The organism is Geodermatophilus tzadiensis (assembly GCF_003002915.1).
GTDB classification, from domain to species: Bacteria; Actinomycetota; Actinomycetes; order Mycobacteriales; family Geodermatophilaceae; genus Geodermatophilus; species Geodermatophilus tzadiensis.
The window spans coordinates 1-115,343 of the sequence record NZ_PVTG01000003.1 but is presented as its reverse complement, the minus strand read 5'-3'; the positions used below and the strand labels follow the sequence as shown (position 1 = coordinate 115,343).

106 protein-coding genes and 2 riboswitches (1 of these 108 running past the window's edge) are annotated in these 115,343 nt (G+C 76.2%); of the genes, 48 read left to right on the top strand and 58 right to left on the bottom strand.

The annotated features are described in order from the left end of the window. Positions 1-2,340: the 3' portion of an isoleucine--tRNA ligase gene (ileS, locus tag LY71_RS05760; RefSeq protein ID WP_106276012.1), read on the top strand. Its footprint begins 804 nt before the window's first position; 2,340 of the gene's 3,144 nt are visible here — the last part of the coding sequence; its start codon lies off the left edge, out of view; the stop codon is at positions 2,338-2,340. A gap of 22 nt (positions 2,341-2,362) precedes the next feature. Here the strand turns inward: ileS and LY71_RS05755 are convergent, their stop codons facing one another. Continuing rightward, positions 2,363-2,908 carry a hypothetical protein gene (locus LY71_RS05755; RefSeq protein WP_106276011.1) on the bottom strand — a complete coding sequence of 182 codons (546 nt, stop codon included), beginning with the start codon at positions 2,906-2,908 and terminating at the stop codon, positions 2,363-2,365. Between the two features lie 45 nt (positions 2,909-2,953). Then, complete coding sequence (locus tag LY71_RS05750; protein WP_106276010.1) at positions 2,954-4,069, bottom strand: ABC transporter ATP-binding protein; 1,116 nt, start codon at positions 4,067-4,069, stop codon at positions 2,954-2,956. 318 nt (positions 4,070-4,387) lie between these two features. Between LY71_RS05750 and LY71_RS05745 the strand changes: the two genes are divergently transcribed. From LY71_RS05745 to LY71_RS05735, 3 genes are all read left to right on the top strand, one after another. After that, on the top strand, positions 4,388-5,764 hold the full coding sequence (locus LY71_RS05745) for an ABC transporter substrate-binding protein (RefSeq protein WP_211297162.1): 1,377 nt from the start codon (positions 4,388-4,390) through the stop codon (positions 5,762-5,764). A gap of 121 nt (positions 5,765-5,885) precedes the next feature. After that, complete coding sequence (locus LY71_RS05740; RefSeq protein ID WP_211297161.1) at positions 5,886-6,875, top strand: carbohydrate ABC transporter permease; 990 nt, start codon at positions 5,886-5,888, stop codon at positions 6,873-6,875. Beyond that, positions 6,872-7,795 carry a carbohydrate ABC transporter permease gene (locus LY71_RS05735; protein WP_106276009.1) on the top strand — a complete coding sequence of 308 codons (924 nt, stop codon included), beginning with the start codon at positions 6,872-6,874 and terminating at the stop codon, positions 7,793-7,795. Before LY71_RS05740 ends, LY71_RS05735 begins: the two co-directional genes overlap by 4 nt. A 123-nt stretch (positions 7,796-7,918) precedes the next feature. Here the strand turns inward: LY71_RS05735 and LY71_RS05730 are convergent, their stop codons facing one another. From LY71_RS05730 to mraZ, 17 genes are all read right to left on the bottom strand, one after another. Beyond that, positions 7,919-8,641 (bottom strand): DivIVA domain-containing protein, encoded by a 723-nt coding sequence (locus LY71_RS05730; RefSeq protein ID WP_281261585.1) that lies wholly within the window; start codon positions 8,639-8,641, stop codon positions 7,919-7,921. 61 nt (positions 8,642-8,702) lie between these two features. After that, positions 8,703-8,999, bottom strand: a complete 297-nt coding sequence (locus tag LY71_RS05725; protein WP_106276007.1) for a YggT family protein — start codon at positions 8,997-8,999, stop codon at positions 8,703-8,705. A gap of 69 nt (positions 9,000-9,068) precedes the next feature. Next, a complete protein-coding gene (locus tag LY71_RS24415) occupies positions 9,069-9,944 on the bottom strand; it encodes a cell division protein SepF (RefSeq protein ID WP_106276006.1) in 876 nt (291 codons plus the stop codon). Continuing rightward, entirely contained in the window at positions 9,944-10,693 is a 750-nt protein-coding gene (locus LY71_RS05715; RefSeq protein WP_106276005.1) for a YggS family pyridoxal phosphate-dependent enzyme, read from the bottom strand. The genes LY71_RS24415 and LY71_RS05715 overlap by 1 nt, the downstream gene beginning before the upstream one ends. Before the next feature lie 67 nt (positions 10,694-10,760). Beyond that, the gene (gene pgeF / locus LY71_RS05710; protein WP_245887695.1) at positions 10,761-11,447 is read right to left on the bottom strand and encodes a peptidoglycan editing factor PgeF; all 687 of its coding nucleotides are present in this window, start codon (positions 11,445-11,447) and stop codon (positions 10,761-10,763) included. A gap of 106 nt (positions 11,448-11,553) precedes the next feature. Continuing rightward, positions 11,554-12,825, bottom strand: a complete 1,272-nt coding sequence (ftsZ, locus tag LY71_RS05705) for a cell division protein FtsZ (protein ID WP_106276003.1) — start codon at positions 12,823-12,825, stop codon at positions 11,554-11,556. A gap of 366 nt (positions 12,826-13,191) precedes the next feature. Next, complete coding sequence (locus LY71_RS05700) at positions 13,192-13,980, bottom strand: cell division protein FtsQ/DivIB (RefSeq protein WP_245887694.1); 789 nt, start codon at positions 13,978-13,980, stop codon at positions 13,192-13,194. Further along, a complete protein-coding gene (gene murC, locus LY71_RS05695; protein ID WP_106276002.1) occupies positions 13,977-15,419 on the bottom strand; it encodes a UDP-N-acetylmuramate--L-alanine ligase in 1,443 nt (480 codons plus the stop codon). The genes LY71_RS05700 and murC overlap by 4 nt, the downstream gene beginning before the upstream one ends. After that, positions 15,409-16,518, bottom strand: coding sequence for an undecaprenyldiphospho-muramoylpentapeptide beta-N-acetylglucosaminyltransferase (gene murG, locus LY71_RS05690; protein ID WP_106276001.1), 1,110 nt, complete (start codon positions 16,516-16,518; stop codon positions 15,409-15,411). Before murG ends, murC begins: the two co-directional genes overlap by 11 nt. Next, a complete protein-coding gene (gene ftsW, locus LY71_RS05685) occupies positions 16,515-17,888 on the bottom strand; it encodes a putative lipid II flippase FtsW (RefSeq protein ID WP_245887693.1) in 1,374 nt (457 codons plus the stop codon). Before ftsW ends, murG begins: the two co-directional genes overlap by 4 nt. Before the next feature lie 296 nt (positions 17,889-18,184). Next, positions 18,185-19,264: a phospho-N-acetylmuramoyl-pentapeptide-transferase gene (gene mraY, locus LY71_RS05680; protein WP_106275999.1), complete on the bottom strand. Its 1,080-nt coding sequence runs from the start codon at positions 19,262-19,264 to the stop codon at positions 18,185-18,187. After that, positions 19,261-20,658 carry a UDP-N-acetylmuramoyl-tripeptide--D-alanyl-D-alanine ligase gene (locus LY71_RS05675; protein ID WP_106275998.1) on the bottom strand — a complete coding sequence of 466 codons (1,398 nt, stop codon included), beginning with the start codon at positions 20,656-20,658 and terminating at the stop codon, positions 19,261-19,263. Before LY71_RS05675 ends, mraY begins: the two co-directional genes overlap by 4 nt. Then, positions 20,655-22,208 (bottom strand): UDP-N-acetylmuramoyl-L-alanyl-D-glutamate--2,6-diaminopimelate ligase, encoded by a 1,554-nt coding sequence (locus LY71_RS05670; protein ID WP_106275997.1) that lies wholly within the window; start codon positions 22,206-22,208, stop codon positions 20,655-20,657. The genes LY71_RS05675 and LY71_RS05670 overlap by 4 nt, the downstream gene beginning before the upstream one ends. 82 nt (positions 22,209-22,290) lie before the next feature. Further along, complete coding sequence (locus LY71_RS05665) at positions 22,291-24,243, bottom strand: peptidoglycan D,D-transpeptidase FtsI family protein (RefSeq protein WP_245887692.1); 1,953 nt, start codon at positions 24,241-24,243, stop codon at positions 22,291-22,293. A gap of 3 nt (positions 24,244-24,246) precedes the next feature. Further along, positions 24,247-24,915, bottom strand: a complete 669-nt coding sequence (ftsL, locus tag LY71_RS05660; RefSeq protein WP_106275996.1) for a cell division protein FtsL — start codon at positions 24,913-24,915, stop codon at positions 24,247-24,249. Then, the gene (gene rsmH / locus LY71_RS05655) at positions 24,912-25,919 is read right to left on the bottom strand and encodes a 16S rRNA (cytosine(1402)-N(4))-methyltransferase RsmH (RefSeq protein ID WP_106275995.1); all 1,008 of its coding nucleotides are present in this window, start codon (positions 25,917-25,919) and stop codon (positions 24,912-24,914) included. The genes ftsL and rsmH overlap by 4 nt, the downstream gene beginning before the upstream one ends. Before the next feature lie 470 nt (positions 25,920-26,389). Beyond that, on the bottom strand, positions 26,390-26,824 hold the full coding sequence (gene mraZ, locus LY71_RS05650) for a division/cell wall cluster transcriptional repressor MraZ (protein ID WP_106275994.1): 435 nt from the start codon (positions 26,822-26,824) through the stop codon (positions 26,390-26,392). A gap of 313 nt (positions 26,825-27,137) precedes the next feature. Here mraZ and LY71_RS05645 point away from each other — a divergent pair, with 313 nt between their 5' ends. The 3 genes from LY71_RS05645 to LY71_RS05635 are packed head-to-tail and all read left to right on the top strand — an operon-like array spanning position 27,138 to position 31,923. Further along, entirely contained in the window at positions 27,138-28,121 is a 984-nt protein-coding gene (locus tag LY71_RS05645) for an AAA family ATPase (RefSeq protein WP_245887691.1), read from the top strand. 5 nt (positions 28,122-28,126) lie between these two features. After that, on the top strand, positions 28,127-29,503 hold the full coding sequence (locus tag LY71_RS05640; protein ID WP_106275993.1) for a DUF58 domain-containing protein: 1,377 nt from the start codon (positions 28,127-28,129) through the stop codon (positions 29,501-29,503). Then, positions 29,500-31,923: a transglutaminase TgpA family protein gene (locus LY71_RS05635; protein ID WP_245887690.1), complete on the top strand. Its 2,424-nt coding sequence runs from the start codon at positions 29,500-29,502 to the stop codon at positions 31,921-31,923. The genes LY71_RS05640 and LY71_RS05635 overlap by 4 nt, the downstream gene beginning before the upstream one ends. Before the next feature lie 145 nt (positions 31,924-32,068). On the opposite strand, the gene LY71_RS05630 is transcribed toward LY71_RS05635, so the two are convergent. After that, a complete protein-coding gene (locus LY71_RS05630; RefSeq protein WP_106275992.1) occupies positions 32,069-32,467 on the bottom strand; it encodes a DUF3040 domain-containing protein in 399 nt (132 codons plus the stop codon). Between the two features lie 123 nt (positions 32,468-32,590). Then, a complete protein-coding gene (gene dinB, locus LY71_RS05625; RefSeq protein WP_245887689.1) occupies positions 32,591-33,778 on the bottom strand; it encodes a DNA polymerase IV in 1,188 nt (395 codons plus the stop codon). A gap of 245 nt (positions 33,779-34,023) precedes the next feature. Between dinB and LY71_RS05620 the strand changes: the two genes are divergently transcribed. From LY71_RS05620 to LY71_RS05610, 3 genes are all read left to right on the top strand, one after another. Further along, positions 34,024-34,359: a BatC protein gene (locus tag LY71_RS05620; protein WP_106275990.1), complete on the top strand. Its 336-nt coding sequence runs from the start codon at positions 34,024-34,026 to the stop codon at positions 34,357-34,359. Positions 34,360-34,673: 314 nt separating this feature from the next. Continuing rightward, on the top strand, positions 34,674-35,765 hold the full coding sequence (locus LY71_RS05615) for a cupin domain-containing protein (protein WP_342747998.1): 1,092 nt from the start codon (positions 34,674-34,676) through the stop codon (positions 35,763-35,765). Positions 35,766-35,784: 19 nt separating this feature from the next. Beyond that, positions 35,785-36,717, top strand: coding sequence for a ferredoxin family protein (locus LY71_RS05610; RefSeq protein WP_245887688.1), 933 nt, complete (start codon positions 35,785-35,787; stop codon positions 36,715-36,717). A gap of 3 nt (positions 36,718-36,720) precedes the next feature. On the opposite strand, the gene LY71_RS05605 is transcribed toward LY71_RS05610, so the two are convergent. From LY71_RS05605 to LY71_RS05575, 7 genes are all read right to left on the bottom strand, one after another. After that, positions 36,721-37,893: an alkaline phosphatase family protein gene (locus LY71_RS05605; RefSeq protein ID WP_106275988.1), complete on the bottom strand. Its 1,173-nt coding sequence runs from the start codon at positions 37,891-37,893 to the stop codon at positions 36,721-36,723. After that, complete coding sequence (locus tag LY71_RS05600; protein WP_106275987.1) at positions 37,890-38,642, bottom strand: class I SAM-dependent methyltransferase; 753 nt, start codon at positions 38,640-38,642, stop codon at positions 37,890-37,892. Before LY71_RS05600 ends, LY71_RS05605 begins: the two co-directional genes overlap by 4 nt. 28 nt (positions 38,643-38,670) lie before the next feature. Then, positions 38,671-39,150 carry a VOC family protein gene (locus LY71_RS05595; RefSeq protein ID WP_106275986.1) on the bottom strand — a complete coding sequence of 160 codons (480 nt, stop codon included), beginning with the start codon at positions 39,148-39,150 and terminating at the stop codon, positions 38,671-38,673. Positions 39,151-39,268: 118 nt separating this feature from the next. Next, complete coding sequence (locus LY71_RS05590) at positions 39,269-39,865, bottom strand: GDSL-type esterase/lipase family protein (RefSeq protein ID WP_211297160.1); 597 nt, start codon at positions 39,863-39,865, stop codon at positions 39,269-39,271. Positions 39,866-39,959: 94 nt separating this feature from the next. Next, positions 39,960-43,802, bottom strand: a complete 3,843-nt coding sequence (locus LY71_RS05585; RefSeq protein WP_106275985.1) for a DNA polymerase III subunit alpha — start codon at positions 43,800-43,802, stop codon at positions 39,960-39,962. Beyond that, the gene (locus tag LY71_RS05580; RefSeq protein ID WP_106275984.1) at positions 43,799-44,278 is read right to left on the bottom strand and encodes an SAV_6107 family HEPN domain-containing protein; all 480 of its coding nucleotides are present in this window, start codon (positions 44,276-44,278) and stop codon (positions 43,799-43,801) included. Before LY71_RS05580 ends, LY71_RS05585 begins: the two co-directional genes overlap by 4 nt. Further along, the gene (locus LY71_RS05575) at positions 44,278-44,598 is read right to left on the bottom strand and encodes a DUF6504 family protein (protein ID WP_106275983.1); all 321 of its coding nucleotides are present in this window, start codon (positions 44,596-44,598) and stop codon (positions 44,278-44,280) included. The genes LY71_RS05580 and LY71_RS05575 overlap by 1 nt, the downstream gene beginning before the upstream one ends. 228 nt (positions 44,599-44,826) lie before the next feature. Here LY71_RS05575 and LY71_RS05570 point away from each other — a divergent pair, with 228 nt between their 5' ends. The 6 genes from LY71_RS05570 to LY71_RS05545 are packed head-to-tail and all read left to right on the top strand — an operon-like array spanning position 44,827 to position 50,255. Beyond that, on the top strand, positions 44,827-45,396 hold the full coding sequence (locus LY71_RS05570; protein ID WP_106275982.1) for a YbaK/EbsC family protein: 570 nt from the start codon (positions 44,827-44,829) through the stop codon (positions 45,394-45,396). Positions 45,397-45,410: 14 nt separating this feature from the next. Continuing rightward, positions 45,411-45,983: a GNAT family N-acetyltransferase gene (locus LY71_RS05565; protein ID WP_106275981.1), complete on the top strand. Its 573-nt coding sequence runs from the start codon at positions 45,411-45,413 to the stop codon at positions 45,981-45,983. Positions 45,984-45,988: 5 nt separating this feature from the next. Next, positions 45,989-47,677, top strand: a complete 1,689-nt coding sequence (locus tag LY71_RS05560; protein WP_245887687.1) for a phytoene desaturase family protein — start codon at positions 45,989-45,991, stop codon at positions 47,675-47,677. Continuing rightward, on the top strand, positions 47,674-48,486 hold the full coding sequence (locus tag LY71_RS05555; RefSeq protein ID WP_106275980.1) for a carotenoid biosynthesis protein: 813 nt from the start codon (positions 47,674-47,676) through the stop codon (positions 48,484-48,486). The genes LY71_RS05560 and LY71_RS05555 overlap by 4 nt, the downstream gene beginning before the upstream one ends. Continuing rightward, complete coding sequence (locus tag LY71_RS05550) at positions 48,483-49,580, top strand: glycosyltransferase family 2 protein (protein ID WP_106275979.1); 1,098 nt, start codon at positions 48,483-48,485, stop codon at positions 49,578-49,580. The genes LY71_RS05555 and LY71_RS05550 overlap by 4 nt, the downstream gene beginning before the upstream one ends. Before the next feature lie 18 nt (positions 49,581-49,598). Next, positions 49,599-50,255, top strand: a complete 657-nt coding sequence (locus LY71_RS05545) for a flavin reductase family protein (protein ID WP_211297159.1) — start codon at positions 49,599-49,601, stop codon at positions 50,253-50,255. Between the two features lie 124 nt (positions 50,256-50,379). Here the strand turns inward: LY71_RS05545 and LY71_RS05540 are convergent, their stop codons facing one another. Further along, positions 50,380-51,354 (bottom strand): carbohydrate kinase family protein, encoded by a 975-nt coding sequence (locus LY71_RS05540; protein WP_106275978.1) that lies wholly within the window; start codon positions 51,352-51,354, stop codon positions 50,380-50,382. Between the two features lie 323 nt (positions 51,355-51,677). Here LY71_RS05540 and LY71_RS05535 point away from each other — a divergent pair, with 323 nt between their 5' ends. Beyond that, a complete protein-coding gene (locus tag LY71_RS05535; protein ID WP_106275977.1) occupies positions 51,678-52,091 on the top strand; it encodes a hypothetical protein in 414 nt (137 codons plus the stop codon). 34 nt (positions 52,092-52,125) lie between these two features. On the opposite strand, the gene LY71_RS05530 is transcribed toward LY71_RS05535, so the two are convergent. Next, positions 52,126-52,809 (bottom strand): CDP-alcohol phosphatidyltransferase family protein, encoded by a 684-nt coding sequence (locus LY71_RS05530; RefSeq protein ID WP_106275976.1) that lies wholly within the window; start codon positions 52,807-52,809, stop codon positions 52,126-52,128. Positions 52,810-52,857: 48 nt separating this feature from the next. On the opposite strand from LY71_RS05530, the gene LY71_RS05525 reads away from it, so the two are divergent. Continuing rightward, positions 52,858-53,667 carry a lipase family alpha/beta hydrolase gene (locus LY71_RS05525; protein WP_106275975.1) on the top strand — a complete coding sequence of 270 codons (810 nt, stop codon included), beginning with the start codon at positions 52,858-52,860 and terminating at the stop codon, positions 53,665-53,667. A gap of 98 nt (positions 53,668-53,765) precedes the next feature. On the opposite strand, the gene LY71_RS05520 is transcribed toward LY71_RS05525, so the two are convergent. From LY71_RS05520 to LY71_RS05510, 3 genes are read right to left on the bottom strand one after another with little or no spacing between them, the layout of a single operon-like run. Continuing rightward, on the bottom strand, positions 53,766-54,578 hold the full coding sequence (locus LY71_RS05520) for an ABC transporter permease (protein WP_106275974.1): 813 nt from the start codon (positions 54,576-54,578) through the stop codon (positions 53,766-53,768). Beyond that, on the bottom strand, positions 54,575-55,492 hold the full coding sequence (locus LY71_RS05515) for an ABC transporter ATP-binding protein (protein ID WP_211297158.1): 918 nt from the start codon (positions 55,490-55,492) through the stop codon (positions 54,575-54,577). The genes LY71_RS05520 and LY71_RS05515 overlap by 4 nt, the downstream gene beginning before the upstream one ends. Next, on the bottom strand, positions 55,489-56,592 hold the full coding sequence (locus LY71_RS05510; protein WP_106275973.1) for a transcriptional regulator: 1,104 nt from the start codon (positions 56,590-56,592) through the stop codon (positions 55,489-55,491). Before LY71_RS05510 ends, LY71_RS05515 begins: the two co-directional genes overlap by 4 nt. Positions 56,593-56,652: 60 nt before the next feature. Here LY71_RS05510 and LY71_RS05505 point away from each other — a divergent pair, with 60 nt between their 5' ends. Continuing rightward, the gene (locus tag LY71_RS05505; RefSeq protein WP_106275972.1) at positions 56,653-57,294 is read left to right on the top strand and encodes a hypothetical protein; all 642 of its coding nucleotides are present in this window, start codon (positions 56,653-56,655) and stop codon (positions 57,292-57,294) included. 10 nt (positions 57,295-57,304) lie between these two features. Here the strand turns inward: LY71_RS05505 and metF are convergent, their stop codons facing one another. Further along, positions 57,305-58,228 (bottom strand): methylenetetrahydrofolate reductase [NAD(P)H], encoded by a 924-nt coding sequence (gene metF, locus LY71_RS05500; protein ID WP_106275971.1) that lies wholly within the window; start codon positions 58,226-58,228, stop codon positions 57,305-57,307. Positions 58,229-58,415: 187 nt separating this feature from the next. On the opposite strand from metF, the gene LY71_RS05495 reads away from it, so the two are divergent. The 3 genes from LY71_RS05495 to LY71_RS05485 are packed head-to-tail and all read left to right on the top strand — an operon-like array spanning position 58,416 to position 61,934. Continuing rightward, complete coding sequence (locus LY71_RS05495) at positions 58,416-59,519, top strand: polyprenyl synthetase family protein (protein ID WP_245887686.1); 1,104 nt, start codon at positions 58,416-58,418, stop codon at positions 59,517-59,519. Between the two features lies 1 nt (position 59,520). Continuing rightward, the gene (gene crtI / locus LY71_RS05490) at positions 59,521-61,014 is read left to right on the top strand and encodes a phytoene desaturase family protein (RefSeq protein ID WP_106275969.1); all 1,494 of its coding nucleotides are present in this window, start codon (positions 59,521-59,523) and stop codon (positions 61,012-61,014) included. Beyond that, positions 61,011-61,934, top strand: a complete 924-nt coding sequence (locus tag LY71_RS05485; RefSeq protein WP_106275968.1) for a phytoene/squalene synthase family protein — start codon at positions 61,011-61,013, stop codon at positions 61,932-61,934. Before crtI ends, LY71_RS05485 begins: the two co-directional genes overlap by 4 nt. Here the strand turns inward: LY71_RS05485 and LY71_RS05480 are convergent. After that, a complete protein-coding gene (locus LY71_RS05480; RefSeq protein ID WP_245887685.1) occupies positions 61,931-62,269 on the bottom strand; it encodes an Rv2175c family DNA-binding protein in 339 nt (112 codons plus the stop codon). The genes LY71_RS05485 and LY71_RS05480 overlap by 4 nt on opposite strands. 53 nt (positions 62,270-62,322) lie before the next feature. Then, positions 62,323-62,406, top strand: a riboswitch (ZMP/ZTP riboswitch). Between the two features lie 26 nt (positions 62,407-62,432). Between LY71_RS05480 and LY71_RS05475 the strand changes: the two genes are divergently transcribed. The 4 genes from LY71_RS05475 to LY71_RS05460 all read left to right on the top strand — a co-directional run bounded on the left by LY71_RS05475 (position 62,433) and on the right by LY71_RS05460 (position 68,158). Beyond that, positions 62,433-63,890: a glycine hydroxymethyltransferase gene (locus LY71_RS05475; RefSeq protein WP_211297157.1), complete on the top strand. Its 1,458-nt coding sequence runs from the start codon at positions 62,433-62,435 to the stop codon at positions 63,888-63,890. Between the two features lie 102 nt (positions 63,891-63,992). Next, positions 63,993-65,987: a Stk1 family PASTA domain-containing Ser/Thr kinase gene (pknB, locus tag LY71_RS05470; protein ID WP_106275967.1), complete on the top strand. Its 1,995-nt coding sequence runs from the start codon at positions 63,993-63,995 to the stop codon at positions 65,985-65,987. After that, on the top strand, positions 65,984-66,868 hold the full coding sequence (locus tag LY71_RS05465) for a deoxyribonuclease IV (protein WP_106275966.1): 885 nt from the start codon (positions 65,984-65,986) through the stop codon (positions 66,866-66,868). The genes pknB and LY71_RS05465 overlap by 4 nt, the downstream gene beginning before the upstream one ends. Positions 66,869-67,003: 135 nt before the next feature. Further along, positions 67,004-68,158 (top strand): S8 family peptidase, encoded by a 1,155-nt coding sequence (locus LY71_RS05460; protein ID WP_245887684.1) that lies wholly within the window; start codon positions 67,004-67,006, stop codon positions 68,156-68,158. A gap of 86 nt (positions 68,159-68,244) precedes the next feature. Here the strand turns inward: LY71_RS05460 and LY71_RS05455 are convergent, their stop codons facing one another. Genes LY71_RS05455 through LY71_RS05445 form a run of 3 tightly spaced genes read right to left on the bottom strand, consistent with a single transcriptional unit; the run spans position 68,245 to position 71,679 of the window. Then, the gene (locus tag LY71_RS05455; RefSeq protein WP_106275964.1) at positions 68,245-69,279 is read right to left on the bottom strand and encodes a threonine aldolase family protein; all 1,035 of its coding nucleotides are present in this window, start codon (positions 69,277-69,279) and stop codon (positions 68,245-68,247) included. After that, complete coding sequence (locus LY71_RS05450) at positions 69,272-70,609, bottom strand: class II 3-deoxy-7-phosphoheptulonate synthase (protein WP_106275963.1); 1,338 nt, start codon at positions 70,607-70,609, stop codon at positions 69,272-69,274. The genes LY71_RS05455 and LY71_RS05450 overlap by 8 nt, the downstream gene beginning before the upstream one ends. 41 nt (positions 70,610-70,650) lie before the next feature. Beyond that, entirely contained in the window at positions 70,651-71,679 is a 1,029-nt protein-coding gene (locus tag LY71_RS05445) for an ATP-dependent 6-phosphofructokinase (protein WP_106275962.1), read from the bottom strand. 290 nt (positions 71,680-71,969) lie between these two features. Here LY71_RS05445 and LY71_RS05440 point away from each other — a divergent pair, with 290 nt between their 5' ends. Next, the gene (locus LY71_RS05440; RefSeq protein ID WP_245887683.1) at positions 71,970-74,054 is read left to right on the top strand and encodes a methyl-accepting chemotaxis protein; all 2,085 of its coding nucleotides are present in this window, start codon (positions 71,970-71,972) and stop codon (positions 74,052-74,054) included. 86 nt (positions 74,055-74,140) lie between these two features. On the opposite strand, the gene LY71_RS05435 is transcribed toward LY71_RS05440, so the two are convergent. Both LY71_RS05435 and LY71_RS05430 read right to left on the bottom strand, forming a co-directional pair. Continuing rightward, the gene (locus tag LY71_RS05435; RefSeq protein WP_106276196.1) at positions 74,141-74,629 is read right to left on the bottom strand and encodes a polyadenylate-specific 3'-exoribonuclease AS; all 489 of its coding nucleotides are present in this window, start codon (positions 74,627-74,629) and stop codon (positions 74,141-74,143) included. Positions 74,630-74,810: 181 nt separating this feature from the next. Next, positions 74,811-75,572, bottom strand: a complete 762-nt coding sequence (locus LY71_RS05430; RefSeq protein ID WP_245887682.1) for a lysophospholipid acyltransferase family protein — start codon at positions 75,570-75,572, stop codon at positions 74,811-74,813. A gap of 160 nt (positions 75,573-75,732) precedes the next feature. Between LY71_RS05430 and LY71_RS05425 the strand changes: the two genes are divergently transcribed. After that, the gene (locus tag LY71_RS05425; protein WP_106275960.1) at positions 75,733-76,416 is read left to right on the top strand and encodes a hypothetical protein; all 684 of its coding nucleotides are present in this window, start codon (positions 75,733-75,735) and stop codon (positions 76,414-76,416) included. A gap of 5 nt (positions 76,417-76,421) precedes the next feature. On the opposite strand, the gene LY71_RS05420 is transcribed toward LY71_RS05425, so the two are convergent. Genes LY71_RS05420 through LY71_RS05405 form a run of 4 tightly spaced genes read right to left on the bottom strand, consistent with a single transcriptional unit; the run spans position 76,422 to position 79,444 of the window. Further along, a complete protein-coding gene (locus LY71_RS05420) occupies positions 76,422-77,423 on the bottom strand; it encodes an ROK family protein (protein WP_106275959.1) in 1,002 nt (333 codons plus the stop codon). Further along, positions 77,424-77,780 carry a hypothetical protein gene (locus LY71_RS05415; RefSeq protein WP_106275958.1) on the bottom strand — a complete coding sequence of 119 codons (357 nt, stop codon included), beginning with the start codon at positions 77,778-77,780 and terminating at the stop codon, positions 77,424-77,426. It lies immediately after the preceding gene. Further along, entirely contained in the window at positions 77,777-79,006 is a 1,230-nt protein-coding gene (locus LY71_RS05410; RefSeq protein WP_146146063.1) for an ArsA family ATPase, read from the bottom strand. The genes LY71_RS05415 and LY71_RS05410 overlap by 4 nt, the downstream gene beginning before the upstream one ends. 6 nt (positions 79,007-79,012) lie before the next feature. Further along, complete coding sequence (locus tag LY71_RS05405) at positions 79,013-79,444, bottom strand: SRPBCC family protein (protein WP_106275957.1); 432 nt, start codon at positions 79,442-79,444, stop codon at positions 79,013-79,015. A gap of 154 nt (positions 79,445-79,598) precedes the next feature. On the opposite strand from LY71_RS05405, the gene LY71_RS05400 reads away from it, so the two are divergent. After that, positions 79,599-81,392, top strand: a complete 1,794-nt coding sequence (locus tag LY71_RS05400; RefSeq protein WP_106275956.1) for an AMP-dependent synthetase/ligase — start codon at positions 79,599-79,601, stop codon at positions 81,390-81,392. On the opposite strand, the gene LY71_RS05395 is transcribed toward LY71_RS05400, so the two are convergent. From LY71_RS05395 to LY71_RS24410, 5 genes are all read right to left on the bottom strand, one after another. Next, complete coding sequence (locus LY71_RS05395) at positions 81,380-82,543, bottom strand: glycosyltransferase family 4 protein (RefSeq protein ID WP_106275955.1); 1,164 nt, start codon at positions 82,541-82,543, stop codon at positions 81,380-81,382. The genes LY71_RS05400 and LY71_RS05395 overlap by 13 nt on opposite strands. Beyond that, entirely contained in the window at positions 82,540-83,820 is a 1,281-nt protein-coding gene (locus LY71_RS05390) for a M48 family metallopeptidase (RefSeq protein WP_106275954.1), read from the bottom strand. The genes LY71_RS05395 and LY71_RS05390 overlap by 4 nt, the downstream gene beginning before the upstream one ends. A gap of 129 nt (positions 83,821-83,949) precedes the next feature. Then, positions 83,950-85,008, bottom strand: a complete 1,059-nt coding sequence (locus LY71_RS05385) for a C40 family peptidase (protein WP_245887681.1) — start codon at positions 85,006-85,008, stop codon at positions 83,950-83,952. Between the two features lie 139 nt (positions 85,009-85,147). Next, a riboswitch (cyclic di-AMP (ydaO/yuaA leader) is annotated at positions 85,148-85,328 on the bottom strand. A gap of 159 nt (positions 85,329-85,487) precedes the next feature. Next, a complete protein-coding gene (locus tag LY71_RS05380; protein WP_106275953.1) occupies positions 85,488-85,790 on the bottom strand; it encodes a hypothetical protein in 303 nt (100 codons plus the stop codon). 109 nt (positions 85,791-85,899) lie between these two features. Further along, entirely contained in the window at positions 85,900-87,654 is a 1,755-nt protein-coding gene (locus tag LY71_RS24410; protein ID WP_106275952.1) for a D-alanyl-D-alanine carboxypeptidase family protein, read from the bottom strand. Between the two features lie 175 nt (positions 87,655-87,829). Between LY71_RS24410 and LY71_RS05370 the strand changes: the two genes are divergently transcribed. Together LY71_RS05370 and LY71_RS05365 are read left to right on the top strand one after the other, a co-directional pair. Then, entirely contained in the window at positions 87,830-89,668 is a 1,839-nt protein-coding gene (locus tag LY71_RS05370; RefSeq protein ID WP_245887680.1) for a DEDD exonuclease domain-containing protein, read from the top strand. A gap of 173 nt (positions 89,669-89,841) precedes the next feature. Next, the gene (locus LY71_RS05365) at positions 89,842-90,129 is read left to right on the top strand and encodes an Lrp/AsnC family transcriptional regulator (RefSeq protein WP_106275951.1); all 288 of its coding nucleotides are present in this window, start codon (positions 89,842-89,844) and stop codon (positions 90,127-90,129) included. On the opposite strand, the gene trpD is transcribed toward LY71_RS05365, so the two are convergent. Next, positions 90,126-91,184 carry an anthranilate phosphoribosyltransferase gene (gene trpD, locus LY71_RS05360; protein ID WP_106275950.1) on the bottom strand — a complete coding sequence of 353 codons (1,059 nt, stop codon included), beginning with the start codon at positions 91,182-91,184 and terminating at the stop codon, positions 90,126-90,128. The two genes, LY71_RS05365 and trpD, sit on opposite strands and share 4 nt — an antisense overlap. After that, entirely contained in the window at positions 91,181-91,606 is a 426-nt protein-coding gene (locus LY71_RS05355) for a hypothetical protein (protein WP_106275949.1), read from the bottom strand. The genes trpD and LY71_RS05355 overlap by 4 nt, the downstream gene beginning before the upstream one ends. Before the next feature lie 143 nt (positions 91,607-91,749). Here LY71_RS05355 and ctaE point away from each other — a divergent pair, with 143 nt between their 5' ends. From ctaE to qcrB, 4 genes are read left to right on the top strand one after another with little or no spacing between them, the layout of a single operon-like run. Continuing rightward, entirely contained in the window at positions 91,750-92,364 is a 615-nt protein-coding gene (gene ctaE / locus LY71_RS05350) for an aa3-type cytochrome oxidase subunit III (protein ID WP_170121235.1), read from the top strand. Between the two features lie 7 nt (positions 92,365-92,371). Continuing rightward, entirely contained in the window at positions 92,372-93,250 is an 879-nt protein-coding gene (gene qcrC / locus LY71_RS24405; protein ID WP_211297156.1) for a cytochrome bc1 complex diheme cytochrome c subunit, read from the top strand. After that, entirely contained in the window at positions 93,247-94,359 is a 1,113-nt protein-coding gene (gene qcrA / locus LY71_RS05340) for a cytochrome bc1 complex Rieske iron-sulfur subunit (protein ID WP_106275947.1), read from the top strand. The genes qcrC and qcrA overlap by 4 nt, the downstream gene beginning before the upstream one ends. Then, positions 94,359-96,077 (top strand): cytochrome bc1 complex cytochrome b subunit, encoded by a 1,719-nt coding sequence (gene qcrB / locus LY71_RS05335; RefSeq protein WP_106275946.1) that lies wholly within the window; start codon positions 94,359-94,361, stop codon positions 96,075-96,077. The genes qcrA and qcrB overlap by 1 nt, the downstream gene beginning before the upstream one ends. A 214-nt stretch (positions 96,078-96,291) precedes the next feature. Here the strand turns inward: qcrB and LY71_RS05330 are convergent, their stop codons facing one another. From LY71_RS05330 to ctaC, 3 genes are all read right to left on the bottom strand, one after another. After that, a complete protein-coding gene (locus LY71_RS05330; protein WP_106275945.1) occupies positions 96,292-96,801 on the bottom strand; it encodes an inositol monophosphatase family protein in 510 nt (169 codons plus the stop codon). A gap of 95 nt (positions 96,802-96,896) precedes the next feature. Continuing rightward, positions 96,897-97,301 (bottom strand): cytochrome c oxidase subunit 4, encoded by a 405-nt coding sequence (locus LY71_RS05325; RefSeq protein WP_106275944.1) that lies wholly within the window; start codon positions 97,299-97,301, stop codon positions 96,897-96,899. 51 nt (positions 97,302-97,352) lie between these two features. Continuing rightward, positions 97,353-98,225: an aa3-type cytochrome oxidase subunit II gene (ctaC, locus tag LY71_RS05320; RefSeq protein ID WP_106275943.1), complete on the bottom strand. Its 873-nt coding sequence runs from the start codon at positions 98,223-98,225 to the stop codon at positions 97,353-97,355. 303 nt (positions 98,226-98,528) lie between these two features. Between ctaC and LY71_RS05315 the strand changes: the two genes are divergently transcribed. From LY71_RS05315 to asnB, 3 genes are read left to right on the top strand one after another with little or no spacing between them, the layout of a single operon-like run. Further along, positions 98,529-98,894 (top strand): metalloprotease, encoded by a 366-nt coding sequence (locus LY71_RS05315; RefSeq protein ID WP_106275942.1) that lies wholly within the window; start codon positions 98,529-98,531, stop codon positions 98,892-98,894. After that, positions 98,884-99,258, top strand: coding sequence for a DUF3817 domain-containing protein (locus LY71_RS05310; RefSeq protein WP_106275941.1), 375 nt, complete (start codon positions 98,884-98,886; stop codon positions 99,256-99,258). The genes LY71_RS05315 and LY71_RS05310 overlap by 11 nt, the downstream gene beginning before the upstream one ends. Positions 99,259-99,313: 55 nt before the next feature. After that, on the top strand, positions 99,314-101,248 hold the full coding sequence (gene asnB, locus LY71_RS05305; protein WP_106275940.1) for an asparagine synthase (glutamine-hydrolyzing): 1,935 nt from the start codon (positions 99,314-99,316) through the stop codon (positions 101,246-101,248). 66 nt (positions 101,249-101,314) lie between these two features. Here the strand turns inward: asnB and LY71_RS05300 are convergent, their stop codons facing one another. Continuing rightward, on the bottom strand, positions 101,315-101,671 hold the full coding sequence (locus LY71_RS05300) for a HesB/IscA family protein (protein ID WP_091110228.1): 357 nt from the start codon (positions 101,669-101,671) through the stop codon (positions 101,315-101,317). A gap of 153 nt (positions 101,672-101,824) precedes the next feature. On the opposite strand from LY71_RS05300, the gene LY71_RS05295 reads away from it, so the two are divergent. Next, the gene (locus tag LY71_RS05295; protein WP_106275939.1) at positions 101,825-102,439 is read left to right on the top strand and encodes a DUF3043 domain-containing protein; all 615 of its coding nucleotides are present in this window, start codon (positions 101,825-101,827) and stop codon (positions 102,437-102,439) included. A 52-nt stretch (positions 102,440-102,491) separates the two neighbouring features. Then, positions 102,492-103,475, top strand: a complete 984-nt coding sequence (locus LY71_RS05290; RefSeq protein WP_106275938.1) for an aldo/keto reductase family protein — start codon at positions 102,492-102,494, stop codon at positions 103,473-103,475. A gap of 85 nt (positions 103,476-103,560) precedes the next feature. Here the strand turns inward: LY71_RS05290 and LY71_RS05285 are convergent, their stop codons facing one another. Beyond that, positions 103,561-103,773, bottom strand: a complete 213-nt coding sequence (locus tag LY71_RS05285) for a hypothetical protein (protein WP_106275937.1) — start codon at positions 103,771-103,773, stop codon at positions 103,561-103,563. Positions 103,774-103,896: 123 nt separating this feature from the next. Here LY71_RS05285 and LY71_RS05280 point away from each other — a divergent pair, with 123 nt between their 5' ends. Genes LY71_RS05280 through LY71_RS05265 form a run of 4 tightly spaced genes read left to right on the top strand, consistent with a single transcriptional unit; the run spans position 103,897 to position 106,271 of the window. Further along, entirely contained in the window at positions 103,897-104,337 is a 441-nt protein-coding gene (locus tag LY71_RS05280) for a phage holin family protein (protein WP_106275936.1), read from the top strand. Then, complete coding sequence (locus LY71_RS05275; RefSeq protein ID WP_106275935.1) at positions 104,334-104,798, top strand: DUF3618 domain-containing protein; 465 nt, start codon at positions 104,334-104,336, stop codon at positions 104,796-104,798. The genes LY71_RS05280 and LY71_RS05275 overlap by 4 nt, the downstream gene beginning before the upstream one ends. Further along, positions 104,795-105,085: a DUF4235 domain-containing protein gene (locus LY71_RS05270; RefSeq protein WP_106275934.1), complete on the top strand. Its 291-nt coding sequence runs from the start codon at positions 104,795-104,797 to the stop codon at positions 105,083-105,085. Before LY71_RS05275 ends, LY71_RS05270 begins: the two co-directional genes overlap by 4 nt. 16 nt (positions 105,086-105,101) lie before the next feature. Next, positions 105,102-106,271, top strand: coding sequence for a YihY/virulence factor BrkB family protein (locus LY71_RS05265; protein ID WP_106275933.1), 1,170 nt, complete (start codon positions 105,102-105,104; stop codon positions 106,269-106,271). Positions 106,272-106,278: 7 nt separating this feature from the next. On the opposite strand, the gene gcvT is transcribed toward LY71_RS05265, so the two are convergent. Beyond that, positions 106,279-107,388 carry a glycine cleavage system aminomethyltransferase GcvT gene (gene gcvT / locus LY71_RS05260; protein ID WP_106275932.1) on the bottom strand — a complete coding sequence of 370 codons (1,110 nt, stop codon included), beginning with the start codon at positions 107,386-107,388 and terminating at the stop codon, positions 106,279-106,281. A gap of 102 nt (positions 107,389-107,490) precedes the next feature. Here gcvT and LY71_RS05255 point away from each other — a divergent pair, with 102 nt between their 5' ends. The 4 genes from LY71_RS05255 (at position 107,491) to LY71_RS05240 (ending at position 113,460) form a co-directional block, all read left to right on the top strand. Next, positions 107,491-109,002 carry a leucyl aminopeptidase gene (locus LY71_RS05255; protein ID WP_106275931.1) on the top strand — a complete coding sequence of 504 codons (1,512 nt, stop codon included), beginning with the start codon at positions 107,491-107,493 and terminating at the stop codon, positions 109,000-109,002. 156 nt (positions 109,003-109,158) lie between these two features. After that, positions 109,159-110,541 (top strand): dihydrolipoyl dehydrogenase, encoded by a 1,383-nt coding sequence (lpdA, locus tag LY71_RS05250; protein ID WP_245887679.1) that lies wholly within the window; start codon positions 109,159-109,161, stop codon positions 110,539-110,541. Between the two features lie 48 nt (positions 110,542-110,589). Continuing rightward, entirely contained in the window at positions 110,590-112,476 is a 1,887-nt protein-coding gene (sucB, locus tag LY71_RS05245) for a 2-oxoglutarate dehydrogenase, E2 component, dihydrolipoamide succinyltransferase (RefSeq protein ID WP_106275929.1), read from the top strand. 72 nt (positions 112,477-112,548) lie between these two features. Continuing rightward, positions 112,549-113,460, top strand: coding sequence for a TIGR01777 family oxidoreductase (locus tag LY71_RS05240; RefSeq protein WP_106275928.1), 912 nt, complete (start codon positions 112,549-112,551; stop codon positions 113,458-113,460). A 6-nt stretch (positions 113,461-113,466) separates the two neighbouring features. Here LY71_RS05240 and LY71_RS05235 read toward each other — a convergent pair whose 3' ends face one another. After that, positions 113,467-115,143, bottom strand: a complete 1,677-nt coding sequence (locus LY71_RS05235; RefSeq protein ID WP_106275927.1) for a serine/threonine-protein kinase — start codon at positions 115,141-115,143, stop codon at positions 113,467-113,469. Between the last annotated feature and the right edge of the window lie 200 nt (positions 115,144-115,343).

Sequence of the window (115,343 nt, the reverse complement as noted above, 5' to 3'; positions counted from 1 at the left end):
GACGTCTTCGGCGACCTGGACGACGTCAAGGTGCTCGCCCGCACCCCCGGCCGCGACTGGGAGCGCACGCACTACCGGCGTCCGTTCGCGCTGGTCGACTTCCCCGAGGGGCAGGACGCCCACTTCGTCGTCCTCGCCGACTACGTCACCACCGACGACGGCACCGGCCTGGTGCACCAGTCGCCCGCCTTCGGTGCCGACGACCTCGCCGTCTGCCGCGCCTACGGCCTGCCCGTGGTCAACCCGATCGACGCCTCCGGCCACTTCCTGCCCGAGGTGCCGCTGGTCGGCGGGCACTTCTTCAAGGCCGCCGACGCCGCCCTGGTCGAGGACCTGCAGGCCCGCGGCGTGCTGTGGCGCGAGCAGCGCTACGAGCACAGCTACCCGCACTGCTGGCGCTGCCACACGCCGCTGATGTACTACGCGCAGCCCTCCTGGTACGTGCGCACCAGCGCGGTCAAGGACCAGCTGCTCGCGGAGAACGAGAAGACCCACTGGCACCCCGAGACCATCCAGTGGGGCCGCTACGGCGACTGGCTGAACAACAACGTCGACTGGGCGCTCTCCCGCGACCGGTACTGGGGCACCCCGCTGCCGATCTGGCGCAACGACGCCGACCCCGACCGGATGGTCGTCGTCGGCTCGCTGGCCGAGCTCTCCGAGCTGGCCGGCCGCGACCTGACCGGCCTGGACCCCCACCGGCCCTTCATCGACGAGGTGACCTTCACCCGCCCCGGCGAGGAGGGCACCTACCGGCGGGTGCCGCAGGTCATCGACGCCTGGTACGACTCCGGCTCGATGCCCTTCGCGCAGTGGGGCGCGCCGCACCGCAACCAGGCGGAGTTCGAGGCGTCCTACCCGGCGCAGTTCATCGCCGAGGCGATCGACCAGACCCGCGGCTGGTTCTACTCGCTGATGGCCGTCGGCACGCTGGTGTTCGGGAAGAGCTCCTACGAGGACGTGCTCTGCCTGGGCCACATCCTCGCCGAGGACGGCCGCAAGATGAGCAAGCACCTGGGCAACATCCTCGAGCCCATCCCGCTGATGGACCGGCACGGCGCCGACGCCGTCCGCTGGTTCATGCTGGCCGGCGGCTCGCCCTGGTCGGCGCGGCGGGTCGGGCACGAGACGCTGTCCGAGGTGGTCCGCAAGGTCCTGCTGACCTACTGGAACACCGCCAGCTTCCTCACCCTCTACGCCGACACCAACGGCTGGGACCCGGCCGCCTCCCCCGCTCCCCCGCGGGCCGAGCGGCCGCTGCTCGACCGGTGGGCGCTCGCCCAGCTGGCCGCGGTCACCGAGGGCGTCACCGACGCGCTGGAGGCCTTCGACACCCAGGGCGCCGGCCGACTGCTGGCCCAGTTCGTCGACGACCTGTCCAACTGGTACGTGCGCCGCTCGCGCCGGCGGTTCTGGGACGGCGACCCGGCGGCGCTGGGCACGCTGCACGAGGTGCTCGACGGGCTGACCCGCCTGCTGGCGCCGTTCACCCCGTTCCTCACCGACCACGTGTGGACGACGGTGGTCGCACCCGGCCTGCCCGAGGGCGCTCCCGACTCGGTGCACCTGGCCTCGTGGCCGGCCGTCGACGCCGAGGCCCGCGACCCGCAGCTGGTCGCGGAGGTGGACCTCGTCCGGCGGCTGGTCGAGCTGGGCCGCTCGGCGCGCACGTCGGCGAAGGTGCGCACCCGGCAGCCGCTCGGCCGGGCCGTCGTCGCCGCGGCCGGGTACGGCGCGCTCCCCCGCGACCTGGTCGCCGAGGTGGCCGACGAGCTCAACGTCGCCGAGCTGGCCGACCTGTCGGCGGTCGGCGGCGACCTGGTCGACGTCAGCGTCAAGGTCGACTTCCGCGCGGTGGGCCGACGGCTGGGCAAGCAGGTGCAGGCGGTGGCGAGGGCCGTCGCCGCCGCCGACGCCCCCGCGCTGGTCGCCGCCTACCGGGCCGGGACGGCGTCGGTCGAGCTCGACGGCGCGACCGTGCCGTTGGAGGACGGCGACCTGGTGGTCACCGAGACGCCGCGCGAGGGCTGGACGGTGGCCAGCGGGGGCGGGCTGACCGTCGCCCTCGACCTGACCCTCACCCCGGAGCTGGAGCGGGCGGGGCTCTTCCGCGAGGCCGTGCGGCTGGTGCAGGAGGCCCGCAAGAGCAGCGGCCTGGAGGTCAGCGACCGGATCGCGCTGTCGTGGACCGCGGAGGAGCCGATGCGCACGGCGCTGACCGAGCACGCCGAGGCCCTCGGCCGCGAGGTACTGGCGACCACGGTGCGCGAGGGCGGCGTGGAGGGCGGCGCGACCTTCGAGGGGCCGGGCGGCCTGCGCTTCACGATCACCCGCGCCTGACCAGCGGGGGGGGGGCGCGGGGTCAGCCCCGCCCGGCGGACTTGCGGGCGCGGGCGACCCTGGCCAGGTGCCGGTCGGGCGTGCACACGCCGCACGGGGTGAACCCCTCGGCGCGCGCCTCACCCACCGGAAGCGGGATGGTCTCCCGGCCGCCCAGCCACCGGCAGCCGGCGAGGTGGTAGCGCGGGTGCTCGTCCACGACGAGCACCTCGTCGGTCAGGTCGACGACGATCAGCAGGTCGGTGACCTCGACGTCCTCCTCCGCGGGGTCCCCGGACGCGTCGGCGGCGCCGGTGCTCGCCGGGGTCGTGACGGGGTGACCGGTGCCCCGGTCCGCGGTCGCGGCCTCCCCGGGTGGGGGCCCACCCGGTGCCGTCGGCGGCGCGGGCGGGACCGGGGCCGGAGCAGCCGCTGCGGCCGGAGCGCGCAGCCGGGCCACCGCGAGCAGCACCACGGCCAGCCCGCAGGCGGCCACGCAGGCCCAGTACCAACCGGCCACGCCGGTCTGCACGCCGGCGACGAACAGGCCGAGACCGGCGAGGACGAGCAGTCCCGCCGCGAGGATCACCGGCGGCACCCGGCCGCCGGTGACCGCTCGCGTCGGGGACGGCGGTCAGTCGCCGGCATGCCCGATGCGGCGCCCGGTCTGCGCGGAGAAGACGTGCGCCTCGCCCGGACGGATCGCGACGTGCACGACCTCGCCCTTCGCCGGGGGACGTCGGGCGTCGGCCCGCAGGACCAGCGGGCGGTCGGCGGTCTCCCCGGTCTCCGCCCCGGCGTGCAGCTGGCCGTAGGCGAAGGCGTCGGAGCCGAGCTCCTCCACGACCTGGACCTCGACGGGGAAGCCCTCCCCGGGCCCGACGAACTGGACGGCCTCCGGACGGAAGCCGAGCGTGGCGGTCCGGCCGCCCTCCTGGGAGAGGAAGCCCAGCACGTTGCGGGACAGCGGGACCGGGTGCCCGCCGAGGACGGCGCCGCCCTCGCTGAGCGACACCGGGACCAGGTTCATCGCCGGGGACCCGATGAAGCCCGCGACGAACTCGTTGGCCGGCAGGTCGTAGAGGGCGCGGGGCGTGTCCACCTGCTGCAGCAGACCGTCCTTGAGCACCGCCACCCGGTCGCCCATGGTCATGGCCTCGACCTGGTCGTGGGTGACGTAGACCGTCGTCGTCCCGAGCCGGCGCTGCAGGGCCGCGATCTCCGTGCGGGTCTGCACGCGCAGCTTGGCGTCGAGGTTGGACAGCGGCTCGTCCATGAGGAAGACCTGCGGGTTGCGGACGATCGCGCGGCCCATCGCCACGCGCTGCCGCTGGCCGCCGGAGAGCGCCTTGGGCTTGCGGTCGAGGTACTGCTCGAGGTCGAGCAGCCGCGCCGCCTCGCGCACCCGCGTCAGGCGGTCCTCCTTGGACATGCCGGCGATCTTGAGCGCGAACGCCATGTTGTCCGCCACCGTCATGTGCGGGTACAGCGCGTAGTTCTGGAACACCATCGCGATGTCGCGGTCCTTGGGCGGCAGCTTGGTGACGTCCCGGTCACCGATGCGGATGGACCCGTCGGTGACCTCCTCGAGCCCGGCGAGCATCCGCAGGGACGTCGACTTGCCACAACCCGAGGGGCCGACGAGGACGAGGAACTCGCCGTCGGCGATGGAGAGGTCGAGGGCGTCGACCGAGGGGCGGGTCGCCCCGGGGTACACGAGCGTGGCCCGGTCGTAGGTGATGGCGGCCATGGTCTTCCTGATCGTCCCTTCCGCGCCGTTGCAGAGCGCGCCCACTGTGACACGCACCGGTCGCCGCGACCAGCGTCCGGTCCCGACGGCACCCGTCCGCGCCACCGACCGTGACCGGCCCGTGACCTCCCCGGGCCCGGGACCACCCCGACGGGGGTGTTGCGTAACGGTTTCAGCAAGGTGTCGGGCGACTCCGCACGGCGCGGCTTATGGTCCCCCGGCGACCGTGACGCCCGGCACCTGCCCGGCGCGTCCACCGGACCACCGAACCACCGACCACACGCTGCGGGGACCACCGCAGGGAGCTTGAGGAGATCCATGACGATGCGCGCGAGGGGCCGGCGCAACGCCGCGCTGGCCGGCGGCCTGGGCGTGGCACTGGTGCTCGCCGGCTGCGGCGCCAGCGAGACCAGCGGGGGCGGCGGCGGCGACACCGCCGAGGCCTCGGACCTGACCATCGACTGCGCGCCCTACGAGGAGTTCGGCGACCTGGAGGGGGAGACGGTCAGCGTCTACACCTCGATCGTCGACCCCGAGGACCAGCCGCAGATCGACTCCTACGTGCCCTTCGAGGAGTGCACCGGCGTCGAGGTGCAGTACGAGGGCTCGCGCGAGTTCGAGGCGCAGCTCGTCGTCCGCGTGCAGAGCGGCAACGCCCCCGACATCGCCTTCATCCCGCAGCCGGGCCTGCTGGCCACCCTGGTCGGCCAGGGCGCCGTCGTCCCCGCGCCGCAGCAGGTCGAGGCGAACGTCGACGAGTACTGGGACGAGAGCTGGAAGACCTACGGCACCGTGAACGGCGAGTTCTACGCCGCTCCGCTGGGCGCCAACGCCAAGTCCTTCGTCTGGTACTCGCCGTCGGCCTTCGAGGACGCCGGCTACGAGGTCCCGCAGACCTGGGACGAGATGATCGCGCTGTCCGACCAGATCGCCGAGTCCGGCGCCAAGCCGTGGTGCGCCGGCATCGGCTCCGGTGACGCCACCGGCTGGCCGGCCACCGACTGGCTCGAGGACGTCGTCCTGCGCTCGGCGGGCCCCGAGGTCTACGACCAGTGGGTCAGCCACCAGATCCCGTTCAACGACCCCCAGATCGTCGAGGCGCTCGACACCGTCGGCGGCATCCTGAAGAACCCCGACTACGTCAACGGCGGCCTCGGCGAGGTGCAGTCCATCGCCACCACCGAGTTCGGTGACGCGGGCCTGCCCATCCTCGACGGCAGCTGCTTCATGCACCGGCAGGCGTCCTTCTACCAGGCCAACTGGCCGGAGGGCACCGAGGTGGGCGAGGACGGCGACGTCTTCGCCTTCCCGCTGCCGCCCATCGAGGGCGAGTCGGCCCCGGTCCTCGGCGGTGGCGAGTTCACCGCGGCCTTCAACGACGAGCCGGCCACCCAGGCGTTCCAGACCTACCTGTCCTCGGCGGACTGGGCCAACGTCAAGGCCCAGGTCTCCGGCCCGGGCTGGGTCAGCGCCAACACCGGGCTGGACGTGGAGAACCTCGTCTCGCCCATCGACCAGCTCGCCGCCGAGCAGTTCCAGGACCCGAACGCGGTCTTCCGCTTCGACGGCTCGGACCTGATGCCCGGTGAGATCGGCGCCGGTGCGCTCTGGACGGAGCTGACCAACTGGATCGCGAACGACAAGCCGACCCAGCAGGTCCTCACCGACGTCGAGAACGCCTGGCCGGCGGCCTGATCCCCGAGGTCCCGGCAGCCACCGGCTGACGGGACGCGCCCCACCCACCCTGGAGGCCGGGGGGACCACAGCACCGCTGCGGTCCCCCCGGCGTTCCGTTGCCGGAGAGAGGTCGTCAACGGTGCAGTGGTTCCTCGAGGCGAGCACGACGGGGCACAAGATCGCCCTGATGGTGGTCGCCATCCTCCTGTTCGCCGCCGTCATGGGGGCGATCCTGTTCGCGGTCGACCGGCCGCGGCGGGTGCCCAACTGGCTCGTCGCGGCCGGCTTCCTCGGCCCGACCCTCCTGCTGCTGCTGGTCGGGCTGGTGTACCCCGCCCTGGACACCATCCGCGGCTCGTTCTACAGCAAGAACGGCTCGGAGTTCGTCGGCCTGGACAACTACGCCACGGTCTTCTCCGAGCAGAGCTTCCAGCGGGTGCTGCTCAACACCCTCCTCTGGGTGGTGCTGGTGCCGCTGGTGACCACCGGCCTCGGCCTCGTCTACGCCTACCTCGTCGACCGCACGCGGTTCGAGGCGCTGGCCAAGGCGCTGGTGTTCCTGCCCATGGCGATCTCCATGGTCGGCGCCGGCGTCATCTGGAAGTTCGTCTACGAGTACCGCCCCGACCAGCCGGGCGTGAACCAGATCGGCCTGCTCAACCAGCTGCTCGTCCTCGTCGGGATCGAGCCGCAGCAGTTCCTGCTGAACTGGCCGTCGAACACCTTCTACCTGATCGTCGTGATGATCTGGATCCAGGCCGGGTTCGCCATGACCGTGCTGTCGGCGGCCATCAAGGCCATCCCCGACGACATCGTCGAGGCCGCCCGGCTCGACGGCGTCGGCGGCGTCGCGATGTTCCGCTACGTGACCGTGCCCAGCATCCGGCCCGCCCTGGTCGTCGTCCTGACGACGGTGGCGATCGTGACGCTCAAGGTCTTCGACATCGTGCGCACCATGACCGGTGGCCAGTTCGGCACCAGCGTCGTGGCCAACGAGTTCTACACGCAGGCGTTCCGGCAGTTCAACGTCGGTCTCGGCGCGGCCCTCGCCGTCCTGCTGTTCGTGCTGGTCATCCCGATCATCGCGTACAACGTCCGTCAGCTGCGTCTCGCCGAGGAGATCCGATGACCACGACCACCCCGGTCATGGCGCCCGTCCCCGTCGACGAGCGCCGGCTCACCCGCGCCGAGCGCCGCGCGGTCGCCGCCCGGACGAAGTTCAGCTCCCCCGCCGCGTCGGTCATCGCGCTGCTCATCGCGGTGCTGTGGACGGTGCCGACGCTGGGTCTGCTGATCACGTCCTTCCGGCCCGAGCTCGACATCCGCCGCTCGGGCTGGTGGTCGGTGTTCACCGACCCGACGTTCACCCTCGACAACTACAACGAGGTGCTCTACGGCGGCGGGACGAACTTCGCCTCGCTGTTCGTCAACTCGCTGGTCATCACGCTGCCGGCGGTCGTCATCCCGATCACCCTGGCGCTGCTGGCGGCCTACGCGTTCGCCTGGATCGACTTCCCCGGGCGCAACATCCTGTTCGTCGCCGTCTTCGCGCTGCAGGTGGTGCCGATCCAGGTCACGCTCATCCCCCTGCTGACCCTCTACGTCGACACCGGGCTGGCCGGGTCCTTCTGGACCATCTGGCTGTCGCACTCGATCTTCGCCCTGCCGCTGGCGGTCTTCCTGCTGCACAACTTCATGAAGGAGATCCCGGCGTCCCTGGTCGAGGCCGCGCGCATGGACGGCGCCGGCCACGTGAAGATCTTCTTCCAGGTGCTGCTGCCGCTGCTCACGCCGGCGATCGCGGCGTTCAGCGTCTTCCAGTTCCTGTGGGTGTGGAACGACCTGCTCGTGGCGCTGACCTTCGCCGGCGGCGCCCCGGACGTCGTCCCGCTGACCGTGCGGGTGGCCGAGCTGGCCGGCACCCGGGGCTCGGACTGGTACCTGCTGGCGGCGGGCGCGTTCGTGTCCATCGTGCTGCCGCTGGTGGTGTTCCTGAGCCTGCAGCGCTACTTCGTCCGCGGCCTGCTGGCGGGCAGCGTCAAGGGGTGAGGACCCCCTCCTCCCCCACCCCTCGCAAGCTCGGGGTGGGCCCCTAGGAGGGGGCCACCACGCAGAGGGCCCCCGGACGTCGAGTCCGGGGGCCCTTCTGCGGGTGCTGGTGAGCCGGCGGCCTCAGGCCGGGGCGTGCTGGGTCTGCCGGCCGGCCGAGGACGGCTCGGCCGAGCCGCGGGTGTCGAGGTCGCGCAGGTGCGACTCGAGGTAGGAGCGGAACCGCGTGCGGTACTCGCGCTCGAAGGTCCGCAGCTCCTCGATCTTGCGCTCGAGGTTGGCCCGCTTCTCCTCCAGGCCGCCCATGACCTCGGTGTGCCGGCGCTCGGCGTCCTGCTCGAGGGCGGCGGCCTTGGCCCGGGCCTCGCGCTCCATCGTGTCGGCGCGCGTGCGGGCGTCGCTGAGCATCGAGTCGGCGCGGGCGCGCGCCTCGGTGACCATCTGCTCGCTCGTGGCGCGGGCCTCGGCGACCATCCGCTCGCTGTTGCCCTTGGCCGTGGCGACCATCTGGTCGGCCTGCGACTTGGCCTCGTTGACGTAGCGGTCGGCGGTCTCGGAGGCCAGCGCCAGCATGCGGGAGGCCCGCGTGGTGTCGTCCTCGCGCAGGGCCGGGGGCGGCGGCGCGGGGGCCGGCGTCGGTTCGGGGGCGACCGGCTGGGCGGTGACCCGGCCGGTGCTCGAGCCCGCGCGCAGCTCGTTGTTCTCCTCGATGAGCCGGGCCAGCTCGGCCTCGACCACGTCGAGGAACGCGTCGACCTCGTCCTCGTCGTAGCCCCGTTTGCCGATCGGCGGCTTCTTGAAGACGACGTTGTGCACGTCGGCAGGCGTGAGTGGCAACGGGCTCACCTCGGGGTGGACGGCGGGTACGGGTCGGTCGGTCCCACGCGGGGAAGGCGCGGACTCGGGGTCACGCGCTGATGGCGAGCGACAGCGTGATGCTCCGGAGGATGTAGACGGCGATCAGGAGCACCATAAACGCCAGGTCCAGCCGGATGGAGCCCAGGTTCAGGGGCGGGATGACCTTCCGGATGACCTTGAGCGGCGGGTCGGTGGTCGCGTACACGACCTCCAGGCCCGCCGCGACCAGCCCGGAGGGCCGCCAGCTGCGTGCCAGCACCATCACCCAGTCCACGACGAAGCGCGCGAACAGCAGGATGAGGAAGACGAGCAGGACCGACGACACGATCTGCCAGAAGAGAGCCACTGTCCTCGCTCGTGCCGGGGCACCTGGGGTGCCGGGTGGGTCTGACCTCCTGCGCCCCGGCCGACGGCGTCAGGACTGGTCGAAGAACCCGCCCTCGCGGATCTTGGCCTTGTCCTCGGCCGTCACGTCGACGTCCTGCGGGCTGAGCAGGAACACCTTGGCCGTGACCGGCTCGATGCTACCGCGCAGGCCGAAGATGAGGCCCGCAGCGAAGTCCACGAGCCGCCGCGCGTCGGCGTGGTCGAGCTCGGTGAGGTTCATGATGACCGGGCTGCCGTCGCGGAAGGCCTCGCCGATGGCGCGGGCCTCGTTGTAGGTCTTGGGGTGCAGCGTGGTGATCCGGTAGGGCTCGCGCAGCGGGGCCGGGGCGGGGGCCGGCTCGGGGGCAGCGGCCACGGGCTCGCGGGCGGCCAGGCCCGCCGCGGCGCCGGAGCCGACCGGGCCGAGGCGCGCCGGGCCGGAGGACACCGGGGCGACGGGGCCGGCCGGCGGCTGCGCCAGGCCCAGGCGGGTGGCCCCGGCGCGGCGCAGCGCGACCGGCTCCGGGTCGGGCGCCGGCGCCAGCTCCACGCCCCGCGCGCGCTCGCCGGGGCGGCCGGCGTCGCGGTCGTCGTCGTAGCGCCGCTCGTCGAGGCGACGGTCGTCCAGCCGCCGGTCGTCGAGGCGGCGGTCGTCGAGCCGGCGGTCGTCGTAGCGGTCGTACTCGCCGCCGTAGGAGTCGAAGGAGCCGTGCGGGTCGGCGGTGTAGCGGTCGTCGTAGCGGCCCTCGTAGCGCCCGGGGCGGCTGTCGAAGCGGTCGCCCTCGTAGCGGTCGGCCTCGTAGCGGTCGGCCTCATAGGGCCCGGCGGGGTCGGCCTGGCGCGCGTCGTAGCGCCCGTAGGCGCGGGCGTCGTCGTCCTCGACGAGTCCGAGGTAGATGCCCATCTTCCGCATGGCCCCGGCCATCAGACCTCCTCCGGGGCCACCTCTGGTGGGACCCCTGTGACTGGTGTGACTCGGGGCGAGGTTAGGGGTCGCGCGCCGAACAGCGCGGTTCCGACACGCACCAGCGTGGCGCCCGCCGCGATCGCCTCCTCGAGGTCGCCGCTCATGCCGGCCGAGACCTCCGTGGCGCCGGGGTGGTCGGCGCGCAGCCGCTCGGCGAGCGCGGCGAGTCGGGCGAAGGCGGGGCCGGGCTCCTCGCCGCGGGGTGCCACGGCCATGAGCCCGCGCAGCCGCAGCCCGGGCAGCGCTGCGACCTCCCCCGCCAGCGCGGGGACGTCGGCCGGGGCGGCGCCACCGCGCTCGGCCAGCTCGCCGGCCGCGCCGCCGAGGTCGACCTGGACGAAGACGTCGACCGGCCGACCGCGCTCCTCCCCCGCCCGCGACAGCGCCCGCGCCAGCGAGGACCGGTCGAGCGAGTGGACGACGGCGCCGGTGCGCGCCACGGCGGCGGCCTTGTTGCGCTGCAACTGGCCGACGAAGTGCCACTCGAGGGGCAGGTCGGCGAGCGCGGCGGCCTTGGTGGTGAGCTCCTGGGCGCGGTTCTCCCCGAACGCGGTCTGCCCCAGCGCGGCCAGCGCGCGGACGTCGTCGGCCGGCCAGGTCTTGCTCACCGCCAGCAGCGACACGGTGGCGGGGTCGCGGCCGGCGGCGCGGGCGGCGTCGGCGATCCGCTGCCGGACGGCGGCCAGGCGCTCGGCCGGGGTGCTCATGTCCCCGATCCTGCCCCGTGACGGACGGGCGCGGCCCTCCTGCAGGGGACGGGAGCAGGAGGGTCCGTCAACCGAGCCAGGTGACGCCGGCCTGGCGGCCGGTGACGCCGTCGCGGCGGTGGCTGAACAGCCGCCGGTCCTCGACGGTGCAGCGCGGGTCGTGCACCACCTGCGCGACCCCGGCGCGGGTCAGGAGCTCCGCGAGCCCGGCGCGCAGGTCCAGCCCCGGCGTCCCGGTGCGCGTGCGGACGGCGGCCGCCGGTGCCACCCGGGCCACCTCAGCCTGCATGGCCCGGGGCACCTCGTAGTCGGCGCCGCACACGGCCGGCCCCAGCAGCGCGGTGGTGTCGCCCGGGCGGCTGCCGAGCCGGGCCATGGCGGCGAGCGTCGCCGGGACGACGCCCTGCCGGAGCCCCTCCCGGCCGGCGTGCACCGCGGCGACGACGCCGGCGACCGGGTCGGCGAGCAGCACCGGCACGCAGTCGGCGACGAGCACGCACAGCACCAGGCCCGGCGTGCGGGTGACCAGGGCGTCGGTGGCGGGCAGCGGCCCGTCGACCGGCCCGTCGACGACGGCGACGCCGGTGCCGTGGACCTGGTCCATCCACACCAGCCGGTCGCCGGGCACGCCGAGCTCGCGCGCCAGCCGGGCCCGGTTGGCCGCGACGTCGCCCGCGTCGTCGCCGACGTGCCCGCCCAGGTTGAACGCGTCGTAGGGCGGCCGCGACGAGCCGCCCCGCCGGTCGGTGACCACCCGTCGAGGGCGCACCGCCGGCGAGGCGGGTGAGGTGCTGGAACGGCCCCCGTGCAGGGGCCCGCCCCGAGCGGAGCGAGGGGTGGGGGGCACGGGGGTCCTTCTCCTACTGGCGGAGGAACTCCGGGATGTCGAGCTCCTCCTCGAAGTCCTCGTTGCCCAGGGGGCGGCGGCCGGCGGCCGGGGTGGCCGATCCGGTCGCGGCGGCGGCGTTGTGCACCGGCGGCAGCGGCGGGACGGTGAGGCCCCCCTGCGGCGCCGGGCGGACCGGGGCCGGGGTGGCGGCCGGCGCCGGAGGCACCTGGCCGACCAGCCGGTCGCCGGTGGCGCGCGGCAGGCTCGGGGCCGACGGCAGCGACGGCTGGGCGCGCGGCGGCGCCGGTGGGGCGGCCGGCACCGCGGCCACGCCGCCCTCCTTGCGCGCCGAGGGACGGCCGCCGTCGAAGCCCGCGGCGATGACGGTCACCCGCACCTCGTCGCCGAGGGCGTCGTCGATGACCGCGCCGAAGATGATGTTGGCGTCGGCGTGCGCGGCGTCGGAGACCAGCGAGGCGGCCTCGTTGATCTCGAACAGGCCGAGGTCCGAGCCGCCGGAGATCGACAGCAGCACGCCGTGGGCGCCCTCCATCGAGGCCTCCAGCAGCGGGCTGGCGATCGCCTGCTCGGCTGCCAGCAGCGCCCGGTTGTCGCCCCGCGCGCTGCCGATGCCCATGAGCGCCGAGCCCGCCCCGGACATGACCGACTTGACGTCGGCGAAGTCCAGGTTGATCAGGCCGGGGGTGGTGATCAGGTCGGTGATGCCCTGGACACCCGAGAGCAGGACCTGGTCGGCGGTCCGGAAGGCGTCCATGACGCTGACGTTGCGGTCACCGAGCTGCAGCAGCCGGTCGTTGGGGATGACGATGAGCGTGTCGCACTCGTTGCGCAGCTCCTCGATCCCCGACTCGGCCTGCACCGCGCGGCGCTTGCCCTCGAAGGAGAACGGCCGGGTGACCACACCGATGGTCAGCGCGCCGAGCTTGCGGGCGATCGAGGCCACGACGGGCGCGCCGCCGGTGCCGGTGCCACCGCCCTCGCCGGCGGTCACGAAGACCATGTCGGCGCCCTTGAGCACCTCCTCGATCTCCTCGCGGTGGTCCTCGGCGGCCTGACGGCCGACGTCGGGCTGGGCGCCGGCGCCCAGGCCGCGGGTGAGCTCGCGGCCGACGTCGAGCTTGACGTCGGCGTCGCTCATCAGCAGCGCCTGCGCATCGGTGTTGATGGCGATGAACTCGACGCCCTTCAGACCGACCTCGATCATCCGGTTGACCGCGTTCACACCACCGCCGCCGATGCCGACGACCTTGATGACCGCGAGGTAGTTGTGCGGAGGTGTCATGTGGGGCTCCCGACCTCGACCCTCATCCTCAAGTAAAGCCTTATAGTTATGTCAACTGGGTCGACGCGCACGAAGTTAGGTGGGCGTTCACGCGGCCTACAAGCACCCTCCCCGGCCCGGCGTGTCGCAGGAGTCGAACACCACGGACCTCCGGCGACCCGCTGGTCACATCTGCACCACGGTCGGTGACGACCCGCCTGTGCCGAGCCTCAGGTTCGGGTCGAGACCCGCTCCAGGGGCCGTCATGCGGAACTCGACAGGTCATCTGCCGTGTCGGGCGTGTCGCGCCGGTGGGCGTGTCGGCCGCGGCCGTCGTCGCAGCGGTGCGCGCCCGCCCCGACACGCACGGCGACGAGCCGGAGGTCCTCAGCGGAGGACGGCGGCGCCGGGTGCGCTGACGTCGATCGTGCCCGCCGGCTCCAGGGCTCCGGAGGCGAGCTGGGCGAGCAGGGCGACGAGGACGTCGGACTTGCCGGCGGCGTCGTCCGCGCCACCCCACACGACGGTGGTGCCGTCGGCGAGGGTCAGCGTGACGCCCTCGCCGGAGCTCGCCGAGGCGGCCGCCACCTCGCCGCGCACGTCCGCCGGCAGCGAGACCAGCGCGCCGAGCGCCGCGCGCGTGGCCGGGTCGTCGGGACCGGGGTCGGCGACGTCCAGCGGGACGACGCCGGCAGGCGACGGGCCGGTGACGGTGTCGAACAGCACGCCGTCGGCGTCGACGAGGGAGCGGGTGCCGGCCTGCTCGACGACGGCGACCGGTCGCCGCTCGACGACGGTGACGACCACGCTGCGCGGCCAGCCCCGGGTGACCTCCACCGAGGCGACCTGGGGCAGCCGGGCGACGCGACCGGCGGCGGCGTCGACGTCGACCCGCAGCAGCGGCGTGCCCTCGGCCACACCGGCCGCGGTGCGCACCTGCTCGGCGGTCAGCGTGGTGGCGCCGTCGACCCGGACCGTCTGCACGGCCAGCAGCGGGCTGGCCCACACCGCCCACCACACGGCGGCGACCGCCGCGAGGGCGAGGACCACGCGGACCAGCCGGCGGCGGCGCCGCTCGGCCGGGGTGTCGGGCCGCCGGCGGCGGGGCGCCGGCCGGACGACCTCCGCCGGGACCGCGCGCTCCCGGTCGGCGGTCGTGCGGCCGGTGCGGCTCACCGGTCGGGGTCGGCGCCGCCGCCGTTGCCGGTGAGCGCGGCGAGCACCTCGGGGCCGACCATCGAGACGTTGCCGGCGCCCATGGTGATCACCAGGTCGCCGGGACGGGCGCGGGCGGCCAGGGCCGGGGCGGCCGCCGACCAGGAGGGCTCGAAGTGCACCCGCTCGGCCGGCAGCGGCACGGCGTCGGCGACCATGGCGCCGGTGACGCCGGGGACGGGGTCCTCGCGGGCGCCGTAGACGTCCATGACCACGACCTCGTCGGCCAGGCCCAGGGCCTCACCGAAGGCGGCCGCGAACTCGCGGGTCCGGCTGTAGAGGTGCGGCTGGAAGGCCACCACCACGCGGCCCTCCCCCGCCACGGCCCGCGCGGCGCGCAGCTGGGCGGTCACCTCGGTGGGGTGGTGGGCGTAGTCGTCGTAGACCCGCACGCCCGCGGCGGTGCCCTTCAGCTCGAAGCGGCGGTGCACCCCGCCGAAGCGCTCCAGCCCGGCCACCAGCCCCGCCGCGGGCATGCCCAGCTCGAGCCCGGCGAGCAGCGCCGCGGCGCTGTTGCGGGCCATGTGCTCGCCGGGCACCCGGATGCGCACGCGGCCGAGCTCGGTGCCGTCGAGGACGGCGGTCCAGCTGGTGGCGTCCTGGGCGACCTCGAGGTCGACCAGCCGCAGGTCGGCGTCCGCCGCGGTGCCGTAGGTGCGCACCCGCGCCGGCGTCGGGACGCCGCGCAGCCGCGCGGAGCCCGGGTCGTCGGCGCACAGCACGACGAAGCCCGCCGGGTCGAGGGTCTGCAGGAACCGGTCGAAGGCAGCCTCGACCGCGGCCAGGTCGCCGTAGTTGTCCAGGTGGTCGGCCTCGACGTTGGTGACGATCCCCCCGAACGGCGCCAGCAGCAGGAAGGAGCGGTCGCTCTCGTCGGCCTCGGCGACGAAGACGTCGCCCTCCCCCGCGTGCGCGTTGCTGCCCGACTCGTTGAGGTCGCCGCCGATGGCGAAGGAGGCGTCGACGCCGCAGGCCTGCACGGCCACGGTGAGCATCGAGGTGGTCGAGGTCTTGCCGTGGGTGCCGGCGACGGCGACGCTGCGCCGTCCGGCCATCACCACCGCCAGGGCGACCGCGCGGGGCAGCACCCGCAGCCCGCGCTCCCGGGCGGCGGCGAGCTCGGGGTTGTCCTCGCGGATCGCCGAGGACACCACCACGGTGTCGGCGTCGCCGAGGTGCGCGGCGTCGTGGCCGAGCTCCACCCGGGCGCCCAGTGCCCGCAGCGCCAGCAGGGTCGGGGTGTCGCGGCGGTCGCTGCCGGACACGGTCACCCCGCGGGCCAGCAGGATGCGCGCGATGCCGCTCATGCCGGCACCGCCGATCCCGACGAGGTGCACCGCGCCGAGCTCCTCCAGCGCGGGCACCGGCGCGGTCCACGCGGCGGTCGCGTCAGCGGTCACCGGTCGCCACCTCCAGGACGATGTCGGCCAGCCGGTCGTCGGCGTCGGGGACGCCGGCCGCGGCGGCGTGCGCGGCGTACCCGGCCAGGGCTGCGGGGTCGGTGAGCAGCGGGACGAGCGTCGACCCGATCCACGCCGCGGACAGGTCGGCGTCGTCGACCAGGAACCCGCCGCCGGCCTCGACCACCGGCAGCGCGTTGCGCCGCTGCTCGCCGTTGCCGATGGGCAGGGGCACGAACGCGGCGGGCAGGCCGACGGCGGAGAGCTCGGCCACGGTGACCGCGCCCGAGCGGCACAGCGCCAGGTCGGCGGCGGCGTAGGCGAGGTCCATCCGCTCCAGGTAGTCGACGACGGCGTAGGGCGCCTCGCCCGCCGGGCGGGGCGGCACGGTGACGTCGGTGTTCTTGGGGCCGCGGGCGTGCAGCACCTGGATGCCGGCGGCGGTGAGCACGTCGGCCGCGGCGACGGCGGCCCGGTTGAGCGACGCGGCGCCCTGCGACCCGCCGAAGACGAGCAGCGTCGGCCGGTCGGCGTCCAGGCCGAAGGCGGCCCGGGCCTCGGCGCGGCGTGCGGCTCGGTCGAGGGTGGTGATCGACGCGCGCAGCGGCATGCCGACGTGCTCGCCGCGGTGCAGCGGCGTGCCGGGCACGGTGACGGCGACCCGCGCGGCGATCCGGGCACCGACCCGGTTGGCCAGCCCCGGCAGCGCGTTCTGCTCGTGCACGACCACCGGCACGCCCGCCCGGCGCGCGGCGAGGTAGGCCGGCAGCGCGACGTAGCCGCCGAACCCGACGACGACGTCGGCGTCCACCTCACCGAGCAGCGCGCGGGTCTCGGCGACCGAGCGGCGCACCCGGCCGGGCACCCGCAGCAGGTCGAGGGTGGGCCGGCGCGGCAGCGGCACCGGCGGGATCAGCCGCAGGTCGTAGCCGCGCGCCGGGACCAGCCGGGTCTCCATGCCGCGGGCGGTGCCCAGGCAGGTGATCCGCAGGCCGGCGTCCCGGCGGCGCAGCGCGTCGGCCAGCGCGAGCATCGGCTCGATGTGCCCGCCGGTGCCCCCGCCGGCGAGCACGACGCTGCGCGCTCCCCCGGCGGTCACCGGGAGCGTCCCGGGCGGTCGGCCGGGCGGGCCGGCACGCGGTCGCGCTCGGGACGGCGGCCCGGCGACGGCGCGGCGCGCCGGTCGGGCCGCGGCACCTCGGCGGGCCGGCGGACGGGACGGGCGTCGACCGGGCGCCGCGGCAGCGCACCCGGGCGGGCGGCCGGGCCGCCGTCGCCGCGCCCGGGGCGCGACCGGCGGGGCCGGACGGGGTCGACGGCGTGCTCGGGCACCGGCAGCAGCCAGCGGGCCAGGCGGCCGCGCTCGGTGCGCCGGGCGTGCTCGATGGCCTCGGGCTCGGACCGTGCGAAGCGGATGAGGATCCCCACGATGAAGAGGGTGAGCACCAGCGAGGTGCCACCGGCGGACACGAGCGGCAGGGTGACGCCGGTGACCGGGAGCAGGCCGACGACGTACCCCATGTTCATGGCCGCCTGGCCGACCAGCCACACGGTGATGGCCACGCTGGCCAGCTGGACGAAGCGGTCGGCCGCGCGGCGGGCGATGCGGAAGCCGGCGTAGGCCAGCACCGCGTAGAGCGTGACCACCACCAGGCAGCCGAGGAAGCCGAGCTCCTCGCCGATGATCGCGAAGATGTAGTCCGACTCCGCCTCGGGCAGCAGGTTCCACTTCATGGCGCTGTTGCCCAGGCCCACGCCCCACAGCCCGCCGGTGGCCAGCGCGTAGAAGCCGCGGATGGCCTGGAAGCCGGTGTCGGTGGGGTCGGCGAAGGGGTCGAGGAACGCGGTGATCCGCTCCAGCCGGTACGGCGCGGCCCACACCAGGAGGACGACGCCGGTGACGGCGGACGCGCCCAGCACCGACCACACCCGCCACGGCGCCCCGCCCGCCCACAGCAGGCCGAGGAGCACCAGCGCGAGGCTGACCACCGCGCCGAAGTCCGGCTCGAGGATGAGCAGGACGCACAGCACGAGGAAGGCCGGGACCAGCGGCACCAGCAGCGTGCGGACCGTGAGGAGCCGCCCGCGCGCCGCCAGCACGTGCGCGCCCCACAGGGCCAGCACCAGCTTGGACAGCTCCGAGGGCTGGAAGTCGGTGAACCCGAGGCTGATCCAGGCGCGGGAGCCGTTGTACTCGGTGCCGATGCCGGGGACCAGGACGGCGAGCAGCAGGACGGCGACGCCGAGGAGCGCCACCGGCGACCAGCGGCGCACCAGCCCCACCGGCAGCCGCACGGCGATGCCGAGCGCGACCAGGCCCAGTGCGGCGAAGACCAGCTGGTCGAGGCCCGGCTGCCAGGCCGGCTCGTCGTTGAGCGCGGCCTCGATGGCCGAGGCCGAGAACACCATGACCAGGCCGATGGCCAGCAGCAGACCGGCCGCGCCGATGACCAGGTGGCAGCTGGTCATCGGGCCGTCGAGCCAGGCCGGCCCGCGCAACCGGGGCCGGGTGCCGGCGGCTGGGCCGCGGGCGGCGCTCCGGCCGGGCGTGCGTCGGGTGCCGCCGCGGGACGGAGCGGTCCGGCTGTCCATCCGGCCATCGTCGCCGCTGACCGGCCCGCGCCCGTGCAGCCGCAGCGCGTGTCGTGGTGCGGTGCCGGAACGGCCCCCTCGCAGACGAAGGACCCCCGTGCCCCCCACCGCTCCCCGGCTCGCGGCGGGACCCTGCACGAGGGCCGGAGTGCCGGGGACGAGGGGGTCCTTCGTCACAGGCCGGTGACGGTCAGCCAGTCGGCGTAGAACAGGCCGAGGCCGAACGCCACGGCCATCCCGGTGACCAGCCAGAACCGGACGATGACGGTGTTCTCCGCCCACCCGGCCAGCTCGAAGTGGTGGTGCAGCGGGGCCATCCGGAACACCCGCCGGCGGGTGGCGCGGAAGAAGGCCACCTGGATGACCACCGAGAGCGTGACCGCGACGAACAGCCCGCCGAGGACGACGAGCAGCAGCTCGGTGCGGGTGACGATGGCCAGGCCCGCCATCAGGCCGCCCAGGGCCAGCGAGCCGGTGTCGCCCATGAAGATCCGCGCCGGGCTGGTGTTCCACCACAGGAAGCCCAGGCAGGCGCCCATCGCCGCGGCCGCGACCAGGGTGACGTCGAGCGGGTCGCGCACCTGGTAGCAGCCGTCGACCGCGGTGGCGGCGCAGTCGTGGGTGAACTGCCAGAAGCTCATGACGACGTAGGCGCCGAAGACCATGGCCGAGCAGCCCGCGGCGAGCCCGTCGAGGCCGTCGGTGAGGTTGACGGCGTTGGAGAACCCGGCGATGAACAGGTAGGCCAGCACCACGAAGCCGATGGCGCTGAGGAACAGCGGCTGGATGTCGCGGACGTAGGAGACGAACTCCGACGCCGGTGTCACCCCGGCCTCGTCGGGGAAGTTCAGCGCCAGGACGGCGAAGCCCACGCCCACGACGAGCTGGCCGACCAGTTTGGCGGTCTTGTTCAGGCCGAGGCTGCGGCGGTGGCGGATCTTGAGGTAGTCGTCGAGGAAGCCGACGGTGCCCAGGCCCACCAGGAGGAACAGCAGCAGCAGGCCGGTGGCGGTGACCCCGCGGCCGGGCTGGTTGATGACGAACAGGTGGGCGAGCAGGTAGCCCCCGACGGTCGCGCCGACGATGACGGTGCCGCCCATGGTGGGCGTGCCCTTCTTCGACAGGTGCGACTCGGGGCCGTCGTCGCGGATCTCCTGGCCGAAGCCGCGGCGCCGGAACGCGCGCACGGCCAGCGGCGTGCACAGGATCGAGATGATCAGCCCGAACGACGCGGCGACGAGGACGGACTTCACGCGCCTGCCCCGGCGTCGGCACCGAGCAGGTCGGCGGCCAGCAGCTCCAGCCCGTGGGACCGGCTGGCCTTCACCAGCACGACGTCACCGGGCACCAGCACCTCCGTGAGCAGTCGGTGGGCCGCCGCCCGGTCGGGCACGGCCACCGCGGTCTCCCCCGCGCGGGCGCCGGCGGCGGTCGCGCCCGCGACCAGCCCGGCCGCGTCGGACCCGACGGCCACGAGCAGGTCCACCCCGGCGGCCACCGCGTCGCGGCCCAGCCGCTCGTGCTCCGCGCCGGCGGTGGGGCCGAGCTCGGCCATGCCGCCGAGGACGGCGACCCGGCGGCCGGCGGGCATCCCGGTGACGGCGGCCAGCGCGGCCCGCATCGACTCGGGGTTGGCGTTGTAGGCGTCGTTGACCACGGTCACGCCGTCGGCGCGGCGAGTGACCTCCATGCGCCAGCGGCTGCGCGCGGTGGCCGCCGACAGGGCGGTGGCGACGGCGCCCGGCGTCATCCCGGCGGCGATCGCGGCGGCCGCGGCCGACAGCGCGTTGGCCACCTGGTGCTCGCCGACCACCTGCAGCGCCACCGGGTGCTGCTCTCCCCCGGCGACCAGCGTGAACCGGGGCCGGGCCGCCTCGTCGAGCGTGACGCCCGTGGCGCGGACGTCGGCGTCGCCCGAGCGGCCGGTGGTGACCACGCGGGCGCGGGTGCGGGGTGCCATGCCGAGCACCCGGGGGTCGTCGGCGTTGAGCACCGCGGTACCCGACTCGGCCAGCGCCTCGACCAGCTCGCCCTTGGCCAGGGCGACGGCGTCGGCCGAGCCGAACTCGCCCAGGTGCGCCGAGCCGACGTTGAGCACCACGCCGACGTCGGGCCGGGCGACCGCGCACAGCCGGGCGATGTGGCCGACGCCGCGGGCGCCCATCTCCAGCACGAGGAACCGGGTGTCCGCGTCGGCCGAGAGCACGGTCAGCGGCAGGCCGATGTCGTTGTTGTAGGACCCGGGCGGGCTGACCGTGGGCCCGGCCGTGCCGAGCACCTGGCCGAGCAGGTCCTTGGTGGAGGTCTTGCCCGAGGAGCCGGTGATGCCGACGGTCACCAGGTCGCCGCCGGCCAGCCGCCGGTGCACGGCCGCGGCGAGCCGGCCGAGCGCGGCGACGGTGTCGTCGACGACCAGCGCGGGCAGCGGGCCGCCGGGGCGGGTGGTGAGCGCGGCGACGGCGCCGGCGCCGGCTGCCGCCTCCAGGTAGTCGTGGCCGTCGACCCGCTCCCCGGCGACGGCGACGAACAGGTCGCCGGCACCGACGGCGCGCGAGTCGAGGGTCACCCCGGTCACGGTCGCCTCGGCGGCGTGCGGGACGGCGGCACCGACGGCCTGCGCGACCTCGGCGAGGGAGAGCGCGATCACGGGCGGGCCGCCCCGGCGGCGGACGGCAGGGCGGCGATCTCCTCGCGCAGCACCGTGCGGTCGTCGAACGGCGTCACGGTGCCCGCGACCTCCTGACCGGTCTCGTGTCCCTTGCCCGCGACGAGCACGGTGTCGCCGGGTCCGGCCAGCGCCACGGCGCGGGCGATCGCCGCCCGGCGGTCGCCGACCTCCTCCACCGCGTCCCGCCGGTCGGCCGGCACCCCGGCGAGGACGGCGGCGCGGACGGCGGCGGGGTCCTCCGAGCGCGGGTTGTCGTCGGTGACCACCAGGTGGTCGCTGCGGGTGGCCGCGGCCGCCCCCATCGCCGGGCGCTTGCCGGGGTCGCGGTCACCGCCACAGCCGAGCACGGTGATCAGCCTGCCCCGGGTCGCGCCGCGCAGCGCGTCGAGGGCGGTGGCGACGGCGTCGGGGGTGTGCGCGTAGTCGACGACGGCGGTGAACGGCTGGCCGGCGTCGACCGGCTCCATGCGGCCCGGGACGACGGTGCCGGCGATGCCCTCCAGCGCCGCGGCGACCGGCACGCCGACCGCGTCGAGCAGCGCGACGGCGAGCACGGCGTTGGTCACGTTGAACCGGCCGGGCAGCCGCACGCGAGCCGGCCAGCGGCCGCCGGGGCCGGTGAGGGTGAACGCCGAGCCGCCGTCGGGGGCCGCCTCGACGCCGGTCGCCGTCCAGTCGGCGGGACGCCCCTCGGCCGACACGGTGACCGCGCGCCCGCCGAGCTCCCCCGCGAGGCGGCGGCCGTGCTCGTCGTCCACCACGACGACCTCCCGCGCGGCCCGGCCGTCGAACAGCAGCGCCTTGGCCCGGAAGTAGCTCTCGAGGTCGCCGTGGAAGTCGAGGTGGTCCTGGCTGAGGTTGGTGAAGCCGGCCGCCGCGAAGGGCACCCCGCCGACGCGACCCTGCACCAGCGCGTGGCTGGAGACCTCCATGACCACGGCGTCGACGCCGGACTCGAGCATGCTCGCCAGCAGCGCGTGCAGCACCGGCGCCTCGGGGGTGGTGCGCACGCTGGGGAGGGCGGCCTCGCGCCCGTCGCGGGCGCGGGTGCGCGACTGCACCGTGCCGATCAGGCCGGTGGCGCGGCCGGCCGCGGCCAGGCCCGCCTCGACCAGGTAGCTCGTCGTCGTCTTGCCGTTGGTGCCGGTGATCCCGACGACCGGCAGCCGGCGGGCCGGCTCACCGTAGACGCGGGCGGCGACGGCGCCGAGCACGCCGCGGGGGTCGTCGACGACGCACACCGGCAGGCCGGTGGCCGCCGCCTGCTCGCGGCCCGAGGGGTCGGTGAGCACCGCGACGGCGCCGCCGGCGGCCGCGTCGGCGGCGAAGCGCGCGCCGTGCGTGCGGGCGCCGGGCAGCGCGGCGTAGAGGTCACCGGGGCGCACCTCCGGAGAGGCGAGGGTGACGCCGCGGACGGCGGTGCCCGGGTCGCCCTGCACGGGGTTGCCGACCAGGTCGGCCAGCGCGCTGAGGGCGAGCGGGCGGGTCCCCGCTGGCCGGGGCACCGACCCGGGTCCGGTCGGGCTCACGTCGGGCCAATCTACCGGCGGAGCGGCCGCGCCCCGCGCACCCGAGGCTCCTCGGCGCTGCGGCCCTCGGTGCGGCCTCCGCTCAGTCCCCTGCGGCGGCCCGGTCCCGGGCGGCGAGGTCGGCGGCGGTGAGGGGGAAGTCGGGCCGCTCGGTGCCCGAGGGCACCACGTCACCGTTGGTGAGCACCGCGCGCATGACGTCGGCGAACACCGGCGCGGCGACCTGGCCGCCCTCGGCGTCGCTGCTGGGCCGCTCGAGGTCGACGGCGACGACGTACTGCGGGTCGTCGGCCGGGGCGAACCCGACGAAGGTGGTCACGTAGCCACCGCCGGCGTAGCAGTTGCACTCGGGGTTGGGCCGCTGCGCCGTCCCGGTCTTCCCGGCGACCCGGTAGCCCTCGACCTGGGCCAGCGGGGCGGTGCCGCCCGGGCCGACGACGGCCTCGAGCATGTAGGCCAGCGCGTCGGCGGTCTCCTCGCTGACGACGCGGGTGGCCTCGGGGGCCTCCGGCCTCGTCGTCGTCCCGTCCGGGGCGGTGACCGACCCGACCAGCCGCGGCGGGACGCGCACGCCGCCGTTGGCGATGGCCTGGTAGACCGAGGCCATCTGCAGCGTCGTCACCGAGACGCCCTGGCCGATCGGGACGTTGGCCGCGCGGCTCTCGGTCCAGTCGGCGGAGCTCTGCAGCAGGCCACCGCTCTCGCCGGGGAGCTCGATGCCCGTCTTCCCGCCCACCCCGAAGGCGCGCAGGTAGCGCTCGAGCGTCTCGTCGCCCACCGCGCGGCCCAGCATGATCGTGCCGACGTTGCTGGACTTGGCGAGGATGCCGGTGACCGTCCAGTCGACCGGCGGGTGGTCGTGGGCGTCGGTGACGACGACGTCGCCGGCCTCGATGTGGCCGTTGACGCTGAGCACCGTGTCCGGCGTCGCCTTCCCCTCCTCGACGGCCGCGGCCAGGGTGACCGCCTTCATCACCGAGCCGGGCTCGAAGACGTCGGAGACGACCGGGTTGCCGAGCAGCTCGGGGTCGGTGCTGCCGGCCTGCGACGGGTCGTACCCCGGGCAGGAGCCCATCGCGACGACCTCGCCGGTGTGCACGTCGAGCACGACCGCGGAGGCGCGGGTGGTGGCGCCGTCGGCGCAGGCCTCCGCCAGCCGCTGCTCGGTCCGGAACTGCACGTCCTGGTCGACGGTCAGCTCGAGGGTGCTGCCGTCGGTGGCCGGCGTGGACTCGTCGATGCCCGACGGGATGGGGTTGCCCCCGCTGCCCACCTCGACCCGCCGCTGCCCGTCGGCGCCGGCCAGCAGGTCCTCGAAGCGCAGCTCGACGCCGCCCAGGCCGGCGCCGTCGCGGCCCACCCAGCCCACGATCTGCCCGCCGACCGAGCCGGCCGGGTAGAGCCGCACCGGGTCGTCCTCCAGGGAGACGCCGGCCAGGCCGAGCTCCTCGACGGCGTCGGAAGTCTGGGGCGGCACCTGCCGGGCCAGGACGACGTACCGGCCCTCCTCGGTCAGCTGGCCGGTGAGCACGTCGACGGGCGCCTCGAGCAGCGCCGAGAGCGCCAGCGCCGTCCGCTCGGGGTCGTCGACGACGGTGGGGTCGGCCACCACGCGGGAGGCCTCGACGGTGTAGGCGAGGGGGTTGCCGTCGCGGTCGACGACGGCCCCGCGCAGCGCGGCGATCGGGTAGGTGGCCAGCCGGTCCTGCTCGGCGGCGTAGGCGTAGTCGGCGCCGTCCACGCCCTGCAGGAACACCAGCTTGCCGGTGACCACCAGCAGGGGGACGACGACGAGCACCAGGCCCCACCACAGCCGGCGCGGGCCGGCGGTCAGCGGGCGTCCGGCGTGGCGGCTGCCGGGCGGGCGACGGGGGGCGAAGGCGCCGGCACGGGGGGCGCCACCGCGGGGCGCGCCACCGCGGCCGGCGGCCGGCGGCAGCGTCGCGCGGGGGCGCACCGGGACACCGGAGCGGGCGCCGCGGACGGCGGGGCGCGGCGCGGTGCGGCGGCCGGGGTCGCGGGGTGGGACGGCCACGGCTCAGCCCCCCGTCCCGGCCTCGGGCTCGCCGGGCGCGGGCGCCGGCTCGGGGGTGCCGCGCAGCGTGGCGCTGCCGTCGGGGGCGACGACCAGGTAGGCGGCCGCGCCGGCGGGCACGAGGCCGGCGGCGGCGGCCGCGGCGGCGAGCTGGGCGGGCGTGGCGCCGTCGACCACCTGCTTCTCCAGCCGCTGCACCTCCTCGGCCTTCTCGGCGTTGGCGGTGCGCAACGCGGTGGCCTGCAGCGAGTTGACCGCGACGGCGGTGTTGAGCACCAGCAGGCCGAGCGTGGTGAGCACCAGCAGCGCGACGACGAGCAGCACGAACGGGGCCCGGCCGCTGCCGAGGACGCCGCGCCGCGACCGGACGGCGTCGGCGCCGGGGACCAGCCGCAGCACCGGCGCGCTCACGCGTGGCGCGGGTCCGGTCGCCCGGCCGCGGGACGGCCGGGAGGGCAGCGCGCGCAGCGGGCGGGAGGGCAGCGCGCCGGAGGTCTGCACCCGGACGGGCCGGGAGGCCATCGCCGGCGCCGGGCGGGAGGTGGTCGCCGGCTCCGGTCTCGCCGCCTTCGGCACCGGCGCCTTCGGTGCGGGCTTCTTCGGTGCGGGCTTCTTCGGCGCGGGCGTCCGGGGTGCGACGCCCTCGCGGGGCGCGCGGGCGGCGGCGCTCACGCGGCGCGCCGGGTGCGCTCGGCGGCGCGGACGCGGGCCGAGGCGGCGCGCGGGTTGGCGGCCACCTCGGCGTCCGACGGCGGCTCGCCGCCGCGGGTCAGCAGTCGCAGCACCGGCTCGTACTCGGGCAGCCGCACCGGCAGCTCCGGCGGGGTGCGGTCGGTGGCGCCGGCGGCGAGGGTCTGCTTGACGATCCGGTCCTCGAGGGAGTGGAAGGTGATGACGGCGACGCGGCCCCCGACGGCGAGCGCGTCCAGCGCCGCGGGGAGGGCCCGCTGCAGAGCCCCGAGCTCGTCGTTGACCTCGATGCGCAGCGCCTGGAAGGTCCGCTTGGCCGGGTGGCCCCCGGTGCGCCGGGTGGCCGCGGGGATCGCGTCGCGCACGAGGTGGGCCAGGCGCTCGGTGTGGGTGAACGGCGCGCGGGCCCGCTCGCGGACGATGGCGCCGGCGATCCGGGAGGCGAACCGCTCCTCGCCGTAGACCCGCAGCACCCGGGCGAGCTCGGCGGCGGAGTAGGTGTTGACGACGTCGGCGGCGCTGCGCGGGGCCCCGGGGTCCATGCGCATGTCCAGCGGACCGTCACCGGCGTAGCTGAAGCCGCGCTCGGGCCGGTCGAGCTGCAGCGAGGAGACGCCCAGGTCGAACAGCACGGCCTGCACCTCGGTCAGGCCGAGCCGGTCGAGGACGTCGGGCAGCTCGTCGAAGACGGCGGGCACCAGGGTGGCGCGGTCGGTGTGCCCGGCGGCGGCGATGCGGGCGGCGGCCTCGGCGCGGGCCTGCGGGTCGCGGTCCAGCCCGACCAGGCGGAGACCGGGGTGGGCGTCGAGGAGGGCCAGCGCGTGCCCGGCCAGGCCCAGGGTGGCGTCGACGAGGACGGCGCCCTCGGTGGCGCAGGCGGGGCCGAGCAGCTCGGTGACCCGGTCGAGGAGGACGGGCACGTGCACGGGTCGCGCCCGTGCCGCCGAGGCCTGCGGCGCGGGCCGCGTGGGCTCGGGCGTGCTCATCGTCGGCCTCCTCGGGTCGGGCTCCCGCGCCGGGAGGGGTGGGCGCGTCGTCCCCCATGCTCGCGCGGGAGGCGCGTCGTCGGCGGGAGCTCGGCGGCGTGCCGCGTGACGAGTCGGTCGCGACGGTCGGGCGGGCAGCGAGGGGCGGGCAGGCGGGAGGACCCCGCGGCGGCAGGGGCCGGCGGGTGGGGCCGGGTGGGGACCGTGGGGCGGGGTGGGGTCGCCGCGGTGGCGGGGTGGGGACCCCCACCCCCCGCGGGCTCCGCCTGGCGCCGGGGAAGTGCGTCAGGTGGTGCCCGCGGGGAGCGGAGGTCTCCGGAGCCGGTGCCGGCCCGGCCGGCGGCGGGGTGCCGCCCGGTGCGCGGGGACCGAGCCGCGGGGAAGACGGTTCGGGCCGCACCCGGTCGAGCCGCGGGGAAGACGGCTCGCGTCGGGGTGCGCAGGTGGTCGGGGCGACCGGCGGGACGGGGTCAGGACAGCGTGGGCATCCCCTCGCTCTCCATGGCGGCGAAGGCCGCCTCCTGCTCCTCCACGTAGGAGTCCCACGTGGCCTGGTCCCAGATCTCGAAGCGGGTGTCGACGCCCACCACGACCACGTCCCGGTCGAGCTGGGCGTACTGCCGCAGGTTGGCCGGGATGGTGATGCGCCCGGTCTTGTCCGGCTCGACCTCGACCATCGAGCCGAAGCTCATGCGCGCGCGCATGCGGGCCTCGGCGGTGTCGGCGGGGGCCATCTGGGCGGCGGCGGCGCTCTGCTCGGCGACCCGGCTCATGGTCAGGCCGTAGATGCAGCGCTCCTGACCCTTCTTGATCACCATGCCGCCGGCCACCTGGTCACGGAAGCGGACCGGGAGTGCGAGCCGGCCCTTCTCGTCGAGGCGCAACGTGTAGCTGCCGACGAACACCGGATCACCTCCCCCATTGGTCCTCCTCGTGTCCTCAGCGGACCCGGGACGGGCCCTGGCTCCCCACCGCGCCACACACTAACCCACTACGCCCCACCGGACACCACTCGACACCATGTCGTGACCGGCGTCCTCCACCGCCTGCGGTGCAGGTCAGCGACGTGCGACCACCCCGGCGGCGTGCGGTGGGGGCGGGTGGGGTGGGAGGTGGGTCGCGGTGGGGCCGCCGACCCCGCCCGGAGGTCCGCCGGGGGCACCGGGTGGGGACCGCGAGGGCCGCCCGGAGGGCCGCCCGACACGTACCGTGTGGCGCGTGACCGACACCATGCGTGCGGCTGACGGGACCGCGGGGCTGCCGGTCGACGTCGCCACGGAGGGCGCGCGCATCGCGGCCAACGTCTCCCGCGTCGTCCAGGGCAAGCCCGGGGTGGTGCACCTCGCCCTGGTGGTGCTGCTGGCCGAGGGACACCTGCTGGTCGAGGACGTGCCCGGCGTCGGCAAGACGACCCTGGCCAAGGCGCTGGCCGCGTCCGTCGACGCGAGCGTGCGGCGGATCCAGTTCACGCCCGACCTGCTCCCCAGCGACGTCACCGGGGTGTCGGTGTACGACCAGGAGACCCGCGCCTTCGAGTTCAAGCCGGGTGCGGTGTTCGCCAACGTGGTGGTCGCCGACGAGATCAACCGCGCCTCGCCCAAGACCCAGTCGGCGCTGCTGGAGGCCATGGAGGAGCGGCAGGTCACCGTCGACGGGGTCAGCTACGAGCTCGCCGCCCCCTTCCTCGTGGTGGCCACGCAGAACCCGGTGGAGATGGAGGGCACCTACCCCCTCCCCGAGGCGCAGCGCGACCGGTTCACCGCGCGGGTGTCGATGGGCTACCCCGACCGCGAGGCGGAGGTGGCGATGCTCGACGACCGCGGCACCACCGACCCGCTGGCCACCCTCGCCCCGGTGGCCGACGCCGCCACGGTGCGCGCGCTGGTGGCCGCGGTGCAGCAGCTGCACGTCTCCGACGCGATCCGCCGCTACGTCGTCGCCCTGGTCGAGGCCAGCCGCCGCTCCCCCGAGCTACGGCTGGGTGCCTCGCCGCGGGCCGGCCTGCAGCTGCTGCGCACCGCCCGGGCCGCCGCGGCGCTGGCCGGCCGCGACCACGTCCTGCCCGACGACGTCCAGGCCATGGCACAGCCGGTGCTCGCCCACCGGCTGCTGCTCACCCCCGACGCCGCGGCCGCCCGGCGCACGCCCGAGCAGGTGGTGGCCGGGCTGCTGGCGGACGTGCCGGTCCTGCGGGGGCGCTGAGGACCGTGACCGGCCCGCTGCGGACCGCCCTGACGCCGCTCACCCTCCGCGGCCGCTGCCTCGTCGCCGCCGGCCTCACCCTGCTCGGGCTCGCCGCGCTGCTCGGCGAGCGGGCGCTGTCCCAGCTGGCCGTCTTCGTGCTCGCCCTGCCGCTGCTGTCGGCGCTGGCCGTGTCCCGGCAGCGGGTGCGGGTGGCCGCCCGCCGGACGGTCACCCCCGCGCGGGTGCCGCGCGGCGAGGACGCCGAGGTGCTGCTCGAGGTCACCAACGCCGAGCGCCGCACCGGCCGGCTGTGGCTGCTGACCGAGCAGCTGCCCGCCGAGCTGGGCCGCTCCCCCCGCTTCGTCGTCGAGCGGCTGGCCACCGGCGGGACGGCCGCGCTGCGCTACCGGGTGCACGGCGGCCGGCGCGGGCGCTACCGGCTCGGCCCGCTGCGGCTGCGGCTGGTCGATCCCTTCGGCCTGGTGCAGCGCACCGCCAGCGGCACCGGCGACGCCCCGCTGCTGGTGGTGCCGCGGGTGCGGGAGCTCGGCCCGGGCGGCCCCGCCGGCGGGCAGGGCGGCGGCGCGGAGGGCGCCCGCCGGTCGATCGCGGTGCACGGCGAGGACGACGTCAGCACCCGGGCGTACCGACACGGCGACGACCTGCGCAAGGTCCACTGGCGGGCCACCGCGCGCACCGGTGAGCTGCAGGTCCGCATGGAGGAGCGGCCGTGGCGGGCCTCGGCCGCGCTGCTGCTGGACACGCGCGTGCGCGCGCACCTGCTGGCCCGCACCGCCGCCCCCGGCGCCGCGGCGGCGCCCGCCGCCCCGGGCCCGCCGGGGGACCCGGCGCCGCCGCCGGACAGCCTCGAGTGGCTGGTGGAGGCCGCGGCCAGCATCGGCAGCCGGCTGGCCGGCCGCGGCGCGGTCCTGCGGGTGGTGACCGAGGCCGGCGAGCTGGCGCCGGGGACCGGACGCGGCGGCCTGGGCCCGGCCGACCTGCTCGACCGGCTGGCCACCCTCACCCCGTCCCGCGGCGCCTCACTCGCCCCGGCGGTCGAGCTGCTCTCCCGGGTGGCCGGCGACGGCCCGGTGGTCGCCCTGCTGGGCACCGTCGGCCCCGACGACCTCGGCGAGCTGGTGGCCGCACGGTCGGGCCCGTCCCGCGACGTCGCCGTCCTGCTCGACGTCACCGGCTGGGCCGACCCGGCCGGCAGCCGCAGCCGGCGGGCCCTGTCGGCGTCCGCCCGCGCGCACCTGACCGGCCAGCTCGAGCAGTCGGCGTCGCTGCTGCGCGGCGCGGGCTGGCAGGTGGTCCACGCGGGGGCCGACCGCAGCGTCGAGTCGGTGTGGGCCGAGCTCGCGCGGGCACGCGGCGTGGCGGCGGGGGTGCCGGCGTGACCGCCCTCGCCCCGCCCCCCGTCCGGACGCCGCCCCCGCCGCCCCGGGCCGACGCGCCGCTGCCGCCGGGGACGCTGCGGCGCGACGGCGGCACCACGCTGGCCGCCGCGACCGCGACCGCGCTGGGCACCTGCTCGCTCGGGCCGGTGTTCGTCCGTCCCGCCTGGTTGCTGCCCGCGCTGGCGGCGATCGCCGTCGTCGGGGCCGGCGGGCTGCTGCTGCGCGCCGCCGGGCCGGCGCTGTGGGCGTGGGCCTCGGGCGGGCGGCCGGCTCCGGCCCGGGTGTCGGCCGTCGCCGTCCCGCTGGTGCCGCTCGGGCAGCTGGGGCTGCTCACCTGCCTGCTGACCGCGCAGTTCGCGCCGGGGCGGGCGCTGGGCGGCTGGCTGCCGACGCCCGTCTCGGTCGACGCCCTGGGCCGCGTGCTGCTCGACGGCTCGGCCGAGATCCGGGAGCAGTCGACCCCGGCGCTGCCGCTGACCGGGCTGCTGGCGCTGACCGTGCTGCTGGTCGGGCTGGTGGCGGTCACCGTCGACCTGGTCGCCGTCGGCGGGCGGCAGCCGGCCCTGGCCGGGCTCGGCCTGCTCGTGCTGTTCTGCGTGCCGGTCAGCACGGTCACCGGGGACGTCGGACTGCTGGCGCTGGCCGCCCCGGCGGCCGGGCTGGCGCTGCTGCTGTGGGCCGACCAGGCGCGGCGGCTGGCCGAGCGTTCCGGGCGGCCGGGCGGCGGGCGGGGCGGGACCGCGGCCGCGGCCACCGCCGGCGTCGCGCTGGTGGCCGGGCTGGTGCTCGGCGCCCTGGTGCCCACCCTCCCCGAGGGCCGGCTGGCGGCGGGCTTCGGCCCCGGCGTCGGGGGCGGCGGCGCCACCGGCACCGCGCTCGACCCCGCGGCGGCGCTGCAGGGACAGCTCACCCTGCCCGAGCCGATCGACCTGCTGCAGGTCGACAGCTCGGTGCTCGATCCCGGCTACCTGCGGGTGGTGACCCTCGACGTGTACGACGCCGAGGAGGGCTGGACGCTGGGCAACCTCGACGGCGAGGCGTCGGTGGCGCAGGACGAGGACCTCGCTCCCCTGCCCGGGGGTCGCGGCGGCCGGGAGGTCGCGGTGTCGGTGACCGCCGTCGGCCACGACGACCGGTTCCTGCCGGTGCCGGCCTCGCCGTTGCGGGTGGACATCGACGACCCCGAGGCCTGGCGGTTCGACCCGGCCACCGGCACGGTGTTCGGCCGCGACGCCACCACCGCCGGCGTCGGCTACACGGTCACCGCCGTCGAGCCGCAGCCCACCGAGGAGGAGCTGCGCGCGTCGGGGCCGCTGCCGGTGGACTCCCCGCTGCGGGAGCGCGACACCGCCCTGCCGCCGCTCGCCCCCGAGGTGACCGAGCTGGTGGCGACGCTCACCGCGGGCGCGGCGACGCCGTACGACGCCGTGCGCGCCATCCACGACTCCTTCTCCCGCCAGAACGGCTTCGTCTACTCCCTCTCGACCGCCCCGGGCACCAGCGGCGACGACCTCGCCGACTTCCTGCGCCTCAAGCAGGGCTACTGCGAGCAGTACGCCGGCGCGATGGCCGCGATGGTCCGCGCCGCCGGCATCCCCGCCCGGGTGGCACTGGGCTACACGCCCGGCCGGGTGCAGCCCGACGGCGGCCGGATGGTGACCAGCGACGACGCGCACGCCTGGGTGGAGGTCTACTTCGACGACCTCGGCTGGATCGCCTTCGACCCGACGCCGATCGACACCGAGCGCGCCGTCGAGCTGCCGTGGGCGCCACGGCCGGCCGACCAGGAGGTCCTGGAGCGGCCGACCGACGTACCGACCGCGCCCACCGCGCCCGCGCCCGCGCCGACTCCGCAGACCGACCGGGTCGACGGCGCCACGCCGCAGGGGCAGGGCGCCACCGCCGACGCCGGCTCGGCCCGCCCGGTGCTGGTCGGCGCGGGGGTGCTCCTCGGGCTGGCCGCACTGGTGGCCGCCCCGGCCGGCGCCCGCGCGCTGCAGCGGCGCCGGCGGCTGGCCGACGGTGGCCCGGCCGCGCTGTGGGACGAGCTGGCGGCCACGGCCCGCGACCTCGGCCTGCCCTGGGACCCGGCCCACACGCCCCGGCAGCAGGCCACCGCCCTGGCCCGGACCCTCGGTGCCGGCCGGGCGCCCGGAGCGGGCGTGCACCGCGCCGGCGCCCCCGGCGCGGCCGACGCTGTCGGGCGGCTGGCGCGCGCGGAGGAGGCGACCAGCTACGGCCGCCCCGGCGCGGCCACCGACCCGGCGCTGCGCGACGCGCTGGCCGCGGCGCGGCGCGGGCTGGTCGCGGCGGTGCCGGCCCGGGTGCGGGTGCGGGCGCTGCTGTGGCCGGCCTCGCTCGGCGACGCCGTCCGCACCGGTGTCGCCGCCCGGGCCCCGCGCCGCCGCAGCACCGCCTGAGGGAGGACCCGGGCGGCGCGGCCCCACCGCTCGCACGCCCGGCGGTGGGCCCCTGCAGCGGGAACCGGGGACGCCGCGCTCAGGCCGCGAGAACGCCGACGGCCGCCGTCCCGGGGGACGGCGGCCGTCGGCGACGGTCGGGGTGCTACTGGTCGTAGCGGCGGCGGAAGCGCTCCTCGAGCCGGTTCTTCAGCGGCTGCCGGCGGGGCTTGCCGCCCCGGCCGCGGGCGGTGCTGCCGCCGCGGGCGCCGGCCGGACCGGCCTCGACCGCGCCGGTGGCGCTGCGGTAGTTGAGGACGCCGAGAGCGGCGCCGCCGAACATCACCAGGAAGCCGAGGACCCCCAGCGGCACGGACGGGGCGACGGCGCCACCGACGAGGACGGCCAGACCCACCAGCACCAGCAGCGCACCGAGTTGCAGCTTCCGCCGGGCCTTGAGCCTGCGATCACCCGTGCGGACGGAGGAGGCGAACTTGGGATCGTCGTCGACGAGGGCGCGCTCGATCTGCTCCAGCAGTCGCTGCTCGTGCTCGGAGAGCGGCACCGCTACCTCCAGGTGGGTCAAGCCAATACCGCCGGGGTCCCCCCGGCGGTACCCACGAGGATACGAGGCGTATGCAGGGTGCGAAAGGCGAGCGCGCGGCGACCCGCCGGGCGGCTTGCGTGATCACCCCCGCGGGTGGTCGCGGACCCGTCGGTCGCCGTCGCGGTGCAGCAGGGTGGCGGGGCGGACGGCGCCGGCACCGAACCGCCGGGCGGCCCGGTCGGCGGCCAGCTCGGCGTCGCGGCGGCCGTGCTCGCGGGCGCCGAGCTCGAGCTGGCGGGGCGCCGACCCGGCGTCCACCAGCCGCTCGGCACGCACGCCGACCAGCCGGATGCGCGCCCGGTCCAGGCCGAGGGCGTCGAAGAGCGCCCGGGCGGTCTCGTACAGCTCCTGCCCGACGTCGGTGGGGACGCCGAGGGTGCGGCTGCGGGTGATCGTGGTGAAGTCGGCGAAGCGGACCTTGATCGTCACGGTGCGGGCCAGCCAGCCCCCCGCGCGCAGCCGGCCCGCCGTCCGCTCCGCCAGCCGCAGCAGCTCCCGGTGGACCACCGCGGGGTCGTCGACGTCGGTGCCGAAGGTCTCCTCGTGCCCGGTGGACCGCTCCGGCTCGTCGGGCACCACCCGCCGCGGGTCGCGGCCCCACGCCAGCTCGTGCAGGTGGCTGCCCGCCGCGGGGCCCACCGCCCGCTGCAGGGTGCGGGCCGGGACGTGCGCGAGGTCACCGACGGTGCGCAGCCCCAGCCGCAGCAGCACCTCCTCGGTCTTCGCGCCCACGCCCCACAGCGCGCCGACCGGCAGCGGGTGCAGGAAGTCGATGACCTCGGCCGGGCGGACGACGAGCAGCCCGTCGGGCTTGGCGCGGGTGGAGGCCAGCTTGGCGACGAACTTGGTGCCGGCCACCCCGACCGAGCAGGTGATGCCCTGCTCGTCGAAGACCCGGGCGCGCAGGTACTCGCCGATCTCGGCGGCGTCGCCCAGCCGGCGGCCGGCACCGGAGACGTCGAGGAACGCCTCGTCCAGGCTCAGCGGCTCCACCAGCGGGGTGATCGAGCGGAACAGCGCCATGACCGACCGGGAGACCTCGGCGTAGAGCGCCACGTCCCCCGGCAGCACGGTGGCCGTGGGGCACAGCCGCAGCGCCCGCGCCGTCGGCATGGCGGCGTGCACGCCGTACGCCCGGGCCTCGTAGGTGGCCGAGGTGACCACCCCGCGGTTGCCCGCGCCGCCCACGATGACCGGGGTGCCGGCCAGCTCGGGGTGCCGGCGCACCTCGACGCTGGCGAAGAAGGCGTCCATGTCGACGTGCAGCACGCCGCACCCCTCCGCCCGCCCCCGCGACGGCGCCACGCCGCACCCCTCTCCTCGAACACCTGTTCGGACCGACCCGGGGAGCGTAGCCGCCCGCCGCGGGCTCCGGCACGCCGTGGGCGGGGTGCCCGCGCGTGTCGTGAAACGGCAGGTCGGGCCATGTGTGGCGGGGTGCCGAACGGGTTAGGTGGGACACGACCGACCGTCGTCCGGCGGACGGTCCCGACCCGGATCCCCGGAGGAGCTCGATGGCGCTCGACGACGACGACATGACCAGCGTGGAGGGTCCGGCCGACAGCGGCGCGGGCGAGGGCACGCCGGGCCACCAGGACGGCGGCGCCGACGGTGGTGCTGACGGCGGCGCGGGTCACGGCCCGGCCGACGGCGGCGCCGCGGGTGGCGGCTCGGACGGTGGCGCCGACGGTGGCGCCGACGGCGGTGCTGACGGTGGCGCCGACGGCGGTGCTGACGGCGGTGCTGACGGCGGCGCGGGTCACGGCCCGGCCGACGGCGGCGCCGCGGGTGGCGGTTCGGACGGCGGTGCCGACGGTGGCGCCGACGGCGGTGCGGACGGTTCGGCCTGAGCCAGGACACGACAGGCACCGGGCCGGGCGGAGGCGACCTCCGCCCGGCCCTGCGCCGGTGCACGCACCTCGACCCGGAGGTCTTCGCCGGGCAGCACTGGTCCCGCCGCCCCCTGCTCGCCCGCGCCGAGGACACCGGTGAGTCCTTCGCCGACCTGCTGACCCTCGCCGACGTCGACGAGCTGCTCTCCCGCCGCGGCCTGCGCACCCCGTTCCTGCGCATCGCCAAGGACGGCCGGGTCGTCGACGCCACGCGCTTCACCAGCTCCGGTGGCGCCGGTGCCGAGGTCGGCGACCAGGTCTCCTCCGACAGCGTGCTGCGGTTGTTCGCCGACGGCAGCACCGTCGTCCTGCAGGGCCTGCACCGGCTCTGGCCGCCGCTGATCGAGTTCGCCGACCAGCTGGCCGCCGACCTCGGGCACCCCACGCAGGTCAACGCCTACGTCACCCCGCCGTCCTCGCGCGGCTTCTCCCCCCACTACGACGTCCACGACGTGTTCGTGCTGCAGGTGGCCGGCGAGAAGCACTGGACGATCCACGAGCCGGTGCTGCCCGACCCGCTGCGCACCCAGCCCTGGACCGACCGGTCGGCCGCGGTCGCCGCCGCCGCGGAGCGCGAGCCGGTGATCGACGCCGTGCTGCGCCCGGGCGACGCCCTCTACCTGCCCCGCGGCTACCTGCACTCGGCGGTGGCGCTCGGCCAGACCAGCGCGCACCTGACCATCGGCGTGCACCCGGTCACCCGCTGGGCGGCCGCGGAGTCGGCGCTGGACCTGGTGCGGGTGCTGGCCGCCGAGGACCGGGAGCTGCGCCGCTCGCTGCCGCTGGGCCTGGACCTGTCCGACCCGGCGTCGGTGCGCGACGAGGTCCGGGCCGCCGTCGCCGCGCTCGGGGACTGGCTGGAGCGGGTGGACCCCGACGAGGTGGCCGACCGGCTGCGCTCGCGGACCTGGGCGCAGGTGCGCCCGGAGCCGGTCGCGCCGCTGGCGCAGGCCACCGCCGCCGCGGCGCTCACGCCCGACTCGGTGCTGCGGCTGCGCCGACGGCTCCGGGTGGCGCTGCGCGAGGCCCCCGGCGACGGGGACCGGGTGGTCCTGCTCGGCGGCCGGCGGCGGCACGAGTTCCCCGCCGCCACGCGGCCCGCGCTGGCCGCGCTGCTGGCCGCCGGCGAGCTCAAGGTCGCCGACCTGACCGGCCTGGACCCCGAGGACCGGCTCACCCTCGCCCGGCGCCTGGTGACCGAGTCGATCGCGCTGGTCGCCGACGCGTCCTCGCCCGGCCGGGGCGGGGTCGACGGCGTCCCGGTCACCGCTCCGGAGCCGGGCCCGACCGGTCCCGGTGCTCCCGCGCCGGACGCCGGCGGGGACGATGGGGAGCGTGCCGACGCCCTCGGGACCGGGTCGTGAGCCCGCGGCCCTGCCCCGGGTGAGCGCCCCGGCCGCCTCCCGCTCGACCCCGGCCGGCCGGCTCGACGCGACCCGGTGCTCGGTGACGGCCGCGGCCCGCGGGGACTCCCCCGTGGGCACGGCCTCCCCGGCGCAGCGCTGGCTGCTCGTCGAGCAGCCCGGGCCGTGGGGACGCGACGCCCTCACCCAGTCCCGCTTCGACGCCGGTGTCGCCGCCCGGCTGTCGGCCCGCGCCCGGGCCGAGGGGGTGCGGGTGCTGCTGGTGCGCCGTCCCGGGGAACGGCTCGCCGACACCGGCCGGCGCTGGGCCTACGCCGACGGCCGGCCCGGCCGCGAGGGGCTGTGGTGGTCGGCGCGGACGGAGGACGCCGACCTGCTCTCGGTCCCCTGGGACGGGTCGGTCGGCGAGCGGGCGGAGGGCCCGACCTACCTGGTCTGCACGCACGGCCAGCACGACGCCTGCTGCGCGCTGCGCGGCCGGCCGCTGGCGCGGGCGATGCCGTCGGCCGACGTGTGGGAGTGCAGCCACCTGGGCGGGTGCCGGTTCGCCTCCAACGTGCTGGTGCTGCCGCACGGCTTCGCCTACGGCGCGGTGCCCGGCGACGGCGCCGACGTGGTGGCCGCGCACGCCCGCGGCGAGGTGGCGCTGCCCTGGCTGCGCGGGCGGGCGGGGCTGGCCATGCCGGCGCAGGCGGCCCAGGCCGCGGCGCGGGAGGCCACCGGGCTGCTCGGCGTCGACGACCTGCCGGTGCGCGGGTCGCGGCGGCTGCCCGGCACCGACGCCGAGGAGGCCGAGGGCGTCGAGCGGTTCGAGGTGGTGCTGGCCGGCCCGACGGGCGACGTCGTCGTCCGGCTGGAGAGCCGGCCGTCGGCCGAGGCGGTGCAGCTGACGTGCCGGGCGACGCACCCGGCGCACTCCCGGGTGTGGACGACGCTGGCGGTGACCGGGTAGGGCTCAGCCCAGCGCGCGGCCGCGGGCCAGCAGCAGCGGGATCGCCAGCTCCGCGTCGGTGAGCGAGCCGTGGTAGGCCACCAGCCGGCTCGGCCCCGGCTCGGACAGGCCGGCGGTGATCGCCCACGGGCCGCGGGCGAGCGCGACGACGTCGCCGATGCGGGCGGCCAGCGCGGGGTCGACCTCGCCGAACACCCCGCTGGCCACCGCCTCCTCGCGGCCGGCGACCCACGCGCGGTCGCCGAGCAGGCCGCGCCAGGCGTCCAGGACGTCGTCGGCGGCCCCGGGGACGGCGTGCACGTAGCGGGCCCGCGGCTCCCCGGCGAGCAGGGCGACGCCGTCGAGCAGCTCGGGCTCGTCGTCGAGGTCGACGCGGGTGTGCACCGGGACGTCGAGCATGCCGTGGTCGGCGGTGACCAGCAGCGCGGCGTCGTCGGGCAGGCCGTCGACGACCTGCTCGACGAGCTTGTCGACGAGCGCCAGCTGCAGCCGCCAGCTGGCGGAGTCGACGCCGCGGACGTGCCCGGTGAGGTCGAGCTCGGGCGTGTAGCCGTAGACCAGGCCGGTGGGCGTCAGGCTCAGCGACTGCAGCACCACGGCGGCCAGGTCACCGGCGCCGACCGTGCCCGAGTAGCCGGCGCCGCGGTAGGCGGCGGTGGACAGCCCCGAGCCGCGGTAGGCGTAGGGGGCGACGGCGGAGACCGGGACGCCGGCCCCGGCGAGCTGCTCGAAGACCGTGGGCCGCGCCTGCCACTGCGCGGGGTCGGGGTCGTCGGCCCACTGCACGTGGTTGAGGGTGCGGTCCTGCCCGGGGACGGCGGTGACGAAGCCGAGGACGCCGTGCCCGCCCGGGGGGACGCCGGTGCCCAGCGTGGTGAGGCTGACCGGGGTGGTGCTCGGGCAGGGGGCGGCGAGGTCTCCGGCGGGGGTCGCCAGGCCGGCGAGGGTCGGGGCGAGCTCGGCGTGCTCGCGCAGCAGGTGCGCGCCGAGGCCGTCGACGAGCAGGACGGCGACCCGGCGGGCGCCGGCCAGGGCCGCGGTGAGGCCGAGCGGGTCGGCCGGCAGCCCGCCGCGGTCGACGTCGACACCGAGGGCGGCGGCCACGCCGGGCAGCACGTCGGCGAGGGTGGCGGTGCCGTACTCCGGGCGGGTCAGACCGGCCGGCAGCGCCGTCACGGGCGCGTGGCCAGGACGTGCAGGCCGGTGGCGACGTCGCGGTAGGGCGAGGTGACCGCCAGCGCGAGCTCCAGCCGGCGGACCGCCTCGGGGTCGGCGCCGGAGGCGGCGTCGAGCAGGTCGGCGACGACGGCGACGCCGCGCCACTCCCCCGGCTCGAGGCCGGCGCCGGTGAGCAGCGCCAGCAGGTCGCCGGGGCCGAAGCGGCGGCGGGCCGGGCGGGTGCGGCTCGGCGCGGGGTCGCGGTCCTCGAGGAGGGCGAGGGCCTCCTTGGGGTGCCCGCCCAGCGCCCGGGCGAGGACGGCGCCGGCGCGGTTGGCGGTGGCGATGCTGACCTGCCCGCCGGGCCGCAGCGCGCGGGTGACCTCGCGGAGGGTGGCCGAGGGGTCGTCGACGACCTCGAGCACCGAGTGGCACAGCGCGAGGTCGTAGCCGCCGCCGGCGCCGTGCCCGTCGTCGAGGGGCAGCTCGTGCAGCAGGTCGCCGTCGCCCTGCAGGCCGCGGACCCGCTCGCCCACCCCGGCGGTCTGCGCCCGGCGCTGGAGGGTGGCCAGGGCGTCGGCGCTGGGGTCGACGACGGTGACCTGGTGGCCGAGCCGGGCGAGCGGGACGGCGAACCCGCCGCTGCCGCCGCCGACGTCGAGGACCCGCAGCGCCGCGCCCGCGGCGACGACCGGGTCGAGCGCGGCCCACACCGCGGCGGTCCGGACGGGCAGCTGCTCGCCGGTGGACGGGGCGGGGGCGCTCACCCGCCCGACCCTACTGGCGGGCGAGAGGTCAGGCCGGGACGCCGTCGGCGGCCTCGCGCATCTCGGCGACGACGATCCGGCGCATCTGCAGCATCGCCTCGGTGGCGCGCTGGGCCCGGCCGGCGTCGGGGTCGGACAGCAGCGCGAACAGCTCGACGGGGATGACCTGCCAGGAGACGCCGAAGCGGTCCTTGAGCCAGCCGCACTGACCCTCCTCGCCGCCGTCGGTCAGGTGGGACCAGTAGTGGTCGACCTCGTCCTGGTCGGCGCAGTGGACCTGGAAGCTGATCGCCTCGGTGAAGGGGAACTGCGGGCCGCCGTTGAGGCCGACGTAGGCCTGGCCGTCGAGGGTGAAGCTCACGGTCATCGCAGTGCCCTCGGGGACCGGCATGTCGGGGCCGTAGCGGGTGACCTGGTCGATGGAGGAGTTCGGGAAGACCGACGTGTAGTACTGCGCGGCCTCCTCGGCGCGGCCGTCGAACCACAGGCACGGGATCTGCTTCGGCATGGCGGGTCCTTCTCTCCGGCGGCCGGCGCGGTACCGGCGTGCAGGAGTAGACCGCGCCGCGGCGTCCCCGTCATCGGAGCGCGCCGCGGGGGGATCGGCGTCGGCGGGTCGGCCCCGGTCACGCCGTCCAGGCCCGCCAGTGCGGCCAGACCAGGTCGGCCAGCGCCGCGTACCCGGCCGCGCCCGGGTGGGCCCCGTCGCCGGCGGCCACCTCCGCCGTCCACACGGGGTCGGCGGCCAGCGCGGCGTGGACGGCGACGTGGGGCACCCCGCGGGCGGCGCACAGCTCGGCGAGGCGGGCGTCGAGCCCGGCGGTGCGGACGTCGTGATCCGCGTCGGCCACCGGTGGCGGGCCGACCACCAGCACCGGCCAGCCGGCAGCGCGGGCTCCGGCCAGCACCGTGTCGAGGGCGGCCACGGAGCGCTCCGGTGCGACCCGCGGGGCGCCGCCCTCGAGCGTGGTGTCGTTGACCCCGAAGGAGACCACCAGCCGCGCGTCCCACTCCCCGGACAGCCGGGGGACGCACTCGGTCGCCCAGCGGGCGGCGACCTCGACGCCGGTCTGCCGGCGCACACCCAGCGGGTAGGCGGTCAGCGGGCGCCCGGCCCGAGCGCTGCGGGCGGCGAGCCGGCCGACCCAGCCGAGGTGCTCGGGGTCGCCGACGCCGGCCGTGAACGAGTCGCCGAGGAAGCAGACGCGCAGGTCCCGGGTCACCGCGGCCATCGTGCCGGACCGGCGGTCGACCGGGGTGGTCCCGCGGCAGGGGACCGCGCCGGGCTCGCGAGGCGTGGGGCAGCGGGGTCCTCCCTCAGTGGCCGGGGCTGCCGGGGCTGGAGTGCCAGAGCTTCCGGGGAGCGGCGGCCGCGGCGCGGCGGGCGGCGGTGGCGGCGTCGTCACCGGCGGGCCTGACGTCGGCGTAGGGCGACATCCGGAAGCCGGTGGGGTGCACCAGCACCGGCTTGACCACCACCGGCCGCGACCCGTGCGAGGCCGCCGCCCCGCTGATCGCCTGCTCTGTGTACTCCCCCGGCGCGGCCATCTGCTCGGCCACCGCCGCCAGCCCGCCGGTCTCCCACGCCTCGTGCAGCGCCGGCAGCTCCCAGGCCCCGGTCGCCCGGATCGACACCCCGCGCGGGCCGGTGCGCCGCAGCACCCCGCGGATCACCAGCAGCCACGAGTGGAACACCGTCGCCGCGTACGGGCCCTGCACGTCCTCGAAGAAGGTCGAGTCGGTGCAGCCGGTGCCGTCGTCGAGGGTCACGAACACCACGCGCCGTCCCGACCGGATGGGCGGGGTCTGGGTGGCCACCTTGACCCCGGCCACCAGCACCTCGGCGCCGCTGCGGCTGCCGAGCAGCTCCCCGGCCGGCACCGCGCCGACCGCGGCCAGGAACGGCCGGTAGAAGTCGACGACGTGCCGGCTGGCGTCCAGCCCGAGCACCTCGAGCTCGGCGCGCACCAGCTCGGCGTCGGTGAACTCGGGCAGCCCCGAACCCGCGCCCCACGAGAGCACGCCGCCCGACAACGCCGTCTCCTCCGCCTCGGAGACGCCGGCGGGGTCCTCGGCGGCGTCACCGGCGTCCCCGGCGTCCCCGGCGCCCCCGGGTGTCTCGAGGCCGAACAGGTCGAGGCTGAGCTGCCCCACCGAGCCGGCCTTCGCGCCGCTGCGGCTCCACCGGTCGAGCTCGCTGATCTGCAGCAGCAGGTCGCGGCGGGTCATCGAGCCGCGGGCGCGGGTGGGCCGGCCGGCCTCCCGGTCGCGCACCCCGAAGCCGTAGAGGGAGTCGAACCCGCCGGCCAGCACGAGCCGCTCGACCACCGGGCGGGACACCGCGGCGCGCGTCCAGAAGTCGGTGAGCGACCGGTAGGGCTGCCCGGCGACGATCCGCCCGACCTCGTCGTCGGAGATGCCCTTGACGTCGGCGAGCGCGAGCCGGATGCCGTAGCGGGAGGGGTCGGGCATGGCCGCCGGCATCCAGTCCGGGCGCTGCCAGTCCGCCCGCCGGTCGGGCTCGCGGTCAGGCTCTCCCCGGTCCGGCGCCGCCAGCCGCTCCACCCGGTAGCTGCCGGTCGAGGCGTTGACGTCGAGGCCGAGCACCCGGATGCCGAAGTTGCGGGCGTCGTCGAGGATCAGCCGCTTCGGGTACATGCCCGGGTCGTGGGTGAGCACCCCGGCGAGGAAGGCCGCCGGGTGGTGGGTCTTGAGCCACGCCGACTGGTAGGTGGGCAGCGCGAAGGCGGCGGCGTGGGCCTTGCAGAAGCCGAACGACCCGAAGGCGACCAGCACCTCCCACACCTGCTCGACCACCTCGACCGGGTAGCGCCGCAGCGCCTCGGGCGCGAACCAGGCCCGCACCTCCGGGTGCAGCTCCTTGTCGCCCAGCGCCCGGCGGGCCTCGTCGGCCTGGGCCAGGTCGCAGCCGGTCATCTGCGCCACGATCTGCAGCACCTGCTCGTGGAAGACCACGACGCCGGCGGTCTGCTCGAGGAACGGCGCGAGGTCGGGGTGCGGGTAGACCGGGTCCCGCCAGCCGTTCCGGGCCAGCAGGAACGGCGTCACCATGTCGCTCTTGACCGGACCGGGCCGGAACAGCGAGATGTCGATGACGATGTCCTCGAACGTCTCCGGCCCGAACTTGCCGACCAGCTCGCGCTGCCCCGGCGACTCGATCTGGAACATGCCGAGGGTCCGGGTGCTGCGGATGAGCTCGAAGGTCGTCGGGTCGTCCCTCGGGATCGCGTCGACGTCGAGGGTCTCGCCGTCGACCCGGGCCACCTCCTCGACGGCGTGCGCGATCGCCGACTGCATCCGGATGCCCAGCAGGTCGAGCTTGAGCAGCCCGAGCTCCTCGACGTCGTCCTTGTCGAACTGGCTCATCGGGTAGCCGAGGAAGCTGTTCTCCACCGGCGTGCGGTCGAGCAGCGTGGCGTCGGAGAGCAGCACACCGCACGGGTGCAGCGCGATGTGCCGGGGCAGCCCGTCGAGCCGGGCGACGAGGTCGAAGAGCAGGTCGAGGTCGCCGGTGCCCCCGCCGCGCCGGGACCCCAGCCTGCTGGCCCGCAGCTCGGGCAGGTCGCGCAGCGCCGCGTGCACCTGGTCGGCCCGGACGTGCGGGAAGGCCTTGGCGACGGCGTCGACCTCGCCCGGCGGCAGCCCGAGCGCGGCACCGACGTCGCGGATGGCGTGCCGCACCCGGTAGGTGTCCATCATCGAGATGCAGCTGACCCGGTGCGCCCCGAAGCGGTCGATCACCGCGTCGTAGACCTCCATCCGCCGGGCGGACTCCACGTCGATGTCGACGTCGGGCAGCTGGTGGCGCAGCGGGGAGAGGAAGCGCTCCATCAGCAGCCCGTAGCGGATCGGGTCGACGTCGGAGATGCCCAGCAGGTAGGTGACCAGGCTGCCCGCGCCCGACCCGCGCGCCGCGGCGCGGACCCTCAGGCTCCTGATGAGGTCGACCACGTCGGCGACGGTGAGGAAGTAGGACGGGTAGCCGAGGGAGTCGATGACGGCCAGCTCGTCGTCCAGCCGCCGGGTGACCTGCGCGGTGGGCGCCATCCCGCGCCGGCCCAGCCCCGCCTCGCAGCGGGCGCGCAGCACCTGCGAGGGACCCATCCCCCGCTCGCCGGGCCGGGTGACGACGTCGAGCTCGGGGTAGCGCACGGTGCCGATGCCGAGGTCCTCGCGGACGTCGACCACGCACTGCTCGGCCAGCCGGGCGGTGCGCTCGAGCAGCCGCAGCGCCGCGTCGCGGTCGGGCCCGGCCAGCTCTGCGGCGACCTCGGCCATCTCCTTGCCCGACTTCAGGTGGCCCTCGGCGGTGCGCCGGTCGACGTGCCGCGCATCGAGGGCGACCAGCCGCCGGGAGGCGTCGAGGACGTCGGCGGTGGGCGCGTCGAGGGCGTCGACGTACCGGACGGCGTTGGTGAGCACCACCGGCACGCCCTGCTCGGCGGCGAAGCGCATCAGCCCCTGCGCCCGGGAGCGGTCGCCCCGGCCGCGGTGGTGCACCAGCTCGACCACCAGCGCGCCCGGGCCGAACACCGAGCGCCAGGCGTCCAGCCGGGCCGCGGCGACGTCGGCCCGGCCGGCGGCCAGCGCCCGGCCCACCGGCGAGTCCGGCCCCAGCACGGCGACCAGCCCCGGGGCGTGCTCGGCGGCCAGCGCCAGCGAGGCCACCGGCTCGCCGCGGGTGCCGCGCAGGTGGGTGGCGCTGGTCAGCCGGCACAGCGCCCGCCAGCCGGCGCCGTCCCGGGCGAGGAAGGTCACCCGGGGCAGCCGGGGGTCGACGCTCGCCCCGCCGCGCGCCGGGCTGCGGCGCGCCGGCCGCACCGGGGCACCCCGGTCCCGCGCCACCCCGGGCACGGTCAGCTCGTCGTCCTCCCCCAGCACGCGCGCCCGGGCCCGCGGCACGGCGGTGTCCACCGCCGGGGCGACCGCGAGGTCGACCCCGAACAGCGGCCGCACCCCGGCCGACCGGCAGGCGAGCGCGAACTTGACCGCGCCGTAGAGGCCGTCACGGTCGGTCAGCGCCAGCGCGCCCATGCCGTGCTCGGCGGCGCGCGCCACCAGGTCGGCGGGGTGGTTGGCCCCGTACCGCAGGGAGTACCCGGAGGCGACGTGGAGGTGGACGAAGGGGTCCCCGCTCACCGCCCGCGGGCGGGACGGTGGGCGGTGCCGCCGACCACGCGCGGGCGCGGGGCGGGCTCGGGCTCGTGGTCGAGGAGGTCCTCGACCACGGTGAGGAAGGAGCCGACGTCGCGGACCAGGTCGTCGGCCTCCCGCTCGGTGACCGCGCGGGACAGCCCGGCCTCGGCCGCGGCCCGCTTGGCCGCGCCGGCGGCGAAGAAGGTGGCCCACTCACCCAGCTCGGGGGCGACCTGGCCGAGCAGCACCCAGGCGCTGCGCGGCCGGCGGCGGCCGCCCTCGGGCCGGGTGCGGGCGGCCAGCACCGCCGCCGCGGCGCGCAGCGCGCCCAGGTGGGCGGTGGCGTAGCGGCGGCGCGGGTCGGTCGAGCCCGCCGCCTCGGCCAGCGCCCGGGTGGCCTGGTCGAGCAGCTGGACGGCGGCCGTCGGCAGCGGCGGGGGCAGGGGCAGCTGGTCGGCCATGACGCGAGCGGCGCCCATCAGTCGTGCACCCGCACGAGCGACCACCGGTTGTCGGCGGCGTCCCAGGACAGGTCGTAGACGCCGGCGAAGCTCATCCGCGACCGCCCGGCCCGCACCGCCTCGACGCGGAAGACCTCGCGGGGTGCGACCAGGTCGGCCGAGGCACCGCCGGCGGCCGGCCGCTGCCACCACGGCGCGGTCTCCACCCAGGAGTCGAGCAGCTCGCCGACGACGTAGCGCCACTGGCCGCGCCAGAACTGCGCCGGACCGAGCGGCCCCCGCTCGACCCGCACCTCCTCGCCGACCCGCTCGCCGACCTCACCCAGCACCCGGCTCATGCCCGACTCCCCACCCCGTGCCCGCGGCCGGCCCGCCCACCGCCCGGGCGGGGAAGGTCCCGGGAGCGGTGGCCGACCGTTCGAACGTCTGTTCGAACACCACGAGTAGACCCGACCTCCGCGGTGTCGTCAAGCCGGACGCACCGGGAGGAGGGACCGGCGTCCTCCTCCCGCCCGTGCGCGGCGGACGGTACGGCGGGGGTCCGACAGCGGTGGCAGGATCGACGCATGAGCCGACCCGTCCACCCCCGGGTGGCCGCGTTCGCCGACCTGCTCTCCCGGGCCGGGGCGAGCGGGCGGGTCCACGAGCTCCCCTCCGGCGCGCACACCGCCGCGGAGGCCGCCGCCGCGCTCGGCGTCCCGATCGGCGCGATCGCCAACAGCCTCGTCTTCGACGTCGACGGCGCCCCGCTGCTGGTCCTCACCAGCGGCGCGCACCGGGTCGACGTCGCCAGGGTCGCCGCGCTGCTCGGCGTCCGGCAGGTCCGGCGCGCCTCGGCCGACTTCGTGCGGGAGCACACCGGCCAGCCGATCGGCGGGGTCGCCCCCCTCGGCCACCCCGGGCCGATCGGCACCCTCGTCGACGTCGAGCTGGCCCGCCACGACCGCGTCTGGGCCGCGGCCGGGCACCCGTCGGCGGTCTTCCCGACCAGCTACGACGAGCTGCTGCGGCTGACCGCCGGCACCGCCGCGGAGGTCGGCGACGGCCCTCCCGAGGCCGCCGAGGACCAGGCGGTGCGCCTCCGGACCGGTCCACCCGCGACCACCCACGACCCCGCCGCCGTGGTGGGCCCGTGAGCGAGGAGAGACACGTGACCGGCACGACACCCGCGACGCGGGTGACCGAGCTGCCCGTCGGCTGGCTGCGCGACCACATGCACGAGGCGCTGGCCATCTACGGCGAGGCGATGGGCTACGACGCCTCGGTGGTCGCCGGCCGCTACGGCTACGCCGTCCAGCACACCGAGCGGCCCGGCTTCCGCGCCGTCGGCGCCTTCGAGGCCGGCGTGGACGGTGAGCGGCTCGTGGGCTTCGGCTACGGCTACCTCGTCGCCCCCGGCCAGTGGTGGCACGACCAGGTGCGCGCCGCGCTCGACCGGCGCACCGCCAAGCGCTGGCTGCCCGGCGCCTTCGAGGTGTGCGAGCTGCACGTGCACCCCGACGCGCAGAGCCGCGGGCTGGGCCGCCGGCTGCTGCACGCCCTGGTCGAGGGCGTCCCGGCCCCGGTGGCGCTGCTGTCGACGCCCGACGCCGACACCAAGGCCTTCCGGCTCTACCACGCCGACGGCTTCGTCGACCTCGCCCGCGCCCACCACTTCCCCGGTGACGCCCGCCCCTTCGCGATCCTCGGCGCCCGGCTCCCGCTGCGCGCCGCCGCGTCCTGACCGGCGTGCCGGCCGGCGGCCGCCCCGCCGACACCGGCGTCGACGCCGTCGCCGATGCCGTCGCCGGTGCCGTGGCCGACGCCGTCGTCGTCGGCGCGGGGCACAACGGCCTGGTCGCGGCCTGCCACCTGGCGCGGGCCGGGCTGACCGTCGAGGTGGTCGAGCGCGACGAGGTGCTCGGCGGCGCGGTGTCCACGGTGGAGCGCTGGCCCGGCGTGCGGGTCGACCGCGGGTCCAGCGCGCACGTCATCGTCCGGCACAGCGGCGTCGTCGAGGAGCTCGACCTCGCCGCGCACGGGCTGCGCTACGTCGACTGCGACCCGTGGGGCTTCGCGCCCGCGCCGGTGCCCGGCGACCCCGGCCCCGACGGCCGGCCGCTGGTCTTCTCCGTCGACCTCGACGCCACCTGCGCCTCCATCGCCGCCGCCTGCGGGGAGGACGACGCCGCCGCCTACCGCCGGTTCGTCGGCGTGTGGGGCCCGCGCAGCCGCGCCGTCGTCGACTCCTTCGGCCGGCAGCCGACCCCGCTGGGCCTGGTCCGCGCCTTCTGGCCGCTCGGCGCGCCCAGCGGCGACGCCCCGCGCACCCCCGGCGGCGACCTCGCCGTCGACTTCCTCGGCTCCGGCGACGCGCTGCTCGACCGCTGGTTCACCAGCGAGCGGCTCAAGGCGGCGCTGGCCTGGTTCGGCGCGCAGTCGGGCCCGCCGATGTCGGAGCCCGGCACCGCGGCGATGGTCGCCTGGGTGGCGCTGCTGCACGACACCCCGCCGGGCCACCCGGTGGGCGGCTCGGGCGGGCTGACCGAGGCGCTGCGCCGGCGGCTGGAGTCCGACGGCGGGCGGGTCACCCTCGGCGACGGCGCGGCGCGCCTGCTGGTCGAGGACGGGCGGGTCGCCGGCGTGGAGACGGAGTCCGGACGGCGGATCGCCGCCCCGGTCGTCGTCGCCGCCTGCCACGTGCTGGCCACCCGCGACCTCGCCGGCGCGCACGCCCCGCCGGCCCTGGCCGCCGCCGCCCCGCCGGTGGGCAACGGCTTCGGCCTGGTGCTGCGCTGCCTCACCGACGCGCTGCCGGCCTACCCCGGCGTCGACCCGGCCGTGTCGGCCCAGGGACTGCAGCTGCTGTGCACCGACCGCGCGCAGCTGGCCGCCGCGCACGGCGACTGGCTGGCCGGCCGGCTGCCGCGCGAGCCGGTGCCGCTGGCGATGTCGTTCTCCGCCAGCGACGACACCCTCGCCCCGCCCGGGCAGCACGTGGTCACCGTGTGGGGGCAGTGGTACCCCTACGACCTCGCCGACGGCGGCGACTGGGACGCCCTCGCCGACGCCGAGGCCGCCCGCCTGGTGGCCGCGGTCGACCGCTTCGCCCCGGGCTTCGCCGACTCGGTGCAGCAGGTGTACGTCCAGACGCCGCTGCTGCTGGAGCGGGAACTGTCGCTGCTGCGGGGCAACGTCATGCACGTGGAGATGGGCCTGGCCAGCATGTTCGCCTTCCGGCCGACGCCGGCGCTGTCGGGCTACCGCGTGCCCGGGCTCGAGGGCCTCTACCTCGCCGGCGCCTCCACCCACCCCGGCGGCGGCGTGTCGGGCAACTCGGGCCGGACGGCGGCGCGCGCCGTGCTCGCCGACCGCCGTCCGCTCGCGCGTGCCCGGAGCCGGGCCGGCCGGGCGCTGCGCGCCGTCCGCTCCCGGTGAGTGCGGCGACGGCGGCCGCCCGGCGGGCGGCGGCACCGGCCGCGCGGCTGCCGCTGGTCCTCGCCGTGGCGGTGGTCCTGGCCGCGATCGCCTACCCGCTGACCGACGGTGGCGGCCGCGACGCGGTGTCCTGGACGATCGTGCTGCTGGGCTCGGCGGTGTCGGTGACCTCGGCCGCCGCCGCGCACGGCGTGCGCACCGGACTGGCGGTACTGGGCCTGGTGGCGGTCACCGCGGTGGCGTTCGAGTCGGTCGGGGTGGCCACCGGGTTCCCCTACGGCCCCTACGCCTACAGCGACGTGCTGGGTCCCACGCTGCTCGGCGTCCCGTTCCTGGTGCCGCTGGCCTGGCTGATGATGGCGTGGCCGAGCTGGGTGCTGGCGCGGCTGCTCACCCGGCGGGCGCGGCCCGGGCGGCAGCGGCCCGCGCGCGTCGTGGTCGCGGCCGCGGTGTTCGCCGCGTGGGACGTGGTGCTCGACCCGCAGCTGGTGCAGGCCGGCTACTGGACGTGGGCGCGCCCGCAGCCGGGCCTGCCCGGCATCGACACCGTGCCGCTGACCAACCTGGCGGGTTGGCTGCTGGCCGGCCTGGTGCTCATGACGCTGCTCGACCTCGTGGTCGCCCGCACCGCGCCGCCCGGGGGCCGGCGCACCGGCGACGCCGCACCGCTGCTGGTGCTCGGGTGGATGACCCTCGGCGGCGCGCTGGCGCACGCGGCCTTCCTCGACCTGCCCGGCTCCGCGGCCTGGGGCGCCGCCCTGGCGGTGCCGGTGCTGGGAACGCTGGCCGTGCAGGCCCGCCGTCGGTGAGCGGCCCGGTCGTCCGGGTCCTGTCCGGCCTGGCGGTCGCGGGCGCCGCGCACGCCGCGGTCAACGCCCGGCTGCTGCGCCGCGCGCCGGCCGACCCGCCGGAGGTGGCCCGGCCGGTCACCGTCGTCGTGCCGGTGCGCGACGAGGAGGCCACGATCGGCGGTTGCCTGGCCGCCGTCCTCGCCTCGGCCGGCGTGCCCGACCTCCGAGTGGTCGTGGTCGACGACGGCTCCACCGACGGCACGGCCGCCGTCGTCCGGGGAGTCGGTGACCGGCGGGTGCGGCTGCTGTCCGCCCCGCCGCCACCCGACGGCTGGCTGGGCAAGCCGCACGCCTGCTGGGTGGGCGCGCAGACGGCCGACGACGGCGTGCTGGTGTTCGTCGACGCCGACGTCCGGCTGGCGCCGCGCGCGCTCGCCGCCGCGGCCTGGCTGCTCGACGCGCACGGCCTGGACCTGGTCTCGCCCTGGCCGCGGCCGGTGGCGGTGTCGGCGGCCGAGCGGCTCGTGCAGCCGCTGTCGCCCTGGCTGTGGCTGACCACGCTGCCGCTGCGGGCCGCCGAGCGCTCGCCGCGGCCGTCGCTGACCGCCGCCAACGGCCAGTTCCTCGCGCTGACCCGCCGCGGCTACCTGCGTGCCCGAGGGCACGCCGCGGTGCGCGACCAGGTGGTGGAGGACGTCGCGCTGGCCCGGGCGGTCAAGCGCGCGGGCGGCCGCGCCGTCCCCGCCGCCGGCGCCGACCTGGCCACCTGCCGGATGTACGACGGCTGGGCGGCGATGCGCGAGGGCTACGGGAAGTCGCTGTGGTCCTCGGTCGGGGGGTCGCCGGCCGCGGGGCTGGCCGCCGCCGCGGTGCTGACCGCCGTCGGGGTGGTGCCGGCGCTGGCCGCGCTGGGCGGCTCCCGCGCCGGGCTGGCCGGCTACCTGGCCGGGGTGGCCGGGCGGGTGGTGGCTGCCGCGGCCACCGGGAGCCGGGTGTGGCCCGACGCGCTGGCCCACCCGGTGTCGCTGCTGGCGCTCGACGTGCTGCTGGCCGGGTCGGTGCGCGGGCACCGTCGCGGCACCCTGACCTGGCGCGGGCGCGCGGTCGGGTGACCCGGGCGAGGATGGGGCGTGACCTCGGCCGACTCCCCCGCCCGCACGACCTTCGACCCCGCGGCGATGAAGCCGTCGGACTTCTACCGGGTCGTCAACTCCGTCGTCGTCCCCCGGCCCATCGCCTGGGTCTGCAGCCGCTCGGCCGAGGGCGTGCACAACCTGGCGCCGCACTCCTTCTACACCGTCGCCTGCGTCAGGCCGCCGGTCGTGCAGTTCACCTCGGTGGGCCGCAAGGACTCGCTGACCAACGTCGAGGCCACCGGCGACTTCACCGTCAACCTGGTGCCCGAGGAGCTCTTCGAGCAGGCCAACGCCACCGGCACCGACTTCCCGTCCGACCAGAGCGAGGCCGAGCACACCGGCGTCCGGCTCGAGCCCAGTGAGAAGGTGGCCGCGCTGCGGGTGGCGCAGTCCCCGGTGGCCATCGAGTGCACGCTGCACTCGACGCTGCGGCTGGGTGACAGCACCGTCGTCTTCGGGCGGGTCGAGTGGATCAGCGTGTACGAGTCCGCCGTCCGCGACGGCCGGCCGCGCATCGAGGAGCTGCGGCCGCTGGCCCGGCTCGGCGGCAACGAGTGGTCGACGATCGGCGAGGTGCGCACCATCCCGCGCATCCCCTACGACACCTGGGCGCAGGACCCCTCGATCGGCGAGCAGGTCCGGGGCGGCTAGCCGCCCGGCGCAGGACGGCGGACCGACCGCGGGGCCGGAGGCTCCCGGTCGAGACGCCGTGGCAGGGCTCAGCGCAGCTCGGGGAGAGCACGTGGCCGCGGTGCGGTCCGGTAGGACCGCGGTGTCAGGGCAGGAAGGCGGCGACCTCGTCGGCGGCCGCGCGGCCGAAGGCGTCGGCGAAGCGGTCGAGGAAGGGCTCGCGGCGCAGCTCGTACTCCTGCGTGCCGACCACCTCGACCGCCTCGGTGGCCACCGCCGAGCCCAGCTGGGTGGCCCGCTCCAGGCCCAGCCCCCACGTGCGGCCGGCGATGAACCCCGCGCGGAAGGCGTCCCCGCCGCCGGTGGGCTCCACCGGCTTGGTCTCGGGCACCGCGATGACCTCGATCGTCTCGGCGCCGGCCTGCCGCACCCGCACGCCCTGCGCGGCGCGGGTGGTCACCCAGGTGCCCACCCGGGCGAGCACCTCGTCGTCGGACCAGCCGGTCTTCTGCAGCAGCAGGGCCGACTCGTACTCGTTGGTGAACAGCAGTTCGGCGCCGTCGACCAGGTCGCGGATCATCTCGCCGTCGGCCCAGGCCAGCTGCTGGCTGGGGTCGGCGGCGAAGGCGGTGCCGCGCTCCCGGCACTCGCGGGTGTGCCGCACCATCGCCGTCGGGTCGTTGGGGCCGACGACGACGAGGTCGGGCTCCCCGACGCGCGCGCACACCGGCGCCAGCTCGATCTGCCCCGCCTCGCTCATCGCGCCCGAGTAGAACGAGGCGATCTGGTTGTTGACCGCGTCGGTGGTGCACACGAAGCGGGCGGTGTGCTTGAGCTCCGACCAGCGCACGTCCCGGGTGTCGACGCCGTGGCGGGTCAGCCAGGCCTCGTAGTCGGCGAAGTCGCTGCCCACCGAGCCGACCAGCACCGGCGAGAGCCCCAGCAGCCCGAGGCCGTAGGCCATGTTGGCGCCCGCACCGCCACGGTGCTGGATGAGGTCGTCGACGAGGAAGGACAGCGACACGTTCTCCATCTGGCCCTCGACGAACTGGTCGGTGAACCGGCCGGGGAAGGTCATCAGGTGGTCGGTGGCGATGGAGCCGGTGACGACGACGGGCACGGGGGCTCCTCAGGACGGCGGCGGGGACGGCGGCGGGAGGGTGGGGCGGCGACGGGAGGTCGGGGAGACGGCGGCGCACGCACACCCTAGGCAGCGCCTCCCCCGGCGCACACCCCGACGGGCGCCGCCGCCCGGGACGGGCCCGCCGACGAGGAGACGGAGCGCAACCGCCTGACCGAGCACGCCGAGGGGACGGTCGGGCCCGTCCTCCGGATCCCACACCGCACACCTGCCTGCCTGGAGGCAGCACCGGCCCGCGGCCCTCGACGCACCGCAGCCCCGGTGCCACACTCGCGCACCTGCCGGGTGGAGAGGAGGTCGAGGTGTACGCGCGACTGAGCAGGTACAGGTTCCGGGTCGAGCACCAGCAGAGATGGGTCGACAACCTCAGACACCTCGATGCCATCCGGCGCAGTGAGGTGCAGGAGGAGCCGGCGGGCCTCGCGCTCGTCGCCGGACTCGACGGGTGCCGCGGGGCCTGGTTCATGGTCCCGGAGGACGACCCCGACTACGAGGAGCTCATCCGAGCCGAGGAGCAACGCATCACGGAGGGCGTCCCCAGCTCCTACGAGCAGAGGGAGGTGGTCTTCTCCCTCTGGGACACGCACGAGCAGGCGATGTCGGTCCGGGAACGACTCGGGGAGCAACTCGCCGGTCTCTTCCAGGACGTGGGCCTCACGTTCGCGGGGCCGCCGGAGACGGAGGTGTTCCGGGTCGACGGCGGCCGACCCTCGTAGTGCGCCGGCCGGCACAGCCTCCTCCGGACGGGCGTCAGTCCCTCAGCGCGCGGCGCAGCGAGAACCCGAGCTGGGCGGTCCCCACCACCCCGAGCAGCGAGCCGACGGCCGCCCCGGCGGTCACCACCGCCGCCGGGACGTCGGCCACCCCGGCCGCCTCGGTCAGCCCGGCCGCGGCGACGATGCCCGCACCGCCCACGGTGAACCCGGTCATCACCACCCGGGTGGGCCGCTCCCACACCGAGATCGACCCGGTCTCGGCCACCCCGGCCTGCCCGGCGCGGGCACGCAGGTAGTCGGGCAGCCAGCACAGCGCACCGAACAGCGCGGCCAGCCAGCCCGGCGCCCCGGCGACCCAGAGGGTGACCGCGTAGCCGGCCTCGGTCAGCCGGTCGACGGCGGAGTCCAGGACGTAGCCGCGCCGCGAGGCCCGCCCACCGGCCAGCGCCAGCGCGCCGTCGAGGGAGTCGAGCAGGCCGGAGAGCCCGACCAGCAGGCCCGCCACGACGAGCCACGCACCACCGGCCACCGCCGGGCCGACGGCGGCCAGCGCGACGAGCAGGCCGAGCGCGGTGGCCCCCAGCGGGGGGAGCCACGCCACCGACCGGGCCAGCGTGTAGGCCAGCGTCAGCCAGCCGTGCACCAGCCGGCTGCCGGCGGGGTCGGTGCCGCCGTGCCACCGCGACCACTCGGCGAGGTACTCGTCGCGGCTCAGCACGGGCGCAGTCTCCCGCAGCGCCTCGCGCGCACCGGGGACAGTGGGGAGGTGCTCGCCGGCCTGTCCCCCGCCCGCCGCCGCCTGGTCCTCGTCCTGCTGGCGCTGCTCGTCACCGCTCTCGCCGCCGCGGCCGCGCTGCTGGTCGTGCGCGGGTCGGACACCCCGGCGCCGGCCGACCCGGTGTCGCAGGAGGAGCCCGGGCCGGTGCTGCTGGTGCCCGGCTACGGCGGCAACGCCGGGTCGCTGGCGTCGCTGGCCCAGCGGCTGACCACCGAGGGCCGCGACGCCACCGTCGTCGACGTCCCCGAGGGCGGCACCGGCGACCTCGCGCTCTCCGCCGCCGCGCTCGACGCCGCGGCCGGGGCGGCGCTGGAGCGCACCGGCGCCGGCAGCGTCGACGTCGTCGGGTACTCCGCCGGCGGCGTCATCGCGCGGGTGTGGGCGGCCGACGGCGGGGCCGGCGTCGCCCGGCGGGTGCTCACCCTCGGCTCCCCGCACCACGGCACCACGCTGGCCGACCTCGCCGAGCGGGTGGCGCCGGGCCAGTGCCCGGAGGCCTGCCGGCAGCTGACCACCGGCAGCCCGCTGCTGGCCGGCCTCAACGCCGGCGACGAGACGCCCGAGGGGCCGACGTGGGTGTCGATCTGGACGACGCAGGACGAGACGGTCACCCCGCCGGACTCCGCGCGCCTCACCGGCGCCCTCAACCTGACCGTGCAGTCGGTGTGCGCGCAGGCCCGGGTGGCCCACGGCCAGCTGCCGCGCGACCCGCTGGTGCAGGCGATGGTCCTGGCCGAGCTGGCGGCCGGGGAGCCGGTGCAGCTGGGCCCGGCCGACTGCGCCCGCCTCGGCGGCTGAGGGCCCGCCACGATCAGTGGAAGGACCTCCCTCCCCCACCGCTCGCAGGCTCGCGGCGGGCCCCTGCAGGGAGGCCGCCTCCCGCGCGCGGGGCGCCGTCAGCTGGTGACGTCCTTCGTCGTGAAGTTCGCCCACGCCGCGGTGAGCAGCACGCCCACGTAGACGCCCTGCAGCGCCAGCCCGCGGACCACGTCGCGCCACAGGACCGGATCGCGGAAGAGGTCGACGAAGGCCAGCCAGTAGCGGGTGGGCAGGTACGGCGCGATCGGCGAGGCGGCGTCCAGGGTGAGCAGCAGCGAGGAGGTCACCAGCACGGCCAGGGCGCCGAGGGCGGCGGCCAGCGGGGAGTCGGTGAGCGTGGAGAAGAACAGCCCGAACGCGGCGACGCCCAGCATCGACACCGCGACGTAGCCGATGGCCAGCAGCGTCCGCCCGGCCAGCTGCTCGGCCGTGAGCGAGGTGCCCGACACCGACGTCCCGGCCGCCACCGGCTGCGCGTCGAACAGCAGCGTGCCCACCAGGTAGCCGACCGCGGCGACCACCACCACCGTCACGAGCACGAAGGCCAGGACGGCGACCAGCTTGGCCACCAGCAGCCGGGTGCGGCCGACCGGGCGGGCGAGCAGGTAGCGCAGCGTGCCGGCCTGCGCCTCCCCGGCGACGGCGTCGCCGCTGACCACCGCGACGGCGATCGGCAGGAACAGCGGCAGCACGATCGCCAGCGCGGCCAGCGGGTAGAGCTGGCCGTTGGTGAGGACGGCGGACAGGAACGGCGGCCCCTCCCCCGGCCGCGGCGCGAGGTCGGTGATCCGCAGCAGCACCGCCACCAGCACCGGCAGCGCGTTGAGCACGGCGATCGTCGTCCAGGTGCGCGGCCGGCCGAAGGTCTTGCGCAGCTCGACGCCGATCACGACCGCTCCACCCGGTCGGTGCTGGCGCCCGCCGCGGCCAGCACCACCTCCTCCAGCGTCGGCCGCTGCAACGCCAGGCCGCGCACCGGCACGCCGGCGCCCACCAGCAGCGCGTTGACCTCCGCCGGGTCCGCCCCGCGCACGACCACCCGGCCGCCGTCGGTCGCCAGCACCCGCCCGTCGAGCACCGCGTGCACCCGCTCGGGCGCCGGGGTGTCGACGACGGTGGCGCCGGTGGGGGCGGTGAGCGTCGCCAGCTGGTCCTGCAGCACCAGCCGGCCGCGGTCGAGCACGCCCACCCGGGTGCACAGCTGCTCGACCTCGGCCAGCAGGTGGCTGGAGAGGAACACCGTCGTCCCGTCGCGGTGCAGGTCGAGCAGCAGCTCGCGGACCTCGTGGATGCCCTGCGGGTCCAGGCCGTTGGTCGGCTCGTCGAGCACCAGCAGCTCCGGACGGCGCAGCAGCGCGCCGGCCAGCCCGAGGCGCTGCCGCATCCCGAGGGAGTAGGCGCCCACCGGACGCCGGCCGACCCCGCCGAGGCCGACCTGGTCGAGCGCCTCGGCGACCCGCCGCCTGCGGTCGCGGCGCCGTCCGCCCGGGCCGGCGGCGTCGAGCAGCGCGAGGTTCGTCGCGCCGGAGAGGTGCCGGTGGTGGGCGGGCCCCTCGATGAGCGCGCCGACCCGGGGCAGCACCCGCCGGCCGGCCCGCGGCATCCGGCCGCCGAGCAGCTCCACCTCGCCGCGGGTGGGCAGCACCAGGCCGAGCAGCATGCGCACCGTCGTCGTCTTGCCCGAGCCGTTGGCGCCGAGGAAGCCGTAGACGTCGCCGGCGCGGACGTCGAGGTCGATGCCGTCGACCGCGCGCACCCGGCCGTACTGCTTGACCAGCCCGCGGGTGACCACCACGGAGGTCACGACGGTGCCCCGGTGAGCGTCGCGGCGGCCTCGGCGAGCGCGTCGGGGGTGACCGTGCCGACGAGCAGGTAGGCGCCGCTGCGGGGCGGCTCGACGAGCACCAGCCCGAGCGGGCCCGCGGTGATGCGGGTGCCGGACCCGTCCCGGACCGCCCCGGGCGCAGCGGCCAGCGTCGAGCGCAGGCCTGCCGCGAGGCGGCCGGGCAGCGGGGCGACCGCCAGCAGGGTCACGCCGCTGCCGTAGAGGCCCACCGTGGCCGGCGCCCCGTCCACCGCGCGCCGGGCCAGGCCGGCCAGCTCGGCGGGGAGCCGGACCGGGGAGAGCTCCCGGTCGGCCGCCTCGCGCAGCAGGCCGCCGGTGTCCTCGCCGGGCAGCACCCGGGCCTCGGCCGGTGGGGTGAAGGCGACGACGCCGGCCGGCGGGGTGGCGAGGTCCACATCGAGGAAGCGGGTGTCGAGCGCGGGGACGGTCGCGCCGTCGGCGACCACCTCGACGGCCAGCGGCAGCCCCGTGCCGCCGTCGACCCAGACGTCCACGCGGGCCACCGACGCGGCGGGCGCGGCCGGCACCAGCCGCAGGCCGAGCGCGTCGCGGCCGGCCACCCGGCGGGCGCCGATCCGCGACAGCTCGTCGTCGGTGGCCTCCGACAGCAGCCGGCGGCCGAGCGCGGCGGGCACGAGGTCGGGCGGGGCGGGCAGCGCCAGCGCGGCCGGGGCGTCGCGGCGGGCCGTGGCCGACTCGAACTCCCACGTCCAGGTGCCGCCGGGGTCGGTGTGCACGCCGGTCTCCCCCGCGGCGCCCACCACGTCGACGCGGTGCTCGTCGGGCCCGCGCCACCAGACGCGCATCGCCGTCCGGTCGCTGAGCAGGTCGGCGACCCCGGGCAGCTGCTCGCTCACCGGCAGGCTCAGCCCGCCGGCGGACACCGCGTACCCGGAGAAGGCCACCCCGGCGCTGGCCACGGCGGCGGCGCGCAGCTCGGCGGCCGGGACGTCGGCGTCCTCGGCCGGCAGCGCGCCGACCAGCGCGGGCAGCGCGAGCAGGACGGCGACCAGCGCGGCGACGACCGCCCACCGGCGGGCCCGCCCGTGTCCCGACATGCGCGCCACGGTACGAGCGCCGCGACGTGATGCCGGCGCGGCACCGGGTATGCGCAGGTCATGGCCCCTCCCCTGAGCGACGCGGTGGTCGTCGACGTGCTGCGCCGGCTCGACCGGCTGACCGCCCCCCTCGTGCAGCGGCTGGGCCGCCCGGCGGAGCTGCCGGCCGCCGACCGCGTCGACTGGTGGGCCGAGCGGGTCTCCCGGGTGGCCGCCGTGGCCGGCGGCCTGCCGCGGCTGGCCGGCCGGCTGGCCGACCTGCTGCCCCTGCAGAACACCGTGGGGACGGCGGTGCAGTCGCTGGTCGTCCTCGGTGTCGCCGGCGAGCACGGCGTCGCCGACCCCGCCGAGCGGGTGTCGCTGCTCTCGCGGGTGCTGCTCGCCCGCGACCTGCCCGCCGAGCGGGTGCGCCCGCTGCTCGAGCGGGTGCGCGGCACCTACACCGAGGCGGCGCTGGGGGTCCGCGAGGACCGCGCCGGGCTGCGCGGCGCCGCGCGCACCATCTGGCGGGCCGCCCGGCTGCTCAGCCGGATCGACGAGGCGCTCGACGCCCGGCCCAAGGGCCGCCTGGGCGCCCGCGCGCTGGCCAACCTGCCCGTGGTCGGCGTCCTGGGCGGCTACGCCGCCGAGCGCGAGGCGCTGCGGCGGGCGGCCCGGCGCACCGCGGAGCTGCTGGAGACCGGCGGCCCGGTCACCGTCTGACCGGGCCGCGCTAGCCGACCGCCAGCGTCGAGGGCACCGACGTGCCGGCGCCGGTGAGGTTGGTGAAGACCTCGCGGGTCGCCGTCGACCGGTTCATGGTGATGAAGTGGATGCCGGGCACGCCCTCGTCCAGCAGCCGCCGGCACATCGCCGTCGCCACCTCGACGCCGTAGGCGCGCACCGCCGCCCTCTGCTCCGGTGACTCGCCGTCGAGCTCGGCGAAGCGGGCGGCCAGCTCCTCGGGGAATGCCTGCCCCGACAGCTGCACGATGCGGGTGATCTGCCGGGCGTTGGTCACCGGCATGACGCCGGCGATGACGGGGACGTCGCAGCCGTGGGCGGCCACCCGGTCGCGCAGCCGCAGGTAGTCCTCGACCCGGAAGAACATCTGGGTGATGGCGAAGTCGGCGCCGGCGCGGCACTTGCGCACGAACATCTCGACGTCGGTGTCGAAGTCCGGCGAGCGCGGGTGCCGCTCGGGGAAGGCGGCGACGCCGACGGAGAAGTCGCCCATCGAGCGGATCAGCTCGACCAGCTCCGAGGCGTACTCCAGCCCCTCGGGGTGCCGGACCCACTCCGCCTGCGGGTCGGCGCCGGGCGGGTCCCCCCGCAGCGCGAGCAGGTTGCGCACCCCGGCGGCGGCCACCCGGCTGACCACGTGCCGCAGCTCGGCGACCGAGTGGTCGACGGCGGTCAGGTGCGCCAGCGGGGTCATCGTCGTCTCGGCGGCGATCCGCTCGGTGACCGCGACCGTGCCCTCGCGGGTGGAGCCACCGGCGCCGTAGGTCACCGACACGAACGACGGCTGCAGCCGTTCCAGCTGCCGCAGCGCCGTCCACAGCTGGGCCTCGCCCTCGGGCGACTTGGGCGGGAAGAACTCGAACGACCACGTGGGCCGCGACGAGGCGAGCAGCTCGCGGACGCTTGGGGTCACGGGTCCCGAGGGTACGTGCGGAACGCGCCGCTGCCCTGCATCCGCCCGGGCGGTCCCGGGAGAAGAGGTGTCTGCGAGTGCTCCCTCAGCGACAGGAGGTCCCGTGGGCAGGAACCCGGGCAGGACGCGCACGACTCGATGGGGCGATACTGGTCGGGTGATCACCGGGGCGGCACAGCAGGAGTCCGTGGTCCGCCCCCTGCCGCCCCCGCTCGCGGCCGCCGACCTGGGCCGGGTCCGCGGCGCGGTCGCGGCCGCGCTCACCGGCTTCCTCGAGGAGCAGCGCACCACGCTGGCCGGCATGGACCCGGTGCTCGAGCCGGTGGTCGACGAGGTGTGCGCGCTGGCCGACGGCGGCAAGCGGCTGCGCCCGGCCTTCGCCTACTGGGGCTGGCGCGGGGTCACCGAGGACGTCAGCGGCCCGGCCGAGGACGACGCCGCGGTGCTCCGCGCGGTCGCCGCGCTGGAGTTCGTGCACGCCAGCGCCCTCGTGCACGACGACGTCATGGACGGCGCGGTGACCCGCCGGGGCCGCCCGGCCACGCACGTCGGGTTCGCCGCGCGGCACGGTGACGGCGGCCTGTCCGGCGACGGGAACACCTTCGGCGTCGGCGCGGCGATCCTCGTCGGCGACCTCGCGCTGGTGTGGTCCGACGAGCTGCTGCGCCGCTCGGGCATCAGCGCCGCCGCCCTCGCCCGCGCCCGATCGGTGTGGGACACGATGCGCACCGAGGTGACCGCCGGGCAGTACCTCGACCTGCTGCGCGCCGCCGGCGGGCTGCCCGGAGCCCAGGGGGCGCTGACCGTGGCCCGCTACAAGAGCGCCGGCTACACCGTGCAGCGGCCGCTGCAGCTCGGTGCCGCGATCGCCGGCGCCGGCCCGCGTGCGGCCGACGTCTACACCGCGATCGGGTTGCCGCTGGGCGAGGCGTTCCAGCTGCGCGACGACGTCCTCGGCGTGTTCGGCGACCCGTCGGTGACCGGCAAGTCCGCCGACGACGACCTGCGCGAGGGCAAGCAGACGCTGCTCATCGCGCTGGCCGAGGAGGAGGCTGACGAGCAGGGCCGGCAGCTGCTGCGCACCTGCCTGGGCAACCCCGACTGCGGGACCGACCAGCTCGACGCGCTGCGCCGCCTCATCGAGGACACCGGCGCCCGCTCGCGGGTGGAGGAGCGGATCGCCGAGCGGACCGCCACCGCACGCACCGCGATCGCTGACGCGCCGATCGCCGTCGAGGCCCGCGCCGCCCTCGACGCGCTCGCCGTCGCCGCGACCTCGCGCACCGCCTGACGTGCGCACCGTCCCCGGACGCACCGACCGCGTCGTCGTCGTCGGCGCCGGGCTCGCGGGCCTGGCGACGGCGCTGCGGCTGCGCGGTGCCGGCCGCGAGGTGACCGTCGTCGAGCGCGGCGAGGGCCCCGGCGGGCGGGCCGGCGTCGTCGCCCGCGACGGCTACGTGCTCGACACCGGCCCGTCGGTGTTCACCGCGCCCGAGCTGGTGGCCGACACGCTGGCCGCCGTCGGCGAGAAGCTGGAGGACCGGCTCGAGCTGGTGCCCCTGCAGACCACCTACCGGGCGCAGTTCGCCGACGGCTCCGCCCTCGACGTGCACGCCGACGTCGACCGCTTCGCCGCCGAGGTCGAGGCGCTGGCCGGCCCGGCCGAGGCCGCCGCGCTGCGCCGCTACCTCGCCGACCTCGCCGAGCTCTACCGGCTGCAGATGGACACCTTCATCGACCGCAACCTCGACACCCCGCTGGACCTGCTCGGCCCGGAGCTGTGGGCGCTGGCCCGCCGGGGCGGTTTCGGGCGGCTGTCGAGCCACGTGGCGCGGTTCTTCACCGACGACCGGCTGCGGCGGCTGTTCAGCTTCCAGGCGCTCTACGCCGGGGTCTCCCCGTTCCGGGCGATCGCCGCCTACGCCGTGATCGCCCAGCTCGACATCGGCGCCGGCGTCTGGCACCCGGTCGGCGGGATCGGCGCCGTCCCCCGTGCGATGGCCGCCGCGGCCGCCGACGCCGGGGTGGTGTTCCGGTACGGCGCGACCGTCGAGGAGCTCGAGCTGCGCGGGCGGCGGGTGACCGGGGTGTGCCTGGCGGGCGGCGAGCGGCTGGCCGCCGACGCCGTCGTGGTCACCACCGACGTCCCCGAGCGGCTGGTGCCGGGCTTCGCGCGGCGCCGCCGGCCGGTGTACTCGCCGTCGTGCGTCACCCTGCACCTGGGCGTGCGCCACGAGCTGCCCGGCCAGGCGCACCACACCATCTCCTTCGGCGCGGCGTGGCAGCAGGTGTTCGACGAGCTGACCCGCGACGGCCGGCCGATGAGCGACCCGAGCCTGCTGGTGAGCTCGCCCTCGCTGACCGACCGGTCGCTGGCCCCCGACGGCGGGCAGGTGCTCAGCGTCGTGGCGCCCGCGCCCAACCTCGACCCGCACAGCGGCGGCAACCCCGGCATCGACTGGGACGCGCTGCTGCCCCGCTACCGCGAGGAGGTGCTCGGCGTGCTCGAGGCCCGCGGCTGGACGGGGATCTCCGACGCGATCGAGGTGGAGCACGTGGACACCCCGCTGACCTGGGCGCGGCAGGGCATGGCCGCCGGCACGCCGTTCGCGCTCGCCCACACCTTCGGCCAGACCGGCCCGTTCCGGACGCCGACGCTGCCCCGCCGCGGCCCGGAGAACGTGGTGCTGGCCGGCTCGTCGGTGCAGCCCGGCGTCGGCGTCCCGATGGTGGTGATCAGCGGCCGGCTGGCCGCCGAGCGGATCACCGGGCCGGTGCGGCGGTGACCGCCACCGAGCGGCCGCTGACGCAGGCCGAGCGGCAGGAGCGGCTCGATGCCGCCTACCGGTTCTGCGCCGCGGTCAACGCCGAGCACGGCAAGAGCTACCACCTGGCCACCCGGCTGCTCACGGCCGACCGCCGTCCGGCGGTCCACGCGCTGTACGCGGCCGCGCGCACCGCCGACGACCTCGTCGACCACCCCGGCGCCGACCCCGAGGCCGACCTGGCCGACTGGTCGCGGGCGCTGCTCGCCGAGCTGGAGGCGGGCTGGTCCGACGACCCGGTGCGGCTGGCCACGGTGCACACCTACCGCCGGTACGGGATCCCGGTCGAGCACCTGGTCGACTTCCTCGCCGCGATGACCAGCGACCTCACCGTCACCGGCTACGCCGACATGGCCGCGCTGGACCGGTACATGTGGGGCTCGGCGTCGGTCATCGGCCTGCAGGTCCTGCCCGTGCTCGGCACCGCCCGCGGCGTGCCGCAGGAGGAGGCCGCGCCGCACGCCATCGCGCTCGGCGAGGCGTTCCAGCTGACCAACTTCCTCCGCGACGTGGCCGAGGACGTCGACCGCGGGCGGGTGTACCTGCCCGCCGACGTCATGGCCGCCCACGGCGTGACCCGCGAGCAGCTCGAGGCCAAGCGGTACGACGCCCGGTTCCGCGCGCTGATGCAGGAGATGGTCGCCATCGTGCGGCGCCGCTACGACGACGCCGCGCCCGGGACGCCGATGCTCGCGCCCGAGTCGCGGGACTGCGTGCGCGCGGCCACCGCCCTCTACGGCGGCATCCTCACCGAGATCGAGCGCGCCGACTACCGGGTGCTGGATCGGCGCGTGACGGTGTCCAAGCCCCGCCGGCTCGGCGTCTTCGCGCGCCGGCTGGCCCGCGCGCAGGCGGCGCGGCTCAGGACGCGGCGCGGCTAGAAGGCGAGGGCCTGCGCGCGCCGGGTGACCTCGGTGTGCCGGTCGCTGCGCAGCGCCTGCACCGGCGTGCCCGGCAGCGAGTCGTCGGCGCGGAAGAGCCACTCGAAGACCTCGGTGTCGCTGAACCCGCCGTCCTTGAGCACGGTGATCAGCCCGGGCAGGTGCTTGAGGACCGCGCCGTCCTGCAGGAAGTCGGCGGGGATGCGGCTGTTGCCGCTGCCCGGGACGGCGAGCAGCTTGTGCTCGCGCAGCAGCTGCCGGACCCGGTTGGGCGAGGTCCCGAGGACCGCGGCCACCTCCTGCGGGGTCATCGTCTGCAGGCTGTCGACGTCCATGGATCCGAGCCTAGGTCGACCCCTGGGCCCGCCGCCGGAGCGGGCTAGGATCGGGGCCGGGCCGTGACTGGCGCATCGAGGTGGGGCACCACCGGGGAGCGGCCTGTACTCCCCCGCCGGGCGCCTGGGCAGAGCCGACCACCGACCGCGCAGGAGCCCACCCATGACCGACGTGACCCCCTCCTTCGACGCCGCCACCGCCTCGGCCGCCTACCGCAGCGCGCTGCAGGTCATCGCCGAGGTCGAGCCCCGCGTCGCCGAGGCGATCGGCGCCGAGCTCGCCGACCAGCGCGACTCGCTCAAGCTGATCGCCAGCGAGAACTACGCCAGCCCCGCCGTCCTGCTGACCATGGGCAACTGGTTCAGCGACAAGTACGCCGAGGGCACCGTCGGGCACCGCTTCTACGCCGGCTGCCAGAACGTCGACACCGTCGAGGCCCTCGCCGCCGAGCACGCCCGCGAGCTGTTCGGCGCCCCGTACGCCTACGTCCAGCCGCACTCGGGCATCGACGCGAACCTGGTCGCCTTCTGGGCCGTGCTCGCGCAGCGGGTCGAGGCGCCCGCGCTGCAGGCGGCCGGGGCCCGGCACGTCAACGACCTCACCGACGAGGACTGGGCCTCCCTGCGGCACGCCCTCGGCGACCAGCGGATGCTCGGCATGAGCCTGGACGCCGGCGGCCACCTCACCCACGGCTTCCGCCCCAACATCAGTGGCAAGATGTTCGCCCAGTCCTCCTACGGCACCGCCCCGGAGACCGGGCTGCTCGACTACGACGTCGTCGCCGCCCGCGCCCGCGAGTTCCGCCCGCTGATCCTGATGGCCGGCTACTCCGCCTACCCGCGCAAGGTCGACTTCGCGCGGATGCGCGAGATCGCCGACGAGGTCGGCGCGACGCTCATCGTGGACATGTCCCACTTCGCCGGCCTGGTCGCCGGGAAGGTCTTCACCGGCGACTTCGACCCGGTGCCGCACGCGCACGTGGTGACCAGCACCAGCCACAAGTCGCTGCGCGGTCCCCGCGGCGGGTTCGTGCTGGCGCAGCCGGAGTACGCGGACGCCGTCGACCGCGGCTGCCCGATGGTGCTCGGCGGCCCGCTGCCGCACGTGATGGCCGCCAAGGCGGTCGCGTTCGCCGAGGCCCGCCGTCCGCAGTTCGCCACGTACGCGCAGGCCGTCGTCGACAACGCCGTGTCCCTCGCCGAGGGGCTGACCCGCCGCGGCGCCCGGCTGGTCACCGGCGGCACCGACAACCACATCGTGCTGCTCGACGTCTCCGGCTACGGGCTGACCGGCCGGCAGGCGGAGTCGGCGCTGCTGGACGCCGGCATCGTCACCAACCGCAACGCGGTCCCGGCCGACCCGAACGGCGCCTGGTACACCTCCGGCGTCCGGCTGGGCACCCCGGCGCTGACCACCCGGGGCTTCGGCGCGGCGGAGTTCGACCGCACCGCCGAGCTGATCGTCGACGTGCTGGCGAACACCACGCCGACGTCGACGCGGGACGGGTCCCCCTCGAAGGCGAAGTACACCGTCGACGGCGGGCTGGCCGACAAGACCCGCGCCGCGGCCGCCGAGCTGGTCGCCGCCCACCCGCTCTACCCGGGCCTCGAGCTGTCCTGAGCGCGACCCCTCCCGTGACCGGTGTGACGGGAGGGTGGCAGGGGCTCGCCGGCCCCGCGTGTGCGGTCCGGACCGGCCACCTGCGCTCCTACACTCGGGCCCGTGGACACCGCCGTGACCGACCCCGTGGTCGGCCTCGTCCTCGAGGGGCGCTACCGCCTCGAGGAGCGGCTGGCGCGCGGCGGCATGTCCACCGTCTACGCCGCCACCGACCTGCGGCTGCACCGCACGGTCGCGGTCAAGGTGATGGCCGAGCACCTCGCGCACGACCCGACGTTCGTCAGCCGGTTCACCCGGGAGGCGCGGGCGGCGGCCATGCTCAGCCACCCCAACGTCGTCTCCGTCAGCGACCAGGGCAGTGACCAGGGGCTGGTCTTCCTGGTCATGGAGCTCGTCCGCGGCCGCACCCTGCGCGACCTGCTGCAGGCCCGCGGCCGGCTCACCGTCGCCGAGGCGTTCGCCGTCCTCGAGCCGGTGCTCGCCGGGCTGACCGCCGCGCACCGCGCCGGGATCGTGCACCGCGACGTCAAGCCGGAGAACGTGCTCATCGGCCACGACGGCACCGTCAAGGTCGCCGACTTCGGCCTGGCCCGCGCGCTCACCGGCACCGGCCAGACCAGCCACACCGGCGGCGTGCTCATCGGCACGGTCGCCTACCTCTCCCCCGAGCAGCTCGAGCGCGGCCGCGCCGACGCGCGCAGCGACGTGTACGCCGCGGGGCTGGTGCTCTTCGAGATGCTCACCGGCCACCCGCCCTACGGCGGCGACACCCCGCTGGCGGTGGCCTACCAGCACGTGCACCACGACGTCCCCGTGCCGTCGGAGGAGGTGCCGGGCGTCCCCTGGCAGGTCGACGAGCTGGTCACGCGCACCACGCGCCGCGAGCCCGCCGTCCGCCCCCTGGACGCCGGCGCCTTCCTGGCCGACCTCGAGGACGTGCGCACCGACCTCGGCCTGGCCCGCGTCCCGGTGCCCACCGGCCGCAGCTCCGCCGGCCCCGGCACCATCCGCCCGACCAACCGGCCCGCCCGGCCGCGCCACCCCAGCGACCCCGGTCCCGGCGATCCGGGCACCGAGGTGCTCGGCGCCGGGCGGTCCTCCCGCGGCCGGGGCACGAGCATGCTGCCCGGCATGGGCGCCGGGCCCACCACCGACGTCGCCGGACGGCGACCTGCGCCGCCGCACACCCGCCCCGGCGTGCCGCCGCACATCCGCCGCCGCCGCGCCCGGCTGGCCGTGGCCGTCGTCCTGCTCCTGGCGGTCACCGTCGGTGCGATCGGCTGGTGGCTGGGCTCGGGCCGCTGGACGACGGTGCCCTCGCTGGAGGGCGCCGACCGCGCGACCGCCGTCGACCTGCTGCAGCAGGCGGGGCTGGACCCGGTGTTCGCCGACGACCAGTTCAGCGAGACCGTCCCCGAGGGGCAGGTCATCTCCGCCGACCCCGACGACGGCGAGGCCATCCGCAACTCCGACGTCGAGCTGGTCGTCTCCAAGGGGCCCGAGCGGTTCACCGTCGACCCCGAGCTGGTCGGACTGCCGCTGGAGGACGTGCAGGCCGCGCTCGCCGAGACGGTGCCCTGGCAGGTCACCGTCCAGGAGGACTACGACGACGACGTCCCGGTGGGGTCGGTCACCGGGTTCGAGCCCGAGGCGGGCACCGAGCTGGCCCGCGACACCCCGCTGACGGTGTACGTCAGCCGCGGCCCGGCGCCGGTCGCGGTGCCCGACGTCGTCGGCCAGAGCCCGGACGCCGCACAGACCAACCTGGAGTCGCTGGGCTTCACCGTCGCCCGCAGCGAGGGCCGCAGCGCCGACGTCGGCACCGGCCAGGTCATGGCGGTCAGCCCGACGCCCGGCGAGGAGGCACCCTTCGGCGCCGAGGTGACCATCCAGGTCTCGATCGGGCTGCCCCAGGTCGCCGTGCCCGACGTGACCGGGATGAGCGAGCGCGAGGCGGTCGCCGCGCTGGACGCCGCGGGCCTGACCCACACCACCTCGACGTTCATCACCGGCGACCGCGTGTACCGGCAGAACCCGGCGGCCGGCACGGTCGTCGACGTCCGCACCGAGGTCAGCCTGCTGCTGAGCTTCGGGTGACGAAGAGCCCCATCGGGGCGCACGTCCAGGTGGCCGGCGGCCTGGCCACCGGCGGGCTGCGCTCCACCGACGACGTCGGTGCCGAGGCGGTGCAGGTCTTCGTCGGCAACCCGCGCGGCTGGAGGCGCAGCGCCGGCGACCCCGCGCAGGACGCCGCGTTCGTCGAGGGCCTGGCCGAGCGCGGCGTCCCGTCGTTCGTGCACACGCCGTTCCTGGTCAACGTCGGCTCCCCCACGCCGGCCACCGTCGACCGCTCCGTGGAGACGATCGCCGCCGACCTCGCCCGCGGCGTGCAGCTCGGCGTGCGCGGCGTCGTCGTGCACGCGGGGTCGGCCGTCGACGAGGACCGCTACGAGGCCGCGCTGCGCCAGCTGCGGGAGCGGCTGCTGCCGGTCCTCGACGCGCTGCCCGACGACGGCCCGCGGCTGCTGGTCGAGCCGACGGCCGGCGGCGGCCGGTCGCTGGCGGCCACCGTGGAGGACCTCGGCCCCTACCTCGCCGCCCTGGACATGCACCCCAAGGTCGGCGTCTGCCTGGACACCTGCCACGCGTGGGCCGCCGGGCACGACCTGGCCACCCCGGGCGGGACGACGGCGACGCTGGACGCGTTGGAGGCGGCCGTCGGCCCCGGGCGGCTCGGGCTGGTGCACGCCAACGACTCCCTCGACGAGCGCGGCTCGAAGCGGGACCGGCACACCACCATCGGCGCGGGCTCGATCGGCGTGGCGGCCTTCGCCGAGCTGCTGGCGCACCCGTCGGTGGCCGGGGTGCCGGTCGTCGTCGAGACGCCCAGCGCCGACCGCGGCCACGCCCGTGACATCGCCCTGCTCCGGGCGCTGCGCGACGGCCGTCCCGCCGACCGGGTCTCCTCGGCCGCCTGACCCACCCGGTCGGCGGACGGCGACACGCCGGTCACGCTGGGCACACGCCTCCTGACTTGCAGTGAACTACGGCACCGCGTTGGGTCGCATCCGCCCGCGACCGCTCGGCCGCGGGAGCCGAACCGAGGAGCCTCCTTGCCCACTCGTCGCACGCTGGTCGCCGGCGCGGTCGCCGCCCTCGCGTCCACCGGCCTCGGCGTCACCGCCGGCCCCGCCGCGGCCGCGCCGGCCGACGGACCGCGCGCCACGTACGTCGTCACCGTCGACCGTGCCACCCTTCCCCAGCAGGCGGCGGAGCGGGCTCGCGGACTCGGCGGGTCGATCGACCACGTCTACACCGCGGCGCTGCGCGGCTACGCCGTCACGCTGTCGGAGGCCGCCGCGAGCCGGCTGGCCGCCCAGCCCGGCGTCGTCGCCGTCGAGCGCGACCAGGTGGTCCGCGTGGACGCCACGCAGGACGACGCCACCTGGGGCCTCGACCGCATCGATCAGCAGAACCTGCCGCTCAACCACACGTACACCTCCAACCGCACCGGCGCCGGGGTGACCGCCTACGTCATCGACACCGGCATCCGCTCGACCCACGGCGAGGTCGCCGGCAGCGTCCGGCCGGGCTACAACGCGGTCAGCGGGCGGAACACCACCGAGGACTGCAACGGCCACGGCACCCACGTCGCCGGCACCATCGGCGGCACCACCTACGGGGTGGCGAAGGACGTCACGCTGGTGCCGGTCCGGGTGCTGGGCTGCACCGGCAGCGGGACGACCTCGGGCGTGGTGGCCGGCATCGACTGGGTCACCCGCGACCACGCCGCCGGCGACCCGGCGGTGGCGAACATGAGCCTCGGCGGCGGTCTGAGCAGGGCCATCGACAAGGCGGTCACGGCCTCGATCGCCGACGGCGTCACCTACGCCGTCGCCGCCGGCAACGACAGCGCGAACGCGTGCACCACCTCCCCGGCGAACGTGCCGGCGGCGCTCACCGTGGCCGCCAGTGATTCGGCTGACGCCTCGGCCCCCTTCACCAACCACGGCACCTGCGTGGACCTGTACGCGCCGGGCGTCGGCATCACCAGCGCCTGGCACACGAACGACACGGCGACCAACACCATCAGCGGGACCTCGATGGCCACCCCGCACGTGGCCGGTGTCGCCGCGCTGTACCTGCAGGGCGCGCCGAAGGCCACCCCCGCGACCGTCGCCTCGGCCGTCATCGGCGGCGCGACCCCGGGCAAGATCACCGGCGAGCCCACCGGCACGCCGGACCGGCTGCTGTTCAGCTCCTACTGACGGGCGCGGCGACGGTGTGCGCGGATGCGTGGTCCTGACCGCAGGAACCGCGCATCGGCGCACACCGTCGCCGCGCCGGCGCGACCTCAGCGGTCAAGCAGGTCCGCGAGGACGTCGGCGGCGCGGTCGACGGCGGCGCGATCGACGTCGAGGTGGGTGACCAGCCGGACGCGCCGTCGGCTCACCTGCGACACCAGCACGCCGCGTGCCTTGGCCGCCTCGGCGACGACGGGCGCGGCGACGTCGTCGAGCACCACCATGTTGGTCTCGACCGTGACCGGGTCGACGCCGAGCCGCTTGGCGAGCACCTGGGCGTGCTCGTGGTCCTCGGCCAGCCGGGGCAGGTGGTGGTCCAGCGCGTACAGCCCGGCCGCGGCCAGGACGCCGACCTGCCGCATCCCGCCGCCGAGCCGCTTGCGCCACAGCCGGGCGGCGGCGATGCGCTCGGCCGAGGCCACCAGCACCGAGCCGACCGGCGTCCCCAGGCCCTTGGACAGGCACACCGACGCGGTGTCGGCCAGCCGGCCGTAGGTGGCCAGGTCCAGGCCGGAGGACGCGGCGGCGTTCCAGATGCGCGCGCCGTCGAGGTGGACGGCCACCCCGGCGCCGCGCGACCAGGCGAACAGCCGCTCGAGCTCGGCCAGCGGCTGCACCCGGCCGCCGCCGCGGTTGTGCGTGTTCTCCACGGCGACGGCCGCGGTGGCGGTCAGGTGCCAGTCGTCGCGCGGGCGCACCTGGGCGATGAGCGCGTCGGCGTCGAGCAGGCCGCCGGCGGAGACCACGGTGCGGGTGGAGATGCCGAACACCGCGGCCGCGGCACCCATCTCGTAGGTGACCACGTGCGCGTCGGCGTCGCAGAGCACCTCCTGGCCCGGCTCGCAGACCAGCCGCATGCCGATCTGGTTGCCCATGGTGCCCGAGGGCACGAACAGCGCCGCCTCGTGGCCGAAGAGCTCCGCGACCCGCTCCTCGAGCTCCCGGACTGCGGGGTCCTCGCCGTAGACGTCGTCGCCCACCTCGGCCTCGGCCATGGCCCGGCGCATGCCCGGGGTCGGCCGGGTGACGGTGTCCGAGCGCAGGTCGACGACGGCGGGGTGGGCAGGGGCAGCGAGGTCAGCCACGGAGCATCTCCGCGACCAGGAAGGCCAGCTCCAGGGACTGCCCGGTGTTCAGCCGCGGGTCGCAGGCGGTCTCGTACCGGCTGTTGAGGTCCTCGTCGCTGATCTCCATCGCCCCGCCGAGGCACTCGGTGACGTCCTCACCGGTCAGCTCGACGTGGATGCCGCCGGGCCAGGTGCCCAGCGCCCGGTGGACGGCGAAGAAGCCGAGCACCTCGTCGACGACGCGGTCGAAGTGCCGCGTCTTGTAGCCGGTGGGCGACTCGTGGGTGTTGCCGTGCATCGGGTCGCACTGCCACACGACCTGGTGGCCGCTGGCGGTGACCTTCTCCACGATCGGCGGCAGCACGTCGCGGATCTTCCCGTTGCCCATCCGGCTGATCAGCGTGAGCCGGCCGGGGACGCCGTCGGGGTCGAGCCGCTCGACGAGCTCGGTGGCCTGCTCCGGCGTCGTCGTCGGGCCGATCTTGACGCCGATCGGGTTGGCGATCCGCGACATGAACTCCACGTGCGCGCCGTCGAGCTGGCGGGTGCGCTCACCGATCCACACGAAGTGCGCCGAGGCGGCGTAGGGCCGGCCGTCGTGCACCCGCAGCAGCGCCTGCTCGTAGTCGAGGATCAGCGCCTCGTGGCTGTTGTAGAGCTCCACGCCGCGCAGTGCCGTGTCGTCGACGCCGCAGGCCTTCATGAACGCCAGCGCCCGGTCGATCTCACGGGCGATGACCTCGTACCGGACGCCGGCCGGCGAGGAGGCGACGAAGTCCTTGTTCCAGTCGTGGACGGCGTGCAGGTCGGCCAGCCCGCCGCGGGCGTAGGCCCGGATCATGTTCATCGCCGCCGCCGAGTTGGCGTAGGCGCGCACCAGCCGGTTCGGGTCGGGGACCCGCTTCTCCAGCACCGGCTCCAGCGAGTTGACCATGTCGCCGCGGTAGGAGGGCAGGCCCAGGGCGTCGGTGTCCGACGAGCGCGGCTTGGCGTACTGCCCGGCGACGCGGCCCACCTTCACCACCGGCACGCTGGCGCCGTAGGTGAGCACGACGGCCATCTGCAGCAGCGTGCGGGTGGTGCTCTGCAGGTGCGGCTCGGTGTTGAGGTCGAAGGTCTCCGCGCAGTCGCCGCCCTGCAGCAGGAAGGCCCTGCCCTGGGCGACGTCGGCCAGCCGGCCGCGCAGCTCGTCGACCTCGCTGGGCGCCACGATCGGCGGCACGGTCGACAGCGTGGAGAGCACGGCGTCGAGGGCGGCGCGGTCGGGCCACGTCGGCTGCTGGGCGGCGGGCAGCTCCCGCCACCGGTCGAGGCCGGGCACCAGCTGCGCAGGATCGGGCAGAGTCACGCCCCGAGGGTACGGCGGTGCCCCGGCCCGGCCGACACGCGTCAGCCGAAGAACACCTCCGCCTCGGCGTAGCGCTCCAGCGGCACCAGCTTCAGCCTCGCGGTGGCCTCGGCGATCGGCACCGGGACGACGTCGGTGCCCCGCAGCGCCACCATCACCCCCGACAGCCCCGCCTGGACGGCGTCGACCGCGGCCAGGCCGAAGCGCGTGGCCAGCACCCGGTCGAAGGCCGAGGGCGTGCCGCCGCGCTGGACGTGCCCGAGCACCACCGCCCGCGACTCCCGGCCGGTGCGCTCCTCCAGGACGGCGGCCAGCGCCGCGCCGATGCCGCCGAGCCGGACGTGGCCGAAGGCGTCGGTCTGCCCGGTCGAGGTGACCAGCTCGCCGTCGGCCGGCCGCGCGCCCTCCGACACCACCACGATCGGCGAGTAGCCGGACTCGAAGCGGTGCAGGCAGTGCGCCACCACGGCGTCGACGTCGAACGGCCGCTCCGGGACCAGCACGACGTTGGCCCCGCCGGCCATCCCCGCGTGCAGCGCGATCCACCCGGCGTGCCGGCCCATCACCTCGACCACGAGCGTGCGGTGGTGGCTGTCACCCGTGGTGTGCAGCCGGTCGATGGCCTCCATCGCCACGCCGACGGCGGTGTCGAAGCCGAACGTGTAGTCGGTGCCGTCGAGGTCGTTGTCGATCGTCTTGGGCACGCCGACCACCCGGACGCCGGCGCCGGAGTCGGCCAGCTTGGCGGCGACGCCGAGGGTGTCCTCGCCGCCCACCGGCACCAGCGCGTCGATGCCGTGCGCCGCCAGGCAGCCCAGCACCCGCTCCGGGCCGCCCTCCAGGGCGTAGGGGTTGGTCCGCGAGGTGCCGAGCACCGTGCCGCCGCGGGGCAGCAGTCCGCGGACGGCGGCCAGGTCGAGGGGGACGGCGTCGTCCTCCAGCAGGCCGCGCCAGCCGTCGCGGAACCCGACGACCTCGTCGCCGGAGGCGGTCGCCTTCCGGACGACGGCCCGGATGACGGCGTTGAGACCGGGGCAGTCCCCACCGCCGGTCAGGATCCCGATGCGCACCACGCCTCCTGTGAGGACGAACCGCAGGTCAGGACCGATCCTGCACCAGCCGGGTGACCGCGGTCACCGCCTGTCCCCCGCAGGACGGGCCGGACCGCCTCCGGGGGCCCGCCGGAGGTCTCGCCGCCGTGCCGCTTCGTCCCACCCGTCCCGCCCGCCGCAGCGCCCGGGGTTCCGGTACAGGCGCGGTCGCGTGCTGCCGACCCTGCCGCCGCGTGCCGGGACCACCGGCCGGTCGACAGGGGGATGGCGTGCGGGTGCTCGGACAGTGGGGCATCAGGACGAGGGTGGTGGCACTGGCGGTCGCCAGCGTCACCGCGACGGGTGCGGCGATGGCCGGGGTGAGCGCCTGGCAGAGCGCCCGCTTCGCCGACGAGACCGAGCACTCGGTCGCCGACCTGGTCGAGGCGAGCGTGGCGCGGACCGCGGCCGGGGTGCACGACGTCGTCGCCACCCAGGGCGCGTCCACCGCCGCCCAGGTCGACAGCGACCTCGCCGTCGCGCTGCACGTGCTGGCCACCTCCGGCGGCCTGGCCGTCGACGGGCCCGGCGGGCTCGTGCACTGGGAGGCCGAGAACCAGCTCAGCGGCGAGGTCACGCCCCTGGACCTGCCGCGGGTCACCGTGGGCGGCGCGTGGCTCGGCCAGAACACCGACCCCGCGGTGCCCACCGCCCTGGTCGACCAGGTCGAGGCGCTGGTCGGCGGCACCGCCACGCTGTTCCAGCGCACGCCGTCGGGCGACATGCTCCGCGTGGCCACCAACGTCACCGGCACCACCGGCGCCCGCGCGATCGGCACCTTCATCCCCGCGACGAACCCCGACGGGCAGCCCAACCCGGTGGTGTCCACCGTGCTGTCGGGGCAGACGTACCGCGGCAACGCCTTCGTCGTCGACTCCTGGTACGTCAGCGCCTACACGCCGCTGGTCGACGGCGCCGGCCAGGTGGTCGGCATGCTCTACGTCGGCGAGAAGCAGGAGAACCTGCCGGCCCTCCGGGAGAGCCTGGAGGCCACCACGGTCGGCGAGCACGGCTACGTCGAGGTCCTCGGCGGCACCGGCGACCGCCGCGGCACCGTGCTGGTCAGCCGGGACGGCGCCCGCGACGGCGAGCAGCTGGCCGACGCCACCGACGCCGACGGCCGGCCCTACGTGCAGGAGATCGTCGACGCCGCCCTGGCGCTCGGCGACGGCGAGCAGGCCACCGTCCGCTTCACCGACCCCGACGCCGGCCCGAGCACCGCGCGGGTCACCTACTACGCGCCGTGGGACTGGGTGGTCGTCACCGTGGCCCGCGACGCCGACTTCACCGGCCCGGTCGACCGGCTCGCCGACGGCCGCAGCGCGATGGTCACCGCCCTGGTCGTCGCCGCCGTGCTGGTCGCGCTGCTCGGCGGGCTGGCGGCGTGGCAGGTGGGCCGGCGGCTCACCGCCCCGCTGGAGCAGCTGCGCGCCCGCATGGCCGAGATCGCCGACGGCGAGGGCGACCTCACCCAGCGGATGCCGGTCACCGGGGTCGACGAGGTGGGCCAGCTGTCGGCCGCGTTCAACCGGTTCGTCGACAAGGTGGCCGGGACCGTCCGCGACATCGGCCGCTGCGCCCGCCAGGTCGCCGAGTCGGCCTCCGGCGTCGCGCAGGTGGCCGACGGGCTGGCCGGCCGGGCCGCGCGCAGCCGCGACCAGGCGGAGTCCGCGCACGCCGCGGCCAGCGACATCAGCGCCAGCGTGTCCTCGGCCGCGGCCGGCGCCGAGGAGATGGGCCTGTCCATCTCCGACATCGCCCGCAGCGCCGCCGAGGCCGCCGCGGTGGGCCGGCAGGCCGCCGAGCTCGCCCGGGAGACCGAGACCGCGATCGCCACGCTGGGCACCAGCTCGGCCGAGATCGGCGAGGTCGTCCGCGTCATCGCCGCCGTCGCCGAGCAGACCAACCTGCTGGCGCTCAACGCGACCATCGAGGCCGCGCGGGCCGGGGAGGCGGGCAAGGGGTTCGCCGTCGTCGCCAACGAGGTCAAGGAGCTCGCGCAGGAGGCCGCGCGCGCCAGCGACGACATCGCGCGCCGCGTCGAGGCGATCCAGCACGACACGGGTGCGGCGGTCGGGTCGATCACCCGCATCGCCGAGGTGGTGCACGCGATGAACGACCACCAGCTGACCATCGCCAGCGCGGTCGAGGAGCAGACGGCGACCACCCGCGCGCTGACCCGCAGCGTCGCCGCGGCCGCCGACGGCGCCGGCTCGGTGTCGGGCACGCTCACCGTGGTCAGCGCCGACGCCCGTGACAGCGTCGACGACGTCGACCGGGCCCGCACCAGCGCGGGCGAGCTCGACCGGCTCTCCCAGGAGCTGACCCGGCTGGTGGGCGCCTTCACGGTCTGAGGACGGACCCTCCTGCCCCCCACCCGCTCGCGAGCTCGCGGCGGGCCCCTGCAGGAGGGCCGACGGGGCCGTCCAGGGCCGCTTCCTCAGCGGTCCCGGGCGGCCTCCATCGCGTTCCAGCGGGCGAGGTTGTAGCGGGCGTCGACGAGGGCGTCGTGCGTGCCGGCGGGCTTGGGGGGCAGCTCGGGTCGGCCGGCGTCGTCCCACCGCTGCCGCAGCTCCCGGGTGAACCGGGGCACCGCCCGCGGCAGCGCCGTCATCGGGCCCCACAGCTGGCACAGCGCCACGTGGTCGTAGGCCGCGAACCAGGCCCACAGCTCCACCTCCTCGCCGGGGCCGGTGAGGAAGGCCAGCAGGTCGTCGCGGATGCGCCGGCGGCTGCGCCAGGCCTGGTCGGCCGGCGGGGGCAGCTGGTCGAGGACGTTGCGGCGCACCCACGGGATGGCCCGCCGCTCGTCGAACTCGGTGCTGACCGCGTAGAACTCCCGGCCGGTCTCGTCGACGACGCCGATGGACACCAGGTCGATCGTGGTGCCGTCCTCGATGAACTCGGTGTCGTAGAAGTACCGCCGCACGCCGCCCACGGTAGAGCCGCGCCCGGGTCAGGTCGCCGTCGACGGGGCGCGCCAGACGTCGCCGCGGCGGGCCGGGGCCGTGGCCTCGCGGCGGCGGTCGAGCCAGCGCACCACCGGGCCGGCCGGCACGCCGTGCGGACCGGCCGATCCCGCGGGCCCGCCGCCGGGACGGGACCGCCGCTCAGCCGGCCAGCGTGTCCGGAGCCCGGTCGCCGGCCTCGTCGACGGGCGGCTGCAGTCGGCTGACGACGTCCGAGGCGCTGGCGCCGGTGGCGTCCATGGTCCGCTTGACCGTGGCGCCGTAGACGTCGACGTACTCCTGCCCCGACAGCGTCATGATCTCGTACATGATCTCGTCGGTGATCGACCGCTCGACGAAGCGGTCACCGGCCAGGCCCTCGTAGCGGGAGAAGTCGAGGGGCTCGCCGAAGTGCACGCGGACGCGGACGAGCGTGCGCCCGAACGGGATCCGGCGCGGCGCGTAGGTCATCGCCACGGGGACGACGGGCACGCCGGTCTCCAGCGCCATGCGGGCCACGCCGGTCTTGCCACGGTAGAGCCGGCCGTCGGGCGAGCGGGTGCCCTCCGGGTAGATGCCCAGCAGCCGGCCCTGGCGCAGCATCCGCAGGCCGGTGCGCATCGCCCCCTCCGCGGCGGTGGCGCTGGAGCGGTCGATGGGCACCTGACCGGCGCCGGTGAAGAACGCCCGGCGCAGGAGGCCCTTCACCCCGCGACCGGTGAAGTACTCGGCCTTGGCCAGGAAGGTGACCCGGCGCCGCAGCGACAGCGGCATGAAGATCCAGTCGGCGGCCGCGAGGTGGTTGCTCGCCAGGATCGCGGCGCCGGTGGCCGGCACGTTCTCGCGGCCCTCGACGCGGGGCCGGAACACCAGCTTCGCGACCGGGCCGATCGCCACGAACTTGAGGAACCAGTAGAACAACACGCCTCCCTGTGGAAATGCCAGACTAGGGAGGCGGGAGCCCCGGCGACAATCCGGCAGGGCACCCGCGCGTCGCCACCCCCGCGCGGAACGCCGCCGCCGGACGCCGAGGAGGACTCCCCGTGGTGCCAGACCGGCCGACCCGGCGTCCCCGGGGTGGTGCGTGACCGGCCCGCGCCGCGGCCGCGGCCGGCTCGACAACGGCCTGGACGCCGCGCTCTGGGCGCCGGTGCGCGACGTCGACCCGCGGGTGGGTGAGCACCTGCTCGACGTGCTGCGCGAGGCCGGCATCGCCGCCTACCTGGAGCCGGCCGCCGACGTCGAGCCCTACACCCGCACGGTCACCTACCCCAGCCCGCCGGCCGACCGGCTCTTCGTCGACCGCGCCCGGCTGGGCGAGGGCCGCGCGCTGGTCGACCGGCACGCCGACGAGCACGCCCCCGCCGAGACGGTGCGCCGCCCCGCCCGCCGCGACCTCGACGAGGATGCCGAGTGGGCGCGCATCGTGGCCGCCTACGAGGCCGAGCACGGCCGCACCGTGGTCGAGGACGCCCTGCCGCCGCACGACCCGCCGCCCGCCCGGCCGGAGGTCGCGCAGGAGGAGCGCGAGGAGCACTACGAGCCGCCGCCGGCCCCGCCGGTGCCGCTGCCCTCCCCCTCCACGCTGTACGCGGTGCTGCTGGCCGCCGCCGGCGTGGTGCTGGTGGGCGCGCCCCGGGTGCTCGGCCTGACCACCGACACCGGCCTGGTGCTCGGGGTGGCCGCGCTGGTGGGCAGCGCGGGGCTGTTCCTCTCCCGCATGCGGGAGCGCTCCACCGACGAGGGGGACGACGGCGCCGTCGTCTGAGCGCGTCAGCCGCCGTGCTCGGCGGTGACGGCGGTACGGGCGAGGTCGGCGGCCCCGACCAGGCCGGCCTGGGCGCCCAGCGCCGCGGCCACCACCCGCGGGCCGGGCCGGAAGCCGCGGCCCGGCAGGGCCCGGTCCAGCCGCTCGCGCGCCGGCCGCAGCACCATCTCGCCGAGGACGCTCACCCCGCCGCCGATGACCACGACGTCGGGGTCGAGCACGGTGGCCAGGTCGGCGATGCCCTGCCCGAGCCACTCGCCCACGTCGCTGACGAGGCTGAGCGCCACCGGGTCCCCCTCCGCCGCGGCGCGGGCGACGTCCTCGCCGGTGAGCCGGCCGGCGTCGCCGTCCACCCGGTCGAGCAGCCGGGCCGCGGCGGCCGGCGAGCGGGTGGCGACCTCGCGGGCGGTGGTGGCCAGCGCGCTGCCGCTGGCGTACTGCTCCCAGCAGCCGCGGTTGCCGCACGGGCACAGCCGCCCGTCGGGGACCACGCGCATGTGGCCCCACTCCCCCGCGACGCCGTGGGCGCCGCGCTGCAGCTGCCCGCCGGCCACGATGCCGCCGCCGATCCCGGTGCCCAGGGTGACGCACAGCGCCAGCTCCGCCCCGCGGGCGGCGCCGAAGCGGTACTCGGCCCAGGCGGCGGCGTCGGCGTCGTTGCCCACCCACACCGGCCGCCGCAGCCGGGCGGCGAGGTCGCGGCGCAGCGAGCTGTGCCGCCAGGCCAGGTGCGGGCTGAACAGCACGACGTCGCCGGTGCGGTCGAACCAGCCGGCCGCGCCCACGCCGACGGCGGCCAGCGGCCCGCCGTGCGCCCCGGCCAGCTCGGTGACCACGTCGGCCACCGCGGCCTCGGTCTCGGCGACCGAGGCGGTCGGGGTCGAGCGGCGCGCGGTGTCGAGCACGGTGCCGTCCGGGGCGACCACCCCGCCGGCCACCTTGGTGCCGCCCACGTCGACCCCCAGGGCCGGCAGGGCGGCGGGACCGGCGCTCCCGGTCGTGACCACTCAGCCGATCTCGATGTGCTGCACCGGTGCCGACGCCGGCGGGCCCGCCGCACCGGGCGGCTCCTCCGGCGGCGGCCCCGGTGTCCCGGCCGGCGGTGGCGTCTGCTGCTCGGCGACGGTGCGCAGCGCGGCGGCCGCGGTGGTGAGCGCGTCGGCCAGCGCCTCGGTCACCTCCGGCCGGCGCGCGACGGCGGCCAGGCGGCACACCGGGCACCAGGAGCAGTCGCCGCCCGGGACGTGCCCGGCGCTCCCGGCGTCCGGGCCCGGGTCGGTCTCGGCCCAGGACTGCGCCACCGCCTGCCCCAGCCCGGCGACCACCCGCCGCGCCTGGTCGAGCCAGTCGGCTCCCTCGCTCACCGCGTCCTCCCGCCGTCCTCGCCGGTGTCCCCACCGGCGTCCTCGCTGCTGCGCCTGCCGCCGGACCCGTCGCCGCCGTGGGCCGCCAGCAGGTCGGCCGGCCACAGCCCCGGATCCGCCGCGAACCCGACCTCGAGCCGCGCGGCGGCCGTCCCCGCCCCGGTCAGGCTGCCCGCGGTCACCACGCAGCGCCGCAGCAGCGCGTCGAGGCGCAGCGACCGGCGCGCGCCGGCGGCGGTCACCACCAGCTCGTCCTCCCAGCGGGTCAGCGCCAGGTCCGCCCGCTCGGCGAAGGGCAGCGGCAGGGTCAGCCGCCAGCCACCCTCCACCCGCTCGGGCGCCGGGGGCGCGGGTGCCGCGGACGGGCCGGGCAGGTCGGGCAGGAGGGCGGCGAGCGCGCCGGCGTCCTCCGGCGCGGACGCCGTCTCCGGGACCGCGTGCACCGGCGCGACCCCGGCCAGCGTGTCCAGCGTGGCCTCCTGCTCGGCCAGGCGGGCGGCCCACCAGTCCCCGGCGCCGTCCGCGGGCAGCACGCGCACCAGGACACCGGCGGGGCGCTGCCCGTGCACGGCGAGCGCGGTGACCGCGCGGCGCAGGTCGGCGGCGGCGGCCGGCCGCGGTGGGGCGACCAGCCAGACCGCCGTCGCGCCCGGGTCGGTGAGCGTCTGCCGGTCCAGCAGCGCCTCCAGCTCCGGGACCACGCCGAGTGCCACGTCGGCCGCCCCGCGGCGCAGTGTGCCCGCGCGCACGGCGGCGGTGCGGACGGCGGCCAGCACCCGGACCCGCGTCGGCAGCGCCTGGTCCAGCCACCAGCGCAGCACGCCGGGCAGCGCCACCAGCGCCGCGGCCGCGGTCAGCGGGCCGGCGTCGACGACGACGTCGGTGTCGGCATCGGCGTGGGCGCCGTCGGGCACCCGGCCCAGGGCGGCCAGCAGCGCCAGCTCGCCGGTTCCCGGCAGCGGCACCACCGACGTGGCCGGCGGCAGCGCGAGGCCGGGGACGGCGCCGGTCAGCTCCCCGGCCCGGCCGGCCCAGAAGGCGCCGAAGTCCGCCTGGGGGTCGACCCGGACGACCTCGACGCCGGGCTGCTCCGCCGCGCCGGACGGCGGCCGCTGGCCCGTGACGAGGACGCTGCGGCGCCCGGCGCGAGCCGCGCGGACCGCGGCGGCGGCCGCCAGCGTGGTGGTCCCGGCGCCCCCGGGACCGGTGAAGAGCAGGGTCGGCACGCCCGCTCAGCCCTCGACGCGCTTCTTGAGCTCCTTGAGCGCGGTGTCGAGGATGACCTTCTCCGCCCGCCGCTTGAGCATCCCGATCATCGGTATCGCCATGTCGACGGTGAGCCGGTAGGTCACCTCGGTGCCCCCGGCGGCCTCGGCGAGCGTGTAGGAGCCGTCCTGCCGCTTCATGATCTTGCTGCGCACGAGGGTCCAGGAGACCTGCCGGTCGCCGTCCCAGGTGTAGTCGAGGACGTAGTCGTCGGTGAGCACCGTCGCGTCGATGACGAAGCGCACCCGCCGGGCGCGGCCGTCGGGCCCGGTCTCGAGCACCTCGACGGTCTTGGCCGCGCCGACCCACTGCGGATAGGCCGCGAAGTCGGCGATCACCGCCATCACCTCGGACGCCGGCGCCGAGACGACGATCGACTGGGTGGACTGCTCGGCCATGCGACGAGGCTAGCCGCTCGGCACCGGCCCGCCCGCCGGGCGGCCGACGTGCGGCTACTCACCGGTAGGAGCACCCGGTAGATTCGCGCCGACGTGTCCCGTGGTGGGACCGCGGGCACCGGCGCCCCGGCCGAGCGGGCAGGAAGGACCCAGCGTGCGCGAGTACAGCGTCCCGGCGAGGACCCAGGTGGGCCATGACGCGGCCCTCCCCGACCTGCTGGCGGACAACGTCGCCCGGCACGGCGACGACGTCGGCCTGCGCGTCCAGCGCGGCGGCCGGTGGGAGGACGTCACCTGGCGGGAGTTCGGTGACCAGGTCGCCGGCGTCGCCAAGGGGCTCATCGCCGCCGGCGTCGGCCCCGGCGACCGGGTCGCGCTGCAGGCCAAGACGCGCTACGAGTGGCCGCTGCTCGACTTCGCCATCTGGACCGCCGGCGCGGTCACGGTGCCGGTCTACGAGACCTCCAGCGCGGACCAGGTCGCCTGGATCCTCGCCGACTCCGGCGCGGTCGCCGCCGTCGTCGAGCGGCCCGAGCACGCGGTCGCCGTCGACTCGGTCCGCGAGCAGGCCCCCGACCTCGGGCCGCTCTACGTCATCGAGGACGACGCCGTCGGCGCGCTCACCGCCGCGGGGGCGGGGGTGCCCGACAGCGAGCTGGCGGCCCGCCGCGCCACGCTCGACGCCGACAGCCTGGCCACGCTCATCTACACCAGCGGCACCACCGGCCGGCCGAAGGGCTGCGAGCTCACCCACGGCAACTTCCTGTTCGAGATCGACAACGGGATCACGCTGCTGCACCGGCTCCTCGGCGAGGAGGACTCGCTGCTGCTGTTCATCCCGCTGGCGCACGTGCTGGCGCGGGTGCTGCAGGTGGGCGCGGTGAAGACGCGCACCGTCACCGGTCACACCCCCGACGTGAAGAACCTGGTGGAGGACCTCGGCGCCTTCCAGCCGACCTTCGTGCTCGCCGTCCCGCGGGTGTTCGAGAAGGTCTACAACTCCGCGAAGGCCAAGGCCGACGCCGACGGCAAGGGCCGCATCTTCGACCGGGCGGCGCAGGTCGCCATCGACTGGTCGCGCGCGCAGGACACCGGCGGTCCGGGCCTGGCGCTGCGCGTGCAGCACGCGCTGTTCGACCGGCTGGTCTACGGCAAGCTGCGCGCCGCGCTCGGCGGCCGCTGCAAGGGCGCCATCTCCGGCGGCGCCCCGCTCGGCGAGCGGCTCGGCCACTTCTTCCGCGGCATCGGCGTGACCGTCTACGAGGGCTACGGCCTCACCGAGACGACGGCGGCCGCGTCGGTCAACCACGACGAGGCCGTCCGCATCGGCACCGTCGGCCGGCCGCTGCCCGGCGTCGGCTTCCGCATCGCCGACGACGGCGAGATCCTCATCCGCGGCGGCGTCGTCATGCGCGGCTACTGGAACAACCCGCAGGCCACCGCCGAGGCGATCGACGCCGACGGCTGGTTCGCCACCGGCGACATCGGCGAGATCGACGCCGACGGGTTCCTCCGGATCACCGGGCGCAAGAAGGAGATCCTGGTGACCGCCGGCGGCAAGAACGTCGCCCCCGCGGTCCTCGAGGACCGGCTGCGCGCGCACCGGCTGGTCAGCCAGTGCATCGTCGTGGGCGACCAGCGGCCCTTCATCGCCGCGCTGGTCACCCTCGACGCCGAGGCGCTCCCGCTGTGGCTGCAGTCCAGGGGCAGGTCGGCCGACACCCCGGTCGAGCAGCTGGTCGACGACCCCGACGTCCGGGCCGAGCTCGACGCCGCCGTCGCCGAGGCCAACAAGGCGGTGTCCCAGGCCGAGGCCATCAAGAAGTACCGGGTCCTGGGCACCGACTTCACCGAGGACAACGGGATGCTCACCCCGAGCCTGAAGCTCAAGCGGGCCGTGGTGATGAAGGAGTTCGACGCCGAGGTCGAGGAGCTCTACGCCCGCTGAGACGGGCCCTCGGCGGGCGGGGGCGCGAGCAGGTCGGCGAACGCCGCGGCGATCGTCGTCCACGACCAGCGCTGCTCCACCCACGCCCGGCCGGCCGCGCCCATGGCACGGGCCCGCGCCGGGTCGTCGAGCAGGGCGGTGACGGCGTCGGCGACCGCCGCCGGGTCGCGGGGGTCGCCGACGACGGTGCCGGTCCTCCCGTCGCGGACGGCCTCCGGCGCGCCGCCGGAGGTCCCCGCGACGACCGGCAGCCCGCACGCGGCGGCCTCCAGGTAGACCATGCCGAGCCCCTCGACGTCGAGGCCCCCGCGGCGGGTGCGGCAGGGCATGGCGAAGACGTCGCCGGCCGCGTAGTGCTCGGGCAGCCGGGCGGGGGGCACCGGGCCGGCGAGGACGACCGAGCGCTCCAGGCCGCGCGCGGCGACCTCCCGGCGCAGCTCGGTCTCCAGCGGTCCGCCGCCCACGAGCAGCAGCCGCGCGCCGGGGTGCCGGGCGAGCACCCGGGGCCAGGCGGCGACGAGCACGTCCTGTCCCTTGCGGGGCACCAGGCGGGACACGCACACCACCACCGGTCCCTCGCCCAGCCCGTGCCGGCGGCGCACCCCGCTGCCGTCGGCGGCCGGGGTGAACAGGTCGACGTCGACGCCGGGCGAGAGCTGCGCGAGCTGGGTGCGGCCGGCCAGCGCGGGCGCGAGCCGGCTGTGCGTGTACTCGCTGATGTAGGTGAGGACGTCGAGCCCGCCGGCGATGCGGCGCAGCAGCCCGCGGGCGCCGGGCAGCGCCACCCAGCCGGTCTCGTGGCCGTGCGTGGCGCCGACCAGGTGGCGCACGCCGGCGGCCCGCAGTGAGGGGGCGAGCAGCCCGAGCGGGGCGGCCGCGCCGAAGAAGGCGGCGCTGCACCCGTGCTCCGCGGCCAGCGCGGCGGCGGCGCGGGCGGTGCCCGGCGTGGGCAGCAGCACCCCCGTGTCCCGGCGGACCACCCGGTAGGGCAGTCGCGCGTCGTGCTCCTCCCAGCCCGGCGACCGGGAGGCCAGCACCACCAGCGACTCCGGCGGGCGCCGCTCCAGCAGCGCGGCCACGAAGGTCTGGATGCCGCCCTGCCGCGGCGGGAAGTCGTTGGTGACGACGAGGGTGCGGGGCGGACCGCTCACCGCTCGCCCAGCCGGAGCCAGTCCTCGGCCAGTGCGATCCGCTGCGCCGTCGTCGGGTGCGACCCGAACCACCACTGCCACGGTGCCGGCGGGCTCGGGTCGGACACGTTGGTCTCGGCCAGCCGGCGCTGCATCTCGATGAAGGCGGCGGCGTCGCCGGTGAGGTCGAGCGCGTGCAGGTCGGCGCGGGCCTCGACGTGCCGCGACACCAGGTTCTGCACCGGGGTGGCCACCAGCGAGCCGAGGAGGACCAGCAGCAGCACCAGCGGCACCACGCGGGGGTCCCCGGGTGAGTCCGCCCCGGCGCGGCGCAGCAGCGGCGCCCGGGTCAGCAGCCAGCCGAGCAGGCAGACCCCGGCGGCGGCGCCGAGGGCGCCCAGCAGCGTGCCGGTGAGGACGTCGTCGGTGGCCACGTGGCCCAGCTCGTGGGCGACGATCGACTCGATCTCGGCGGGGGGCACGTCGGCCAGGAGGGTGTCGTAGAGGACGACGCGGCGGGTGGCGCCGAAGCCGGACACGTAGGCGTTGAGCGACGTCGTCCGACGGGACGCGTCGGCGACGAGGACGTCCTGCACCGGCGAGCCGCTCTCCTCGGCCAGCTCCAGCACGTCGGTGCGCAGCTGGCCGGCCGGCAGCGGCTGGAAGGAGTTGAACGCCGGCTGGATGACCACCGGGTAGAGGAACGAGCCGGCCACCACCAGCCCGGCGGCCCCCACCGACGCCCAGGCCCACCACGTGCGCGGCGCGCGGCGGGCCAGCGCGACCAGCACCAGCACGACCAGCGCGGTCAGGCCGGCGTCGATGGCGGTGGAGACACCGACGTCGCGCAGCCACAGCGGCCAGGAGCGGGTGGACAACCCGTACCGGTGCCGGACCACCTCGGCGTAGGCGGCCACCGGCAGCGTGACCAGCCGGCCGACGAGCACCAGCGCGACGGTGCCCAGCAGTACCTGCCAGCCCCACCGCCCGCCCAGCGGCCGGCCGGCCGCGGTCACCAGCCGGCTGCCCAGCCGGGTCAGGCCCAGCAGCGCGGAGGTGACCAGTCCGAGCAGCAGGTTGGCCACCGAGGCGGGGCGGATGGCGGCGGCGAGGGACTCCGCGCGCGCGACGACGGCGGCGGGCAGGCCGGCATCGGCGCTGGCCGGCGTGGCCCCGCCGGGCGGGGTGGGCAGCAGCGTCCAGGGCGTGCGGACGGCGACCACGACGACGAACGCCGTGCCGAGCAGGGCCGCCACGAGGAGGGCGGCCCGAGCGCCGGCCCGGGGCGCCCGGTCCACCCGGCCGATCCTAGGTGCCGTCACGCCCTGGCCCCCGGACACCTCCGGGGACGCCGGGGCCGGGGACCCGTGACGGGTCCCCGGCCCAGGTGCCGTGCCGGATCGGCCTCCTCGCGGGGAGGTCCTCCGTCAAGCGATGCGGCGCATCCCGGTGATGCCGCCCATCGAGTCGACCGACACGACCTTCACCGGCTGGGTGGAGGTGGACGCGTGCACCATCTGGCCGTTGCCGATGTACATCGCCACGTGGCTGACCGGGCTGTAGTAGAAGATGAGGTCACCGGGCTGCAGCTCGGCGCGGCTGACCGCGGTGCCCATCTGCGACTGCATGCGGCTGGAGTGCGGGAGGCTGATTCCCGCCGCCGCGTAGGCGTACTGGGTCAGGCCCGAGCAGTCGAAGGCGTCGGGGCCGCCGGCGCCCCACACGTAGGCGTCACCGACCTGCGCCAGCGCCGTCTGCACCGCGGTCTGCGCCGCGCCGCTGCCCCCGCCGGCCGGGGCCGGGGCGGGAGCCGACGCGGCCGGGGCGGGAGCCGCGGCGGGCCCGGCGCCGGCCGGGGCGCTCTGGCCGACGGAGCCGGCCTGCTGGGCGGCGAGCGCCCGCTGGGCGGCGGCGGCCGCCTCCTGCTCGGCGGCGGTCAGCGCGGCGACCTGCTCCTGGTAGTCGGCGACGTCGTCGCGGAGGCGGTCCTCCTGGGCCGACAGGTCGTCCAGGCTCCGCTGCGCGGCGGTCTCGGCCTGCTCGGCGTCGGCCTGTGCCCGGTGCGCGGCCGCGGCGGCCTCGCCGACCTCGGCCAGGACGTCGGTGGTGTGCCCGGCGATCCGGTCGAGGATGGCCAGTGAGCTGACGAAGTCCTCGGCGGAGTCGCTGGTCATCAGCAGGTCGAGCTCGGCCATCGAGTCGCCGGCGGTGTAGGCGCTGCGGGCGACCTCGCGCAGCCGGCCGTCGAGGGCGTCGAGCTGCGACCGGGCGTCGGCGGCGGCGCGGTCGGCCTGCTCCGCGGCGGCCTGCTGCTGGGCGAGCACCTCGCGGGCCTCGTTGACCTGCTCGGTGACGACCTCGAGGCGGTGCCCGGCCTCGGCGGCGAGCGCGGAGGCCTGCGCGGCCGTGGCGGCCTGCTCGGGGTCGGCGGTGGCGGTGCCGGGGAGGAGGGCCAGCGTGAGGCCGGCGGTGGTCCCCAGGAGCACGGCCCGGCCGAGGCGGCGGACCGGTGAGGGGGTGTGCGGACCGGCAGCCCGGGTGGTGCGGGTGCTGCGGCCGGCGGTGGACTGTGCGCGTGCGTGCCCCAGGGCAGGGCGGGGGGTCGCCACGGTCGGCGGCTCTCCGTTCTTCCTCAGCAACCGCCTACCGAGTTAGCTGACGGGTTCGGGCTGGGAAGACGTGCCCTATCTCCGTGTGCCGGACCGGGTCCGGCGCACACGAGAACTCACCCCAGTGCTGCGGTGGGTCCCCGGCTCACCTCGCGCACGTCCGTGGACGGCGTCCAGTGACTCGGCGGTGTCCGGCCGAGGCCACCTCGCTCGGGTGACGACCACCCGGCCGAACGCGGGTCACCCTACGGACGTGGTGCAGGTGTGACAAACGAGGCCCCCGGTGACTGTGGGGAAGCACACGGCCGGTGGCCGCGCCACGCCGGTGCGCCCACACCGGGGCTCCCACCTGGGCCTCAGCCCGTCCGCCGCCGTCCGCCCGGCCGCGCCGAGCCGGCCGGACGGTGACGCAGCGGAGGCACCAGCCCCCCGTCGGCGAGGGCCCGGACGGCCCGCCGCTCGACGTCGTCGAACTCCACCACCACGCCCGGGCGGGGGGCGTCGTCGCGGTCGGACACCCGGGCGGCCGGGACCGGCGGCACCGGCAGCAGCACGGGCTCGGTGCCCCGCTCCCCCGGCGGTGCCCCCAGCAGGACGGTGACGACGCAGTCGGCGCAGCCGGTGCCGCGCGCGGTGCACGAGTCGCAGTCGATCAGCATGGCCGTGTCCCTCCGGTGGCCCGGCCGCGCCGCCCGGTGCCGGGCCGCGGTCGGGACGGTCTCCCTGTCGGTCGCTGCGCACGCTAGGGACGGCCACCGACAGTCCCGCTCAGCCGCCCGCGTACTCCCAGTGCCAGGGTTCCTCGCGGCCGTTGCCCGGGTCGGCCCAGGCCGGGTGCAGCCAGCCGAACCGGCCGGCGTTGGCCGCCATCCACGCGTACTGCGGGGTGCCGAACCGCTCGATGCCCCCGCACAGGTCCACCGCCAGCCCCCAGCCGTGGTTGCTGGTGCCCGGGACCGCGGCCAGGGCCGGCTTCTCGCCGTACAGGCGCACCTGGGCGGCGTAGGTCCGGTAGGTGTCGGTGGTGCAGACCGGCTGCCCGAACGCCGCGGCGTAGGCCGCGCTCATCGCCCGCCAGGCCGCGGCGGCGTCGCAGCGCAGCGCGTGCCCGGCCACGCCGATCGGGCACAGCGCGCTGGGCGGGATCAGCCCGTTGGGGTAGCCGCCCCACGCGCGGGCGCCGTCGAAGCTGGGTGGGTGGACGCTGGTGCCGCACTCGACGCGCAGCGCGCCGCCGGTGGGTGCGGGCGCCGGCACCTCGGGCCGTGGACCCAGGCTCGGCCGGCCGACGTGCAGGACCTGCTCGGCGGGCAGCCGCCGGACGACGACCGCACCCGCACGCCCGTCGGCGGCCAGCATCGTCTCCCGGTCCAGGGCGATCCCGACGTGGCCCAGGCCCGACTCGGGGGTGCCGAGGAACACCAGGTCGCCGGGCAGCACGTCGGCGAGTTCGACCGGCGTGCTGACGGCGAACAGCGCGGCCTGGTCGGCGGGCAGGTCGATGCCGGCCGCACCGTAGACGGAGGACACCAGCGAGCCGCAGTCCCAGGACTCCGGTCCCGCCGTGCCGGGCGCGTAGGGCCGGCCGAGGGCCTCCATGGCGGCGGTGACCGCGCCGAGCGTCTCGGCCGGCAGCACCAGCAGGGACGTCGGCTGCCGCGGCAGCTGGGCGGCACCGGCCTGCACGCCCCCGCCGGCCGCCCCGACGGGCACCAGCCCGGCCGGCAGTCCGCGCGCGGGGTCGAGCAGCGCCGACGCCGCCGGTGCCTGGACGCCGGCCGCGGCGAGCTGGTCGAGGTGGGCACGCCAGTTGGCCGCCGTCTGCGCGTTGACGTCGCCCTGCGCGCGCTGCAGCTGCTGCAGTTGCCGGTCGACGTCGCCGAGGGCCGCGTCGAGCTCCTCCGTGACCGCCGCGGCGGTGGCCTCCAGGTCGGCGACCTCCCCGGCCAGCCGGTCGGCCCGCCCCTGCGCCTCGGCGAGGGCGGCGTCGGCGGCGCCCTGCTCGGCCAGCGCCGCCTGCCGCTGCCGCTCGGCCCCACCGACGACCGCCGCGGTGTGCGCGTCGACCGCCTCGAGGTAGCCCATCGCGGCCGCGGCGTCCCCGGGGTCCCCGCCGGAGAGCAGCACGGTCAGCGGGGTCGGCGCACCGCCGTCGCGGTAGACCGCCGCGGCGTAGTCGGCCACCACGTCCTGGTACCGCGCCAGCGTCCCCTCGGCGTCGGCGACCACCGCGCGCGCCGCCTCGACGTCGGCCTGGGCGGCGGCCAGCGCGTCCCGCGCGGCGGCCACCTCGGCCTCGCGCTGCTGCAGGTCGGCCTGGACCTCCGCGGCCCGCTGCTGCAGCCGGTCGAGCGCCTCGCTCTCGAGCACGCCGCTGGTGCCGCCGGGCTGGTCGCTGGGCGCGGCCGCGGCCGGGCCGGCGAGGAGCGCGGCGAGGAGGACGGCGGCGAGGACGGCGACCGCGGCGGCGAGGCCGGGCGCCGCCGTCCGCGGCCGGGTCCCGTGGGGCGACCGGGCGCGCATCGGTCCCCCTCCCGACGTGGCGGCCACCGTGGCCCGCCGCGGGATCGTGCCCCGGCCGTCGGGGCGCGCGCCACCACGTGCGGCGCGCCCTCCCTCCCCCGGGCGAGCCGGGCGGGGGTCGGTCCCGCGGCGGGTGCCCCGCGGGACTGTCCGACCCCCGGCCTACCGTCCCGCCGTGCACTTCCCCAGCGCCCGTCCCGGCGGCACCGGGTCCCGGCTGCCCCGTCACGAGCAGGCCGCCGGCCACCCCGGCTCCGCGCCAGCGCAGACCACGATCGAGGAGCTGGGGACGCCGCTGGCGGCGGTCACCTTCGTCGTCGTCGACCTGGAGACGACCGGGGGCTCGCCCAAGGACAGCGCGATCACCGAGATCGGCGCGGTCAAGGTGCGCGCCGGCGAGGTGCTCGGCGAGTTCCAGACGCTGGTGGACCCGGGCTGCGAGGTGCCGCCCTACATCAGCGTGCTCACCGGCATCACCACCGCCATGGTGGCCACCGCCCCGCGCATCGACGCCGTGCTGCCGGCCTTCCTCGAGTTCGCCCGCGGCGCGGTGCTCGTGGCGCACAACGCGCCCTTCGACCTCGGCTTCCTCAAGGCGGCCTGCGAGCAGACCCGCACCGCGTGGCCGGCCGCCGCCTCGGTCGACACCGCCGTCCTCGCCCGCCGGCTGCTGTCCCGCGACGAGGTGCCCAACTGCAAGCTGGCCACCCTCGCGCCGTTCTTCTCCGCCGCCACCTCGCCCTGCCACCGGGCGCTGGACGACGCCCGTGCGACCGTCGACGTGCTCCACGGCCTGTTCGAGCGGCTCGGGCCGCTCGGCGTCACCTCGCTGGAGGAGCTGACCTCCCTCACCCGTCAGGTCGACCCGGAGCGCCGCCGCAAGCGGCACCTGGCCGAGCACGTGCCATCGGGCCCCGGCGTGTACGTCTTCCGCGGTCCGCGCGACGAGCCGCTCTACGTCGGGACGTCGACCGACCTGCGCACCCGGGTGCGCAGCTACTTCTCCTCCAGCGAGCAGCGCAGCCGGATGACCGAGATGGTGGCCCTCGCCCAGCGGGTGGAGGCGCTGCCCTGCGCGCACGACCTGGAGGCCGCCGTCCGGGAGCTGCGGCTGATCGCCGAGCACAAGCCGCGCTACAACCGCCGCTCACGCTTCCCCGAGCGGGCGCTGTGGCTGCGGCTGACCGAGGAGGCCTTCCCCCGCCTGTCGGCGGTGCGGCGGGTGCGGCCGGGGGCGGGGCTGTTCCTCGGCCCGTTCGCCGACCGGCGCGCCGCGGACATGGCGATGGCCGCCGTCCACGAGGCGCTGCCGCTGCGGCAGTGCACCTCGCGGCTGTCCCCGCGCGTGCACACCAGCGCCTGCGCGCTGTTCGGCATGGGCCGCTGTGGCGCCCCGTGCACGGGGGCGCAGTCGGTGGAGGAGTACGCCGCGATCACCGCCGTGCTCCGCGCCGCGGTCGCCGGCGACCCAGGGGCCCTGGTCGCCCCGCTGCTCGACCGCGTCGACCGGCTGGCCGCCGAGCAGCGGTTCGAGGACGCCGCGCTGCTGCGCGACCGGGTCGCCGTCCTCGTCCGCGCCGTCCGCCGGCGGCAGCGGCTGGAGTCGCTGGCCGCCGTCCCGGAGCTCGTGCTGGCCCGCCCCGAGGGCGAGGGCGGCTGGGCGCTGTCGGTCGTGCGCCGCGGGCGGCTCGTGGCCGCCGGCTGCGCCGCCCGCGGGGTGTCGGTGCGCGACACGCTCGGCGGCCTGCGCGCCACCGCGGAGACGCCCACCGGCCCCGACGGCGAGCTCGCCGCGTCGGTCGACGAGACCGAGCTGGTCCTGCGGTGGATGGAGAAGCCGGGGACCCGGCTGGTCGAGGTGCACGGCACGCTGGCCTGCGCCGCGCCGGGCACCGGCGGGCTCAGCGGGTTCCTCGCGCGGGTGGAGGCCGGGCGGGCGCTGCGCGACCCGTTCGCCGACGACCGCCAGCTGGGCACCCGCGCCCGCCCCGAACGCCTCGCCGCCGGCGGGTGACCCGCGGGAACCGCCCGTGACGTGCTGGAACGGCCCCTCGTGGCCCGCCTGCGGCCCCGCTGCAGGGACCCGCCGCGAGCAGGTGACGTGCTGGAACGGCCTGCCTGCAGGGGCCCGCGCCGAGCGGAGCGAGGCGTGGGGGGCAGGAGGGTCCTTCCACTAGCATCCCCGGCGTGATCACCGCCATCGTGATGATCGACGCCGCCACCGACGCCATCGGCGAGGTGGCCCAGGCCGTCGCCGACCTGGACGGCGTCAGCGAGGTCTACTCGGTCGCCGGGGACACCGACCTCGTCGCCATCGTGCGGGTCCGCGAGTTCGAGCAGGTGGCCGAGGTGATCGCCGGCCGGATCAACAAGGTGCCGGGCGTCCTCGAGACCGACACCCACATCGCGTTCCGCGCCTACTCGCGGCACGACCTCGAGGCGGCCTTCTCCCTGGGCTTCGAGAACGCCGACTAGCGGCCGGCGGCCGTCCGGCTGACCTCGACCCAGCGGTCGAGCAGCGCGGCCGCCCGGCCGTCGTCCACGGCCGCGGCGGCCCGGTCGATCCCGCCGGCCAGCGCGGCGGTCAGCTCCCCGCCGCGCTCGTCGAAGGCCACGAGGGCGGCCGCGGCGTTGAGCAACACGGCGTCGCGCACCGGCCCCGCCTCACCGGCGAGGACCCGCCGGAACACCTCGGCGTTGTACGCCGGGTCCCCGCCCCGCAGCGCGTCCGGCCCGGTGGTGGCGATGCCGAGGTCGGCGGGGTCGACGACGCCCGGGGTGACCTCGCCGTCGCGCGCCACCCACACCCGCGACGTCGTCGCGGTGGTGAGCTCGTCGAGGCCGTCGTCCCCGCGGAACACCAGCGCCCGGCTGCCCCGGCCGGCGACCACGGCCGCGAGCACCGGCGCCATGCGGGCGTCGGCGCAGCCGATGGCGGCGGCCACCGGACGGGCCGGGTTGGTCAGCGGGCCGAGGAAGTTGAACACCGTGCCGATGCCCATCTCACGGCGCGGGGCGGCGGTGTGCCGGTAGCCGGGGTGGAAGACCGGCGCGAAGAAGAAGCCGATGCCGGCCTCCTGCACGCAGCGCGCCACGGCCGGGGCCGGGAGGTCGATGACGACGCCGAGGGCCTCGAGGACGTCGGCGGCCCCGGAGGACGACGACGCCGCCCGGTTGCCGTGCTTGGCCACCGGGACGCCGGCCGCCGCGGTGACCACCGCGGCCATCGTGGAGATGTTCACGGTGTGGGCGCCGTCGCCGCCGGTGCCGACGACGTCGACGAACGCGCCGGACAGCTGCACCGGCGTGGCCCGCTCCAGCATCGTGGCCGCCAGCCCGGCGACCTCCGCCGGCGCCTCGCCCTTCGCCCGCAGCGCCACCGCGAAGCCGGCCACCTGCGCCGGCGTGGCCTCCCCGGTCATGATCTCGCGCATCGCCCAGGCGGTGTCCTCGGTGGCGAGGTCCTCACCGGCCAGCAGGCGCGTCAGCAGGCCGGGCCACGACGGCCCGGTGGCGGTGCGCGCGCTCACCGCGAGACGGGACGGCGGGACGGGCCGCGCCCGGCCCGCTCGCGCAGCAGCCCGGCCACGACCTGCGGGGCGGCCAGCGGGTCGACGGGCAGGGCGAGCGTGCCGTCGGCCTGCGACCAGTGCGCCAGCCAGCGGTCGGGCTGCCGGGCGATGAGCACGCAGATCGCGGGGCGGTCGGCGACCTCCACGACCATCTGGCGGGACAGCGCCAGGCCGCCGGTCGGCTGCGCCTCGCCGTCGAGGATGCACAGGTCCACGCCGCCGCCGTCGACGGTGTCGACGACGTCCTCGCCGGTGGCGCACTCGATCCAGGTCAGCGGGCCGACGTCGGGCGCCGGACGGCGGCCGACGGCGGTGCGGACGGCCTCGCGGACCTCGGGCCGGGAGCTGTAGACCAGGACGGTGGCCGGCGCGTCGCTCACGTGCGGGAGCCTAGTGCCCCGGCTCCCCTCCGCCCGGTCCGGACGGCACCCGGACGGGGGACGGTCTCGGCCCGGTCACGGACCAGGCACGCCGTGCCACCCGCGATCGGTGCTGGTCGCCGGCCGGTGACATGATGGGCCCCGTGACAACGGCTCCCGTGGCGAGCAGCACCTTCGACACCTCGCGGGTGCACTCCCTGACCCGACCGAACATGGTCAGCGTCGGCACGATCATCTGGCTCTCCAGCGAGCTGATGTTCTTCGCCGGACTGTTCGCCATGTACTTCACCGCGCGTGCCCGGGCGACCGAGGGCTGGCCGCCGGAACCGACCGAGCTCAACCTGCCCTACGCGCTGGTCTTCACGCTGGTCCTGGTCGCCTCCTCGGTCACCTGCCAGATCGGCGTGTTCGCGGCGGAGAGCGGCAACGTCTACGGCCTGCGCCGGTGGTTCACGATCACCTTCGTCATGGGCCTGGTCTTCGTCCTGGCCCAGGCCAACGAGTACCGGGTGCTGGTCACCGAGCACGCGACCACCATCTCCAGCTCGACCTACGGCTCGGTCTTCTACCTGACGACCGGCTTCCACGCGCTGCACGTCATCGGGGGTCTGGTGGCCTTCGTGTACGTGCTCATCCGGTCCACCATGGGCCGGTTCACGCCGGCACAGGCGACCTCGGCCATCGTGGTCTCCTACTACTGGCACTTCGTCGACGTCGTGTGGGTCGGGCTCTTCGCCACGATCTACCTGATCCGCTAGGGAACCGGTGTCCACCACGAACCCCCAGTCCGACACCCAGCCCGACGAGGGGCCACGCCGGCCCCGCTGGTCGCGGCGGCCGGCCGAGGGCTCCCCGGCGGCCGCCGCCCGGGCCCGCCGCCGCTCCAAGCAGCGTCGCCGGCTGTCCAACGTCGCCGCCCTGATGGCCGGTCTCGTCCTGACCGGCGCCCTCTACTCCACCCTCGCGCCCGGGGCCCAGGCCGCCGACGAGGGCAGCGAGTCCAGCGCCGAGGCCGCCGGTCGCGAGCTCTACGAGCGCAGCTGCATCAGCTGCCACGGCGAGAACCTCGAGGGCGTGCCCAACCGCGGCCCGTCGCTGATCGGCGTGGGCGAGGCCGCCGTCTACTTCCAGGTGCACACCGGCCGCATGCCGCTGGTCCGCCAGGAGGCCCAGGCGCCCGACAAGCCGGCCATCTTCTCCGACGAGGAGATCGACCAGCTGATGGCCTACGTGCAGGCCAACGGCGGCGGCCCGGTGCTGCCCTCCGGCGACCTGCGCGACGGCGACCTGGCCGCCGGCGGTGAGCTATTCCGGCTCAACTGCGCCCAGTGCCACAACTTCGTCGGCGAGGGCGGCGCCCTGTCGTCGGGCAAGTACGCCCCCAGCCTCGAGGACGCCAACGACCTCGAGATCTACGCGGCCATGCTCAGCGGGCCGGAGAACATGCCGATCTTCGGGGACAACCAGCTGACCCCCGAGGAGAAGCGCTCGATCATCAACTACATCCAGACGATCACCGACATGCCCGACCCCGGCGGCGCCGGCATCGGTCGCATCGGCCCGGTGAGCGAGGGCCTGGTCATCTGGGTCGTCGGCGTCGCGGCCCTGCTGTTCGGGATCTTCTGGATGGGGAGCAAGGCGTGACCACGCACGACACCCGCCCCGGCTCGACCGGCGGCGCGGACACCCCGGGCCCGCTGCACGGCGGCCCGGACGACGACTACACGCCCGAGCAGCTGGCCGCCCTCCCCCGAGAGGAGCTCGACCGGCTGGGCGCCCGCTACGACGGGGTGGAGATCCTCCACGTCGAGCCCGGACCTGAGCCGGGCTCGCCGCTGGAGAAGCGGGCCGTCCGCCAGGTCGGCCTCTACTTCGGCCTCGCGGGGCTGTCGGCCTTCGCCTTCGTCGTCGTCTACGCCGGCGCCGGGTGGTTCCTGCCCGACTGGCAGTGGGAGCTCGGCAGCAGCAGCTTCAGCGTGCTGTACACGCCGCTGCTGGGCCTGCTCATGGGCCTGGCGTTCACCTTCTTCGGCGTGGGCCTGGTGCTCTACACCAAGAAACTGCTGCCGCACGAGACCGCCGCCCAGGACAAGCACGACGGCTCGCACTTCGACCGGGTGACCACCGGGGCGACCCTCGTCGGCGGCCTGCACAACAGCGGCCTGAAGCGGCGCAAGCTGATCACCGGCAGCCTGGCCTTCATGGGCGGCGGCCTGGGCCTGATGCTGCTGGCCCCGCTCGGCGGTCTGATCAAGGACCCCAACGAGGGCGACCCGCTGGGCACCACCGAGTGGGCCGAGGGTGTGCGGCTCGTCCGCGACGACGGCACCCCGATCCGCCCGGGCGACCAGGAGCCCGGCTCCCTGGAGACGGTGTTCCCGGCCGTCCCCGAGGGCAACCGGCTCTCCGACGCGGCCACCATGCTCATCCGGCTGCGCCCCGCGCAGCTGGAGCAGGCCGTGCCGCGCAGCGGCCAGGAGGGCTTCGGCTACGGCGACTACGTCGCCTACTCCAAGATCTGCACGCACGCCGGCTGCCCGGTGTCGCTGTACGAGCAGGAGACGAGCCGGATCCTCTGCCCCTGCCACCAGTCGCAGTTCGACGTGACGCAGGGCGCGAAGCCCGTGTTCGGCCCGGCCACCCGGTCGCTCCCCCAGCTGCCGATCACTGTCGACGACGAGGGCTTCTTCGTCGCGCGGAGCGACTACATTGAGGCCGTGGGTCCCACCTACTGGAACCGGGAGCGCATCTGATGGCCCGTACCGCCACCGCGCCAGGCGCGCCGACGACGGCCCTGGGCAAGGCCGCGCTCGAGGTCGACGACCGGCTGATCGTCGCCGGTCCGCTCCGCAGGACGCTCAACAAGGTCTTCCCCGACCACTGGTCGTTCCTGCTCGGCGAGATCGCGCTCTACTCCTTCATCATCCTGCTGCTGACCGGCACGTACCTGACGTTCTTCTTCCAGGCCTCGATGACCGAGGTCGTCTACGACGGCTCGTACGCGCCGCTGCGGGGCATCGACATGTCGATCGCTTACGCCTCGACCCTGGACCTGTCCTTCGACGTCCGCGGCGGCCTGCTCATCCGGCAGATGCACCACTGGGCGGCGCTGCTGTTCATGGCGTCGATCGTCGTCCACATGCTGCGGATCTTCTTCACCGGCGCCTTCCGCCGGCCGCGCGAGACCAACTGGCTCATCGGTGTCGCGCTGCTGATCCTCGGCATCTTCGAGGGGTTCGCCGGCTACTCGATGCCCGACGACCTGCTCTCGGGCACCGGCCTGCGGATCATGTCGGCGATCATCCTGTCGATCCCGGTCATCGGCACCTGGGCGCACTGGGCGGTCTTCGGCGGTGACTACGTCGGCGAGCTGATCGTCGGTCGGCTCTACATCGCCCACGTGCTGATCATCCCGGCGATCCTCCTGGGGCTGATCGCGCTGCACATGCTGATCCTGGTCAAGCAGAAGCACACCCAGTTCCCCGGTCCCGGCCGCACCGAGCACAACGTGATCGGCAACCGCCTCTTCCCGACCTTCGCCGGGAAGGCGACCGGCCTGATGATGGTGGTCTTCGGTGTCGTCGCCGCGCTCGGTGGGCTGGTGCAGATCAACCCGGTGTGGCTGTGGGGCCCGTACAACCCGGCGCAGGTGTCCTCGGCGTCCCAGCCCGACTGGTACGTCATGTTCCTCGACGGGTCGACGCGCCTGTTCCCGGCGTGGGACATCTACCTGCCGGGCAACTACAACATCCCGGCGCTGTTCTGGCCGACGGTGGTCCTGCCGGGCATCATCTTCACGCTCCTGCTGGCCTACCCCATGCTGGAGCGGAAGCTGACCGGCGACACCGCGTCGCACCACCTGCTGCAGCGCCCGCGCGACGTCCCCGTGCGGACCTCGCTGGGCATGATGGCGATCTCGTTCTACGTCGTCCTGCTGCTCTCGGGCGCCAACGACGTCATCGCGGACAAGTTCGACATCAGCCTCAACGCGATGACGTGGATCGGCCGCATCGGTCTGCTGATCGTCCCGCCGATCGCCTACGTGCTGACCTACCGCATCTGCCTGGGTCTGCAGCAGCACGACCGCGAGGTGCTCGAGCACGGCATCGAGACCGGTGTCATCCGCCGGCTGCCGCACGGTGAGTTCATCGAGGTCCACCAGCCGCTCGGCCCGGTGGACGAGCACGGCCACGGCCAGCTGGCCTACGGCGGTGCTCCGGTGCCCAAGAAGATGAACCAGGTGGGCGGCGCCCGCCGGGCCATCCGTGGGTTCTTCTCGCCGATCGAAGAGCCGACCGCGGTCGAGCTCGAGCAGCGCGGGGAGGACCGCGGCCTGGCCACGGCCGAGCCGCAGCGCGAGCTCACCACGAGCGGCCGTCCCGCCGAGGGTGGCCGTCCCTCCGAGGGCGGGCGACCGTCCGAGGGTGGTCGCCCCTCCGAGGGTGGTCGTCCGCAGGAGCCGCGGGACTGATCCTCGCGTGATCGACGCCCCGTAGGGGGCAGCCAGCAGGGCCCCGGTGGACTCCACCGGGGCCCTGCTGCGTCGTGGGGCTCCCGGGCCGTGCACCCCGTGGCGTCCACGAGGTGCACGGGGCCCTCACGGCTCCGCGGTGGACGCCGCGGTCGGCGCCGCGGGACCCACCCGGCCGATGGCGAGCCGGTCGGCCCGTGCGCCGGTCAGGCGGTCACGGACGCGCCGGGTAGCCCAGCGCAGCGAGCAGCCGGCCGTGCGGGGCGGCGTTGGAGTACAGGCCGCCGCCACGGTCGGCGGCACGTCCCCCGGCGCGGTTCGTGAAGCGGCCGCCCGCCTCCTCGACGGGGAGGACCCACGGCGCGTGGTCCCGCGCGTGGTACCGCTCGACCAGGACGGCGTCGATCTCGCCGCGGACGAGCTCGACCAGCCGGAGCGGGCTCACCGGTGCGCGGTCCCCGCTCGGTGGCAGACGGGCCCTGCTCGCGTCGTCCAGGGCGGCGAGCGCCGCGTCCGCCAGCGTCGCCGTCGTGCTGACCGCCAGGCGCCGCGTCTCGCTCCCCCGGCGCGGCCAGGACGACTCGCAGGACCCCTCACCCCGGGTCGCCCACCAGCAGCGCCGCAGCGCCGGGGAGGCCACGACCGCGACCTCCGTGGTGCCCCGCAGCTCCCCCGCCACCTCCGCGGCGGCGAACGCGAGTCGCAGGTCGTCGTGGGCGTCCATCGCCGTCGACGGTAGTGACCGGGCCCGGGTCCCCGGGACGGCGGAGGGCCCTCCCCCGCGGTGCGGGAGAGGGCCCTCCGGTCGGGTGGACGGCGTCAGCTGGACTGCGCGTTCTGCCCCACGTAGTACTCGAACAGCAGCCCGCCGGTGGCGATCAGCAGCGCCACGACGCCGATCATCATCAGCCAGACGTACCAGAAGGCCAGGCCCAGACCGGTGACCGCGGCGGCGAGGGCCAGCCCGAAGGGCCAGTAGCTCGCCGGGCTGAAGAAGCCCAGCTCGCCGGCGCCCTCGGCGATCTCGGCGTCCTTGCGGTCCTCGGGGCGCGGGTCGATGCGGCGGGAGACGAACCAGAAGAACCCGCCGATCAGGCCGGACAGGCCGCCGGAGAGGACCAGCGCCGTGGTGCCGATCGGCTCGCGGGACCAGATGCCGTAGACGGCCGCGGTGACGACGCAGAAGACCGCGATCAGATTGAGAATCAGCGCCTCGACCTTCACGGTCGTCCTCCCTGCGCGTTGGTGGCGGTGGTGGTCACGGGGTCAGCGGGCTCAGTTCGCGGCCTGCTGGTAGTACCCGTCGCCCACGCGGAAGGGGCGGGTCGTCGTCGCCTCGCCCTCCTGGCCGATGGTCTCCAGCGCCTCGCGGGTGTCCTGCCCGGCCTCGCGCGCGGCCAGGTAGGCGTCGTAGTCCTCGCCGCTGACCACGCGGACCTCGAAGTTCATGTAGGCGTGGTAGGCCCCGCACAGCTCGGCGCAGCGGCCGACGTAGGCGCCTTCCTGGGTGGCGCGGACCTCGAAGACGTTGTCCCGGCCGTTCTCGTTGCCCGGGATGACGTCGAGCTTGAAGAGGAACTCCGGCACCCAGAAGGAGTGGATGACGTCGGCGGAGGCGACCTCGAAGCGGACGTCCTGGTCGACCGGCATGACGAGGATCGGGATCTCGTCGGTGGCGCCCACGGTGTTCACCGGCTCGCCGTCGTCACCGGTGGTCTCGGGGTAGACGAACTGCCAGTTCCACTTGAACGCGTTGACCGCGATCGTCGTGTCGGGGTCGTCGCTGCGGTCCTGCACCTTGTTCTGCACGACGACGGTGAAGAAGAACAGGCCCGCGACGATCAGGAACGGGAAGATCGTGTACGCGATCTCGAGCGGCAGGTTGTAGGCCGTCTGCCGCGGGAGCTCGTCGCCCTTCTTCCGGTGGAACAGCACCGACCAGATGATCAGGCCCCAGACCAGGAACCCGACGATCAGTGCGGCGATGACCGAGCCGGTCCACAGCTCGCGGACGCTCTGGGACTGCTCGGTGATGCCCTCGGGGAAACCGAAGCGCCAGAACTCGTTGTTGAGGTCGCACCCGGTGAGGGTGAGCGCCCCCAGGAGACCGAGCGCGGCGACCCGCGCGAGCCTGCTGCGTCGAGCCACTGCTCGCTGCCTCCTCGTTCCTCCACCCGGGTGACCCGGGTGGCTCTCCGGCGCGACCGACCGCGGGGACCCCACGGCGGTCCGTGCGCCGACCTCAGTCTGGGCCGAGACTAACCGACCTCGCAGGACGGGCGGCGACCGGAGACCCGATCACGGCGGGTCGGCCGCCGACCGGGACGGATCCCCCCGCTGACGTGGCCGGGGACGCCCGGCGGACGGGCGCGTCCGGCGGGGTCGTCGCGGCGCGGTGACCCCCCTCACCGCGCCGCCGCCCCGGGCCGTCCGGCGGTTAGAGTCGGAGGCGTGTGGACGCGGCTGCTGACCCCCCGCTGGGTGCTGCTGCACCTGCTCGTCGCCGCGCTCTTCGTCGGCACCTTCTTCCTCGGCTTCTGGCAGCTGGGCAAGGCCGAGGACGGCGGCGGCGCGGTGAACTGGAGCTACGCGCTGCAGTGGCCCCTCTACGGCTTCATGGGCCTGTGGTTCTACGTGCGCATGGTGCGCGAGGAGCTGCACCGCGACCCGGACGAGGACGAGCCCGGCAACGCCGTCGTGCTCTACCAGCGCCCGCGCATCGACACCTCGGGCGACCCCGAGCTGGCCGCGTACAACGCCTACCTCGCCGAGCTGAACGAGCGGGCGCTGGGCCAGCGGGGTCCCGGTGGCCGCTGAGCGCACCGCCGAGCGCAGCCGGCTGCCGCACGCGCTCGCCCGCCGGGTCGGGCAGGGCGTCCCCGCGGCGCTGACCCGCTACCGGGTCATGGCCTGGGTGGTGGGCGTGCTGCTCGTCGCGCTCGTGCTCGTCGCCGTGCCGGTCAAGTACCTCGGCGGCGTCGACGAGCCGGTCGCGGTGATCGGCACCCTGCACGGGTGGCTGTACGCCATCTTCTTCGTGACCGCCTGCGACCTCGCCCTGCGCGCCCGCTGGACGCTGCGCGGCACGGTGCTCATCCTGCTGGCGGGGACGGTCCCGCTCCTGTCCTTCGTCGCCGAGCGGATCGCCACCCGCAAGACCCGCGCCGGCGAGCGCGTCTGATCCCGCCCCGGCCCCCGGCCGGGCTCGAGCCGAGACCTCCGGAGACCTGCGCCCTATGTGCGGCCTGCTGGCCTACCTGTCCACCGACGCCCCCCGGGTCGACGACGACCGTGTCGACGGCGTCCGCGAGGCGCTGCACTGCCTGCACCACCGCGGCCCCGACGACACCGCCGTGTGGTCCGACGCCAACGTCGTCCTGGGCTTCAACCGGTTGTCGATCATCGACGTCGAGGGCAGCCCGCAGCCCCTCCCCTACGCCGGTGACCGCTACCGGATCCTGTTCAACGGCGAGATCTACAACTACGTCGAGCTGCGCGAGGAGCTGGCCGCCGCCGGCGCGCAGCTGGCCACGCACGGCGACACCGAGACGATCGTCGCCGGCTACCACCTGTGGGGTCAGGACGTCGTCCGCCGGCTGCGCGGGATGTTCTCCTTCGTCATCTGGGACACCCACACCCGCACCGCCTTCGGCGCCCGCGACCCGTTCGGCATCAAGCCGCTGTTCACCGCGCGCCTGGCCGACGGCGGCCTGGTCTTCAGCTCGGAGAAGAAGGCCCTGCTGCAACTGCTCGGCGGCAGCGCGGCGGCCGGCGGCGTGGACCCGGCCTCGCTGCAGCACTACCTGACGCTGCAGTACGTGCCCGAGCCCGCGACGCTGCACCGCGGCATCCGTCGGATCGAGAGCGGCACCAGCTTCACCGTCGTCGACGGCGAGCTGTCCACCGCGCGCTACTTCCACCCGGCGTGGCGGCCGCAGCCGGTGCCCGCCGGGGGCGAGCAGGAGCTCTACGACCGCATCGCCGACGTCCTCGACGAGTCGGTGGCCAAGCACATGCGCGCCGACGTCACCGTCGGGTCGTTCCTCTCCAGCGGCATCGACTCGACCGCGATCGCCGCGCTGGCGCACCGCTACAACCCCGACCTGATGACGTTCACGGTCGGCTTCCAGCGGCAGGCGCAGTCGGAGATCGAGATCGCCGCGGAGTCGGCGTCCATCCTGGGCGTGCGGCACGTGCCGGTGGAGGTCACCGCGGAGGAGTTCGCCGCGGCCATCCCCGAGGTCGTCTGGTACCTCGACGACCCGGTCGCCGACCCCGCGCTCGTGCCGCTGTACTTCGTGGCCCGCGAGGCGCGCAAGCACGTGAAGGTCGTGCTCTCCGGTGAGGGCGCCGACGAGCTGTTCGGCGGCTACACCATCTACCGCGAGCCGATCAGCCTGGCCTGGGCGTCGGGGCTGCCCCCCGCCGGCCGCCGCGCGATGGCCCGGATCGCCGACCTGCTCCCCGAGGGCGTCCGCGGCCAGGACCTGCTGCGCCGGGCGGCCACCCCGCTCGAGCAGCGCTACTACGGCAACGCCCGCAACATGCGCGACGAGGAGCTCGCCGCGCTGCTGCCCGGCCGCGACCCCGACCTCTCGCACGTCGCCGTCACCGAGGACCTCTACCGGCGCACCCGCGAGGCCGGCTACGACGACGTGACGGCGATGCAGTACGTCGACCTGTTCACCTGGCTGCGCGGCGACATCCTGGTCAAGGCCGACAAGATGACCATGGCCAACTCCCTCGAGCTGCGGGTGCCCTTCCTCGACCCCGAGGTGTTCGCCGTCGCCAGCTCGCTGCCGGTCGAGCAGCGGGTGCCCCGCCGCGGGGACGCCACCAAGTACGCGCTGCGCCAGGCGATGCGCCAGATCGTCCCGCCGCGGATCATGAACCGGCGCAAGCTGGGCTTCCCCGTGCCGACGGCGGACTTCCTCGCCGGCCCGCTGCACGACTGGGCCCGCGGCATCGTCACCGACAGCCAGACCCAGCAGTGGCTCGACCGCGACGTCGTCCTCGGCCTGCTCGACCGGCTGCGCGCCGAGGAGGTGCCCAGCAAGCGGGTCGCCCGCCAGCTGTGGTCGGTGCTGGTCTTCATGGTCTGGCACGGGATCTTCGTCGAGGAGCGGATCGCCGTCGACGTCCCGGAGACGGTCTACCCGGTCAAGCTCTGACAGACGCGGAACGGCGCCCGTCCCCAGCCGGGGACGGGCGCCGTTCTCGTGTTCAGGCGCGCGGGCTCAGTGGAACGAGTCCCCGCAGGCGCAGGAGCCCTGCGCGTTCGGGTTGTCGATCGTGAAGCCCTGCTTCTCGATGGTGTCGACGAAGTCGATCACCGCGCCGCCCAGGTACGGGCCGCTCATCCGGTCGACGATGACCTCGACGCCACCGAACTCGTAGGTCTGGTCGCCGTCGAGGAACCGCTCGTCGAAGAAGAGCTGGTAGCGCAGGCCGGAGCAGCCACCGGGCTGGACGGCGATGCGCAGACGCAGGTCGTCGCGGCCCTCCTGGTCCAGCAGCGCCTTGACCTTCGAGGCGGCCGGGTCACTCAGCAGCACGCCGGTGCTGCCGGGGGTCTCGGTGTCCTGCACCGTCATGTTCTGTCCTCCCACATCCGAGGGCGTCCGTTGCGCACTCCCTGCCGCGGAGCAACACCGCCGTGGCCGGTGGTGTTCCGATGCCCCTTCCCACTGTACGGCGCGCACCGCGGGGGACCAGTCCCCCGCGAGGACGCACGTAGACTGCCGGCCGTGAAGTTCCGCCTGCCCGGGCGCCGGGACCGCGCCGCCACGACGACCGTCCCGGACGACGCCGCCGACCTGACCCCGCAGCTGGTGAAGGCCACCGGCAAGGGCCGGCCCACGCCCAAGCGCGTCGAGGCCCAGGGTCGCCGTCCCGGTCCCCCGCCGCCGCCTCCGACCACGCGCAAGGAGGCCTACAAGCGGCAGCGGGAGCAGCAGGCGTCACGGCGCGCGCAGACCCGGGCCGGGATGGCGCGCGGCGAGGAGCAGTACCTGCCCGCCCGCGACCGCGGCCCGGTGCGCCGGCTGGTGCGCGACGTCGTCGACGCCCGCCGCAACGCCGGCAGCTTCTTCCTCGGCGTCGCCGCGCTGGTGCTGGTCGGGTACTTCATCCCCAACCCGGCGGTGCAGAGCTACACCGTCTTCGTCTGGTTCTTCTTCTTCCTGGCGATCGTCGTCGACTCGGTGTTCCTCGGCCGGCGGATCAAGAAGAAGGTCCTCGAGCGCTTCCCCGACCAGCCGCACCGCATGCGGGGCCTGGTCTGGTACGGCATCAGCCGCGCCACGATGATCCGCCGGTGGCGGTTCCCGCGCGCCGAGGTGCCCATCGGCGCGGACGTCTGAGCGACCCGACCGGGCAGGCCGATCCCGCGCCGCCGCACTAGCGTCGGGGTACGTGGAGTACCGACGCCTCGGCCGTTCCGGCCTGACCATCTCCGAGATCGCCTACGGCAACTGGCTCACCCACGGGGGCCAGGTCGAGGAGGACGCCGCGCAGGCCTGCGTGCGCGCCGCCCTCGACGCCGGGATCACGACCTTCGACACCGCCGACGTCTACGCCGGCACCCGCGCCGAGTCCGTGCTCGGCCGCGCCCTGGCCGGCCAGCGCCGCGAGGGCCTGGAGGTGTTCACCAAGGTCTACTGGCCCACCGGCCCGGGACCCAACGACCGCGGCCTCGGCCGCAAGCACATCCAGGAGAGCTGCGAGGCCTCGCTGCGGCGGCTGCAGACCGACCACATCGACCTCTACCAGGCGCACCGCTACGACGAGACGGTGCCGCTGGAGGAGACGATGACCGCCTTCGCCGACCTGGTGCGGGCGGGCAAGGTGCTCTACATCGGGGTCTCGGAGTGGCGCGCCGAGGAGATCGCCGCCGGCGCCGCGCTCGCGCGCGACCTCGGCGTCCAGCTCATCAGCAGCCAGCCGCAGTACTCGATGCTGTGGCGGGTCATCGAGGACGAGGTCGTCCCGACGTCGCAGCGCGAGGGCGTCTCGCAGATCGTGTGGTCCCCGCTGGCCCAGGGCGTGCTCACCGGCAAGTACCGCCCCGGCGAGCAGCCGCCCGAGGGCAGCCGCGCCACCGATCCGGAGGCCGGGCGGTTCATCCGGCGGTTCATGACCGACGACGTCCTCACCCGGGTGCAGCAGCTGCGGCCGGTCGCCGACGACCTCGGCCTGTCGATGGCGCAGCTCGCCGTGGCCTGGGTGCTGCAGAACGAGAACGTCGCCGCCGCGATCATCGGCGCGACCCGCCCCGAGCAGGTGCACGACAACGTCAAGGCGGCCGGCGTCCGGCTCGAGGCCGACGTGCTGGCCCGCATCGACGAGGTGCTCGGCGACGTCGTCGAGCGCGACCCGGCGAAGACCGCCCGCGGCTGAGAGAGGACCTCCCTGCCCCCCACCACTCGCACGCTCGCGGTGGGCCCCTGCAGGGAGGCCACCGGCCTGGACCTCTCCTCGAGGTTCAGGCCGGGGCCAGGGCCATCGGGCCGTAGACGCGGGTGTCGCCGTCGAACAGGCTCACCGCGGCCACACCGCGGCCGAGCAGGTCCCGCCAGTTCTCGCCCAGCCAGGACTCGGCGTCGCCCTGGTTGTCCGCCCCCGGCACCTCGACGCCCAGGGCGGCCGGGTCCAGGGGTGCGCCGTCGGAGTCCTCGAGCCGCCACGTCCAGGTCATGCCGCGAGGGTAGGCAGCACCCGGCCCGGGCCGTCGTGTCCGGGGTGTGACCCGCGCCGGGGTTAGCACGGTCCCCGCCGGGCATCTGCAGTCATCGACCGTCCCGCCACCACCGGAGGACCGATGACCACGCCCCCCACGGGCGGCGCCTCGCGCGCGACCCCGCCACCGACGACGACGGAGGAGGCCTCGACCGGCCAGCTGATCAGCCAGCTGACCGAGCAGGTCTCCCGCCTCGTCCGTGACGAGGCCCGGCTGGCCCAGGCCGAGATGACCCAGAAGGCCAAGCGGCTGGGCACCGGGGCGGGCCTGTTCGGCGGCGCGGGCCTGTTCGGCTTCCTCGGGCTGTGCGTCCTGGTGGCGACCTTCGTGCTGCTGCTCGACCTCGTGCTGCCGGCCTGGCTGGCCGCGCTGATCGTCGCCGTCGTCCTGTTCGCCGCCGCCGGCGTGCTCGCCCTGGTCGGCAAGAAGGACGTGCAGAAGGGGACGCCGCCGGTGCCCACCGAGGCGATCGCCAGCACCAAGGCCGACATCGCGACCGTCCGGGAGAGTGCGCGCCGATGAGCACCCCCTCCGGCGCCTCGCGCCCCGACGACACGGCGGGCCAGGGTCCCACCGACCCCGACGCCATCAAGGCCGACATCGAGGCCACCCGCGAGCAGCTCGCCAGCACCGTCGACGAGCTCAGCCACCGCCTCGACGTCCCGGCCCGGGCCAAGGAGGGCGCCGCGCGCGCCCGCGACACCGCCGTCGAGACCTACCGCGAGAGCCCGCCGGCCGTCGCCGGCGCCGGGGCCGCCCTCGTGGGCCTGGTCGGACTGCTCCTCTGGCGGCGCCGGCGCACGCGCCGCCGCGCGGCGGCCGCCCTGCGCAGCGGGGCCGCCCTGGCCGAGGCGCGGGCCGAGGCGCGCCGTGCCCGCCAGGAGGCGGCCCGTGAGGCCGCCCGGGCCCGCCGGGCGGTCGCGAGGAACGCCAGGACGACGAAGCGGACGTCGCGCCGCAGGGCGAGGAGGGTGCGGTCGTGAGCGAGAGCAGGGGTGCCAGCACGAGCGCGAAGCTGGTCTACCGGCCGGTCGGACTGATCGGCGGCGTCCTCGCCGGCGTCATCTCCGGCGCGGTGTTCAAGCAGGTGTGGAAGCGGGTCTCCGGGGAGGACGACGCCCCCGACGCCCTGCAGAGCGAGTACCGGATGCGCGAGGTGGTGCTCGCCGCCGCCATCCAGGGCGCGATCTTCGCCGCGACGAAGGCCGCCATCGACCGGGCCGGGGCCCGTGGGTTCACCAAGCTGACCGGCAGCTGGCCGGGCGACTGACGCCGGGAGGGACCGGATGACGCGGACACGACCGGACGAGCGAGCGGGTGGGCCACCGGCCCGGCGCCGGGAGAGCGCCGTCGACCGGATCCGCGAGCGGGTCGAGGAGAAGGCGGCCCGGCGGGCGGCGGCCCGCGAGGCGACCGAGCGGACCGCCCGTGGCGAGCACGCGCCCGACCCGGGCCGCGTCCCGCCCGGCGGCCCCTCGCCCCACGAGCTGCCCGGCGTCCACGCCGAGAGGCCCACGCAGATCCCCGCCCGCGGCTGGAAGCAGGTCGTCAAGCGGGCGTGGGCGGAGAACAACGCCGACAACATGCCGATCATCGCCGGCGGCGTCGCGTTCTTCGCCTTCCTGGCGATCTTCCCGGCGCTGATCGCGACGATCTCGATCTACGGCCTGGTCGCCTCGCCGGAGACGGTCGCCGAACAGGTGGAGAGCCTCTCGGCGCAGCTGCCCGACAGCGCGGCGAGCCTGATCGGCGACCAGCTGACGTCGATCACCCAGAACAGCGGCGGCGCGCTCTCGCTGTCGCTGCTGGTCTCGGTGCTCGGCGCGCTGTGGTCGGCCTCGGGTGGCACCGGCAACGTCATCACGGCGGTCAACATCGCCTACGACGAGGTCGAGACCCGCTCGTTCATCAAGCGCAAGGCGCTGGCACTGGGGCTGACCCTCGGCGCGATCGTCTTCGTGCTGGTGACCTTCGCGCTGGTCGCGGTGGTGCCGGCCGTGCTCGACATGCTGCCGCTGGGGGTGGTCGGCACCGTCCTGGCGCAGATCGTGCGCTGGCTGCTGCTGCTGGGGGTGTTCGCCGGCTCCCTCGCCGTCGTCTACCGGGTCGCCCCCGACCGGGACGCCCCGCAGCTGAAGTGGGTGAGCCTGGGCGCCATCGTCGTCACGGTCATCTGGGCGCTGGTGAGCCTGGGCTTCAGCTTCTACGTCAACAACTTCGGGTCCTACGACAAGACGTACGGGACCATCGCCGGCGTCATCGTCCTCATGCTGTGGCTGTACCTCACGTGCTACCTGGTGCTGCTCGGCGCGGAGATCAACTCCGAGGCCGAGCACCAGACGGCGGAGGACACCACCGAGGGCGATCCGGTGCCGATGGGCCAGCGCAACGCCACGATGGCCGACGAGCTGCCCGACCCGCCGGAGCCGACGAAGGAGTCGAAGCAGAAGGCCTGAGCGCCGCTCAGCGCACGTGCGAGGGGACGAACGGCGGCGTCACGACCTCGACCGGCTGCGGACGTCCGCGGACGTCGACAGCCAGCTCCGCCCCGGCCTCGACACCGGCGGCGGTGTCGAGCAGCGCGAGGGCGATGCCGGTGCGCAGGCTGGGCGAGAACGTGCCGCTGGTGACCTCCCCGACCCGGGCGCCCGCAGAGTCGAGCACGGCCATCCCCGGGCGCGGGATGCCCCGGCCGGGCGCGCGCAGGCCCCACAGCAGGCGCGCCGGCCCGGCCTCCCGCTCGGCCAGCAGCGCCTCCCGGCCCCAGAACGCCGGCTTGCGCCAGCCGACGGCCCACCCGCTGCGGGCCTGGTTCGGGGTGACCTGCCGGGACAGCTCGTGGCCGTGCAGCGGGTAGCCCATCTCGGTGCGCAGGGTGTCGCGGGCGCCCAGGCCGCACGGCCGGACGCCCTCGGCCGCGCCGGCCTCCAGCAGCCGGTCCCACAGCGCGCCCGCCCGCTCGGCCGGGGCGAGCAGCTCGTAGCCGTGCTCGCCGGTGTAACCGGTCCGGCAGACGGTGACCTCCTGTCCCTCCCCACCGGCGAAGGCCATGTAGTCCAGGTCGGCGACCAGCCCCGCGGCAGCGAGGACCGCGGCCGACCGGGGACCCTGCACGGCCAGCACGGCGACCTCCTCGTGCCGGTCGGTCACGGTCACCCCCGGCGGCGCCGCGGCGGCCAGCCGGGCCAGCACCTCCTGGGCGTTGGCCGCGTTGGGCACCAGCAGCACGTCGTCGGGGCCGTGCAGGTAGACGATCAGGTCGTCGACCACCCCGCCGGCGTCGGCCTCCCCGTCGGGGACGCAGCACAGCGTGTACTGCGCCCGGCCGGGGCCGATCCGCCCGAGGTCGTTGGTCAGCGCGGCGTCGACGAGAGCCGCCGCGCCCGGGCCGCGGACGGTCCCGGTGCCCAGGTGCGAGACGTCGAAGAGCCCGACCCCCTCGCGCACGGCGGCGTGCTCGGCCAGCACGCCGCCACCGGCGTACTCGATGGGCATCGACCAGCCGCCGAAGTCGGCCAGCTTGGCGCCGGCCGCGACGTGCCGCTCGTGCAGGGGCGAGGTCCGCGGGCTCACTCCCGCACGCTATCCGCCCACGTGCGGCAACGGCCCCCGTGCGGGGACCCGCGCCGAGCCTGCGCGGCGTGGGGGGCACGGGGGCCCTTCTAGGATCGAGCGGTGCCGCCGACGATCACCGCCACCGACCGCCCCCTCGAGAAGACCCCCGCCGACGCCGTCGTCGTCGGCATCGGGAAGGGCACCTCCGGCCCGCTGCCCACGCCGGGCGCGGAGGCCGTCGACCGGCTGCTGGGCGGCCGGCTGATGTCCGCGCTCGCCGACCTCGGTGCCCGCGGGGCCCACGACGAGGTGACCCGGCTGTCCACCCTCGGCCAGGGCCCCTTCCCGGTGGTCGCGGCCGTGGGGCTCGGCGCTCCGGAGGCCACCGGCGGCTACTCCCCCGAGGCGGTCCGCCGGGCGGCGGGCGCCGCCAGCCGGGCGCTGTCCGGGCGCAGCTCGGTCGTCACGCTGCTCGCCGCGGTCGGCGGTGCGCCCGACGCCGAGCGGCTGCACGCCGTCGGCGAGGGCGCGCTGCTGGGTGCCTACGAGTTCACGGCCTACAAGTCCGACCTGCCCGCCGACCGGCCGGCGCCGCCGCGCGAGTTCACCGTCGTCGTCCCCGACGCCGGCGCGGCCAAGGCGCCGCTGACCCGGGTGCGCGCGGTGGCCGACGCCGTCGCGCTCGTGCGCGACCTGGTCAACACCCCGCCCAACGACCTCTTCCCCGCCGAGCTCGCCGCCCGCGGCGCGGAGGCGGGCAAGGCCGCCGGCCTGTCGGTCGAGGTGCTCGACGAGGACGACCTCGTCGCCGGCGGCTACGGCGGCGTGCTGGCCGTGGGCAGCGGCTCGGCGCGCGGGCCCCGCCTGCTGCGGCTGACCTACAGCGGCCGGAAGGCCCGCAAGAAGGTCGCCCTGGTCGGAAAGGGCATCACCTTCGACAGCGGCGGCCTGTCCATCAAGCCGGCCCAGAACATGCACCACATGACCAGCGACATGGCCGGCGCCGCCGCGGTCATCGCCACGGTCTGCCTGGTCGCCCGGCTGGGGCTGCCGGTCGAGGTCACCGCCACCGTCCCGATGGCCGAGAACCTGCCCAGCGGCACCGCCTACCGCCCCGCGGACGTGGTCACCTTCCGCAACGGCAAGAAGGCCGAGATCACCAACACCGACGCCGAGGGACGGGTCGTCCTCGCCGATGCCATCGCCCGCGCCGCCGAGGACTCGCCCGACGTCCTGCTCGAGACCTCGACGCTCACCGGTGCCCAGCTCGTCGCGCTCGGCTCGCGGACGGCCGGCGTCATGGGCAGCGACGACCTGCGCGACGCCGTCGTCGCCGCCAGCCGGCGCAGCGGCGAGCCGATGTGGGCGATGCCGATGCCCGAGGAGCTGCGCCGGGGCATCGACTCCCCGATCGCGGACTTCGTCAACGCCAACGCCGACCGGATGGGCGGGATGCTCGTCGGGGCGCACTTCCTCGCCGAGTTCGTGCCCGCCGGCCTGCCGTGGGCGCACATCGACATCGCCGGCCCGAGCTACAACACCGGGTCCCCGTGGGGCTACACGCCCAAGGGCGGCACCGGCGTGCCGGTGCGCACGTTGCTGGCCACCATCGAGGACTTGCTCGCCGGCTGACCCGCGCCACCGGCGGGGCGCCCGCGCCGTCCCCGGCGACGTGCGCCCCGCCGCGGTCGCCGCCCTCGGCCGGACGATCTCCGGAGTGGCAGGATGGGCGCGGACCATCCCCCGTTCGGACGAACGGGGCAATCCACGGACTTCGAGGAGCACGTCGTGAGCGCACCCACCTCCCCCGCCGACCTGGTCATCCTCGGTGGTGGCTCGGGTGGCTACGCCGCAGCGCTGCGGGCGGCCGAGCTCGGGTTGTCGGTCGTCCTGATCGAGAAGGACAAGGTCGGCGGCACCTGCCTGCACCGGGGCTGCATCCCCACCAAGGCGCTGCTGCACAGCGGCGAGATCGCCGACCAGGCCCGCGAGGGCGAGCAGTTCGGCGTCAAGACCTCGCTGGCCGGCATCGACATGGACGGGGTCAACGCCTACAAGGACGGCGTCATCTCCCGGCTCTACAAGGGCCTGCAGGGGCTGATCAAGAGCCGCAAGATCACCTACGTCGAGGGCGAGGGCCGGCTGGTCTCCCCCACCGCCGTGTCGGTGAACGGGGAGACCTACGAGGGCCGCCACGTCCTGCTGGCCACCGGCTCCTACTCCCGCAGCATCCCGGGCGTCGAGCTCGACGGCGTCCGCGTCATCGACAGCGAGCAGGCCCTCGGGCTCGACCGCGTGCCGACCTCGGCGATCATCCTCGGCGGCGGCGTCATCGGCTGCGAGTTCGCCAGCGCCTGGAAGTCCTTCGGCGTCGACGTGACGATCATCGAGGGCCTCAAGCACCTCGTCCCCCTGGAGGACGAGAGCTCCTCCAAGCTGCTCGAGCGGGCGTTCCGCCGCCGGAAGATCAACTTCGAGCTCGGCAACCTCGTCTCGTCGGTCCAGAACACCGAGAACGGCGTGAAGGTCAGCCTGCAGAACGGCAAGGAGTTCGAGGCCGAGATCGTGCTGGTCGCCGTCGGCCGGGGCCCGGTCAGCCAGGGCCTGGGCTACGAGGAGGCCGGCGTCGCGATGGACCGCGGCTACGTGCTGGTCGACGAGTACTGCCAGACCAACGTCCCGACCATCTCCGCCGTCGGCGACCTGATCCCCACCCTGCAGCTCGCCCACGTCGGCTTCGGCGAGGGCATCCTCGTCGCCGAGCGCCTCGCCGGGCTGCCGGTCGTGCCGATCGACTACGCCGGCGTCCCGCGGGTCACCTACTCGGAGCCCGAGGTGGCCTCGGTGGGCCTCACCGAGGTCCAGGCCCGCGAGAAGTACGGCGACGACGTCGAGACCCTCGTCTACGACCTCGGCGGCAACGGGCGCAGCCAGATCCTCAAGACCCAGGGCGCGGTCAAGCTGATCCGCCAGAAGGACGGGCCGGTCGTCGGCGTGCACATGGTCGGCAGCCGGGTCGGCGAGCTCGTCGCCGAGGCCCAGCTCATCTTCAACTGGGAGGCCCTGCCCGACGAGGTGGCCGCCCTGATCCACCCGCACCCGACGCAGAGCGAGGCCATCGGCGAGGCCCACCTGGCCCTGGCCGGCAAGCCCCTGCACGCGCACAGCTGACCGAGCACCCCGTCTCCCCCACCGCCACCACGAAGGAGCCCTGCCCCGATGCCGACCTCCGTCACCATGCCCGCCCTGGGCGAGAGCGTCACCGAGGGCACGGTCACCCGATGGCTCAAGCAGGAGGGTGAGCAGGTCGAGGTCGACGAGCCCCTCCTCGAGGTGTCGACCGACAAGGTCGACACCGAGATCCCCTCGCCCGCCGCGGGCGTCCTCAGCCGGATCCTGGTGTCGGAGGACGAGACCGTCGAGGTCGGCGCCGAGCTCGCGGTGATCGGCGGGGAGGGCGACGGGGACGGCGCCGGCGGTCCGGCGTCCGCGGACGACCAGGACACCCCGCAGACGCCGGACCAGCAGGTCGACGACGCCGGCCCCGCCCCGCAGGAGCAGCAGGCCGCGCCCCAGCAGGAGCAGCAGCCGGAGCCCGCGCCGGCCTCGGCCGACAGCGGTGGCGGTGGCGGTGGCGGCGAGGGGACGCCGGTGACCATGCCGGCGCTCGGCGAGAGCGTCACCGAGGGCACGGTCACCCGCTGGTTGAAGGCCGTCGGTGACGAGGTCAGCGCCGACGAGCCGCTGCTGGAGGTCTCCACCGACAAGGTCGACACCGAGATCCCCGCGCCGGTGTCCGGCACGCTGCTGGAGATCACGGTCAACGAGGACGAGACCGTCGAGGTCGGCGCGCAGCTGGCCGTCATCGGCAGCGGTGCCGCGGCGAGCGCCCCCGCGCCGTCCGCTCCCGCCCCGGCGCCCGCTCAGCAGGACACGCCCGTCACGCAGCCGGCGGCACCGCGGCAGGAGCCTCCGGCGCCCGCGCCCCCCGGCCCCCCGCCGTCGGTCCCGGCCGGTGCCGACTACGGCTCCGGTGCCGCCGAGACGGTCGCCGAGCAGCAGAGCACCCCTCCGTCCCAGCCGCGCCCGGCCTCCTCCGGCGGGCAGGGCCCGGCGCCGGCGCCCGCGCCCGCTCCGGCACCCGCTGACGGTGCGGGCACCTACGTCACCCCGCTGGTGCGCCGCCTGGCCGCCGAGCACGGGGTCGACCTGAAGTCGGTCACCGGCACCGGTGTCGGCGGGCGGATCCGCAAGCAGGACGTGCTCGCGGCCGCCGAGCAGGCCGCCGCCCCGGCTCCGGCCGCGGAGGCCGCCCCGGCTCCGGCTGCCGCCGGTGGCCGTCCGGCCACCCCGTCGCCGGCCGCCCAGCCCGACCCGTCGCTGCGGGGCCGCACCGAGAAGATGTCCCGCCTGCGCAAGGTCATCGCCCAGCGGATGGTCGAGTCGCTCGCGGTCAGCGCCCAGCTGACCACCGTGGTCGAGGTCGACATCACCCGGATCGCCAAGCTGCGCGACCGGGCCAAGGCGGACTTCCAGGCACGCGAGGGCGTCAAGCTGTCGTTCCTGCCGTTCTTCGCCAAGGCGGCCGTCGAGGCGCTCAAGGCCCACCCGGCCGTGAACTCCTCGGTGGACATGGAGGCCGGCACGGTCACCTACCACGACGCGGAGAACCTCGGCGTCGCGGTGGACACCGAGCGCGGCCTGCTGGTGCCGGTCATCCGCGAAGCCGGTGACCTGAGCATCGGCGGCCTGGCCCGCAAGATCTCCGACCTGGCCGAGCGCACCCGGCTCAACAAGGTGACCCCCGACGAGCTGGGCGGCGGCACGTTCACGCTGACCAACACCGGCAGCCGCGGCGCCCTGTTCGACACGCCGATCATCAACCAGCCGCAGGTGGCGATCCTGGGCACCGGCAGCGTGGTGAAGCGTCCGGTGGTCGTGCAGGACCCCGACCTCGGCGAGGTCATCGCGGTCCGGTCGATGGTCTACCTGGCCCTCACCTACGACCACCGGATCGTCGACGGCGCTGACGCCGCCCGCTTCCTCACCACGGTCAAGGACCGGTTGGAGGCAGGTCAGTTCGAGGGCGAGCTCGGTCTCGCCTGACGTCCCCCGGTCGGGCCCCGGCGTGCGCGCCGGGGCCCGTCCGTGTCCCGGCCAGGGGGATCGAGGAGGGTCATGAAGATCGCGGTCACCGGCGCGTCCGGACTCATCGGCAACGCCCTGGTCCCCGCCCTGCGGGCCGACGGGCACGAGGTCATCCGCCTGGTCCGCCGCACCCCCCGCACCGCCGACGAACACCGCTGGGAGCCCCAGCACCACTCCATCGACGCCACGCTGCTGCGCGACGTCGACGCGGTGGTCAACCTGGCCGGTACGCCGATCCGCCCGCGCCCCTTCACCGAGGGCTACCGCCGGGACGTCCTCGGCAGCCGGGTCGACAGCACCCGCACCCTCAGCGAGGCGCTGGCGACCGTCGCCGCCGAGGAACCCGGTCGCCGCCGGGTGCTGCTGTCGGCGTCGGCCGTCGGCTACTACGGCGACACCGGCGACCGCGTCACCGACGAGCAGGGCCCGGCCGGCGACGACTTCCTGGCCCGCGTCTGCGTGCAGTGGGAGGACGCCACCCGCCCGGCCGCCGACGCCGGGGTGCGCGTGGCCACCCTGCGCACCGGGCTCGTCATCGGCCGCGGCGCGATGCTGGTGCGGATCCTCGGCACCGTGTTCCGCGCCGGGCTCGGTGGCCGCATGGGCTCGGGCCGCCAGTACTGGCCGTGGATCGGCCTGGCCGACGAGGTCGGCGCCATCCGCTTCCTGCTCACCGCCGACGGGGTGTCCGGCCCGGTGAACCTGACCGGTCCCGACCCGGTGACCAACGCCGACTTCGTGCGGGACCTCGCCCGGGCCGTGCACCGGCCGGCCGTCCTCCCGGTGCCCGCGCCGGTGATCCGGCTGGCCCTGGGCGAGTTCGGCCGCTCCAGCGTCCTGGCCGGGCAGCGCGCCGTCCCCGCGAAGCTGCAGGCCGCCGGCTACCGCTTCACCCATCCCGACCTGCCCGCGGCACTGCGCGACGCCCTCGCCCGAGGCTGACCGGCCTCACGTCAGCCGCCCGGCCGACTCGATCCGCCAGCCCCCGGGGGTGCGGACCAGCACCATGCTGACCGGGGTCCGCTCCCGACCGGCCTCGGTCCGCCGGGGCACGCCGCCGGGATCGTCGACGGCGACGACGTCGTAGGACGGCCAGCTGTCCACCAGCCGCAGCACCACCCGGCCGCCGGCGTCAGGCAGGCCGGTCGCCGTCACCTCCTCCACGACGGGCCGGAAGCCGCGCAGCACCTCGCCGGAGGCCGCGAGCGCCTCCACGTAGGCGCGGTCGGCGGCGAGCAGGGCGCTGTCCGGTGTGTAGACGTCCCCGAGCCCCGCCGCGGACGCGCTGGACAGCGCCTCGGCCCGGCGTGCGTAGAGCCCGGTGAGGACGGTCGGCCAGTCGGCGTCCGCCGTGCCGGGTCCGGCTGCGGGTGGCGGCGAGGAGGTCGGCTCGGACGAGGGAGTCGGCTCGGGTGAGGGGGTCCGGGCGGTGGACGGGGCGGGTGGGGGTGACGGGGCCGAGACGGACGACGTGCCGGGCGAGCCCGCGGTCGCCGCAGCCATCGCGGCGGCGGGTCCGTCGGCACCCCCGGGACCGGACCGGGTCCACACCGTCCCCAGCCAGACGGCGCCGACCACGAGCCCGGCCACGCCGAGGGCCACCGCGGCGCGCCGCAGCAGCGGGCCGCCCGGCCGGGGCAGGCGGAGCAGGCGGCGCGGAGCCGGCCGGACCTCCCGCGGCGGCGGGCGCCGGTGCCGTCCGGGGACCTCGTGGGTGAGCTCGGTGCGCGGGACCCGTCCGGCACCCGCATCCGCAGCGGCCCCGTCCGCGGGAGACAGGAGCACGGGCTCGGGACGGCAGGCGTGCCGGAGGTCCAGCGCGAACGCCGCCGCCGAGCCCCGGTCGTGCGGATCGGGTGACAGGCCGCGGGCGACGACCTCCAGCAGCGCGGGTGGAGCTCCCGGGGTCAGCTCGGCGAGGTCGGGCAGCTCCGCGGTCGCGGCCACGGCGAGGGTGTCGGCCGGGGTCGCCGCGTTCCACGGCGCCACCCCGGTCAGGGCGTGGAAGGCCGCGGCCGCGACACCGAAGACGTCCGACGCCGGGCCCGGTGCCGCACCGCGTGCGACGGCGGGGTCGACGTAGGCCGGCGTGACCGCGCCCGCGGCCTCCTCCCCCAGCACCCGGGCCACCCCCAGGTCGGTCAGCACCGGACGGCCCTCGGCGGTGAAGACGACGTTGCCCGGGGACAGGTCACCGTGCACGACGCCCTGCCCGTGGGCGCAGGCCAGCGCCGCTGCCACCGGCGCGAGCGCGGTCACCACCTCCCCGGGTCGCAGCCGGCCGCGCCGGGCCAGCAGGTCGGCCAGGCTGCCGCCCTCGAGCAGGTCGAGGACGAGCGCGACCCGGGCCGGTCCGCCGCGGCGCGGCTGGTGCACCACCTCGTGCAGCCGGACCAGGTGCGGGTGGTCCAGCGCGCCGAGCAGCGCCGCCTCGCGCGCCTGCCGCTCGGCGTCCCCGGCGAGGAGGACCTTGACGGCCACGGGTCGGCCGCCGGCCCGGGGAACCGCCCGCCAGACCTCACCCGAGCCCCCTCGGCCGAGCAGCCGCTCGAGCCGGTAACCGGGCACGGCGGGCGGCCGCAGGGCGCCGTCGGGCGGGCCGGCGGGGTCCGGGGAGGCAGGCACGGCGGCGACGGTAGGACGCCCGGGCGCCGGCCCGCTCCGTCCGTCCACAGGCCGCAGCGGCGTCCACAGCCCCTGTCCCGGACGGGTGGGGCGGGCGGTGACCACCTAGACGAGTAAGTCCTATCGACCCGAAGGGTCGAAGGGCGCTGTAGACGCGGACGGAGGGTGTTCAGGCTCGGGTTGTGACGACCGACCTCAAC

Coding starts and splice junctions, on each gene's coding strand:
- LY71_RS05240 (WP_106275928.1), top strand. CDS start 112,549: ATGAAGATCGCGGTCACCGGCGCGTCCGGACTCATCGGCAACGCCCTG.
- LY71_RS05575 (WP_106275983.1), bottom strand. CDS start 44,598: ATGAGCCGGGTGCTGGGTGAGGTCGGCGAGCGGGTCGGCGAGGAGGTG.
- LY71_RS24410 (WP_106275952.1), bottom strand. CDS start 87,654: ATGCGCGCCCGGTCGCCCCACGGGACCCGGCCGCGGACGGCGGCGCCC.
- LY71_RS05380 (WP_106275953.1), bottom strand. CDS start 85,790: ATGCTGATCGACTGCGACTCGTGCACCGCGCGCGGCACCGGCTGCGCC.
- LY71_RS05580 (WP_106275984.1), bottom strand. CDS start 44,278: ATGGGCGCCGCTCGCGTCATGGCCGACCAGCTGCCCCTGCCCCCGCCG.
- LY71_RS05475 (WP_211297157.1), top strand. CDS start 62,433: ATGACCGACGTGACCCCCTCCTTCGACGCCGCCACCGCCTCGGCCGCC.
- LY71_RS24415 (WP_106276006.1), bottom strand. CDS start 9,944: ATGGCCGGGGCCATGCGGAAGATGGGCATCTACCTCGGACTCGTCGAG.
- LY71_RS05285 (WP_106275937.1), bottom strand. CDS start 103,773: ATGACCTGGACGTGGCGGCTCGAGGACTCCGACGGCGCACCCCTGGAC.
- LY71_RS05735 (WP_106276009.1), top strand. CDS start 6,872: ATGACCACGACCACCCCGGTCATGGCGCCCGTCCCCGTCGACGAGCGC.
- LY71_RS05570 (WP_106275982.1), top strand. CDS start 44,827: ATGAGCCGACCCGTCCACCCCCGGGTGGCCGCGTTCGCCGACCTGCTC.
- LY71_RS05620 (WP_106275990.1), top strand. CDS start 34,024: ATGGCGCTCGACGACGACGACATGACCAGCGTGGAGGGTCCGGCCGAC.
- LY71_RS05405 (WP_106275957.1), bottom strand. CDS start 79,444: ATGGCCGAGCAGTCCACCCAGTCGATCGTCGTCTCGGCGCCGGCGTCC.
- ftsZ (WP_106276003.1), bottom strand. CDS start 12,825: ATGACACCTCCGCACAACTACCTCGCGGTCATCAAGGTCGTCGGCATC.
- LY71_RS05300 (WP_091110228.1), bottom strand. CDS start 101,671: ATGACGGTGCAGGACACCGAGACCCCCGGCAGCACCGGCGTGCTGCTG.
- LY71_RS05505 (WP_106275972.1), top strand. CDS start 56,653: ATGGCCCCTCCCCTGAGCGACGCGGTGGTCGTCGACGTGCTGCGCCGG.
- LY71_RS05510 (WP_106275973.1), bottom strand. CDS start 56,592: ATGTCGGGACACGGGCGGGCCCGCCGGTGGGCGGTCGTCGCCGCGCTG.
- qcrB (WP_106275946.1), top strand. CDS start 94,359: ATGGCCCGTACCGCCACCGCGCCAGGCGCGCCGACGACGGCCCTGGGC.
- rsmH (WP_106275995.1), bottom strand. CDS start 25,919: ATGAGCACGCCCGAGCCCACGCGGCCCGCGCCGCAGGCCTCGGCGGCA.
- LY71_RS05275 (WP_106275935.1), top strand. CDS start 104,334: ATGAGCACCCCCTCCGGCGCCTCGCGCCCCGACGACACGGCGGGCCAG.
- LY71_RS05330 (WP_106275945.1), bottom strand. CDS start 96,801: ATGGACGCCCACGACGACCTGCGACTCGCGTTCGCCGCCGCGGAGGTG.
- ftsW (WP_245887693.1), bottom strand. CDS start 17,888: ATGACCAGCTGCCACCTGGTCATCGGCGCGGCCGGTCTGCTGCTGGCC.
- LY71_RS05745 (WP_211297162.1), top strand. CDS start 4,388: ATGACGATGCGCGCGAGGGGCCGGCGCAACGCCGCGCTGGCCGGCGGC.
- LY71_RS05750 (WP_106276010.1), bottom strand. CDS start 4,069: ATGGCCGCCATCACCTACGACCGGGCCACGCTCGTGTACCCCGGGGCG.
- LY71_RS05280 (WP_106275936.1), top strand. CDS start 103,897: ATGACCACGCCCCCCACGGGCGGCGCCTCGCGCGCGACCCCGCCACCG.
- LY71_RS05715 (WP_106276005.1), bottom strand. CDS start 10,693: ATGAGCACCCCGGCCGAGCGCCTGGCCGCCGTCCGGCAGCGGATCGCC.
- LY71_RS05595 (WP_106275986.1), bottom strand. CDS start 39,150: ATGCCGAAGCAGATCCCGTGCCTGTGGTTCGACGGCCGCGCCGAGGAG.
- asnB (WP_106275940.1), top strand. CDS start 99,314: ATGTGCGGCCTGCTGGCCTACCTGTCCACCGACGCCCCCCGGGTCGAC.
- sucB (WP_106275929.1), top strand. CDS start 110,590: ATGCCGACCTCCGTCACCATGCCCGCCCTGGGCGAGAGCGTCACCGAG.
- LY71_RS05480 (WP_245887685.1), bottom strand. CDS start 62,269: ATGGACGTCGACAGCCTGCAGACGATGACCCCGCAGGAGGTGGCCGCG.
- LY71_RS05265 (WP_106275933.1), top strand. CDS start 105,102: ATGACGCGGACACGACCGGACGAGCGAGCGGGTGGGCCACCGGCCCGG.